The following is a 112,332-nucleotide window of genomic DNA, read 5'->3' on the forward strand; positions in this document are numbered from 1 at the left end:
AAGGCCCCCCGCCCCGGCGAGCCGTCGGCCGGCTGGGCCGCCTGCGGGTTCCCCCGCCAGGCCCTGGGCGAGGCGCCCAAGCCCGCCGACACCGTCTGGAAGCCGGACGCCGAGAACCTCGCCGGCAAGGGCTGGTACACCCGGTACGGCGCGGCCCCGGCACCGGCCTACCCGGCCGACGCGCCCAAGGGCACCACCGCCGTCTCCGGTCAGATCCGCACCGTCTCCGGCACCCCGCTGAAGAACGCCACCGTCAGCGTCGGCAAGGCCGTCGCGAGGACCGACGACCAGGGCCGTTTCCTGGTCAAGGGCAGCGACCCGGGCCACCGCGTGCTGCGCGTCGACGGACGCACCGCGAGCAGCGGCGACCGCAGCTACGGCGTCTTCGACATCGGCGTCGACGTCCCGGCCGGACAGACCCTGCGGGTGCCCGGCACGGTGTTCATCCCGCAGACGGACACCGCGAGCACCGTCCGCATCGCCTCCCCGACCACCGGGCCGACCGTCCTCAAGACCCCCGCCATCCCGGGCCTGGAGGTACGCATCCCGGCGGGGGCCGTGGTCCGCGACGGTGACGGCAAGCTCGCCACCGAGCTGTCCATCACGCCGATCCCGATCGACCGCACGCCGTTCCCACTGCCGCCCACCCAGGTGCCGATCTACTTCACCGTCCAGCCGGGCAGCGGCTACCTCTTCCCCGACGGCGCCCAGATCGTCTACCCCAACTACACCCGCGAGGCCCCCGGCACGCGGATGATCTTCTGGAACTACGACCCGGACGGCCAGGGCTGGCACATCTACGGCAAGGGCACCGTCACCCCCGACGGCAACCAGGTCGTGCCGGACGCCGACGTCAAGGTCTACCGCTTCACCGGCGCCATGACCGCCGTCCCCGGCCACAACCCGCCGCCGGTCGCCCCGAAGCCCGGCCCGCGGGTCGGCGACCCCGTCGACCCGGCCACCGGCCTGCTCGTCGACGAGAACACCGACCTCCTGCTCGACGACGTCGTCCCGCTCGCCCTGCGCCGCACCTACCAGCAGGGCGACCAGGACTCCCGGGCCTTCGGCGTCGGGATGAACTTCAACTTCGGCTACTTCCCATGGTCGACGGGCAACATCGGCTACTACCGGTACCTCGAGGTCGACCTCGTCCAGCCGGACGGCAGCAAGATCCACTTCCGTCGGATCACCCCCGGCGAGAAGACCTACGAGGACGCCCTGTTCCTCGCCGACCCCACCCCCACCGAGTTCTCCGGCGCCACCATGGGCTGGAACGGCAACGGCTGGGACGTCAAACTCCGCAACGGCACCACCTACGTGCTCGGCGACGAGGCACCGCTCCAGGCGATCCGCGACAAGTTCGGCAACACCACCACCATCACCCGCGCCCCCGCACCCGCGGACAGCGACGGCAAGGTCCGCCTGCGCGGCCCGATCACCCAGGTCACCTCGCCCAACGGCAAGTGGATCAAGTTCTCCTACGACACCGCCAGCCCGCCGCGGATCGTCAGGGCCGAGGACAACCTCGGACGCGCCGTCAGCTACACCTACACCGCCGACGGACACCTGGAGACCGTCACCAACCCGGCCGGCGGCGTGATGAAGTACACGTACGAGTCCGGCCGGATGAAGACCATCACCGACGCGCGCGGCACCGTCTTCCTCACCAACACCTACGACAGCGCCGGCCGCGTCCTCCAGCAGGTCGCCGCCGACGGCGGCGTCACCCGGTTCGACTACACCACCGGCACCGACGGCAAGATCTCCGAAACCCGGATGACCGACCCGCGCGGCGGCGTCCAGCGCTTCACCTTCAACGCCCAGGGCCTCGCCACCAGCCGCACCACCGCCCTCGGCACCCCGGTCGAGCAGACCGACCGCACCGAGTACGACCCCACCGGCGGCCGTCCGACCGCCACCATCGACGCACTCGGCCGCCGCACCGAGCTCGAATACGACACCAACGGACAGCTCACCCGCACCACGACGCTGGCCGGCACCCCGGACGCCCGCACCGAACGCGTCGAACGGGCAGGCCCGTTCGGCGAGGTCACCGCCGTCACCGACACCTACGGCAAGACCAGCCGGACCGAGTACGACCCCCGCGGCGGGCTGCTCTCCAGCACCGACGCACTCGGCCACAAGACCGCCTACACCACCGACGACGCGGGCCAGATCACCAGCGAGACCGACCCCACCGGCCGAAGGACCGGCTACACCTACGAGTTCGGCGACCCGGTCGCCGTCACCGACCCGCTCGGCGGGGTACAGCGCCGCCTCTTCGACGCGGCCGGCCGCGTCTACCAGGTCACCGACCAGCGCGGCAACGCCCGTACCACCGGCTACGACGCGCTCGACCGGATCCGCACCACCGCCGACGGACTCGGCCGGACCACCGGCTACGAGTACGACCCCAACGGCAACCGGACCAAGGTGACCGACCCCCGCGGCGGCACCACCGGCTACGAGTTCGACGCGATGGACCACGCCACCGCCGTCACCGACCCGCTCGGCCGCACCGCCCGGCAGGAATACGACCGCAACGGCAACCCGGTCAAGACCACCGCGCGCAGCGGCCTGGTCACCACCGTCGACCACGACCAGCTCGACCGCCCCACCACAACCCGCTACGGCGTCTCCGGCACCACCGACCAGGGCAGCACCACCATCGGCTACGACACCGGCAGCCGTGTCGTCCGCATCGACGACACGGTGAACGGTGCCACCACGGCCACCTACGACGCCTTCGACCGGATCACCCAGGAGACCACCCCCCAGGGCACCGTCGGCTACGCCTACGGCGCCACCAGCCGCACCCGCCAGGTCCTGGTCGGCGGACAGCCGCTGCTGGAACACCTCTCCGACGAAACGGGCACCCTCACCTCCGTCAGGAAGAACGGCACCGAGGCGGTCGCCCTCCAGCACGACGACGCCGGGCGGATCACCCGCAGCGGCGCACCCGGCGACGGCGTCCACCAGGACTACCAGTACGACCCGGCCGGACGGATCAGCTCCGTCACCTACCGCAAGGGCACCACCGACCTCGGCACCCTCACCTACACCTACGACGCGGCCGGACTCCCCATCCGGGTCGGCGGCAGCTACGCCCGTACCGCGATCCCCGGCACCACCGAGACATCCGTCTACGACGCCGCCAACCAGCTCAAGAGCACCGGCGCCAGGACCGTCGGCTACGACGCCGACGGCAACCTCACCGGCGACGGCACCAACACCTACACCTGGAACGCCCGCGGCCAACTCGGCGCGGTGAACGGCCCCGGCACCACGGCGAGCTTCGGCTACGACTCCCAGGGCCGCCGCACCACCCGCACCGTCGGCGGCGTCACCACCGGCTACCTGAACGACGGGGACAACCCGCTCCAGGAGAAGACCGGCGCCACCGTCACCACCACCGTCGACGCCGGCACCGACCGCCTCCAACTGCGCGAGACCGGCGGCACCACCACCCGCTACCTCACCGACCCGCTCGGCGGCGTCGTCGCCCTCGCCGACGACTCCGGCGCCCTCACCGCCCGCTACCTCTACGACCCCTTCGGCGCCACCGCGGTCAGCGGCGACGACAAGGGCAACGGCCGCCGCTACGCCGGACGCGAGGACGACGGCACCGGCCTCTACTACAACCGCGCCCGCTACTACAGCCCCGGCCTGCACCGCTTCCTCAGCGAGGACCCGATCGGCTTCAAGGGCGGGATCAACCTCCACGCCTACGCCGACAACCGCCCCACCGCGCTCACCGACCCCAGCGGCAACAAGCCCGCCTCCTCCGGGAGCTTCGTCAAGATCTCCGAAGGGGCCGCCGACCACGTCATGAACGGAGTCATCACCAAGAAGGGCGAGTTCGCCGGGTGGCACCTCCACCCCAAGCAGAGCGGCGGCATCCCCGAGGGCCGCTACATCAGCGGCAAGCTGGTCACCCAGTCCGACGGCTCCGTGAAGGTCGTCGACGGCGCCGTCGGGGCCATCGTGAACGGCGAAAAGATCGAGAAGGTCGCGCGGGCCGGGCACCACTTCTTCCCGGAGGACTGGACCAGGGCGGATATCCTGGCAGCCGGCCGCGAGTTGTTCGCGAACGGCACCTACAAGCGCGGCGGGACGCTGGTCCAGGGGGAGTACAACGGCGTGAAGATGACCGGCTTCCTGGAGAAGCAGCCGGACGGCAGCTACACCCCGTCGACCTTCTTCCCCAGGGGAGTGAAGCAGTGAACGGGAGCGCAGCAGTGAACACCAGGCCCGGCAGCACCCGGTGGGAGTTCCACACCGACGAGGACGACATGGTCATCGTCGAGGCACCCGCCGGCACCGACGAGAACCTGCGGCTGGCGATCGAGACCCTGATCCTCCCGTTCGGCCTCAGCAGCGACGCCCCCAGGACCTACCTCCAGGAGTGGCACCGCCTCGCGGCCGAGGACGGCACCGGATACAGCCTCGGCACCGCGGCCGCCGGCGCCCGGCGAACCGGCCCGGACCTCGTCGAAATCGTCGACATGTACGGCCAGTTCGAGGACTGCACGATCGACGCGCGGCAGTTCGAGGCCGTCCTGGAAGGCCTCACCGCGTACCTCGACGGCGCCTGACCGCACACGACCCGTACGCACCGCCGCACACCGCACCGCCGCACACCCGCCCGGCGCCCGACGCCGGGCGGGTGTGCGGTTGGGCCCTGTCCTGCCGACTGTGAAGCCACAGGCCGCGACCCCGCCGAACACCAACCCACCGACTGCGAACCCACCGAACGAGAGGAACAGCGTGACGCTCCGACGGCGCCCCCTACTGGCCGGACTGGTCGGGGCGTTCGCCGCCACGGCCTGCGGACCGGACCACGGCGGACCGGACCACCCCGGCGCAGCCGACGACGCGCCCGGCCCGACCGGCACCCCCGGCCACCACCAGCCCGGCGTCACCACCCCGCCACCCGCCGCCGCCCGACTCGCCGCCTACCGGGTCACCGCCGCCGACCGCACCGGCCTCGCCGACGTGCTGTACCGCCTCGGCGCCGAAGCCGCCCGCACCCGCGACGGCGAGAGCCTCACCGTCTCCGTCGGAGCCTCGCTCTTCGACCAGCGGTACGGACTCGGCGCGCTGCGCCCGAAGCGCCTCACCGAGATGCCGGCCTTCCCCAGCGACGTGCTCGACCCGGCCTGGTGCCACGGCGACCTCACCGTCCAGGTGTGCGCGGCCACCCCCGAGCGGGCCGCCGAACTCGCCGGCGGCGCCGCCGCGGTGGGCGGACTGGAGCCCCTCTGGCGGCTCCCCGGGTTCCGGCCCGACAACGACACCGGCCGCGGCGGCCGGGCCTTCACCACCAACCTGTTCGGTTTCCGCGAGGGCGCCGGCAACCTGGAGGCCGAGGACACCGCGCTCATGGACCGCCAGGTCTGGGTGGCGCCGGGCGGCGGCGAACCCGCCTGGACCGCCGGGGGCACCTACCAGGCCGTCCGCCTGATCCGCTTCGCGATGCCCCTGTGGGACGCTGACGCCGTCCACAGGCAGGAGGCCGTCATCGGCCGCCGCAAGGACAACGCCGCACCGCTCGGGGCCGCCCGGGAGACCGACACCCCGGACTACGCGGGCGACGCCGAGGGGCGGGTCGTCCCGCTCGACTCGCACATCCGCCGGGCCAACCCCCGTACCCCCGAGTCGGACGCCAACCGCATCCTGCGGCGCAGCTACTCCTACCGCCTCGACCGGGACGCCACCGGGAACGAGAACGCGGGCCTGCTGTTCGTCTGCTACCAGCGGGACCTCGAACTCGGCTTCGCCACCGTCCAGCGACGGCTCCAGGGCGAGGCACTGGAGCGGTACGTGCTGCCGTTCGGCGGCGGCTACTACTTCACGCTGCCGGGCGTCGCACCCGGCGCCCGGGGCCGCCTCGGCGACTCCCTGCTGGCGGCCGCGTCAATGCGCTGACCGCGCGTTTCGCCCGTTCGGGGAGGCCCGGCCGCAGACGCCGTCCGACATCGTGTCAGATTGTTCAACTCACCTTCCGGCAAAGGTCATCCCGAGGTCCGGACCCGCGTCGTTGTTACGCGCTGGTAATGCCTACTCTCAGCAGTATGCGCCGAGCAAAAATCGTCTGTACTCTCGGGCCAGCCACCGACTCGTACGACCAGATCAAGGCCCTGGTCGACGCCGGGATGGACATCGCCCGCTTCAATCTGAGCCACGGCTCCCACGTCGAGCACGAGGAGCGCTACCGCCGGGTCCGCAAGGCCGCGGACGAGACCGGACGGAGCGTCGGTGTCCTCGCCGACCTTCAAGGTCCGAAGATCCGCCTGGAGACCTTCGCCGAAGGTCCCGTACTTCTCGAACGCGGCGACGAGTTCACGATCTCCACCGACAAGGGCGTCGTCGGGGATCAGAACATCTGCGGCACCACCTACGCGGGCCTCGCCGCGGACGTCGCGCGCGGCGAGCGGATCCTGGTCGACGACGGCCGGGTCACCCTGGAGGTCCTGGAGGTGGACGGGCCGCTGGTCCGCACCCTGGTCATCGAGGGCGGGCTGATCTCCGACCACAAGGGCCTCAACCTCCCCGGCGTCGCCGTCTCGGTGCCCGCGCTCAGCGACAAGGACGTCGCCGACCTGCGCTGGGCCCTGCGGACCGGCGCCGACCTGATCGCGCTCTCCTTCGTCCGCAGCGGCCGCGACATCGAGGACGTCCACCGGGTGATGGCGGAGGAGGGGCGCTTCGTCCCGGTCATCGCCAAGGTGGAGAAGCCGCAGGCGGTCGAGAACCTGGACTCCATCGTGGACGCCTTCGACGGCATCATGGTGGCGCGCGGCGACCTGGGCGTGGAGATGCCCCTCGAGCAGGTCCCGATGGTCCAGAAGCGCGCCGTCAAGCTGGCCAGGCGCAACGCCAAGCCGGTCATCGTCGCCACCCAGATGCTGGACTCGATGATCAACACCTCCCGGCCGACCCGTGCGGAGGCCTCGGACGTCGCGAACGCCGTCCTGGACGGCACGGACGCCGTGATGCTCTCCGGGGAGACCTCCGTCGGGAAGTACCCGGTCGAGACGGTCCGGACGATGGGCCGGATCATCGAGGCCGCCGAGCAGGACGTGCTGGCCGACGGCCTCCCGCCGCTGACCGCCGGCAGCAAGCCGCGCACCCAGGGCGGCGCCGTCGCCCGCGCGGCCGCGGAGATCGGCGACTTCCTGGGGGCGAAGTACCTGATCGCCTTCACCCAGTCCGGCGACACCGCCCGCCGCCTCACCCGCTACCGCTCGCCGATCCCCGTCCTCGCCTTCACCTACGAACCCGCCGTCCGCAGCCAACTCGCCCTCACCTGGGGCGTGGAGACCTTCCTCGGCCCCTTCGCCCCCACCACGGACGAGATGGTCGAGCAGGTCGACGCGGCACTGCTCTCGCTGGGCCGCTGCCAGAAGGGCGACATCGTCGTCATCACGGCCGGCTCCCCGCCCGGCCTCGCCGGCTCCACCAACCTGGTCCGCGTCCACCACGTCGGCACCCTGGACAACTGACCCCGACCACGCCTGCGCCTCCGCCCGGAGGCGCAGGCGTCAGTACTTGGGCCCGATGTGGGCGTCCATCAGGGCCACCGACGCCCTGCGGGCGACGGAGACGTTGACTGTGCCGGTGGGGCGGGTGACGGACTTCCACTGCACGCCGACGCTGTCGAGCGCGCCGGTGAAGAGGCCGATGATGTCGGTCGAGGTGTTGGTGAAGAAGTACCGCGGGTACTCGTAGCGCTTCGGGACGCCGCCGACGGTGCGGGTGGTCCAGTTGGTGATGCGGCAGCCGTCGGAGTGGATCAGGCCGCGCAGGAACTCCCATGGGTGGGCGTCCACGATCTCCCGCTGCCAGACCGCGAGGGTGATCCGGCGCCGGTGCTTCGGGCCCGGTCCGTGCTGGGGGAAGAGGCAGGGCCAGTGCTTGCTCGTGCTGACCACGCTGGTGTGCCCTGTGGCGCGGACGCGCATGACCTTGTTGTACGGCATGACGGCGGCGACAGCCCGCGCGCACTCGTCGATGAGTCCGGGCCACGCGTCGCCGCAGGCTATCCGGAGGGCGTGGACGTTGCGGCGGCCCTCGCTGATGCAGCCGTCGCCGAGGTAGAGGCCCAGGAGATACGCGTAGTCGGAGTGCGGGAGCCTCGGGTCAGGACTGCCGCGGCGTATCGGGCAGTCGGCCACTGGGCGCGGGGCCGGCATTGTTCCCGAAGTCCACGCGCGGATCGCGAATCGGGAGATTCCGGTGGCCCGGCTCACCTCGCTGAAGGTCAGCCCGGACCCATGGAGGTCGATGGCTCGCTGCCGTGTGGCCGTGTCGTACATGCGGCCGAGCCTGCAGTGCCAACGGCACGACATCCGAAAGTCGTGCGAATCTTCATTCGAAATAATGAAGATCGCCAATCATTTTGCGATTTAGGCGACCTTGTAATCGAAGGAAAAGTACCCCGGGTGGGATTCGAACCCACGCTGGATGGTGTTTGAGACCATTGCCTCTAACCTCTGGGCTACCGGGGCATCCACAGATTCGAAGGTTGCCCCCGACCCTGCTTGAACTCAAACATACCGTGTCTGGGTACCCTCGTGCATGCAGTACCCCGCCGGAACGAGGAGCCCCGTGAGCACCGCCGACGAGCAGGCAGAGCCGCTTGAGACCGATATGCCCCAGATCACCCGAATTGTGATCGCCGAGGACGAGGCGTTGATCCGCCTCGACCTGAAGGAGATGCTCGAAGAGGAGGGGTACACCGTCGTCGGCGAGGCCGGGGACGGCGCGACGGCGCTCAAGCTGGTCGAGGAGCTGCGGCCCGACCTGGCGATCCTGGACGTGAAGATGCCCGTCCTGGACGGGCTCTCCGCCGCCGAGCAGATCCACGCGGCGCACCTGGCGCCCGTCCTGATGCTGACCGCGTTCTCGCAGCGCGAGCTGGTGGACCGGGCCCGCGACGCGGGTGCGATGGCGTACATCGTGAAGCCGTTCAGCAAGAGCGACCTCGTCCCCGCGATCGAGATGGCCGTCTCCCGGTACACCGAGATGCGGACGCTGGAGGAGGAGATCCAGGACCTCACCCAGCGGCTGGAGACCCGGAAGCTGGTGGACCGCGCGAAGAGCGTCCTGCAGACGAAGTTCGGGCTGAACGAGCCGGCCGCGTTCCGGTGGATCCAGAAGACCTCGATGGACCGTCGGATGACGATGGCCGCGGTCGCGGAGGCCGTGATCGAGGAGGGCGAGGCCCAGGACAAGAAGAAGGCCGAGGAGGCCGGGTCCGAGGGCTAGAAGACACGAGGAAGGGGCCCCGTCCGGGTGGACGGGGCCCCTTCGTCATGCCGGGGGCGGGAGCGGTCAGTCCTCGCCGAGGTAGGCCTTGCGCACGGACTCGTCGTGCAGCAGGTCCGCGCCGGTGCCCTTGAGCACGATGCGGCCGGTCTCCATCACGTAGCCGTGGTCGGAGAGCGAGAGCGCGGCCTGGGCGTTCTGCTCGACCAGCAGGATGGTGGTGCCGCTCGACTTGAGCTCGACGATGGTCGCCATGATCTTCTGCATCATCAGCGGGGAGAGCCCCATCGAGGGCTCGTCCAGCATCAGCAGCTTCGGCTGGGACATCAGCGCCCGCCCCATGGCCAGCATCTGCTGCTCGCCGCCGGAGAGGGTGCCGGCGGCCTGCTTGCGGCGCTCGCCGAGGATCGGGAAGAGGCCGTAGGCCCGCTCGACGTCCGCCGCGATGCCCGCCGTGTCGCTGCGCAGGAAGGCGCCCAGCAGCAGGTTCTCCTCGATGGTCATCCGGGGGAAGATGTGCCGGCCCTCGGGGGAGTGGGCGAGGCCGAGCGCGACGATCTTGTGGGCCGGGACGGTGGAGAGGTCCTGCCCCTCGAAGGTGATCTTCCCGCCGAGGGGCTTGAGCAGGCCGGAGAGGGTCCGCAGGGTGGTGGTCTTGCCGGCGCCGTTGGTGCCGATGAGGGTGGTGACCTCGCCCTGGTTGACGGTGAAGCTGATGCCCTTGACGGCTTCGATCTTGCCGTAGGCGACGCGGAGGTCCTCGACCTCGAGAAGTGCGGTCACTGGTCGGTCTCCGTAACGGCGGTGGTGCCTTCGAGCGGTGCACCGAGGTAGGCGGTGATGACCCGCTCGTCGTTCTGGACGGTCTCGCGGTCGCCTTCGACGATCTTCTGGCCCTGGACCAGCACGGCGGTGCGGTCGCAGAGGTTGAAGATGAACCGCATGTCGTGCTCGATGACGAGGATGGAGATGCCGCGGTCCCGGATGGCGAAGACGAGTTCCTCGGCGGCCCGGGTCTCCTGGGGGTTCATGCCGGCGGTGGGCTCGTCGAGGAGCAGCAGGCCGGGGTCGGAGGCGAGCGCCCGGGCGATCTCCAGCTTGCGCTGCTCGCCGTAGGGGAGGTTGCGGGCGAGGTGGTCGGCCTTGGCGGCGAGGCCGGTGAACTCCAGGAGCTCCATGGCCCGCGCGCGGCTCTCGGCCTCGGCGCGGTGGTAGCCGGGGCCGCGCAGGATGGCGGAGAAGAGGCCCTCCTTGGTCCGGGTGTGCCGGCCGACGAGGACGTTCTCCAGGACGGTCATGTTGGCGAACAGCCGGATGTTCTGGAAGGTCCGGGCGATGCCGGCCTGGGTGACCAGGTGGGGCTTGGGCGGAAGGACGGTGCCCTGGTAGGCGACCCGGCCCTCGGTGGGCACGTACAGGCCGGTGAGGCAGTTGAAGAAGGTGGTCTTGCCGGCGCCGTTGGGGCCGATCAGGCCGATGATCTCGCCCTCGCCGACGGTCAGCGAGACGTTGTTGACGGCGGTGAGGCCGCCGAACCGCATGGTGACGCCGGAGACCTCCAGCAGCGGCTTGGCCGGGGTGGGCGGGGTGTCGGACTGCGAGGGGGCGGTGGTGGTGGTCATCTGGCTGGTCACGCCCCTGCCTTGGTGAGGGCGACGGCGTCGCCGGAGGGCTGCGCCGGGATGGCGGCCTCGTGGAACTCCAGCTGTTGGCGCCGGTTGGGGATGAGGCCCTCGGGGCGGACCCGCATCAGCACGATGAGTGCGATGCCGAAGGCGAGCAGCTGGTAGTCGGAGAGGAACTCGAGCTTCTTCGGGATGAGGAAGAGCAGGGTGGCGCCGGCCAGCGGTCCGCTGATGGTGCCCATGCCGCCGAGGATGACCGCGGCGAGCAGGAAGGCGGAGTTGGGCGGCAGGGCCTCGGCGAAGGTGTACTGGTCGGGGGTGACGGTGTAGCTGACGTGGGCCTGGACGGTGCCGGCCAGGCCGGCCAGGCAGGCGCCGAGGGCGAAGGCGAGCAGCTTGAGCCGGAAGCCGTTGATGCCCATGGCCTCGGCGGCGGTCTCGTCCTCGCGGATGGCGACCCAGGCGCGGCCGATGCGGGAGTTGCCGACCCGGGCGAAGACGAGCACGACCAGGGCGGTGACCAGCAGCATCAGCAGGTAGTAGTTGGAGAAGCGGCCGAGTTCGACGCCGGCGACGACGTGCGGCTTGCCGAGGTCGAAGCCGAGGATCTGCAGGTCGGGGATCCGCGGGATGCCGTTGGAGCCGTTGGTGATCTTGGGGCCGGTGGTCCCGTTGAGGTTCAGCATGGTGATGCGGAAGATCTCGCCGAAGCCGAGGGTGACGATGGCGAGGTAGTCGCCGCGCAGCCGCAGGGTGGGGGCGCCGATCAGTACGCCGAAGACCATCGACACCACGGCGCCGGTGAGCATCGCGGCCCAGAACGGGAACTGGACGTGGATGGGGGAGGCGGGCGAGCCGGAGACCAGGGCGGCGGCGTAGGCGCCGACGCCGAGGAAGGCGACGTAGCCGAGGTCGAGCAGGCCGGCCAGGCCGACGACGATGTTCAGGCCGAGGGCGACGGTGGCGAAGATCAGGATGTTGGTGGCGACCGAGGTGTACTGGTCGCTGGTCTGGGTGAACGGGAAGCTGGCGGCGGCGGCGAAGGCGGCGCCGGTGGTGACCGGCCGGTACTTGACGGTCAGGGCGCGCAGCCGGGCCACCAGGCCGGCCTTGGCGAGGGCCGCGGCCACCGCGGCGGCCAGCAGCAGGTAGCCGGTGAACAGCTCGCCGTACTCGGTGTCGATGCCGAAGGTGATCGCGAACAGGCCGATCGCGAAGGCCGCGACGATCAGCAGGATCTCGGCCCAGGAGGGGAGTTCGCGGGGGGTGGCGACGGGGCGCTCGACGGTGCCGAGCCGCAGCCAGCTGTTGGCGAGGTGGCCGAGCTGGACGAGCAGGACGGCGCCGGTGGCGATCAGCAGGCCGCCGGCGATGGCGGTCAGCACGGGGGCGACGGGCTTGTCCTCGGGGACGGCGTGGGCGCCGAACCAGACCAGCGGTGCGACGGGCACGAGCAGGAAGAGGCGCCGGTCGAGGATGCGCAGCGGGACGCGGGTGCGCCGGTCGAGCGGCAGGGCGAGGGTGCCGGCGAGGGCGAGCAGGGAGCCGAGGGCGGCGACCCAGCCGCCGGGGTCGAGGTTGGCGAGGCCGCCGAGGTCGACCGCGATGGCGATGACGGAGAACCAGCTGACGGCGAAGGCGCCGGCGGCCGCGACGAGCACCGCGTTGTTGCTGCGGCTGGGGGCGGCCCAGCGCAGGCCGGGGACGCCCTGGGTGGCGAGCAGCAGGACGAGGGTGAGCAGGCCGCCGGTGAGGGCGAGCCACTGGAGTCCGGCGGGGGAGCCGTAGTAGGTGAGGTCGCCGGGGAAGTCCGCGGTCCAGGTCCAGGACATCAGGGCGGACGCGGTGGTGGCGAGGGCGCCGAGGCCGGTGACGAGTGCGCCGGCGCGGGGCGGGAGCGTGATGACGGGGGTGGTTTCCGTGGTGCTGGTGGTCGTCATGGTGCTCACGCCCTGTCCGCGACGCGTTCGCCGAGCAGGCCCTGGGGTCGGACCAGCAGGACGAGGATGAGGAGTACGAAGGCCCACACGTCCTTCCAGGCGCCGCCTCCGAAGAGGTGCATGCCGGGCAGGTGCTGGATGTAGCCGGTGGCGAGGCTCTCGGCGAGGCCGAGGGCGAGGCCGCCGAGCATGGCGCCGTAGATGTTGCCGATGCCGCCGAGGACGGCGGCGGTGAAGGCCTTGAGGCCGAGGATGAAGCCCATCCGGAAGTCGACCTGGCCGCTGCGCAGGCCGTAGGCGACGGCGGCGACGGCGGCGAAGGCGGCACCGATCGCGAAGGCCATCACGATGATCCGGTCGGTGTCGATGCCCATGAGCTTCGCGGTGTCCGGGTCCTGGCTGGTGGCCTGCATGGCGCGGCCGGAGCGGGTGCGGGTGACGAACCAGCCGAGGGCGATCATGCAGAGCGGCGCGGCGATGAGCAGGAAGATGTCGCTGCGCTGGATGGTGACGGAGCCGAGCGAGAACGGGTCGCCGGGGATCTTCGGGAAGACCCGGGCCTTCTTGGCGTCGGGGTAGAACGAGAAGACGAGCTGCTGGAGGAGGATCGACAGGCCGATCGCGGTGATCAGCGGGGCGAGTCGGGGTGCGGTGCGCAGCGGCCGGTAGGCGAAGCGCTCGGCTGCGACGGCGGTGAGCGTGGAGACCAGGATGCCGGCGAGCAGCATCAGCGGTAGGGCCAGCCAGAGTGTGGTGCCGCCGGGGAGGGCGAGGTAGGCGGTCAGGGCGCCGAAGCCGCCGACCATGACGATCTCGCCGTGGGCGAAGTTGATGAGCTGGACGATGCCGTAGACCATCGTGTAGCCGATCGCGACGAGCCCGTAGAGGGCGCCGAGGATCAGGCCGTTGGCCAGCTGCTGCGGTAGGTCGTGCACCGCTGGGCCTCCGTTGTGCGTTGCGTGGGGTCCGCGTGGGTGGGGGATGTGGGCACGCGCGGGGGCACTGGTGGCGCCCCCGCGCGGGGTTGTTCCGACGTGCTGGGCCGGTTCTGACGTGTGGTCAGGTTCAGCCGTTGAACGTGCCGGACTTCTCCACGGCCCACTTGCCGTCCTTGACGGCGTAGACGGTGAGCTGCTTGTTGGTGGTGTCGCCGAACTCGTCGAAGGAGACCTTGCCGGTGACGCCGTCGAAGGCGACCTTCTGGACGGCCTCGACGACCTTGGCGCGGGGGTTGTCGGGGAGCTTGCCGCCGTTGGCGGTCACGACGGCCTTGACGCCCTGGATGATGGCCCAGCCGCTGTCGTAGGAGTAGCCGCCGTAGGTCTCGTAGGCGTCCTTGTAGCCGGCGCTCTTGTAGTCGGCGATGAACTTGGCCGCGGTGGGGAGCTGCTCGACGGGCAGGCCGACGGCGGTGGCGTAGTCGCCCTGGCTCTTGGGGTTGAGCTTGATGAAGTCGCCGCTCTGGATGCCGTCGCCGCCCATCAGGGGGATGTTGACGCCGGCCTCCTTGAGCTGGAGGGAGAGCGGGCCGGCGGCGGGGTACTCGCCGCCGTAGTAGACCGCCTCGGCGCCGGAGGACCTGACCTTGGTGACGACGGCGGCGAAGTCGCGGTCGTCGGGGTTGACGTGCTCCTCGTTGACGATGGTGCCGCCGTTCTTGATGAACTGGGCCTTGAAGGTGGCGGCGAGGCCGGCGCCGTAGGTCTTCTGGTCGTCGATGAGGAAGACCTTGGTCTTCTTGGCGTCCTTCGCGAGGAAGTCGGCGGCGAAGGGGCCCTGGACGGCGTCGGTGGTGGCGGTGCGGAAGTAGGACTTGAAGGGGCGGGCCTTGACGCCGCTGGCCCACTTCTCGCCCTGGCTGAGGGCGACGCCGGTGTTGGCGGGGGAGATCTGGACGAGGTTGGCGTCGTTGAAGATCTGCTGCATGGACTGGGCGACGCTGGAGTTCAGCGGGCCGACGACGCCGATGACGTCCTTGTCGGCGACCAGCTGGGTGGCGTTCTGCTGCCCGGGGGCGGGCTTGCCGGTGTCGTCCAGGGCCTTGATCTGGAACTTGACGCCGGGCACCTCGTTCTTCTCGTTGGCCTGCTTGACGGCGAGCTCCACGGAGTTGCGGATGCCGAGGCCGAGTGCGGAGAGGTCGCCGCTGAGCGGGGCGTCGATGCCGATGGTGACGGTGGTGGTGGCCCCGGCGTTGTTGCCGTCGCCCGACTTCTTCTCGCCGCGGGAGCCGCACGCGGTGAGGCTGAGGGCGCCGATCACGGCAATGCTCACGACAACAGCTGAACGATGACGCACGAGGGTCCCCTTCGGTTCAGGTAGGCGCCGCGCCGGAGTGGCGGGAGCCGGGATGCGCGATGGGCCTGGCCCAATCCGGTGGCGCGGTGACTGGCCGTGACTCTAGATGCCCCTGGGCGGCTCTGGCAGTGGTGCGGCGAGGCTGTGATTCTCTTGTTATGAGCACACGGAGCAGTTGTCTCAGCATGTGGTCGTTCTGACTCGAAGAACCCTGCGCTGTCGGGGTTCTACTCGCTGGTAGGTGGCTGTAAGGCCCAGAAATGGGCGTTACTCCTGGCCTCTCCGATAATCGGACACGACTATCCGCCGTGCTGGTTTCGGGCGTGTGCGTCCGAATATCGGACGATTGTCGGAATGACCGTCCGCTCCCGAGTGACCGGGGCTCGGGAGTCGCCAAAAGCTTGGATTTCCTAGCTGTTACGCAGTGTTACATTTCCAAAAGTGAGTAGACATGCCACCGCCCCCTTGTCTGGACCAACGCCTGCCCAGGGCAGTCGAAGGTCAAACAAGGGGGCGGGTAAGGGATTTGATGATCGGTCGGGTGGCTGACCCTGCATCGGGTGGCCGTCCTCGCCGACGACACGGTGTCAGGTTTGCGGGCAGATCCGATCAGATCCGGTCGAACCTGCTCGGATCTCTGCAAGGATCTCTGCCCGGATCGCTGCCGCCGGGGTCCCCGTCCGGGTGTCCGTCCGGGTCCCTGCCCGGACCTCTGTCCGGGTCCCTGCCCGGACCTCTGTGCGGGGCGCTGCTCAGAGGTCGCGGAGCATGCAGGTCAGGCGGCAGCTGGTGATCCGCTTGCCGGTGTCGTCGGTGATCGCGATCTCGTAGGTGGCGGCGGTGCGCCCCTTGAAGACGGCGGTCGCCACCGCGGTGACCAGGCCGGAGGTGGCCGAGCGGTGGTGGGTGGCGTTCAGGTCCACGCCCACCGCGTACCGGCCCGGGCCGGCGTGCAGCATCGCGCCGACCGAGCCGAGCGTCTCGGCGAGCGCCGCCGAGGCGCCGCCGTGCAGCAGCCCGTACGGCTGCTGGTTGCCCTCGACCGGCATGGTGCCGACCACCCGGTCCGGGGAGGCCTCGACGATCCGGATGCCCAGCTTCTCGCCGAGGTGGCCGCCGGAGAAGGTGGCCGGGTCGACGCCGAGCTTGGCGAAGTGGTCCAGCACCTCCTGCGGCACCTTCAGGACGGGGGCGCCGGCGGGGGTCGCGTCGGGGGCCGCTTCGGTCATGGGGGAGCTCCTGCCGCTCGGGGTCACGTCATCGTGCTGCCAGTGATCGTACGACCGTCCTACTCGGCGGTAGTGATCGCGTCGGAGGGTGGCGTGGCGCCCGTTCCGGACCCGGCGCGCGCCACGCTCCGCACCCGCCGTGCGCCGGGCCCGCCGCGCGTCACCCGCCGCTGTGCGGGCCCGCCCCGCCGACCGCCCCGTGCCCGGCCTGCACGGCGCCCCTTTTGTCGGTGCCGGGCCATAGGATCGGTGGCCGGTAGTGGAATCGGCAGGAACGGACGTTGACGTGGCTACGCAGAGTACGGACAAGGGCGCGGCGGGTGGCGGCGGGGCGCGGCCCCGGCTGATGCTGCTCGACGGGCACTCGATGGCCTACCGGGCGTTCTACGCGCTGCCCGTGGAGAACTTCAACACCTCCACCGGTCAGCCCACCAACGCGGTGTACGGCTTCGCCTCGATGCTCGCCAACACCGTCCGGGACGAGCAGCCCACCCACCTCGCGGTGGCCTTCGACCTCTCCCGGCAGACCTTCCGCTCCGTCGAGTTCCCCGACTACAAGGCCAACCGCGCCAAGACGCCGGACGAGTTCCGCAGCCAGGTCGGCCTGATCGGCGAGCTGCTGGACGCCATGCACGTCCAGCGGCTGACGGCCGAGGGCTTCGAGGCCGACGACATCATCGCCACCCTGGCCACCGCCGCCGAGGCGGCCGGCTTCGACGTCGACATCGTCACCGGGGACCGCGACTCGCTCCAGCTGGTCACCGAGCACATCACCGTCCTCTACCCCACCAAGGGCGTCTCGGAGCTGACCCGCTACACCCCGGAGAAGGTCGCCGAGAAGTACGGCGTCACGCCCCGCCAGTACCCCGACCTCGCCGCGCTGCGCGGCGACCCGTCCGACAACCTCCCCGGCATCCCCGGCGTCGGCGAGAAGACGGCCGCCAAGTGGGTCAACCAGTTCGGCTCCTTCGAGGAACTCGTCTCCCGCGCCGACGAGGTGAAGGGCAAGATCGGCGAGAAGCTGCGCGAGCACCTCGACTCCGTCAAGCGCAACCGGGTCCTCACCGAGCTGGTCCGCGACGTCGAACTCCCGCTCGGCGTCGCCGACCTGGGCCGCGCCGCGTTCGACCGCGAGGCCGTCGCGACCCTGATGGAGTCGCTGGAGTTCCGCAACGCCAACTTCCGCGACCGGGTGTACGGCATCGACCCGGCCGCCGCGGAGCCCGAGGCCGCCGCCGAGCTCGCCCCCGGCGTCGACGTCGACGGCGAACTCCTCACCGACCCGGGCACGTTGGCCGGCTGGCTGCGCGAGCACGCGGCCGGCAAGGCGCCGGTCGCGCTCGCCGCCGTCTACCGGTGGTCGCTCGGCACCGGCGAGGTCACCGAGATCGCCCTCGCCGCCGGAGAGGCCGCCGCCTGGTTCGACCCGGCGCTGCTCGCCGAGGAGGACGAGCGCGCCTTCGCCGACTGGCTCGCCGACCCGGCCGCCCCCAAGGCCCTGCACATCGCCAAGCAGGTCATGCGGGCCTTCGCCGAGCGCGGCTGGCGGATCGAGGGCGTCGTCGCCGACACCGCCCTCGCCGCCTACCTGGAGAAGCCCGGCCGGCGCACCTTCACCCTGGAGGTGCTCGCCGAGGAGTACCTGGCCCGCTCGCTCACCCCGGCCCCCGCCGCCGAGAGCGGCCAACTCTCCTTCGACGCACCGGAGGAGGACGCCACCGCCGGCGCCAACGCGCTGATGCTCCAGGCCCGTGCCGTGCTCGACCTCGCCGCGCTGTTCGACACCCGCCTCGCCGAGGCCGGCGCCACCGAGCTGCTGCGCGACATGGAGCTGCCGATCGCCGCCCTGCTGGCCCGCATCGAGCGCACCGGCATCGCCGCCGACCGCGCCTGGCTGACCGGCCTGGAGGCCCAGTTCGCCACCGAGATCCAGCGCGTGGTGGAGGAGGCGCACGCCGCCGCCGGCCACGAGTTCAACCTCGGATCGCCCAAGCAGCTCCAGGAGATCCTCTTCGGCGAGCTGGCCCTGCCCAAGACCAAGAAGATCAAGACCGGCTACACCACCGACGCCGACGCCCTCACCTGGCTCGCCACCCAGACCGACAACGAACTGCCGGTCATCCTGCTGCGCCACCGCGACCAGGCCAAGCTGCGCACCACCGTCGAGGGCCTGCTCAAGACGGTCTCCCCGGCCGGGCGCATCCACACCACCTTCAACCAGATGGTCGCCGCCACCGGCCGGCTCTCCTCGCAGGACCCGAACCTGCAGAACATCCCCGTGCGCACCGAGGAGGGCCGGGCCATCCGCCGGGCCTTCATCGTCGGCGAGGGCTACGAGTCGCTGCTCACCGCCGACTACTCGCAGATCGAGCTGCGCATCATGGCCCACCTCTCCGAGGACGAGGCCCTGCTGGAGGCCTTCGCCACCGGCGAGGACCTGCACACCACGGTGGCCTCCCAGGTCTTCGAGGTCCCCGGCGACGCGGTGGACGCCGAGATGCGCCGCAAGATCAAGGCGATGTCCTACGGCCTGGCGTACGGCCTCTCCGCGTACGGGCTCTCGCAGCAGCTGGGCATCAAGCCCGGCGAGGCGCAGGGCCTGATGGACACCTACTTCGAGCGCTTCGGCGGCGTGCGCGACTACCTGCGCCGGGTCGTCGACGAGGCCCGCGCCACCGGCTACACCGAGACCCTGCTCGGCCGCCGCCGCTACCTGCCGGACCTCAACAGCGACAACCGCCAGCGCCGCGAGATGGCCGAGCGGATGGCCCTCAACGCCCCGATCCAGGGCTCGGCCGCCGACATCGTCAAGATCGCCATGCTGCGGGTGGACGAGGCGCTGACCGCGGCCGGCCTGAACTCCCGGATGCTGCTCCAGGTGCACGACGAAATCGTGCTGGAGGTCGCCCCCGGCGAGCGCGAGCAGGTCGAGGCGGTCGTCCGCGAGCAGATGGCCGGCGCCTACCCGCTGCGCGCCCCGCTCGACGTCTCGGTCGGCGTCGGCGCCGACTGGGAGGCCGCCGCGCACTGACGGCACCCCGCCGGCCCGTGGGCGCCCGACCGGACCGGTCGGGCGCCCACGGGCCTTCGCGGCCCACGTCGCCTCCGCCCCGGAGTTCGCCCCAACACCGAACCGCAGGCGGGGGGTTGAGGCCGGACCGTATGCTGGGGCGGTGACGGGCCGGGTGACCGTGCGGGTGGGGTCGGAGTCGGCGGTGCTGGTGCCCGGCACCGGGCGGGACCGGGTGCGCGAGGCGGCCGGGATCCTGGGCGGGGAGATGCTGTCGGCGCTGGGCATGCAGGTGCTCTGGCTGCCGCTGGGCGCGGTCGCCGGTGTGGTCGCCCATCTGGCCCTCGGCGTGGACGCCGCAGCGGCGGCCCGGGCGGTCGGGGCGGTGTCGCTGCTGGAGGTCGTGGTCACCGGCGTCCTGTCCGGCTGGACGGACCTCACGCGGCCGAGCCGGCTGGAGTTCTCGCCGCCGCAGGCGCCGGTGCGGGTGCGCGCCGTCAGGCTCGGGCTGCCCGGGCGGTGGCGCCCGGTGGCGGAACTGGGCGGGGTGCGGGTGGCCCACCGGATCACCGAGCCCGTGGACGGGGATCCGCGGCCCTGCCGCGAGACCTTCACGGTCGAGCGGAGGGCGACCGGACTCCGCAGGGCGCCGCTGTCGGCCTACGACGTCCCCGGGGATCCGCGGCCGGTCTTCGGGCAAGTCCGGGACCTGCTGGGGCCCGTGGGCCTGTCGGTCGAGATCGGCACCGCGCGGTACGTCCGGCGCCGAGGGGGCCCGCCGATTCCGGCGCCCGGCCCGCGCCCCGGGCCGGAGGACGGGACCTGAGCGCTTTCCGGAAAGGGCGGTGCGCCCCGGGGGTTGATCCGGCGTCAGGGAACCCCTTCACTTGTCATGGCACCGACGCGCATGATCACGGCGTGGCGCCGTTCGGCTGTCTTGCGTCGCCGCTGTGCCTGCTCGACTGCGTTGCCTGCTCGACCGCTCCGCCTGCTCGACCGCTCTGATGCTCCGACGCCTCACCCGACGAGTCTGGAGACCCCTCATGACCCTGCCCCGCTCGCGGCGCGCCCTCGTGGCGCTCGCGGCCCTGCCCCTGCTCGCGCTCGCCGCGGGCCAGGCCGTGGCCGCCCCGATACCCGCCCCCACCGCTCCCGCCGCCCTCGCGGCCTCCACCCGGGCGTCCGCCACCCAGGTGTCCGCGATCGAGGACGAGGTCGCCCGCACGCTGGCCACCTCCCTCACCGACTCCGCGCTGCGCGACCGGCTGCGGTCCGCGACCGCGAGTGCGCCGGCCGGCGCCGCCGACCTCGGCCCGCTGGCCGCCGCCGCCCGCGGGCTCGCCGCCACCGCCGCGAACGCGGACCGCCGGATCGCCGCCGCCAAGGGCCTCGGCGCCGAGCTCGGCCCGCTGCTGCGGGTCCAGTTGGCCGATCCGTCGATGCGGGCCGCCCTGGACGCGGGCGCGGCGCCGCTGGTGGCCACCGCCGTCGCCGACGACCACGCCCGCACCATCCGCGCCTACGACACCGCGGGCCGGGCCCACGCCCTGGACGCCGGGGCGGTGCCCGGGCAGCCGGTCTACCTGGTGGACATCGACACGGCCAAGACGCTGGCCGCCGGAATCGCCGTCCTGCAGCGGGAGTTCGGCGCGCGCGGGCTCGACGCCACCGGCCTGGCCGCCAAGGGCCCCGACGCGGCGCAGGCCGCCGGCGGCTGGTGGGGCACCAAGATCACCTCGGTCCGGGTGAACGACGACGAGGAGCCCTGGTTCAAGGGCGCCGCCGAGATGTTCAGCCTGGTGAGCGGCTTCGGCCAGGACGGCAAGGTCCGGGTCGACTCGGTCGCCATGCCGTACCTCCAGTACGACGGCACGGTGTACTACCCGAACCAGATCCTGGTGAACTGGTCGAACTACAAGTACAACCTGGCCGACGTCGTCCTGATGGAGGACGACGGCGACACCAACTACCTGGCCCTCGCCCAGGCCGTGGCCGCCGTCCTGCTCACCATCGCCGACCAGGGCGCCTACATCCCGCTGGTCAACGCCGTCCTGGCGGCCCTGCCCGCCTCCTGGTGGACCGACGACCCGGACTACGTGGAGTCCTGGTACACCCTCGCCCGCAACAGCACGGGCCGACTCAACGGCGCCCGCGGAAACGGCTGGATGACCGTCGAGCCGTACTGGGTCAGCCAGCTCTGAACCGTCGCACCTCCCCTGCCGGGCCGGCGTCGCGCATCGGTGCGCTTCGTCGGCCCGGCGGCTGAAGACCTGTGTGGCGGGGGCGATTTCGTACTACCGTGGGCACGATGACCATGGAATCGACTTCGATCGACCGGCCCGCCTCCCTGGCCGGGGCACCGACGCTCCAGGCCCGCAACTCCGCCGCCTTCTGGACCGCGACCGGCCGAAGCCGGGGGCACGCGGTGATCCGGCGCCGCGGATTCGTCGCCGTCGACGGCGACGAGCGCGCGGGCCTGCGGATCCTGGTCCAGGAGCCCGACCTCGACCCGGGCGAGGCGGCCGAGTTGAGCGAGCTGACCCGCCGCGCCGCGGGCCACGTGACCGTCGAGGACCCGTTCGGCTCGACGGACCTGAGCCACCTGGGCATGCGCACCTGGCAGATGCCGATCATGCTGCGCCTGCCCGGCCCCGTCGCCGACCCGGCACTGGACGTGACCCGGATACGGCGACCCGAGGACCTCCAGGTGGCCGAGCGGGTCGTGATCGAAGGCTTCGAACTGGACGGCTTCGAGCCCCACCGCCCCGGCGAGCTCTTCCCGACCACGCTGATCGAGCAGCCGGGGGTGGACGTGTTCATCGCCTCGGTCGACGGCGTGGCCGCGGGAGCCGGTGTGAGCGTCCTGGCCGACGGCGTCGCCAGCCACTACTGGATCGCCACCTCCTCGGCCTTCCGCTCCCGCGGCGTGGGCCGCGCCGTCATGCTCGGCGCCCTCGCCCACCTGGCGGACCGCCCGGCCACCCTCACCGCCTCGAAACTGGGCCGCCCGCTGTACGAGTCGCTGGGCTACACCGTGGCATCGCCCTCGACCTGGTGGGCCTCGCCGTCCGGGACGGCGTAGCACCGGAGCCCGCCGGCCCGCCCGCATCGCCGTGATGCGCGGGCCGCGGTGCCGGCGCCGCACAGGGAGTCGGTGGCGCCGACTTCCTGTGCACGGAGGGCGGGTGGCCGAGACGGACGGGCTGCCGGTGCGCTCGGACATCCGCAGGGGGCCTGCCGACCGGGGCTTCGGAGCGCTCCCCGTGGTGCGCTGGCCGCGGCTCACTTCCGGGCGTTGGTGCGCTTGGTCGGCTCGGCCGTGGTGGGGTCCTCGGGCCAGGGGTGGCGGGGGTAGCGGCCTCTGAGGTCTGCGCGGACGGCCTGGTAGCCGTTCTGCCAAAAGCCCTCCAGGTCGCCGGTGACGGCGGCGGGGCGGCCGGCGGGGGACAGCAGCTGCACGGTGAGCGGTACTCGTCCGCCGGCCAGGGCCGGGGCGGCCTTCCAGCCGAAGAGTTCCTGCAACTTGACGGCCAGCACCGGGCGCCCGGTGCTGTAGTCGACCCGGATCTTCGAGCCGGTGGGCACGGTGATGCGTTCGGGGGCCAACTCCTCCAGGCGGCCGGCCTGGCCGCTCGCCCAGGGGAGCAGGCGCTGCAGGGCGTCGGTCGTGTTGATCCTTGCGAGGTCGGCGCGGCGGCGGGCGCGGGAGAGTTCGGGTTCCAGCCACTCTTCGGCGCGCTCCAGCAAGGCGGTGTCGGAGACGTCGGGCCAGGGGTCGCCGATGGCGGTGTGGAGGAAGGCGAGGCGTTCGCGCAGGTTGGACGGGAAGGTCAGCAGCGTGCCGACGCCTTCGCGGGTGAGCCCTTCGAGGATGGCGGCGCGGACGAGGGCCCGGTCGGGGCGGCCGAGCGGCTTCTCGGTGAGTTCGATGGCACCGAGGGACTCCACCTGTCGGGAGACGACCTCGCCCCGCCGGGTGTCCCAGTGGACTTCGGCGCGGTCGGTGAGCAGCGGCGCGCCTGCGGTCAGGGCGGTGTCCTCGTCGAGTGCGGCGGCGTGCAGGATCCGGGCGGAGTGCGCGCCCGCCGGGCGGTCGGCGGCGGCGACGGCGAGCCAGGGGAGGGCGCCGAGGGCGGTCCCGGGGGCGAGCTCGGCCGCCGTCCCCGAGGCCATCAGGTAGGGGCTGCGCTCGCCGGGGGCGGGCCGGTCGACGCGGGCGCGGGCGATGCGTTCGGGGAAGGCGAGGGCGACGACGAGGCCGGCGGCCGTGGCGTCGGAGAGGTCGGTGGCCGGCTGGTCGGAGGTGGCGCGGAGGAGTCGGCGGACTTCGTCGCGCCAGCGTCCGGCGTAGGGGTCGCGGGAGGTGCGGACGAGGCGCCAGGCCGCGCCCAGGTCGTCCCCGAGCGCACGCGGCGGCTCCTCGGAGAGCAGGGCGACCACTTCGGCGGCCCGCCGGGCGCCGACGGCGGGTGCGCCGTCGACCAGGGCGCGGGCGAGCCGGGGGTGCAGGCCGGTGCGGGCGAGGCGGACGCCGCGCGCCGTCGCCCGGCCGTCGGCGGAGACGGCCCCGAGGGCCTGCAGGGTCTGCCGGGCGGCGGCCATCGCGCCGGCCGGCGGCCGGTCGGGCAGGGCGAGGGAGGTGGCGTCCGGATCGCCCCAGCAGGCGGCCTGGAGGGCGAACGGGGTGAGGTCGGCGAGCGCGATCTCGGGGGTGGGGTAGCGGGCGGCGAGGGCGTCCTCGGCCTCGGCCCAGCAGCGGTAGACGGTGCCGGGGGCCTCGCGGCCGGCCCGGCCGGCGCGCTGGCGGGCGGCGGCCAGCGAGGCGCGGACGGTGACCAGGCCGGCCAGGCCGCGGGCGTGGTCGGTGCGCGGCTCGCGGGCGAGTCCGGCGTCGACCACGACCCGCACGCCCGGCACGGTGAGCGAGGACTCGGCGACGGCGGTGGCCAGCACCACCCGCCGTCCGTCGCCCGCGGCCAGCGCCGCGTCCTGCACCGCCTGCGGTGCGCGGCCGTGCAGTTGCAGCACCTCGGCCGGCGCCCCGGCGAGCAGCCCGGCGACGCGGGTGATCTCGCCGACGCCGGGCAGGAAGCAGAGCACGTCGCCGTCGCGTTCGGCGAGGGCCCGCCGGACGGTGGCGGCGACGTGTTCGAGCAGCGCCGGGTCGACCCGGGTGCCGTGTGCGGGGCGGACGGCGCGCGGCGGCGGGGCCCAGACGGTCCCGACCGGGTGGGCGGTGCCGTGCGCCTCCACCACCTCGGCGCCGCCGAGCAGGTCCGCCCAGGCCTCGGTGTCGGAGGTGGCCGAGGCGCAGACGATGCCCAGCTCGGGTCGCAGCGCCGCCCGGACGTCCAGCAGGAAGGCGAGCGCGGTGTCGGCGTCCAGGTGCCGCTCGTGGCACTCGTCCAGGACGACGACGTCGACGCCGGGGAGTTCCTGGTCGCGCTGGAGCCGCTGGAGGAGCACGCCGGTGGTGACCACCTCGACGACCGTCCCCGGTCCGACCCTCCGATCGCCGCGCACGGTGTAGCCGACCTCGGCGCCGACGGCCGAGCCGAGCAGCCAGGCCATCCGCCGGGCGGCCGCCCGGACGGCCAGCCGGCGCGGCTCGGCGACCAGTACCCGGCGGGGCGGGCGGCCGTCGCCGAGGAGGCCGGCCAGCGCCAGCGGCACCAGCGTGGTCTTGCCGGTGCCGGGCGGGGCGGCCAGCACGGCGGTCCCGTGCTCGTCGAGCGCGCGGTGCAGGGCGGGCAGGGCGGTACGGACGGGCAGTTCGCGCCAGGCGGGGTTCACCCGGACAGTCTCCCCGACCCGCTGGCCCCGCCGGCCGGTCGCGCCCACGGGTCACACCCGCGGGCCCGCCGGCCGTACCCGCCCGGCGACTCGCCCGTCAGTCCCGCCCGTCAGTCCCGTCAGTCCCGCTCCGCGACGAAGATCGCCGTCCCCGGGATCAGCCGTCCGCGCAGCGGCGACCAGCCGCCCCACTCCTGCTCGTGGCCCTCCGGCCACTGCGGCTCGACCAGGTCCAGCAGCCGGAACCCGGCGCCGACCAGCTCGCGCACCCGGTCCCCGAGCGTGCGGTGGTGCTCGACGTAGGTGGCCCGGCCCTGCTCGTCCTGCTCGACGTACGGGGTGCGGTCGAAGTAGGACGCGGTGGCGGTCAGCCCCTCGACGCCCGGCTCGTCCGGGAACGCCCAGCGGATCGGGTGGGTCACCGAGAAGACCCAGCGCCCGCCGGGCCGCAGCACCCGGTGCACCTCGCGCATCAGGGCGGCGGTGTCGGCGCTGAACGGCACCGCGCCGTACGCCGAGCACACCAGGTCGAAGGAGCGGTCCGCGAAGGGCAGCACCGCCGCGTCCGCCTGCACCACCGGGACGGGGGCCAGGCCCCGGGAGAGGTCGATCCGCCGGGAGTGCTGGAGCTGGCGGAAGGAGATGTCCAGCGCCACCGCCCGGGCGCCGCGCCCGGCCAGCCAGCGCGAGCACTGGGCGGCGCCGGCGCCGAGCTCCAGCACGTCCCTGCCGGCCAGCTCCGCCGGGTCGCCGAGCAGCTTGGCGTCGGCCTCGTCCAGGCCCTCCGGGCACCAGGTGAACCGGTCGTCGCCGAGGAACTCGCCGTGTTCGTCCTGGTACTCGTCCGCGTTGCGGTCCCACCAGTGCCGGCTGGCCCGGCTGCTCTCGCCCGCCTCGGCCTCGCGCCTTAGCGCGTCGTCGCCGTCATCGTCAAGATCATGCAGGTCGGACTGGGGGGTGGTGGCCACGGTGATAATGCCCATCGCGTAGGGTGTGGTCTGCGGAAGCGCCGCTGCCGCGAACCGGCCCGTCAAGGGCCCGGATCCTGGCGGTGGCATCCGGGGAAGGGCATCCTGCGGCCGCCACCATGAGGTGCGCAGTCGGAGGATATGGCCTGATCCATACCGGCCTCCACCGTCTTGACGCCCTTGGCGTTGACCGTGCCTGGCCGTCCCCGTATGCTACAAGTTGCGCTGCGGGCCTGCGCGCCTCGGACGGAGCAGGTCGCGCTCGCATCTGTCGAAGACCCCACGGTCGCAAGACGGACACCGAATTTCCCGCTGTGCGGGATTCCCCGGTGCGCCGTGTTCTTGGCTGTCCGGCTTTCGGTGGGAGCGATACGGGCCCTCCGCGTGGCATTACCTACGACTTCATGTCCGTACCGGAGCCCTTTTCCTAATGACGAGCCCCACCGACTCCTCCACCAGCACCACCCCGCAGGTCGCGGTCAACGACATCGGCGACGCTGAGGCGTTCCTCGCGGCGATCGACGAGACCATCAAGTACTTCAACGATGGCGACATCGTCGAGGGCGTCATCGTGAAGGTCGACCGTGACGAGGTGCTCCTCGACATCGGTTACAAGACCGAGGGCGTCATCCCGTCCCGTGAGCTCTCGATCAAGCACGACGTTGACCCGCACGAGGTCGTCTCCGTCGGTGACAACATCGAGGCCCTGGTTCTCCAGAAGGAGGACAAGGAGGGTCGTCTGATCCTGTCCAAGAAGCGCGCTCAGTACGAGCGTGCCTGGGGCACGATCGAGAAGATCAAGGAAGAGGACGGGATCGTCACCGGTACCGTCATCGAGGTCGTCAAGGGTGGTCTCATCCTCGACATCGGCCTCCGCGGCTTCCTCCCGGCCTCGCTGGTCGAGATGCGTCGTGTTCGCGACCTCCAGCCCTACGTGGGCAAGGAGCTCGAGGCCAAGATCATCGAGCTGGACAAGAACCGCAACAACGTGGTCCTGTCCCGCCGTGCCTGGCTGGAGCAGACCCAGAGCGAGGTCCGCCAGACCTTCCTCACCACCCTGCAGAAGGGCCAGGTGCGCTCCGGCGTCGTTTCCTCGATCGTCAACTTCGGTGCGTTCGTGGACCTCGGCGGCGTCGACGGTCTGGTCCACGTCTCCGAGCTGTCCTGGAAGCACATCGACCACCCGTCCGAGGTTGTCGAGGTCGGCCAGGAGGTCACCGTCGAGGTTCTCGACGTTGACATGGACCGCGAGCGCGTCTCCCTGTCGCTGAAGGCGACCCAGGAGGACCCGTGGCAGCAGTTCGCCCGGACCCACCAGATCGGCCAGGTCGTCCCGGGTAAGGTCACCAAGCTGGTTCCGTTCGGTGCGTTCGTCCGCGTGGACGAGGGCATCGAGGGTCTGGTCCACATCTCCGAGCTGGCCGAGCGCCACGTGGAGATCCCGGAGCAGGTCGTCCAGGTCGGCGACGAGATCTTCGTCAAGGTCATCGACATCGACCTCGAGCGTCGTCGCATCAGCCTCTCGCTGAAGCAGGCCAACGAGGCCCTCGGTGCCAACCCGGCCGAGGTCGAGTTCGACCCGACCCTGTACGGCATGGCCGCTTCGTACGACGACCAGGGCAACTACATCTACCCGGAGGGCTTCGACCCCGAGGCGAACGACTGGCTGCCCGGCTTCGAGAAGCAGCGTGAGGAGTGGGAGCGCCAGTACGCCGAGGCGCAGACCCGCTTCGAGCAGCACCAGGCCCAGGTCATCAAGAGCCGCGAGGCCGACGCCGAGGCCGCTGCCGAGGGTGGCGACGCTGTTGCCGCCGCCGCCGGTGGCTCGTACTCCTCCAGCAGCGACGAGGGCTCCGGCGCTCTCGCTTCGGACGAGGCCCTGGCCGCCCTGCGTGAGAAGCTGGCGGGTGGCCAGAGCTGAGGCTCTGCCCCTTCTGCTAGCGCCTAGCGCATAGCGTCACCAATGGCCCCCACCCGGATTTCCGGGTGGGGGCCATTGTTTTTTCCCTTGACTTATTTATCCCCTATGTGAATGGTTTTTTGTGATAAGGGGCTCATTGGATGTCCCTGGGTGTTTTAGGTGCTGGCGCCTACCTTGGGATGAGTTGCCCGATGGGTCGCTCACCCGGCCCCACACGCTAGGCACCCCCCACACATGCGCCGTAGCACCGCAGTGACCCCCTCCCCCCGTACGTCCGACGACCCGAAGGTCGCCGGACGCCTTGCCGCCCTCGGCCGGTTCTGCTTCCGGCACCGGCGCTGGGTGCTCGGTTTCTGGGCGGTGGTCCTGGTCGTCGGCGTGCTGATCGGCGGGAGGGTGTTCGAGGGCTCGGTGGCGGGGGCCTCCTCGGCCGCCTCCGAGGCGGACCGGGGCGCCGCGGTGGTCACCGCGGCGGATCCGGCCAAGGGCACCGTCACGGCCGTGGTGGACGGCAGACCCGTCGAGGACCAGGCCGTCCGGGACGCCGTCACCCGGGCCACCGCCGAGATCGCGGCCCTGCCCGGGGTCTCCTCGGCCACCGACGCCTACGGGTCCGGCCCGGCCGGCGCCGCGCTCCGCTCGGCGGACGGCACCGCGAGCCTGGTCTCGGTCCGGATGGCCGACGACAGCACCACCGCCCAGACCGACGCCGTCACCCAGCGCCTTGCGGACATCGGCGCCGACGGCGCGCACGTCACCGTCGGCGGCGACCTCGTGCTCCAGGACGAGGTGAAGAAGCAGACCGAGCGGGACACCAGGTTCGGTGAGATCGTCACCCTGCCGCTCACCCTGATCGTCATGGTCCTGGTCTTCGGCGGTCTGGCCGCCGCCAGCCTGCCGGTGATCGGCGCCGTCGCCTCGGTGGGCGGTGCGCTGCTCGCGATGTTCGGCTTCAGCAAGATCATGGACATCGACACCAGCGTGCTGCCGATCGCCACCGTGCTGGGCCTGGGCCTCTCCATCGACTACGCGCTGCTCATGGTGAATCGTTTCCGCGAGGAACGCGGCCACGGCGCGGGCATCGCCGCGGCCGTCGAGCGGACCGCCGCCACCGCCGGCCGGACGGTCGCCTTCTCCGGACTGACCGTCGCCGTCGCGCTCTCCGGCCTGTTCGTCTTCACCAGCCCCGTCCTCGGTGCGGTCGCCGCCGCCGGGGTCAGCGTGGTGGTGATCGCCGTCGCCGCCGCGCTCACACTCGTCCCGGCACTGCTCGGCTTCGCCGGCAGCCGGATCAAGACCCCCACCGCGCCCGTCCCCGACGAGGGCTTCTTCAGCCGCACCGTCCGCCGGGTGAGCAAGCGCGCGGTGCCGGTCGCGCTCGCCTGCGTCGCCCTGCTGATGGCCGCGGGGGCGCCGTTCCTGCACGCCGACATGCGCAGCTCCGGCGCCGCCGTACTGCCCGCGTCCTCGGCCGGCCGACAGGTGGCCGAGACCGTCGACCAGCGCTTCCCGCTGGCCTCGGCGGCCCCGATCACCGTGGTCGTCGAGGGCGGCGCCCCCGTCGCCCAGGCCTACGCGGACGACGTGGTGGCCAAGCTGCCCGGCGTCAGCGCCGTCCGTGCCGTGAGCCCGGTGAGCGACAAGGTCTCCACCATCGACGTGCTGGTGCACGGCGACCCGCAGGGCGGCGAGGCCAAGAAGGTGGTCGAGGAACTGCGGGCCGACCGCGGCGGTCTCACCACCCACGTCACCGGCGGAGCCGCCTCGATCGTCGACTTCCAGCACGAACTGCTCACCCGGGGGCCGATCGCCCTCGGCCTGGTGGCGCTCGGCACGCTGGTGCTGCTCTTCCTGATGACCGGCTCGGTGGTGATGCCGGTCAAGGCGCTGCTGATGAACCTGCTCTCGCTGGGCGCCTCGCTCGGCGCGCTCACCCTGGTCTTCCAGGACGGGTACTTCAGCGGGCTGCTCGGCTTCAGCCCCACCGGCGGGCTGGAGACCTTCATACCGGTGCTGGTCTTCGCCTTCGCGTTCGGGCTGTCGATGGACTACGAGGTCTTCCTGCTGGCCCGGATCAAGGAGCTGCGGGACAAGGGCCACAGCTGTACGCGGGCCGTGGAGCTGGGCGTCCAGCGCAGCGGGAAGATCATCACCTCGGCGGCGCTGCTGATGGTGATCGTCTTCGCCGGCTTCGCGCTCGGGGACATGCTGATGGTCAAGCAGATGGGCATCGCGCTCGCCGTCGCCGTGGCCGTCGACGCCACACTGGTGCGCTGCCTGCTCGTACCGGCCGCGATGAGCCTCTTCGGCGAGTTCAACTGGTGGGCCCCGGCGCCGCTGCGCCGCCTGCACAACCGGTTCGGGCTGAGCGAGCACGTGGACCTGCCGACGATCGAGCCGGCCGTGGTGCCGGGGCCGCGCCCGGCGCCCGTTCTGGCGGGGGCGGGGCCCGCGGCCTCGGCGCAGTAGCCCAGGGGCAACCGGTTCAGCGCAGTCGGCGCAGCAGTTCGACGCCGTTGCGCAGGGTCCGCCGCTCCTCGGGGGTGAGCCGCGCCTCGATGGCCGCCGCGATCCGTGCCTCCCGTCGGGCCCGCTGCTCGAACAGCGCGGCCCGGCCGGATTCGGTGGCGGCGATCAGCAGCTTGCGGCCGTCGGTGGCGTGCGGCTGCTGGACGACCAGCCCGGATCCGGTCATCAGGGTGACCGTGCGGGCCATCGACTGGTGGCGGACGTGTTGGCGGGCGGCCAGCTCGGCGACGGTGTACGCGCGCTCGTCGCGGACCAGCAGGCCGAGGACGGCGGCCTGGTTCTGCGGCAGCGCGTCGTCCGAGCGCAGGGCGCGGACCAGCTCGCCGACGGCGGTGCGCAGGTCGGCGGCGAGCTCCAGGGCCTCGGGGCCCGGGGTGCTGTTCGGCTCTTCGGTCATGGCCGAATCCTACTCGGAAACTGTGCAGCATGGCTGTACAGCCTTGCTGTATTGTCTGGCTCATGCGACTGACCAAGTTCGGACATGCCTGTGTTCGCCTGGAACAGGGCGACACCACCCTCGTCATCGACCCCGGGATGTTCACCGAGCCCGCCGCGCTCGCCGGCGCGGACGCCGTGCTGATCACCCACGAGCACGCCGACCACTTCGAGGCGGCCGCCCTGCGTGCCGCCCTGGCGGCGGACCCGGAGCTGCGGGTGTTCACCAACCGCGCGGTGGCCGAGCAGCTGGACGGCGTGGCGCAGCGGGTCACCGTGGTCGGAGAGGGCGACGCCTTCGAGATCGGCGGGATCGGCGTCTCGGTGCACGGCGAGTGGCACGCGGTGATCCACCCCGAGATCCCGCTGGTGCGCAACATCGGCTTCCTCGTCGACGGCCGGGTCTTCCACCCCGGGGACGCGCTGACCGTGCCGCCACACGCGGTGGAGACGCTGCTGCTGCCGATCGCCGGGCCCTGGACCAAGGTGTCCGAGCTGGTCGACTACGTCCGGGAGGCGGGCCCGAGCCGGGCGCTGCCGATCCACGACGCGGTGCTCAGCCCGGCGGGCCTCGCGGTGCACACCCGGCTGGTCGGTCCCGGCGGGCCCGGCACCGGGGCGGAGGTGTCGGCGCTGGCCGCCGGCGAGAGCCTCGACCTGGGCTGACCGGGGGCCGTGGACGCCGGTAGCCTGACGCCATGCTGAAGATCGGACTGACGGGCGGCATCGGTGCCGGCAAGAGCGAGGTGTCGCGGCTGCTGGCCGCCCACGGCGCGGTGATCGTGGACTCGGACGTGATCGCCCGCGAGGTGGTCGCCCCCGGGACGGCGGGCCTGGCGGCGGTGGCCGCCGAGTTCGGGCCCGGCGTGCTCCAGGCCGACGGTTCGCTGGACCGCCCGGCGCTCGGGGCCGTGGTCTTCGCCGACCCTGAGCGGCTGAAGGCCCTGAACGCGATCGTGCACCCGCTGGTCCGGGCCCGGTCCGCCGAGCTGGAGGCGGCCGCGGCCCCGGACGCGCTGGTCGTCCACGACGTCCCGCTGCTCGCCGAGAACGGGCTCGGCCCGCTCTACGACCTGGTCGTGGTGGTCGACGCGGAGGACCCGGTGCGGATCGACCGGCTGGTCCGGCTGCGCGGCATGGCCGAGGAGGAGGCCCGGGCCCGGATGGCCGCCCAGGCCACCCGGGCCGACCGGCTCGCCATCGCGGACCTGGTGATCGACAACAGCGGCCCGCTGGAGGACCTGGCCCCCCGGGTCGCGGAGCTCTGGGCGGAGCTGAAGGGGCGTCAGGCCTGACCTGGTCAGGGCGTGGCCGGTGGGGGATCATGGTCCGATGACCGATCACCTTGCCTCCATGCCCCCGGTGGTGACACCGCTCGCGCAGTACACCAGGGCCGACCAGGACGAGATCCTCGGTTCCGGCGCCGACCCGTTCGGCGTCGCGGACACCGGGCTGACCTGGCTGCCCAAGGAGATCCACTTCGGCATCCGGCAGCAGGACGGCCGGCTGGTCGCCCACACCGGGCTTCGGCGGCTGCCGCTGACGGTGGGCGGCCTCGACACCGAGGTGGTGGGTGTCGGCGGCGTGGCCGTCGCCCCCGACCTGCGGGGGCGCGGCCTGGCACGCGCGGTCGTCGGGGCGGCCCTGGGCCATGCCCGCACGCTCGGTCCGCGGCACGCGCTGCTGTTCTGCCGCCCGCCGCTGGTCGCGCTCTACCGGCGGCTCGGCTGGCGGGAGCTGGACGGGGAGGTGGCGGTGGAACAGCCCGAGGGGCGGGTGGTGGTGATGCCGCTGCGGACGATGTGGACGCCCCTGCGCGACGGCGCCGACTGGCCCGCGGGCGCCGTCCGGCTCCGCTCGCTGCCCATGTGAGCCCGGGTTCGGACCGAACCTGCCGGGCCGGGCCGCGTCAGGCCCGGACGGCCGCCGCGCGCTCCGCGGCGGCGGCGTGCTCCACCGCGGCGGCCGCGAGCGCACGGACGGCGGGGTGGGCCCGGGTGCCGTCGCCCGCCAGCTCGGGCTGGAACAGCGAGGCCAGGAAGAACGGATGGCCGGGCAGCTCCAGGACGCGCATCTCACCGGAGTCGTCCGTGCCGCTGAACCGCAGCCCGCGCTCGCGCAGCCGCTCCAGGTAGTCGGCGTTCAGCCCGTACGCGCAGTGGTACCGCTCCAGCGTCCGGGTGGTGCCGAAGACGCGCTCGGCGAGCGAGCCGGGGGCGATCTCCACCGCGCCCTCGTGCCCGACCAGGGAACAGGTGAGCGGCACGATCAGCAGCTCGTCCCGCTCGGGGTGGGACTCGCCGTGCGCGGCGCCGCCGATGCCGCAGACGTTGCGGGCGTACTCCAGCACGGCGTGCTGGAAGCCGGCGCAGGTGCCGAGGAACGGGATGCCGCGCTCGCGGGCCGTGCGGACGGCCGCCAGGGCGCCGGCCTCGCTGCGGTAGGGGCTGCCGGGCAGCAGCCAGATCGCGTCGAAGCCGTCGAGCGCGGTGGTCGTCCCGGCGTCCTCGGTCGGGATCCAGTAGGCGTCCAGGACGAGCTGGTCGCGCTCGGCGAGGGCGTCGAGCAGACCGGGGATCCGGGCGTGCGAGCGGACGGCGGGGGAGCGGTCGCCGACCAGGGCGATGCGGGGAGTCAGGTACGTCATGCGGCCATCCTCGCCCTCCGCCACGGATCAGCGCCAACGATGATTTCTTACCCGTCGATCAGAGGATCTGATGACGAGACTCTGATACTCCTGTCCCCATGGACCCGCACCTGCTGCGCACCTTCGTCACCGTCACCCGCCTCGGCTCCTTCTCCGAGGCGGCCCGGGAGCTCGGCTACACCCAGTCGGCCGTCTCCCAGCAGATCGCCGCGCTGGAGGGAGATCTCGGCGCGGCCCTGCTGCACCGCCGCCCGGTCGGCCCGACCGAGGCCGGCGCGCGGCTGCTGGAGCACGCCGGTCCGCTGCTGGTCCGGCTGGACGCGGCGCGCGCCGACATCACCCGCCTGGTCGGCGCCCCGAGCGCCCGCCTGGTGCTCGGCGCCACCCCGCTGGCGGTGACCGCCGGACTGGCGCAGGCCCTCGCCGAGGTCCGCCGGGTGCACCCGCGGGTCGACCTCGTCGTCCAGGTGCTCGCCCACGAGGCGCTGCCCGCACTGGTCGCCACCGGACAGGTCGACCTCGCCCTGATCGACGGCCTCGCCGCCCCCAGCGACCCGCTTCCGCTCCCCGACGTCGGCCCGCTCGGCACGGTGGCCGTCGCCGAGCAGCCGCTCGCCGTCGCGCTCCCGGCCGGCCACCCGCTGGCAGGCCGCCCCGGCCTCGCCCTCGCCGACCTCTCCGCCGCCCGCTGGCTCGACGCCCCCGACCTCGCCCCGCGCCCGGACCGCCTGCGTGCGGCCACCGGGGTGGACGGCTTCCGCTGCGCGACCCGCTACCTCGGCACCGATGTCCGCGGCCTGCTGGCCCTGGTCGCGGCCGGCCACGGCCTCGCGGCCCTCCCGTCCGCCGCCCTGTCCGGCGCACCCGGCCTCGCCGCCGTCCCCGTCCACGCCCCGCGCCTGGTGCACCGGACGGAACTGGTCCGCGGCAGCCTCCCGGAGGGTCCGGCGGCGCTGCTCGCCCGGCTGCTGGACGCCGGCTGAGCCCACCGGCCGGGGGCTCAGCCGGCGGTGGCCTGGCCGGTGTTGACCAGGGCGCGCAGGGAGGTGCGCTGGGCGTAGGCCATCAGGGTGATGGTCAGTCCGGCCATGGCCACGGCGAAGAGGGCGTGGCCGAGGGTGGAGGTGACGGCCAGGCCGAGCGCGCCGAGGGCCAGGTGGCTGCCGATCCGCAGGCCGAGCAGGGTGAGCGCGATCGTGCGGGTGCTCCGGCCGCGCCAGAGCAGCTTGGCCAGCTGCAGGCGGCGGCGCAGCAGGGTGAGCGAGACGGTGATGTTGGCGGCGACCAGGACGAGCAGGACGGGCCAGGCCGAGGGGAGGGCGTGCAGCAGGTCGAAGGCGCCGGCGATGACGCCCTCGAAGCCGAAGTACCAGGTGGGGAGCCGGAGTTCCGCGACGGTGGGGAGCGGCTTGGCGGCGGGCTCGGTGGCGGCGGATGTGGTGGCGGCGGTGCTCATGGTGTTCCCCCGGTGGTGGTCGCTGCCCGGCCTGCGCCGGTGATCACACTCTGCCGGTCCACCGGTCGCCGGCGGAAGGACCTGACTGCACGTCTCCCGTATGACGGATGTCATGCGGCCGGGGCGGCCCGGCCGACCACGGCGACCGGGCCCGGTGTGGAGCAGGAAGTCGGCCGGTCCGACTTCCTGCTCCATACCGGGGCTTCCGCGACCGCGACCGCGCTCGCTCCCGCTCTCAGCCCTGCCCTCACTCCCGCCTGAACACCAGTTGGAGCACGGTGCGGGCCAGCTCCTCGACGTCGCCGTCCGCGCTCTCCGGGAGGGCGCCGCTCAGCCACAGGCCGGCGAACCCGTGGGCCAGGGACCAGGTGGCGATCGTCGTCGTCCGGTCGTCCTCCCCGTCCGGCGACAGCCTGCGGGCGCTCGCCGCCAGCACCGCGCCCGCGCGCTCCCGGGCCGTGGCCATCGCGGGGTCGTCGGTCCGGTACAGCTCGGGCCGGAACATCACCTCGAAGTACGGGCGGTGGTCGACGGCGAACCGCACATAGGCGACGCCCGCGCCGAACGGATCGCCGGACGCGCGCTCCAGGCTGTCCGCGAACAGCTCGAAGCCCTCGGCGGCCACTGCCGTCAGCACCCCCGTCTTGTCGCCGAAGTGGTGCGCCGGCGCCGCGTGCGACACCCCTGCGCGCCGGGCGAGTTCGCGCAGGCTCCACCCGGACGGGCCGGACTCCGCGATGGCCGCCAGGGCGGCGTCGAGGACGGCGCGTCGCAGGTTGCCGTGGTGGTAGCTCGGCTGGTCGGTCTGTCCCACCGCTGCTCTCCAATCGTTCGGGGGCCGTCCCATTCTATCTAGGCATTGACAAGATAGCTGCGGCTGCCGCAATCTTGCCAGTGACAAGATTGAGTGATTGGAGGACGGGATGATCCCGCTCATTGCCCTCGTCGGCGGCTTTGCCGTGCTGCGCCTGCTCGGCCTGCTCGTGATCGACGGCCTCGACGCCTGGCAGCCCGCCCTGCGCGGCGCCCTCGCGCTGCTGTTCGTCACCACCGGGGTGCCGCACTTCGTCCCGTCCTGGCGGCGGGACTTCGTCGGGATGATCCCGCCGGCGCTCCCGCGGCCCGCGCTGCTGGTCACCCTCACCGGTGTCCTGGAGCTGGCCGGTGCGGCCGGCCTGCTCGTCCCCCCGCTCGCGCCCCTCGCCGCCGCCTGCCTGGCGCTGCTGATGATCGCGATGTTCCCGGCCAACGTGTACGCGGCCCGCAACGGGCTCACCCTCGGCGGAAAGCCGGTGACGCCGCTGCCGGCCCGTACCGTCCTCCAGGCGGCCTTCCTTGCGGCCGCAGTCGCCGCGGCCCTCTGAGCCGTCGGGTACGCGCAGCCGCGGGGAGTGGGCGGCCGGGGGAGTGGGAAGTCGGCCGGTCCGACGTCCCGCTCCCCCTTCTGCGGGGTGGGGTTGTGAGGTTCCGGGGCTCCCCGACCGGGTCCCCCCGTGCCGTCCGCAGAGGGCGCGTACGGGGCGGTCGCCGGTGGCTACAGTGGCCGGATGAGCCACGAACAGGTGTTCCTGCGGCCGGTCTCCGAGGCCGATCTCGCGCTCCTCGAAGCGCTGTTGGCCGATCCGGAGGCCGTCGGGCCGTTGCAGTGGTACGGCTGGACGGACCAGGGGCGCCTGCGGCGCAGATGGGCGGAGAACGGGCTGTTAGGGGAGGATCAGTCCCAGCTCGCGGTGGTCTCGGGCGGGGAGTTCCGCGGGTTCGTCGCGTGGCGGCGCAGAGCCGTGGTGCCGGCCGCGCCGTACTGGAACGTCGGGATCCAGCTGGCGCCGGACGCCCGCGGTCGCGGCATCGGTACCGAGGCCCAACGCCTGCTGGTGGACTACCTGTTCGCGCACTCCCCGGTGGTCCGGCTGGAGGCCGACACCGAGTCCGCCAACCTCGCGGAGCAGCGCGCCCTGGAGAAGTGCGGCTTCACCCGGGAGGGCGTGCAGCGAAGCCTGGTGTTCCGGGACGGCCAGTGGCGCGACATCGTCCGCTACAGCCTGCTGCGCGGGGACGCCCGCCCGGGCTGAGCCCCGCACGGGAGGTCGGGGCGCCCGAACCGTGCCTCGTCAGCGGCGCCAAGGTGTCGCCGGGCCAAGGGAGTTCGGGCAGCTGCTTCCGGGCGGCCGTCAGGCGAAGGTGACGTAGAGGGGCTCCTGCTGCTGCTCGTCGGTGAGGACGACCCGCTTGGGCATCAGCGACTTGTCCTCGATCCAGGAGCGCCCGAAGTGCAGCCCGGTGCCCGCGAGTCGGAGGAGGTAGAGGCCGGAGCCGTCGACGGTGTCCACGGCGAGCGGCTGCTCGTCCTCGGTGAGCCTGAACAGGGCCCAGCGGGCGTGCGCGGCGCCGCCCTCCGCCGGGGTCAGGACGACCTGGCCGCCCGCCTCGGCCGCCTCGGCCGCGAGGATCCGCCCGGAGTCCTTCTCCCTGATCAGGACCGTCCCGTCGCCGGCCGGCCCGATCAGGAACAGGGCCGGCGGCTCGTCGGCGAGGAAGGCGAAGACCCCGCCCCCGCGCACCCCCAGGAGCGAGCCGCGCGCACGGATCCGCAGGGCTCTGGTGTCCGCCATCTCATGCCTCCAGGAACGTGGTGTCGATGCACCCATCCTCGCGGCGGGTGCGGCGCACGCGAAGGCATCCGGCGGTCGCTCACCCGGACGGGTGGCGGGCGGGCCGGCGCGGGGCCTCGGGGGCGGGCTCCGGGCCGGTCGACGGGTCGCGGGTGAGCAGGTAGCGGGCGCCCGGTCCGGCGACGGCGGCGCGGTCGTCCGCGTTGTAGAGGGCGCAGCGGTTGAGCGAGAGGCAGCCGCAGCCGATGCAGCCGCTGAGCTTGGCCTTCAACCGCTCCAGCTCCGCGATCTGTTCGTCGATCCGGCTCCGCCAGGACTCGGCGACGCCGGCCCACTCCTCGCCGCTGGGCGCGGGGTTCTCCGGGAGGCGGTCCAGGGCGACCTTGGCCTCGTCCAGGGAGAGCCCGACCCGCTGGGCGGCGCGGACGAAGGCGACCCGGCGCAGCGTGGCGCGCACGTAGCGGCGCTGGCCGCCCGTGGTGCGGGTGGCGTGGACGAGGCCGAGCTTCTCGTAGTAGCGCAGGGCGGAGGTGGCGAGGCCGCTGCGCTCGGAGAGTTGGCCGATGGTGAGCAGGTCGTGCCGGCTCGGCCTGGCCGCAGTGGCGGCTCCGGGCGAGGCGTCGGGGGCGGTCATGGAGATCACTGTAGCCGCTTGACTTCAAGTCGACTTCAAGTTGCAGGATTCAGGGCATGACCACAGCAACGGTTGAAACCGCCTTCGACGACCTCCCCGGCCTGATGGGCCTGATGACCGGCGCCGAGAAGCACGGCCCGGCCGCCACCTCCACGCTGGACGTGCTCTGGGTGCTCTACGACCGGGTCCTGCGGGTCTCCCCGGCCACCGCCGAGGACCAGGACCGGGACCGCTTCCTGCTCTCCAAGGGCCATGGCCCGATGGCCTACTACGCGGTGCTCGCCGCCAAGGGGTTCATCTCCCCGGAGGTGCTGCCGAGCTTCGGCGGGTACGACTCGCCGCTCGGCCACCACCCGGACCGCACCCTCATCCCCGGGGTGGAGATCGCCGCGGGCTCGCTCGGGCACGGCCTGCCGCTGGGTGTCGGCACGGCGCTCGGGCTGCGCGCCCAGGGGCTCGCCGACCCGGCGGTCTGGGTGCTGGTCGGGGACGCGGAGTTCGACGAGGGCTCCAACCACGAGGCGGTGGCCTTCGCCGGTGCCTACGGGCTGGACCGGCTGCACGTGGTCGTCATCGACAACTCCTCGGCCACGCACGGCTGGAACGGCGGGATCGCGGCCCGGTTCGCCGCCGAGGGCTGGTCGACCGCCACGGTCGACGGCCGCGACCACGAGGCGCTGCACGCGGCGTTCACCGCCGAACACCCCGGCCGTCCGCACGTCGTGGTCGCCCGGGTGGAGCCCAAGAACTCCTGAGCCCCGCCGAACGGCTCGAACCGCCCGCACTGCCGCACCGCCTGAACTGCCCGTACTGCCCGCACCGCCTGAACAGCCAGCACCGTCCGCGTCCGGCACCCGGGCCGGGACCGCCAAGACCCGCTCACCAGTAGGGGATCCACCGATGGACACCATGCGCGACCGCTTCCTCGACGTCACCGCCCGCCTGCTCGACGACGACCCCCGGCTGGCCGTGGTGCTCGCCGACATCAGCGCCTCCGGCTTCACCGAGGCGGCCGAGCGGCACCCGGACCGGGTGGTCAACGTCGGCATCCGCGAACAGCTGCTGATCGGCGCGGCCGGCGGTCTGGCCCTGACCGGGATGCGCCCGATCGCGCACACCTTCGCCAGCTTCCTGGTGGAACGCCCCTTCGAGCAGGTCAAGTTGGACCTGACCCACCAGGGCGTCGGGGCCGTCCTGGTGAGCGCGGCCGGCTCCTACGACTGGCCGGCCGGCGGCCGCACCCACATGGCCCCGGGGGACGTCGCCCTGCTGGACACCCTCCCGGGCTGGACGGTCCATGTGCCCGGCCACCCGGACGAGGCCGAGCAGCTGCTGCGCCACGCCGCCGCGGACGGCGACCGCACCGTGTACCTGCGGCTCTCCGCGCACCAGAACGCCGCCGCCGTGCCGGTCGAGCCCGGCCGCTTCACCACCGTGCGCGAGGGCTCGAAGGGTGTGGTGCTCGCGGTCGGCCCGATGCTGGACGCCGTGCTGGCGGCCACCGTGGGCCTGGACGTGACCGTGCTGTACGCGGCCACCGTGCGGCCGTTCGACGCGGCCGGGCTGCGGGCGGCCGCCGGCGGCCGGGCGGACGTGGTGCTGGTCGAGCCGTACCTCGCGGGGACCTCCAACAACGAGGCGCACGCGGCACTGAACGACCGCCCGCACCGGGTCCTCGGCCTCGGGGTGCCGCGCGACGAGCACCGCCACTACGGCTCGATCCCCGAGCACCTGGCCGCCTACGGCCTGGACGCGGCCTCGCTGCGGGAGCGGATCGGCACCTTCCTCTGGTGACCGGCCCCCGCCGGGGCGCCACAGCGCCCCAAGGGCCCGGCCCTGACGGGTGGTTCAGACCCGGAGGACGGCGACCGAGTCGGCCCCCAGCCGTACCGACGCACCGTCGGGCGCGCAGTCGCCGAAGGCCGCCACCAGCTCCCGCCCGGCCGCGCCGAGCGGCACCCGCGCGGCGACGGCCCCCAGGTTGACCGCGATCCGGTACGCCCCCCGGTGCACCACCAGCCAGCGCGCCGACTCGTCGTACTCCACCCGGACGGCCGCCAGATCCGGGTCGCCCAGCTCGGGCCGCTCCCGCCGCAGCCTGATCAACCTCCGGTACCAGGACAGCAGCTCGGCGTGCGGGGTCTGCTTGGGCTCGGTCCAGTCCAGGACGGACCGCAGCACGGTGGCCGGCTCCTGCGGGTCCGGCACCTCCTCGGCCTGCCAGCCGTGTTCGGCGAACTCCCGCCGGCGGCCCTGCCGGACGGCCTCGGCGAGGCCCGGGTCGGTGTGGTCGGTGAAGTACTGCCACGGGGTGGCCGCGCCCCACTCCTCGCCCATGAACAGCATCGGGGTGAACGGCGAGGTGAGTACCAGCGCGGCCCCGGCGGCGACCCGGCCGGGCGGCAGCCCGGTGGAGATCCGGTCGCCGAGCGCGCGGTTGCCGATCTGGTCGTGGGTCTGCAGGTAGCCGAGCAGCCGGTGCCCGTGGGCGGGAGGGAACGGCCGGCCGTGGCCGCGGCCGCGGAACGAGGACCAGCCGCCCTCGTGGAAGAAGCCCCGGGTGAGGGTCCGGGCGACGGCGGCCAGCGGCTCGCGCGCGAAGTCGCCGTAGTAGCCCTGGGATTCACCGGTCAGGGCGCAGTGCAGGGCGTGGTGCAGGTCGTCGCTCCACTGGGCGGTGAGGCCCTGGCCGCCGGCCTCGCGCGGGGCGGTGGTGCGCGGGGAGTTGAGGTCGGACTCGGCGATCAGGAACAGCGGGCGGTTGCTGGTGGCGGCCAGGGTGTCGACGGCGCCGGAGAGTTGCTCCAGGAAGTGGACGGCCCGGTCGTCGGCGAGGGCGTGCACGGCGTCCAGCCGCAGGCCGTCGATCCGGTAGTCGCGCAGCCAGGCCAGCGCGCTGCCGATCAGGTACTCCCGGACCTCGTCCGAGCCGGGGGCGTCCAGGTTGACCGCCGAGCCCCACGGGGTGTGGTGGCGGTCGGTGAAGTACGGTCCGTAGGCGGGCAGGTGGTTGCCGGACGGGCCGAGGTGGTTGTGCACCACGTCCAGGACGACGCCGAGCCCCTTGCGGTGCGCGGCGTCCACGAAGCGCTTGAGCCCCTCCGGTCCGCCGTACGGCTCGTGCACCGCCCAGAGCGAGACGCCGTCGTAGCCCCAGCCGTGCCTGCCGGGGAACGGGCAGACGGGCATCAGCTCGACGAAGTCGACGCCCAACTCCACCAGGTGGTCGAGCCGTTCGGCGGCGGCGTCGAAGGTCCCGGCGGCGGTGAAGGTGCCGACGTGCAGCTCGTACAGCACCGCGCCGGGCAGCGGACGGCCGCGCCAGCCGGTCTGCGACCAGCGGAACGCGGCGTGGTCGACGGGCCGGCTGGGCCCGTCCGGGCCGTGCGGCTGCCGGGGTGAGCGCGGGTCCGGCAGCGGCGGTCCGTCGTCGAGCCGGAAGGCGTAGTCCCCGGTCGGCGCCTCGCCCTGCCACCAGCCGTCCCGCCCGGCGTCCGGGGCCAGGGGGTGCCGCTCGCCCGCGACCTCCACCTCGACCCGCTCGGCGGCCGAGGGGGCCCACACCTGGTACGTCCTCATGCCCCGCTCCTCCTGGTCAGCAGCGCCACCGGGTACGTCGCCAGCAGCTGCGCCACCGGTACCGCGCCCGGTGCGAAGGAGCGCTGGGTGAGCCGGTCCGTCCACCGGCCGCCGCCCGGCAGCTCCAGCACGGTGTCCCGCCAGCCGCCGTCCCGGGCCAGGGCGCAGGGCAGGCGGGTGGCCGCCGTGATCACGCCGTCGCCCCGCCCGAAGGCGAGCAGGTGATCGGCGGCGGCGCCGGCGGCGGCCAGCGGCCGGTACGCCCCCAGCGGGCCGGCCCGCCGCAGGTGCAGGGCGGTCGTGGTGAGGTGCAGCTTCTCCCGGGCCGGGTCGTCGGCGCGCGGTGTGGCGGAGTCCGTCAGCCGTACGGCCAGCGCGCCCAGGTCCACCGGCTCCCGGTTGTCCGGGTCGACCAGGGTGTACAGCGGCTCCTCGCCGCCCTGGTACAGGTCGGGCACGCCCGGCACGGTGAGGTGCAGCAGCGCGGCGGACAGCGTGTTGGCGCGGGCGTACGGCGCGATCGCCCGGACGAACCCCTCGATCCGGGCGAGCAGCCCAGGGTCGGAGTGGACGGCGCGGACGCGGTCGGTGAGGGCCTGCTCGTAGCGGGCGTCGGGGGCCGTCCAGGAGGTGTGCAGCTTGGCCTCCCGGACGGCCTTGAGCACGGCGGTGACCAGCCGGTCCGGCCCGATCGGCCAGGCCGCGACGAGGGTCTGCCAGAGCAGCCAGTCGCTGTCCCGGTCCGCCCAGGGGCCGGCCGCGGTGGACCAGGCGGCGGCCTCGGCGGCCCAGGTCCCGGGCTGCTCGGCGAGGACGGCGAGCCGGGCGCGGGCGTCGGCGCTGCGCTTGGTGTCGTGGGTGGAGAGCGCCGTCATGGTGAGCGGCCAGTCGCGTTCGACGGACCGGCACCAGTCGTGGAACTCCGCGGGCGCCAGGCCGGGCCGGGCCGGCTCGCCGCCGACCTCGTTGAGGCTGAGCAGCGCGTTCCAGCGGTAGAAGGCGGTGTCCTCGACGCCCTTGGCGGCGACGGCGGCGGCGGTCTGCGCGAAGCGCACGCAGAACTCGTCCTTCTCGGGGCCGCGGCCCAGCAGGCCGAGGGCGAGATCCGCGACCAGCATGTCGGTGGCGTCGTCCGAGCCGTCCAGCGCGGCCCGCATCTGCTCGGCGGAGACCGAGTCGGGCGGGGCCGGTTCGCCGGGCCGCACGTACGGGCGGTAGGCGGGGTAGCCGCTGAGCACCCGCTGGAGCGCGTCGTGCAGCCGGCCGGGCGCGTGGTCGGCGAGGGCGGGTTCGGCGGCGCCGATCCGGGCCGCGAGGCGGACCAGCCGGTCGACCTCGGCGGCCAGCTCGCCCCGGGGGCCGGTCATGTCGGCCCGACCGCGCCGGGCGGCGGCGACGGCGGGGTGCGCCTCGGCGGGGCCCGGACCGGCGGTGTCCGGGTCGGGGCCCGGTTCGGCGGCGGAGGTGCCCCGGACGAAGTGCTCGTAGTGCTCGGCCAGCCGCCCGGCGCCGGCCCGGTCGGTGAGCACCCCGTCGATCCGGCGCAGTGCGTCGTACCCGGTGGTGCCCGCGCACGGCCAGTCCGCGGGCAGCCGCTCGGGCCCGGTGAGGATCTTCTCGACCACGGTGTAGGCGCCGCCGGTGGCCCCGGAGAGCCGGCGCAGGTAGCCGGCCGGGTCGGCGAGGCCGTCGGGGTGGTCGATCCGGAAGCCGTCCAGGACGCCCTCGGCGTGCAGGCGCAGCAGCACCGCGTGGGTGGCCCGGAACACCTCCGGGTCCTCGACCCGCAGCGCGATCAGCTCGTTGACGGTGAAGAACCGGCGGTAGTTGAGCTCGGTGCGGGCCAGCCTCCACCAGCCGAGCCGGTACCACTGGCGGCCGAGCAGCTCGGGCAGCGGCAGGCCGGCGGTCCCGGGCCGCAGCGGAAAGGCGTGGTCGTGGTAGCGCAGGACGCCGCCGTCGACGGCCAGCTCGCCGAGGACCGCGCCGAGCCGGTCGCCGAGCAGCGGCAGCAGCACCCGGCCGCGCCCGGGGGCGTCGGTCGGGCCCGGCTGGGCGGTCCAGTCGATGTCGAACCAGCGCGCGTACGGCGAGTCGGGGCCGTCGCGCAGCACCTGCCACAGGGGCTGGTTGAGCTGTTCGGGTACGGGGACGGCCATGTGGTTGGGCACCACGTCGGCGATCAGCCCGAGCCGGTGCCGGTGGGCCTCGGCGGCCAGCGCGCGCAGTGCGGCCTCGCCGCCGAGCCGGGTGCTGATCCGGGTGTGGTCGACGGTGTCGTAGCCGTGGGTGGAGCCGGGCGCGGCCTCCAGCAGCGGGGAGAGGTGGAGGTGCGAGACACCGAGGGCGGCGAGGTAGGGCACGGCGGCGGTGGCGTCGTGGAGCGTGAAGCCGGGCTGGAGCTGGAGGCGGTAGCTGGCGGTGGGCGCTTCGGGGGGCGGGGGCGCCGGGCGGGACGGTACGGCGGCCGGGCGTGGCTGAGCGGGCTCGGCGGCGGAGGTCATGTGTCCATGACTACCCGCGCGAGCCCGCCACCAAGACCCGTTGCTGATCCGAACAGGTGAACCACCCGCCGTCACGAACCGCCGGGCGCCGACCGCCGAGCCCTGACCGCGGACGACGGCCCGCGGACGACGGGCGGCGGGCGCTCACGCGGGGCGTTGCAGCACCAGCAGCGAGCGGTCGGTCAGCCAGAGCGCGTCCCCGGCCTTGACCCGGGCCCCCGTCCCCGGCGCCGGCAGCCGGGGCTGCGCGGTGTCGACCACGACCTGCCACTCCTGCCCGTGATCGGCCGGCACGGTGAACTCCAGCGGTTCGAAGTGCGCGTTGAACATCAGCAGGAACGAGTCGTCGACGATCCGCCCGCCGCGCCGGTCCGGCTCCGAGATGGCGTGCCCGTTGAGGAAGACGGTGAGCGACTTGGCGTAGCTGGCGCCCCAGTTGCGCTTGGTCATCTCCTCCCCGCTGGGGGTGAACCAGGCGATGTCGGTGAGGTCCTGGCTCGCCCCCGAGGCCGGGCGGCCCGACACCGGGCGGCCGTGGAAGAACCGGCGGCGCCGGAACACCGGGTGGTCCCGGCGGAGCCAGATCATGCCCTGGGTGAACTCCAGCAGCCGGGCGGCCGGGCCGTCCTCCTCCGGCCAGTGCACCCAGGAGAGCGCGTTGTCCTGGCAGTAGGCGTTGTTGTTGCCGGCCTGGGTGCGGCCGAGCTCGTCGCCGTGCGAGAGCATCGGCACCCCCTGGGAGAGCATCAGGGTGGCGATCAGGTTCCGCTGCTGGCGGGCTCTCAGCTCCTCGACCGCGGGATCGCCGCTCGGCCCCTCCTCGCCGCAGTTCCAGGAGCGGTTGAAGGACTCGCCGTCCCGGTTGTCCTCGCCGTTGGCCTCGTTGTGCTTCTCGTTGTACGAGACCAGGTCGCGCAGGGTGAAGCCGTCGTGGCAGGTGACGAAGTTGATCGAGGCGATCGGGCGGCGGCCGTCGTCCTGGTAGAGGTCGGAGGAGCCGGTGAGCCGGGAGCCGAACTCGGCGAGGGTGGCGTTCTCGCCGCGCCACAGGTCCCGGACGGTGTCCCGGTACATGCCGTTCCACTCCGTCCACAGCGGGGGGAAGTTGCCGACCTGGTAGCCGCCCTCGCCGAGGTCCCAGGGCTCGGCGATCAGCTTGGCCTGGGACACCACCGGGTCCTGCTGGACCAGGTCGAAGAACGAGGACAGCCGGTCGACCTCGTGGAACTGCCGGGCCAGCGTCGCGGCGAGGTCGAAGCGGAAGCCGTCGACGTGCATCTCGGTGACCCAGTACCGGAGCGAGTCCATGATCAGCTGCAGCACGTGCGGGCTGCGCATCAGCAGGCTGTTGCCGGTGCCGGTGGTGTCCTCGTAGAACCGCTGGTCCTGGGCGAGCCGGTAGTACGAGACGTTGTCCAGCCCGCGCAGCGAGAGCGTCGGGCCGAGGTGGTTGCCCTCGGCGGTGTGGTTGTAGACGACGTCCAGGATCACCTCGATGCCGGCCGCGTGCAGCGCCTTCACCATCGACTTGAACTCCTGCACCTGCTGGCCGCGGTCCCCGGTGGAGGAGTACGAGGAGTGCGGGGCGAAGAAGCCGACCGTGTTGTAGCCCCAGTAGTTGGCGAGGCCGAGGTCGCGCAGCCGGTGGTCGCGGACGAACTGGTGCACCGGCATCAGCTCGATCGCGGTGACCCCGAGCTTGGCCAGGTGCTCGATCACCGCCGGGTGGGCCAGGCCCGCGTAGGTGCCCCGGATCTCCTCGGGGATGCCCGGGTGGAGCCTGGTCAGGCCCTTCACGTGGGCCTCGTAGACCACCGTGCGGTGGTACTCGGTGCGCGGCGGCCGGTCGGTGCCCCAGTCGAAGTACGGGTTGATCACCACGGAGTGCATGGTGTGCGGGGCGGAGTCCAGGTCGTTGCGGCGCTCGGGTGCGCCGAAGTGGTAGCCGTAGACCGACTCGTCCCAGTCGATGTTCCCGCTCATCGCCTTGGCGTACGGGTCCAGCAGCAGTTTGGCGCTGTTGTGCCGCTGGCCGAGGCCCGGGTTGTACGGGCCGTGGACGCGGAAGCCGTACCGCTGGCCCGGCTGGATGCCCGGGAGGTAGGCGTGCCGGACGAACGCGTCCGTCTCGCGCAGCTCCACGGCCGTCTCCGAGCCGTCCTCGGCGAGCAGGCAGAGTTCGATCCGGTCGGCGCTCTCGGAGAACACCGCGAAGTTGGTGCCGGCCCCGTCGTAGGTGGCACCGAGGGGGTAGGGCTGCCCTGGCCAGACCTGCATGAGTCCTCAACTTCCTTGCCAACAACGGAAACTGACCCGCAATGCGGTACTCCGCCCCGGACCTGGACGCTGTCTTCCCGGCCGGGCGGCCGGGCATGTGCGGCGGTCGCGCACCGTGATGCACGGCACAGTCCGCATACTCCCCGACGCGTCCCCCGACAGCGGGGCCATTTGCCACTTGTTCGCCCGAACGGGTGTCCGGGGGGCCTCCCTGGGCCGGTAGGGGCGGGTGGGACGGGCCCCGGCCCTCGGCCAACCGGCTGCGAGCGGCTCGCGGCGGGCAGTACCCTTGATCGTCCGGCCGCCCCCGCGCTCGTGGCGATCCATCAGAAGCAGTAGCCCCAGCAGAAGCAGCAGCCCAGGCAAGAGCAGCGGCTTCGTCAGGAACCAGGTGAGGTGGCGCATGGTGTTCCCCGCCGGCGGCCGAGGCGGCGGGCCCGACCGTCCCGACCGGGGCGCCGCCCGCAGCGAGGCGCCGACCGTGGTCATGCGCCCCGCCCTGACCGGCCGGGCCGTGGTGCCCGCCCAGGGCGGCCCGGTCGAGATACCGGCCCTCGCCTGGTCCGGCGCGGAGTGGGAGGACGCCTACCAGCGGGTCCGGCTCGCCGGGCGGGCGTACGTCTGGCTCAACCTGGTCGAGCAGCGGCTGCGCTCCCTCGTCGACGAGGTGCTGCACCCCATCTACGCCCCCGCCCACGGCGAGGACTGGGTGACGGCTGCCGCCGGGCCGGTCGGCGAGGAGTGGGCGCACCGGGCCGGCGCCGTCCGCGAGGTCAGCCGCCGCAAGGGCTACCTGCTCGACCCGGCCGACGACGACCCGCTGGTCTTCCTCACGCTGCCCCAGCTGCGCGAGCTGATGGTCCAGCACTGGCCCTGCTTCGAGCCGTACCTCGCCGACCGCCGGGAGATCGAGCTCGCCCTGGACGAGCTGGAGGTCGCCCGGCACGTCGTGTCCCGCAACCGCGTCCTCACCCAGACCGTCCTGGCCCAGACCGAGCGCGCCGCCGCCCGGCTGCTCGCCGTGCTCGACGGCGGCACCGGCGGGGTGCCCGCCGACGTGGTGGAGTCCCTGGTGGCCGGCCGGTACGCGGACGTCGTCGCGGTGCACGCCGACCGGGTCAGGCTGCAGCGCGACCTGCCGGTGGAGGACCTGCTGGACGGCGCCCGGCGGCTCGACGCGCTCGGCATCGGCCTCGGCATGCTCTGCCAGAACTACACCGGCAAGCGGCTGGTCCGGCTGGCCACCGAGGGCTGCCGGGTCCGGCTGCTCTTCCTCAACCCGGCCAGCAGCGCCGTCCGCCGCCGCGAGCGCGAGCTCGGCCTCGGCCGCGGCGAGCTGGCCCGGGCGATCGAGATGAACATCATGCACGTGCGCCGGGTCCGGGCCCGGCTGCGCGACCAGGGCGGATTCGAGATCCGGGTCTTCGACGAGACCCCGCGCTTCACCGCCTACCTGGTCGAGGGGCCGCGCCCGGCAGGCCAGGCCGGCGGCCCGCGCCGCCAGACCCGGGACCTCGGCGTGGTCCAGCCCTACCTGCGGCGCGCCCGGGGCATGGAGTCGCCCGCCCTGGTGCTGCGCGGCGGCGCCGGCCAGCAGCCGGGCGGGACGGACGCCGGGCTGCTGGAGGTCTACCGGGAGGAGTTCGAGGGCGTCTGGGGGGACTCCCGGCCGGTCTCCTGACGTGCGCTCCGGCGGCCGCCCGCCCGGACCTCCCGGCCGGGCGGCTGGAAGACTGCCGGGGTGGACAGCACCCCCGACTGGACCAGGCGCCCCGCCGAGGCGGCCGACATCGAACCCGTCGCCGAACTGCGCGCCCTGGTCCTGCGACCCGACCTCGAACGGCTCGGCCGCTACGACGGGCACCGGGTCCGCCGCCGGCTGCGGGAGTCCTTCTCCACCCGGTGGACCTCGATCGTCCTGGTCGAGGGCGCCTTCGCCGGCTGCGTCACCGTCCGCCCCGCCGAGCCGGGCGGCCGCCTGCTGGAGCACTTCTACCTCGCCCCCGAACACCAGGGCCGCGGCCTCGGCTCCGCCGTGCTGCGCACCCTGCTCGCCGAGGCCGACGCCGCGGGCGAGCCGGTCCGGCTGAACGTTCTCCAGGGCAGCCCGGCCCGCCGGCTCTACGAACGGCACGGCTTCGTCCTGGAGTCCGAGGACCCGATCGACGTCTACCTGCTCCGCCCGGCCGCCGGCTGAGCCCCGCAGGCCCCGGACCCAGTCGGGCCCGGGGGCAGGCCCTAGCCCGGACGGACGGCAACCGGCGGCTGTTCAGCCGATGGACGGTCATCCGGAGCGGGCGAGCGCGGGCGAGGTCCCGAGGGGCTTGCTAGCGTCGATTCCATGATCGGCAGGCGGCGTTCCGGCCTGCGGTCGACTCCCCCCGCTGCCGGACGGCCCGCTTCGGCACGCCCGCATCCGCCCGACGATCCGGAAGGCCGACCGATGACCAGTCAGCACGCGCCAGGCGCCGGCCGCCCCGGCGCCTCGCGCCGCGGCTTCGTCCGCACCGCCCTCGGCGCCGGCACCGCCGGGGCGCTCGCCCTCGGCACCGCCGGCCCGGCCCACACCGCGCCCGCCCCGGCCGCGCCCGCCGCGACGACCGGCGGCATCCCGTTCCACGGCGTCCACCAGGCCGGCCTCACCAACCCGCCGCCCGGCTACGGCACCTTCCTCGCCCTCGACGCCCGGGCCCCCGACCGCGCGGGGCTGGAGACGCTCCTGCGCACCCTCACCGACCGGGCCCGCTTCCTCACCGCCGGCGGCACCCCGCCCGACCTCGGACCCGCCGCCGCACCCGCCGACAGCGGCACCCTCGGCCCGGTGCTGCCCACCGACGACCTCACCGTCACCCTCGCCGTCGGCGCCTCGCTCTTCGACGACCGCTACGGCCTCGCCGCCGCCAGGCCCCGCCACCTCGGCCCGATGCGCGACTTCCCCGGGGACGGCCTGCGCCCGGCCGAGTGCCACGGCGACCTGCTGCTCCAGGTCTGCGCGACCAGCCGCGACACCGTCCAGCACGCCCTGCGCGACCTGCTGCGCAGCACCGGGAGCGCGCTCCGCCCCCGCTGGCAGCTCGACGGCTACCAGAACCGGGCCCGCCCGAGCGGCGCCGCCCGCAACCTGCTCGGCTTCAAGGACGGCATCGAGAACCCCGACACGGGCTCCGCCCGCCAGATGGACGAGCTGGTCTGGGTCGGCGCGAACAGCGGCGAGCCGGGCTGGGCCGTCGGCGGCAGCTACCAGGTGGTCCGGGCCATCCGCACCCTGGTGGGCCCCTGGGACGAGGTCGCGCTGCAGCAGCAGGAGCGCATGATCGGCCGCCGCAAGTCCGACGGCGCCCCGCTCGGCCGCACCAAGGAGACCGACGCCCCCGACTTCGGACCCGACCCGGACGGCGCCGTCACCGCCCTCGACGCGCACATCCGGCTCGCCAACCCGCGCACCGACGCCGCCCGCGGCAGCCGCATCCTGCGCCGCGCCTTCAACTACGACCGCGGCCTCGACGAGCACGGCGAGCCCGAGCTCGGCCTGGCCTTCTGCTGCTACCAGCAGGACCTCTCCCGCCAGTTCGAGGCCGTCCAGACCCGCCTCGCGGGCGAGCCGCTGGCCCGCTTCCTGCGGCCCACCGGCGGCGGCTACTTCTACGTCCTGCCAGGGGTCGGGGACGAGGCCGACTGGCTCGGCCGGGGGCTGCTTGCCGCCGTCTGAGCGCCGTACCCGACGGCCCCACCGGCGGCATTGTCGGTGGGGCGGGTGATGATAGGGGCTGTTTCGACCAGCAGGACGGAAGGACACACCCCTATGAGCTGGTGGCAGCAGCCACTGGTCGGCTTCGACCTGGAGACCACGGGCACCGACCCGGCCGTGTCCCGCATCGTCACGGCCGCCCTCGTGGACACCGTCGGAGCCCGCCGGCTGAGCGCCACCGGCTGGCTGGTCGACCCGGGCGTCCCGATCCCCGCCGAGGCGGAGGCGATCCACGGCATCGGCGACGACCTCGTCCGCGCCAAGGGCCGCCCGGCCAAGGAGGCGGTGGACGAGATAGCCACCGCCCTGTGCGAGCGGCTCACCGCCGGCCGCCCGGTGGTGGCCTTCAACGCGCCCTTCGACCTCTCGCTGCTCGACGCCGAGCTGCGCCGGTACGGGCTGGCGCCGCTGGCCGAGCGGCTCGGCGGGCCGGTCGCGCCGGTCCTGGACGCGCTGGTGATCGACCGGGCCGTCGACAAGTACCGCAAGGGATCCCGGACCCTCCAGCGGGTCTGCGAGGTGTACGGCGTCGAGCTGACCGACGCGCACGAGGCCGGCAGCGACGCGCTCGCCGCCGTCCGGGTCGCCGTCGCCCTCGCCGAGCGCTACCCCGGCGAGGTCGGCGACGTCCCGCTGGCCGAGCTGCACGCCCGTCAGATCGACTGGCACCACACGTGGGCCGAGAGCCTGGAGGCCTGGCTCCGCAGGTCCAAGGACCCGCAGGCGGTCATCGACCCGCGCTGGCCGCTGCGCTGAGGGCTGCGCCGACCGGGCTGACGGCTGCGCCGAAGGCCGGGCCCGCCGCTCAGCAGAGCACGTAGATGCAGTAGTGCTCGCTGCTCTCGGCGAAGCAGTAGGTGACGCCGCTCTCCGTGATCTCGATGTCGTTGCAGCCGGCGTCGGCGCTGAGGGTGGCGGGGCCCCCGCCGCCGCCGTGGCAGGGGCTGTCCCGCCGCGCGCTGCGCGCCGCGTCCGGGCGGCGCCGCACGATGTAGGGCGGGGGCGCCGCGGGGCGCGCGGCACCGGTGAGCCCGGCGGCCTCGGACGCCTTGACCCGGCTGAAGGTCTCGACGACGACCGACGCGTCCACGTCGATCGCGAAGTCGAAGACCTCGTCGCCGCCGCTCGTCAGCCGGCCCGTCGTGGCGCGGCTGCGGACGGCGGCCTCGTCCGCCCAGACGATCGGGTGGCCGTCGCAGGGGCAGGGGTCCGTCACGCACACGCACACCTGGATCGGCAGACTGCCGGCCTGCCGCAGCGGGTGGTCCTCGGGTGCGTCGAGCGGCACGCCGGTGAGGACGGTCGTGGTGGCGTGGGCGAAGGCCCTCGCCTTGGCGGTCTCGTAACTGGCCATCGTCACTCCCGGCGGCAAGTGGCACGGTTCGCCCGTTCGGCAGGCTGGCCGGCCCTTGGCGGTTCGAGGGGGGTTCGGGGGTCCCGGTATCGAGCACAGGACTTGGCCTGAAAGCCTCGTTCGAGTCCGAACCGGATGAGGGGTCCGGTCCGGATCGACCTGATCGGACCGCGTTTTCACGCTAGCGCAGGGCCCGTCCACCCGCCTCCCCGTGCTGCGCCGCCGGTCGGCGCCCTGCCGTCCCGGGGAAGGCGGCGGAGCGGATCAGCCCGCCGGGAAGTCGAAGCGGTACCCCTGGGCGACGAGCCAGGGCAGCAGCTGCCGCAGCGCGGCGACGGTCTGGCTGCGGTCGCCGCCGCCGTCGTGCAGCAGGACCACACCGCCGGGCCTGAGTTGGCTCTGCACGGCGGAGACGATCGAGGGGACGCCCGGGCGGGACCAGTCGCGGGGGTCGACCGACCAGCCGAGCGGCCGCATGCCGAGCTCCGCGGCGATCCGCTGGTTGTCGGCGGTGAACCCGCCGCCGGGGGCGCGGAACCAGCCCACCCGGGTGCCCGGGCCGCCGGCCTGGACGATCATGTCCCGGGCGGCCGAGATCTCGTACCCGGCCCTGTCGTGCGGGAGCGCGGCGAACGGCTGCGGGTGGTGCACGCTGTGGTCGCAGAGCCGGTGGCCGGCCGCCAGGATGCGCCGGACCATGGCGGGGTTGGCTGCGGCCTGCCGGCCGATCTGGCAGAACGTCGCCTTGGCGCCGTACTGGGCGAGCAGGTCGAGGACCTGGCCGGTGGCGGTGCCCGGGCCGTCGTCGAAGGTGAGCGCCACCGTCCGCCCGCCGGAGGCGGTGGAGCGGACGACCGAGGTCGGCACCCCGCTCGCGGGCGGTGCGGGTGGCGGGGTCGGCGCGGCGGTGGGCGCCTTGGTGGCCGGGGCGCTCGACGGCGGCTTCGCGGGGGCCGGCGCCTTGGAGGTGGCGGGCGGCGGCTTGGGCGCGGACGGCCGGGCGGTGGACGGCTTCGGCGCGGCGCTGCTCGGTCCGGGGCTGCTCGGTCCGGGGCTGCTCGGCCTCGGCGCGGTGCCGCTCGGTGTGGCGCTGCTCGGCGCGGCGCTGGAGGGTGCGCCGCCCGAGGGGGAGGCGGTGGACGGTACCGGCACGGGCGGCCGGGTCGGTGTACCCGGCGCCGTGCTGACCGGGCCGGAGGAGGTGATGCCCGGCTGAGGCTGGAGCGCGCCGTTCGCGGTGCCGCAGCCGACCAGGGCCAGTGCGGCGGCGACCACCGCGACGCAGCCCGTGACCAGCGGGCGGCGGTGCCGGACGGGCGGCGAGGGGCGCTGGGAGGCGGCGTGCTCCGACATGGCTGCGGCTCCTGAGGTGCTGAGGCGGGTACCGGTCCCTCGGTCAGGATGACTGTCCGATAGGACGCCCACCAGAGCCCCGGCGGTTGCGAGGATCCGGGTGGAGTACGGCTCAGAAGGCGTACCAGTGCACGTCCGTGGCGCCCTCGCGCAGCGAGGCCACCCGGCGGCGGAACTCGGCCGGCGCGGCCGGGTTGCCCGCCGCCTGCTGCGCGACCCAGGAGGCGCTGGCCGTCTCCCTGGCCCCGCGCAGCACCGCGAAGCCGGGCCACTCGCGGACGTCCCAGCCGTACTCCTCGGTGAACGCCCGGTACTCCTCGGCCGGGACGCCGTACCGGTCGTGGCTGAGTGCGAGCACCACCAGGTCGTGCTCGCGCAGGTCCTGCGAGACGTTCTCCAGGTCGAGCAGGACGGGCCCGTCCGGGCCGACGTGCACATTGCGCGGCAGCGCGTCGCCGTGGATGACGCCGGGCTGCAGATGCGGGGTCAGATCGGGCAGGGCGGCGGCGTAGGCGTCCCGGCGGCGGCGCAGGAAGGCGGCGTCGGCCGGGTCGATGTGGCCCTCGGCGGAGGCCAGCCAGCGTTCGACCGGGGCGAGCAGGTCGCGCCGGGCGAGCGGCAGGGGCGGCGTCGGCAGTCCGTGCAGGGCGCGCAGCAGCGGCGCGAGGTCGGCCGGCCGCGCGGGCCGTTCGGCGGGGGCGAGCCGGTGCCAGAAGGTGACGGGGTGTCCGTGCGCGAGCTGCGGCCCGGGGGCGACGGCGTCGTACGGGCGGACCACGGGGATCCGCCGGTCGGCCAGCCAGTGGGCGACGGCCAGCTCGTGGCGGGCCCGCTCGTGGAGCTCGGGGCCGCGGCCGACCTTGGCGACCACGGCCGGGTCGCCAAGGTCGAAGACGGCGTTCTCGCCGAGCGCGAGCAGCCGGGCGCCGGCCGGGTCGGGCAGGCCGGCGGCTTCGCAGGCGTGGGCGAGCAGCAGGCGGGCGCGGCCCTCGTCGAAGGGGGTCATCGGGGTCCGTTCCGTGGTGGCGGCCAGGGGACGGTGATCATTCTGGCAAACGCGGGCCGGGCCCCGCGTGATGCGGGGCCCGGCCAGGGGGGAGCTGGAGCCGTCGGGTGGGGCGGCCTGGCGGGTCAGACCTCGATCCGGCGGTGCCGTGCCGCGGCCGGCTCGGCGGGGGCCGGGGCGAGCGGCCCGTCGTGGGCGCCGACCGGCGGGAAGGACTCGCCGTGCGAGAGGTCGGGCAGCCAGCGCAGCCAGGACGGCAGGTACCAGTTGCGCTCGTCGAGCAGGGTCATCACCGAGGGCAGCAGCACCGCGCGGATGATCGTCGCGTCGATCAGCACCGCGACCGCCAGGCCGACGCCCATCTGCTTCATCGCCTGCATGGAGAGGGTGCCGAAGACCGCGAACACCGCCACCATGATCACCGCGGCGCTGGTGACCACCCCGGCCGTGGAGCGGATGCCGTGCGCGATGGCGGCCCGGGTCGGCAGGCCCCGGTCGCGGCCCTCCTTGATCCGGGAGACCACGAAGACGTGGTAGTCCATCGAGAGGCCGAAGAGGATCACGAAGAGGAACAGCGGGACCCAGGACTCGACCGCGCCGACCCCGGCGGTGCCCAGCAGGGAGGCGCCCACGCCGTGCTGGAAGACCAGTGTCAGCACCCCGTACGCGGCGCCGACCGAGAGCAGGTTGAGCACCACGGCGGTGGCGGCGACGGCCAGCGAGCGGAACGAGGCGAGCATCAGCAGGAAGGCGAAGGCCACCACGAAGCCGAACACCAGCGGCATCGAGCCGGTCATCTTGTCGTTGAAGTCATAGGAGCCGGCCGTGCGCCCGGTCACCGGGGCCTCCGTCCCGGCCACCTTGAGCACGGTGGCGGGGACGATCTCGTTGCGCAGGGTCTTCAGCGCGGCGTTGCTGGTGGAGTCGTTGCCGGTGCCGTTGAGCGGGATGTCGATGGTGGCGATGTTCTTGTCGGGGTGCACCGTGATGTCCACCGGGCCGTGCATCCTGCCGCTGGCCAGGGCCTTCGCCTTGAGGTCGGCGATCGCGGCGGTCATCGCGGGGGAGTCGATGTCGGCGGCCTTGACCACCACGGTGGCGGGGGCCGGGCTGCCGGGGAAGGCGGCCTCGATCTTCTTCGAGGTGGCCACCAGGGCGTTGCCCTCGGGCAGTTGCTGCTGGAAGGTGAGGTTGGCGGTGTGCATGGTCAGCAGCGGCGCGGCCAGGCCGACCAGCAGGGCGCCGGAGAGCAGGGTGGCGGCCAGCGGGCGGCGCAGCACCGGGGTGAGGACTGCGTTCCAGACCCGGCCGCCGGTGGCGGCGTCGTCGGGGCGGCGCAGCTTGCCGAGGAAGGGGACGCGGCCCTTGTCGACCCGGTCGCCGAGCATCGACAGCAGCGCGGGCAGCACGGTGAGCGAGCCGAGTACGGCGGTGATCACGACCACGATGGTGGCGTAGGACATCGCCTGGAACTCGGCGATGCCGGTGAGGAACATGCCGGCCATGGCGACCACCACGGTGACGCCGGAGACCAGGACGGCCCGGCCGCTGGTGGCGGCGGCGATCTTCAGGGCGGTCTCCAGGTCGCGTCCGGCGGCCCGCTCCTCGCGCTCGCGGCGCAGGTAGAAGAGGCAGTAGTCGACGCCGACGGCGAGGCCGACCAGCAGCATCACCGAGCTGGCGTTGTTGCTGGTGTGCAGGAAGCTGCTGCTCAGGGCGACCAGTCCGCCGGCCGCGATGAAGGCGGTGATGGCGAGGACCACCGGCAGCACGGCGGCGACCAGCGCGCCGAAGGCGACCAGCAGGATGCCGAGGGCGAGCGGCACGGCCGTCCACTCGGCGCGGGCGAAGTCGTTGGAGAACTGCTCCTCGATCCACTTGCCGGAGCTGGCGTCGCCGAGTTCGACCACGGTGAGGTCGGGGTGCTGCTTCTGGACCTGGGCGACGGCGTCCAGGACGGCCGGGACGTTCTTCAGGGCCTCCTCGCGCTCGCCGGTGACGGTGAGCTGGACGAGCGCCGAGCGGCCGTCCGCCGAGACGGCCCTGGTGTCGTAGGGGGAGCGGACGTCGGAGGCCTTGCCGGTGGCCTTGACGCCGGTGACCACCTGCTCGACGGCGGCCCGGAAGGCCGGGGCGTCGGAGGTCAGGGTGGCACTCTGGACCAGGACGGTCTCGCCGGCGGGCGACTTGAGTCCGGCCTCGTCGAGGATCTTGGCGGCGCGGGAGACCTGTCCGGGCATCGCCTCGGACTCCTTGACCTCGTTGCTGCCGTGCATGCCGCCGAGGAAGGCGGCGAGGACGACGAAGAGCAGCCAGCCGAAGACGGCCGTCTTTCTGTGCCGGGCGCTCCAGGCGCCCATCGCGGCAGCCGTGCCGAGCTTGGTCTTCACGGGAGTTCCCCCCAGGGAGAGCGGCGGTCGAGCGCCGGGTGTGCGGCGGTTGGTCGACCGCCTGGGCAACGGCGCCGGGTGCGGGTCCGGCGTCGCAATCGACAGTAGGGAACGGGGGGTTGGGGAGGTATCCGGCTACCGGGGGAGTCGTCCCGGGGGCCCGCCTCGGGGAAGGGGTGGGGTTATCCCTACCAGGCAACCCTGATGTCTCCTCCCTGGGAGTGGGGGGAAACTCCACCCTGAGGGGGAGCGGTCTCCACCCGGAGCACGAGGTCAGCGGGCCGGTCGGCGGGTGAAGATGGTGCGGGGTCGTCACGCGGCGTCCCCGAGGGGGTGGCTTACGGGGGCTGCTTGCCGGGCGGCAGGCAAGTTCTCGTAGGATGATGTTATCTCTTACTTACCTGCCGACCGGCTAGGTGTGGGCTTCTTCGCCATGCCTGCCGGTCCTGCCGTCGCCCGGCGTCCCGTCCCCCAAGGGCTGCGGTGAACCATGCCCAGGAGGCATCACGAGCATGTTCCACCGACTAGGACACTTTGTCGTCCGTCGCGCTTGGTGGGTGATCGCGGCGTGGGTCGTCGCGATGATCGCCATCGTGGCCGGCGCGCCGACGATCACCGCGCAGACCGACGAGGCTTCCTTCCTCCCGAAGCACTACGAGTCCATCCAGGCCTCCGCGCTCCAGGAGAAGGCGTTCCCGGCCAGCTTCACGCCCTCCGCCCTGGCGCTCTTCGAGCGCAACGACGGCGGCGCGATGAACGACGCCGACAAGGCCGCCATGGCCAAGATCGTCCAGGGCCTCACGGACAAGAAGATCGCGGACGTCGAGAAGATCATCCCGGTCAGCGAGCAGACGACGTCCAAGGACGGCAAGTACGCGCTCGCGCCGATCGCCATCGACAAGGCGAAGCAGCAGTCCGAGGACTTCGGCGAGGCCGCCAAGCACCTCCGGGAGGAGGGCAAGTCGCTGTCCTCGGGGACCGACCTGAAGTTCCAGCTGGGCGGCGCCGCCGCCCAGGCCCTGGACCAGAAGGAGTCCTCCGGCTCGGCCGACGCCCTCATCGCGATGTCCACGGTCCTCCTGGTCGCGATCATCGTCGGGATCATCTTCCGCAGCATCCTGGCCGGCATCCTGCCGGTCCTGATCTCGCTGGTGGTCGCGATGCCGACGGCCAACGGCGTGATCGCCTACGCCACCAAGGCGTTCGGCCTGGAGAGCACCCCGGTGCTGTCGGCGATCCTGATCGTCGTCGTGCTCGGCGTCGGCACCGACTACTTCCTCTTCCTGGCGTTCCGCTACCGCGAGCGGCTGCGGGCCGGTGACGACCGCAAGGAGGCCGTGGCCAACGCCGTCGGCCGGGTCGGCGAGGCGATCGCCTCGGCGGCCGGTGCGGTCACCGTCGCCTTCGCGGTGCTGGTGCTCTCCAGCCTCGGCATGTTCAAGGCGCTCGGCCCGGCCCTGGCCATCGCCGTGGTCGTCACCGCGTTCGCCTCGCTCACCCTGGCCCCGGCCGTGCTCGCGGTCATCCCGGCCCGCGGTGTGTTCTGGCCGGGCAAGAAGTGGATGAACGAGCCGAACAACGCGAGGTTCGCCGCGCTCGGCCGGATGGTGGAGAAGCGCCCCGCCCTGGTGGCCCTGGCCTCCGGCGGCGTGCTGGTGGCGCTGTCGGCCGGCGCCCTGGGCTACAACGGCACCTTCGACCTGGCGGGCAGCTCCATGCCCAAGGACAAGGAGTCGATGGTCGTCCAGGACAAGCTGATGAACGGCTTCTCGGCCGGCGCGGCGGACCCGAGCCACGTCTACCTGACCAGCACCGCCGGTGCCAAGCTCGACCCGGCCGCGTTCGAGAGCTACGCGGCCAAGCTCAGCTCGGTGTCCGGAGTGTCCCCGGTCGCGGCTAAGCCCCAGCTCAGCGAGGACGGCAAGACGGCCGACTTCACCGTGCTGCTCAACCACAAGCCGGACAGCAACGAGGCGATCGACACCCTCACCGACCTGCGCGACGTGGCCCACGGCCAGGCGCCGACCGGTACGGAGGCGAAGGTCGGCGGTCTGACCGCCGTCTACAAGGACATCAACCTCGCGATGACCCACGACTACAAGTTGGTCTTCCCGATCGCGGGTCTGCTGATCCTGCTCATCCTCGGCCTGCAGCTGCGCAGCGTGGTCGCCCCGTGGTACCTGATGGTCTCGGTCGGCCTCGGCTTCACGGCGACCCTCGGTGCCGCCACGCTGATCTTCCAGCAGATCGGCAGCGAGACCGGCCTGATGTTCATGCTGCCGATCCTCATCTACCTCTTCGTGGTGGCGATCGGTACGGACTACAACATCCTGATCATCGCCCGCCTGCGGGAGGAGGCCCGTGCGGGCCGCAACCCGCGTGAGGCGGCCCGTGAGGCGCTGCGCCACGGCGGTCCGACGGTCGCGGCGGCCGGGTTCATCCTGGCGGCGTCGTTCGCGACCTTCATGCTCGCGGGCAACGTCTTCATGCTGGAGTTCGGCTTCGCGATGGCCTTCGGCATCGCGCTGGCGGCCTTCGTGATGGCGCTCTTCTTCACCCCGGCGCTCACCGCGCTGATCGGCCGCGCCGCCTGGTGGCCCGGCCACGGCGCCGACGACGAGCACGGGGCCGGGGCGGCCCCGCTGACCGGTACGCACGGCCTGCCGGAGCCGGCCGGACGGCACTGACCGCCGGTAGCAGGAGCAAGGCAGGCGGCGTCCGCTTCGGCGGGCGCCGCCTGCCCCTGTTCCACGGCCTGCAAACGTGACGTGCTGGGCAAAAACCCCCCGGTCAATCGGGGTGACGCCGTGCTACAGTCGAACCAGTTGCAGTTTTGGTTCCCATGAACGTTTGTGTGCGCCTGCTGGTTCCAACCAACAGGCGCATTTGTTTTGTCCGGTGTTTCAGTCTCCGGATGGGGATCGCGGCTACTTGGGGTCCACGAGGTGTGGGCCCTGATGCCCCAGTTTTTGAGGAGACGGTTATGGCTACCGGCACCGTGAAGTGGTTCAACAGCGAAAAGGGCTTCGGCTTCATCGAGCAGGATGGTGGCGGCGCTGACGTGTTCGCCCACTACTCGAACATCGAGGCTCAGGGCTTCCGTGAGCTCGTCGAGGGCCAGAAGGTCGAGTTCGACGTCACGCAGGGCCAGAAGGGCCCGCAGGCCGAGCACATCCGCGTCATCTGAGTCCAGCTTCCGAGCTGACTCGCGATCTCGCGTAGCGAGGGCCCGTACCGCACGGTGCGGGCCCTCGTGCATGCCGCCGAACGGCCGGGGCGGCGACTCCATCCCCGACGGCCGACCAGCCCCGCACAGGGCTGCCCACCATCGGACGGAGACTCCGTGACCACCCCTGCCCGCTCGCCGCGTGACGGCGACCGCACCACCGACCGCACCGACCGCTCGCGCAAGCCGCGCACCCGCAGCGGCGGTGCCCCCCGTACCGGCGGCGCCCCGCGTGCCTCCCGGGGCGGCGCCCCGCGCAACAGCGCCCCGCGTGCCGCTGCGCCCGCCGACTTCACCGTGGTCGAGGGCACCCCGGCCCGGCCCCCGGTGACGAGCTTCGCCGAGCTGGACCTGCCCAAGGGCATCCTGAGCACGCTCACCCGCGAGGGTGTCACCGAGCCGTTCCCGATCCAGGGCGCCACCCTGCCCGACTCGATGGCCGGGCGCGACGTGCTCGGCCGCGGCCGCACCGGCTCTGGCAAGACCCTCGCCTTCGGCCTGCCGGTGCTCGCCCGCACCGCCGGCCGGCGCGCCGACTCCCGCCACCCGCTGGCGCTCGTCCTGGTGCCGACCCGCGAGCTGGCCCAGCAGGTCACCGACGCCCTCACCCCGTACGCGACCGCCGTCAACCTGCGGATCGCCACCGTCGTCGGCGGGATGTCCATCACCCGGCAGGCCAACGCCGTGCGCCGGGGCGCCGAGGTGCTCGTCGCCACCCCGGGCCGACTGGACGACCTGATCAACCGCGGTGACGTCCGGCTGTCCGACGTCGCCATCACGGTGCTCGACGAGGCCGACCAGATGGCCGACATGGGCTTCCTGCCGCAGGTCACCAAGTTGCTGGAGCAGGTCGCCGAGGGCGGGCAGCGGATGCTGTTCTCCGCGACCCTGGACCGCAACGTCGACCGCCTGGTCAAGCGCTTCCTGACCGACCCGGTGACCCACTCGGTCGACCCGTCGGCCGGCGCCGTCACCACGATGGACCACCACGTGCTGCAGCTGGAGGCCGCCGACAAGGCCTCCGCCACCGCGCACATCGCCTCCCGCGAGGGCCGGCTGATCATGTTCGTGCACACCAAGCACGGCGCCGACCGCCTCGCCAAGCAGCTGCTCGCCAACGGCGTGAAGGCGGCCGCGCTGCACGGCGGCAAGTCCCAGCCGCAGCGCAACCGGGTGCTCGACCAGTTCCGGGACGGTCTCGTCACCGCGCTGATCGCCACCAACGTCGCCGCCCGAGGCATCCACATCGACGGCCTCGACATGGTCGTCAACGTCGACCCGCCGATCGACCACAAGGACTACCTGCACCGCGGCGGCCGTACCGCCCGGGCCGGCGAGTCCGGCACGGTCGTCACCCTCGTCCTGCCCGAGCAGCGCCGCGAGGTCAGCCGACTGATGACGGTGGCCGGCATCCGGCCGACCACGACCAGGATCCGCCCCGGCGACGCCGAGCTCGCCCGGATCACCGGCGCCCGCACCCCCAGCGGCACCCCGGTCACCGTGGCCGTTCCGGTCACCGCCGCGGCCCCCGAGGCCAAGCCCGCCGGCTCCTCGCCGCGCCGCCGCTCCGGCAAGCGCTCCGGCCTGCCGGCCGACGTCGACATGAACGGCAACCCGCGCCGCCCGCGCCCCAAGCAGCGCGTCGGCGGCGCCGCGGGCGGTGGCGGCGGCCAGGGCGGCGGCTCCTCCCGCCAGGCGGCCGGCTTCATCGGCCGCTCCTCCGGGCGCGCCAAGCCCGGCTCCGGCTCCGGATCCGGCTCCAACTACGGCACCGGTCGCCAGCGCCGCAAGACCGACTGAGACACCGGCACGCTGCGACGGCGGCGGGGGCAGGCCCGAACGGGCCCGCCCCCGCCGCCGTTCTTCGTTCGCCGGCACCTTCTCGTCCGCCGGCCCCCAGCGCTCCGGGCGTACCGGGCCGGACCCTTCGCGGCCGACGCCCGGATTTGCATGAACATGCTCATTTCACCCGCCCCCGGCTCCGCCGGACGTCCGCAATCCGGCGGGCTTCGTATTCTTTCCGGTCGCATCGGGTGGCGGTCTCCGTGCCTGGTGGGGCCCGGCGCCGGCGGTCGGTGCGCTGCTCGGGACCGGTCCGGCCCCGGCGGCGGCCGATCCTGATCCGTGAACGGAGCGTTGGCGGATATCCGTCAACTGGTTGACGACCATCACACCTTCCCCAGAAGCTTTCACGCGTCCCGCACATCTGTCACACCGTCACAACGCGGTGACAGTGCGCGGACCCCTACGGCTCCCGTCTTCGGAAGGACCTTCCCGATGCGTCGTACCGCCGCAGTACTGGCCACCTCACTGATCGCAAGCGCCGCCGCACTGGTCGCGCCCGCCACCACCGCCCAGGCGGCCGGAGGCTGCACCGCGTACGCCTCCGCCTGGAACGCCGTCGGCACCTGCTCCGGCATCGACCCGCTGCAGACCTGGTGGGTCTCGGCCAGCTGCGAGTACTGGAACGCCGACCACACGGTGCGGTTCTCCCGTCCGACCTTCAGTGGCACCGTGCTCGGCTCCGGCACGGCCATCGCCACGTGCGGCATCAACGAGACCGTGTGGTTCCCGAACATCGTCTACGGCGCCAAGCTCCCGCCCGAGCCCGCCGGCCCGGTCGGCCAGATCAGCGGCTACGCGAGCAAGTGCGTGGACGTGAAGGGCGCGAGCAGCGGCGACCGCACCCCCGTCCAGATCTACGACTGCAACGGCACCAGCGCCCAGCAGTGGAAGATCGCCACCGACGGGACCATCCGGGCCCTCGGCAAGTGCATGGACATCGACGGCGGCGGCGTCAACAACGGCACCAAGGTCCAGCTCTACACCTGCAACGGCACCGGCGCCCAGAAGTGGCAGGTCCGCGCCGACGGGTCGATCCTCAACCCGCAGTCCGGCCGGTGCCTGGACGACCTCGGCTTCTCCACAGCCAACGGCAACCAGCTCGGCATCTGGGACTGCAACGGCGCCGCCAACCAGGTCTGGAGCGTCCCGGCCTGACGGCACGGCAACCGAACCGACCGGATCACCCCCTAGAGAGGATCTCCCCGATGCGCCGCATCGCAGCCGTGTTCGCCACCGTCCTGCTCGCCGGAGCCGCCGCACTCGCGGCGCCGGCCGCCAACGCCCAGCCCGTACCGCAGGCCGCCACCCGGGCCGCCGCCCCGGCAGCCGCCACGCAGGCCGTCACCGGCGGCTGTACCGCCACCCTGGCGGGAGACCGGGTCATCGGCACCTGTTCCGGCATCGACCCCATGCAGACCTGGCGGGTCGCGGCCTGGTGCCAGGGCTGGGACGGCACCAGCCAGACCTGGCAGGGAACCACGAGCGGTTGGGTCACCGGCAACGGGACCACCTTCGCGCCGTGCTTCAGCCTGTCCATGGCCTCCTACGGGCAGGTCGTGCTGGGCTCCGTGGTGCCGGCCGGCCCGGTCGGCCAGATCACCGGGTACGGCAACAAGTGCGTCGACGTCCGCGGCGGCAGCCCCGCCAACGGCACCCCCGTCCAGATCTACGACTGCATCGGCACCGCCGCCCAGCAGTGGAAGATCGGCGCCGACGGCACCGTGCGCGCCCTCGGCAGGTGCCTGGACGTCAAGGGCGGCAACAGCGCCCAGGGGACCCTCGTCCAGATCTACGACTGCAACGGCACCGGCGCCCAGCAGTGGCAGGCCCGCGCCGACGGCTCGCTGTTCAACCCGCAGTCCGGCCGCTGCCTGGACGACCTCGGCTTCTCCACCACCAACGGCAACCAGCTCGGCATCTGGGACTGCAACGGCTACGCCAACCAGGTCTGGCACCTGCCTGCCTGACGCGGTAGCCGAAAGGTCACGAGGTCACACGGTCGCGGCGGCCGGGGCGAGCCTGCGAAGGCGCTCCCCGGTCTCCGCGTCCCGTGGTGACAGGACCAGCAGCTGCAGCCCGTCCGGGGCCCGCAGCACCAGCTGGTCGGTCCGCAGCAGCCCCACCTCCTCGTGCAGCAGGTCCTTCTGCGCCCCCGCCCGCTCCTGCACCCGGTGCTCGTCCAGCCAGCGCTCCGTCTCCGGGAACTCCGCCCGCACCCAGGCGATCAGCCGTGCCAGCCGCAGCCCCGCCGCGTCGCCCTCGCCGCCGCGCTCCGCGTACGCCGACCGCAGCTCCCCGAGGAACCGGCGGGCGTGCAGCGCCCAGTCGACGGTCCTGGTCCGGTGGAGCCGGTTGCCGAACACCACCCGGACCAGGTTGCGCTCCTCCGGTGCGAGGCCGGCCAGTTCGAACAGCGCCTCGGCGCTCGGGTTCCACGCCCGGACGTCCCAGTCCGCGTCCGTCACGAGGGCCGGCGCGGGCCACTGCGCGTGCATCAGGCGCAGCAGGGGCGCCGGCACCTCGGCCGGCACCTGCGCGGCGGCCTCCCGGGGCTCGCTCCCGGCCAGCCGGAACAGGTAGGCCGTCTCCGCCCGGTCCAGCCGCAGGGTGCGGGCCAGGCTGGTGAGCACCTCCGGGGACGGGTTGATGGCCCGGCCCTGTTCCAGCCAGGTGTACCAGGTCACCCCGACCCCGGCGAGCACGGCCAGCTCCTCCCGCCGCAGCCCCGGTGTCCGCCGCCGCACCCCCGGTGCCATCCCGACGTCCTCCGGCGTCAGCCGGGCCCGCCGGCTGCGCAGGAAGCCCGAAAGCGCCTTCCGGCGGACCTCCGTGTCGGTCATTCCCCCGCCCCTTCCTGGTAGTCGGACTGCCAGTATCCGCACGCACTGCCGCGTGCCGCCCCGCCCCGCGAGGCTGGAGCCCTCAGCCGATCGCTCGACCTCACAGGGGGATTCTCCAATGAACCGTCAGAACCACCAGAACCGTCAGAACCACCAGAGCCGTTTGCACCTCCCGGGCCGCGCGGGCCTCCAGGGCCGCCGGGCCCTGATCGCCGCCGCGGCGGCGGCCGTCCTGCTCGGCACCACCGGCTCGCTGCCCGCCGCCGCGGCCGGGTCGGGGGCCGGGTCGGGGCGGGCCCCGGCCGTGATCGAGGGCCACGCACCGCGGCTGACCCCGGAGGGGGCGAGCTGGGACCAGGACCGCCGGCGGTTCCTGGTCGGCTCGATGGAGCGCGGCACCATCTCGGTGGTCCGCCCGGACGGCCCGGTCCGCACGCTGGTCGACGACCCGGGCGTCCTGGTGCAGGTCGCCGGCCTGCACGTGGACGCGGCCCGCGGGCGCGTCCTGCTGGCCAACCTCGACAACGGGGCCGGCGCCCGCAGCACCCCCGCCACGACCGGCCGGACCGCCGGGGTCGGCGCGTACGACCTGGAGACCGGGCGCCGGATCTTCTACACGGACCTCGCGGCGGTCGCGGGCGACGGCGGCCCGCACGCGGCCAACGACCTCGCCTTCGGCCCGGACGGGACGGCGTACGTCACCGACTCCTTCGCGCCGATCGTGTACCGGGTCGGGGTGGACGGCGCCGCCTCCGTGCTGGTCCGTGACGACCGGCTGGCGCCGAAGCCCGGCGGCTACGGCCTCAACGGCATCGTCTACCGGGACGGCCGGCTGGTCCTCGGCACCTGGGAGGACGGGACGCTGTGGCAGCTCCCGGTCCACCGGCCCGAGGGCCTGCGCCGGATCGAGGTGCTCGGCGGCGGTGCGGGGGCACTGGTCCACCTCGACGGCCTGCTCGGCCGCCCGGACGGCGGCATCGCGGGGGTGACCAACGACTTCGGCGGCACGGGCCGCGACGCCGAGGTCGAGCTCCGCTCCGACGACCACTGGCGGACCGCCCGCCTCACCGCCGTCCGCCCCTCCGCCGACCGGGTGCCCACCGCCCTCACCCCGGGGCCCGGCGGCAGTACCTACCAGCTCTCCGGCCGCGTCGACCTGCTCATCGCCGGTACCCCGGCCGACACCTTCACGCTGCGCAGGATCTGACCCGACCGGGACCGCCCCTGCTCCCCGCACGGGTGCGGGGGCGGGCCCGGCTCAGGCGGTCAGGGCGGCCGGGGCCGTGGCGGACGTCAGGCGCGCCTGGTCGTAGCGCGCCTGGTCGTAGCGGGTCAGCAGGAGGCGGGCGAGCTCGGGGGCGGCGCCGAGGACGGCGGCGAGGAGGTCGGCGTCGCGGGCCCCGTCGGCGATGCGGTCGGGCAGCAGTCCGGGGGCCAGCAGGTAGGGGGCGACGGCGACCCGGTCGACCGCCGGGTCGCGGCGCAGGGCGGCGACGGCCTCGGGCACCCGCGGTCCGGCGGCGGAGGCGTAGGCGACCTCGGCGGCGGCCCAGCCGCGGGTGTGGCGCCACTCGGCGGCGAGCGCCCGGGTGGCGGCGTCGGCGGCCGGGTCGGAGGAGCCGGCCGCGGCCAGCACCACACCGGTGCGGGCCCGGACGGCGGGGGAGGAGACCTCCAGCCCGGCCTCGGCGAGGCGGCGGTCCAGCGCGGCGAGCAGCAGGGGGGAGGGCCCGAGCACGTCCGCGACCGGCAGGCCGGCGCCGGTCGCGCGCAGGGCGGCGGGGATGTCGTGCTTGGCGTGGAACGCCCGGTTGAGGAGCAGCGGCACCGCCACGGCGTCCGAGAGCCGGGAGACGACCTGCGGGATCCGCGGGGCGCAGTGGTCCAGGTACGCGGTGGCGATGTCGAGCCCGGGCCGCAGCGCCCGGACCTCGTGGACCAGCGCGGCCACCGTCGCGGCGTGCCGAGGGTCCCGGCTGCCGTGGGCGATCAGCAGCAGGGCGGGGCCGCCCGCCGCCACCGGGGTGGCGGCGAGGGCGGCGGACGGCCGGCGGTCGTACATGAGGAGAGCCCTACCTGACGGCGGCCAGCAGGCCGCGGTTGCGCAGTACCCGGCGCTCGATCGGGGTGAACACCAGCAGTTCGATGGCGATCCCGACGAACAGGATGAGGATGATGCCGAGCAGCACGCCCGCCATGTCGGAGAACTCGCGCTGGTTCTCCAGGTACCGGCCCAGGCCCAGGCCCAGGTCGGGGGAGGAGGCGACGAGTTCGGCGGCCATCAGCGAGCGCCAGGAGAACGCCCAGCCCTGCTTGAGGCCGGCCAGGTAGCCGGGCAGCGCGGCCGGCAGCAGGATGTGCCGGGCGCCGGACAGGCCGGTGGCGCCGATGGTCCGCCCGGCGCGCAGGAACAGCGGCGGCACCTGGTCGATGCCGGCCACCAGGCCGTTGGCGATGGAGGGGACGGCGCCGAGCAGGATCACCGCGTACATCATCTGGTCGTTGATGCCGAGCCAGATGACGGCGGCCGGCACCCAGGCGACCGAGGGCAGCGACTGCAGACCGGACAGCACCGGTCCGAGCGCGGCCCGCACCGGCTTGACCCGGGAGACCACCAGGCCGATCGGGGTGCCGATGAGGACGGCTATCAGGAAGCCGGACAGGCCGCGCCAGACGCTGGTCCAGATGATCGAGAACAGCGTGCCGGCGCTCCAGAGGTCCCCGGCGGCGCTCCACACGTCGGCCGGGCTGGGCAGCTTGTAGGCGGTGGTGACGTGCAGGCTGTACGCGCCCTGCCAGACGGCGAGCACCAGCAGCACGCCGAGCAGCGGCGGCAGGGCCTTCTGGCGGAACACCTCGCCGAAGGAGCTGTGCTGCGCCGTGACGGACTCCAGCGCGTCCAGGCCCGCCCCGACGTCGGCCGAGTCGGTACCGGTGGAGGGGCGCTTGTCCATCACCGGGGTGGTGTCAGTGCTGGCCATGGCGGCGGATCTCCCCACGCAGTTCTTCGGTGATCTCGATGGACAGGTCGGCGACGCCGGTGGACTCGATGCGGCGCGGCTGCGGCAGGTCGATCCGCCACTCGCGGGCGACCCGGCCGGGGCGCGAGGAGAGCAGGACGACGCGCTGGGCGAGCCGGACGGCCTCGCGCACGTTGTGGGTGACGAACAGGACGGTGAGCTTGCGCTCGGCCCAGATCCGGGTGATCTCGTCGTGCAGGACGTCCCGGGTGATGGCGTCGAGTGCGGCGAACGGCTCGTCCATCAGCAGCACCGAGCCGCCCTGGGCGAGCGCGCGGGCCATCGCGACGCGCTGGCGCATGCCGCCGGACAGCTCGTGCACGCGCTTGCCGTAGGAGCCCTGGAGGCGGACGAGTTCGAGCAGCCGCTCGGCCTCGGCCTTCCGCTCGGGGCGGGCCACGCCGGCGAGCCGCAGGGCGAGTTCGATGTTCTTGCCGGCCGTGAGCCAGGGGAACAGCGCGTGCTCCTGGAACATCAGCGCGGGGCGACCCCCGGTCACCTCGATCGAGCCCGCGGTGGGCTGGTCGAGGCCGGCGACCAGGTTGAGCAGGGTGGACTTGCCGCAGCCCGAGGCGCCGAGCAGGGTGACGAACTCGCCCGGTGCGACATCGAGGGTGATGTCGTCCAGGACGGGGGTCGCCGAGCCGGGGCGGCCGAAGGACTTGTGCACGTGCGAGATCCGGACGGCGGGCGTGCCGCCGCGGGCGTCGACGCCGACGGCGTCTTCCGAGGTGGTCAGTGCCGGGGTCATCCGGGCACCTCCTGCATCTGGGAGCACCTCCCGGCCGGGGCCGGGGGCGGTCGTGGGTCCTCCGGCCCGTCGGGGGCCGGGAGGGGTGGCGAAGTGGGGCCGGGGTCCGGCCCCGCCCGCCCCGTGCTCGGGGCATCGACTGGGCATCGACAGGGCGGGCGGGGAGCCGGACCGCGGAGCTTGGGGCGCGGCTACGCGGTGGTGCGGGGCGCTACTTGGTGCCGAGTCCGGCGTCCGCCACAGCGCTCTGACCCTTGGCCTTGAGCACCTTGTTGAGCAGGGTCAGGTCGTAGATCCCGTTCAGGTTCGGCTTCTTGAGCAGACCCGCGGTCACCGCGTGGTCCGCCTCCGCCTGCAGGGTGTCGGCCAGCGGGTCGTCCAGGAAGTCGATGTCCTGCCAGGCCGGGTCGAGGACGGCGGGCTCCAGGGCGTTGCCGGCCTCCTTCTTGATGGCCTCGTTGGCGTCGCTCTTGGCCTTGTCCGGGTTGGCCTTGATGAACGCGTTGGTGTTCACCGAGCCGCGCAGGACGGCCTCCACCACGTCGGGGTGTGCGCTGAGGAACTTCTGCGAGACGATGATGTTGGTGATCACGAACTTCTTGTCCGGCCAGACGTCCTTCTCGTTGAGCAGGACCTTCGCGCCGAGGGTGACCAGCTTGGAGGCGGTGGGCTCGGGCACCCAGGCGCCGTCGATCGAGCCCTGCTTGTAGGCGTCCGGGGTGACCTTGTTGTCGGTGCGGACCACCGAGACGTCGCCGGCGCCGGACTGCGCGTCCACCTTGTAGCCCTTGCCGGCCAGGTAGTTGAGCAGCGCCACGTCCTGGGTGTTGCCCAGCTGCGGGGTGGCGATCTTCTTGCCCTTGAGGTCGTCCAGCGACCCGATCTTGTCCGGGTTGACCACGAGCTTGACGCCGCCGGAGGCCGAACCGCTGATGATCTTCAGCGACTTGCCCTCGGACTTGGTGAAGCCGTTGATCGCGGGGGAGGGGCCGATCCAGCCGATGTCGATCGAGTCGGCGTTCAGCGCCTCGATCTCCGCCGGGCCCGCGTTGAAGATCTGGGTCTTGACCTGGGTGGCGCCCAGCTCCTTCTGGATGAGGCCCTCCTGGAGCCCGACCAGCGGGGTGCCGTGGGTCAGGTTGGCGAAGTAGCCGATCCTGACGGTGTCGGCGGAGAGCTTCGCGCCGGAGGCGGAATCACCGGCCGGGGCCGCGGTGTTGGTCTTCTTGTCGTCGCTCTTCGAGCCGTAGCCGCAGGCCGAGAGCAGGGCCACGGCGGTAAGACCGGCGACGGCGGCCGCGGCGGAGCGTCTGATCCGACCGGAGGCCGGGCGTGCGGGGCTATGCGGTGCGGGGTCGTGCGGGAGTGCCTGGGTCGATGCCATGGTGGAGTCCTGTTCGCGGACGGACCGTCAGGAGGCGGCCTCGGGGCGGAAGTCGGTCGGGTCGTGCTTGCGGCATCGGGGGATGCCGGGCAAGCCGGGTCGGCGTGCTGTACCAGCTGTGGGGTGGGACAGCGGCCGGCCCGGTGACAGGGCGTTCTCAGCCCTGTCGGCCCACACATCGGGTCAGGCCGCCCTGGCCGCTGCCGAGGACGCCGCTGCCGATGCGGCCGCCTTCCTTGTCCATGCCCGAGAACGCCTCGCTGGGCATCAGACCCAGTCCTCCTCGTGGGGTGCGTCGGGTGCGTCGGTACCGGGTACCGACGCGAATGCCTCGCCCGCCATGCCGGCGGTGAGGGTGGTGCCGTCGGCCGGGTCGATCAGCAGGAACGAGCCGGTCCGGCGGTTGGCGGAGTAGTCGTCGAGCGAGAGCGGCTCGGCGGTGCGCAGCACCACGTGGCCGATGTCGTTGACGCTCAACCCCTCGGGGGCGGGGCGCTGTTCGAGGCCCCCCTCCTCGATGGGCGCAGTGATGTCGATCCGGTAGGAGATCTCCTTGACCAGCGCCCGGACCGTGCGGGTGGTGTGCTTGAGCAGCACCTTGTCACCGGCGCGCAGCGGGCGCTCGTGCAGGTGGCAGACGGTCGCGGTGACGTCCTTGACGGGCGTCGGGGCGGGGCCGGCCGCGATCAGGTCGCCGCGGGAGATGTCGATGTCCTCGGCGAGGCGGACGGTGACCGACTGGGGGGCCCAGGCGACGTCGGTCTCCCGGCCGAGCGCGTCGATGCCGGCGACGGTGGTGGTGTGGCCGGAGGGCAGCACCGTCACCCTGTCCCCGACGCGCAGCACGCCGGAGGCCAACTGTCCGGCGTAGCCGCGGTAGTCGGGGTGCTCCTCGGTCTGCGGGCGGATCACGTACTGGACCGGGAAGCGGGCCGGCTCCTCGCTCGGGTCGCCGTCGACGGCCACCGTCTCCAGGTGCTCCAGCAGCGTCGGGCCGCCGTACCAGTCCATGTGGGCGGAGGGCTCGACCACGTTGTCCCCGGCGAGTGCGGAGATCGGGATCGCGACCACGTCCTTGACGCCGAGCGAGGCGGCGTAGGCGGTGAACTCCTCGGCGATGGCGGCGAAGACGGGCTCCGCATACTCGGTGAGGTCCATCTTGTTGACGGCCAGCACGACGTGCGGCACGCGCAGCAGCGCGGCGACGGCGGCGTGCCGGCGGGTCTGCTCGACCACGCCGTTGCGGGCGTCGACCAAGACCACGGCGAGTTCGGCGGTGGAGGCGCCGGTCACCATGTTCCGGGTGTACTGCACGTGCCCCGGGGTGTCGGCGAGGATGAACCGCCGCCGCGCGGTGGCGAAGTAGCGGTACGCCACGTCGATGGTGATGCCCTGCTCGCGCTCGGCGCGCAGGCCGTCGGTGAGCAGTGCGAGGTCGGGCGCGTCCTGGCCGCGGCTCAGGGAGGCGCGCTCGACGGCCTCCAGCTGGTCGACCAGCACCGACTTGGAGTCGTGCAGCAGACGGCCGACCAGGGTGGACTTGCCGTCGTCGACGGAGCCGGCGGTGGCGAAGCGCAGCAGGGAGGTGGCGCTGGTCTCGGTGGTGGTGCTCATTTAGAAGTATCCCTCGCGCTTGCGGTCTTCCATCGCGGCCTCGGAGAGCTTGTCGTCGGCCCGGGTGGCGCCGCGCTCGGTGAGGCGGCTGGCGGCGATCTCGGCGATGACGTCGGCGATGGTCACCGCGTCGGAGTCGACGGCCCCGGTGCAGGACATGTCGCCGACCGTGCGGTAGCGGATCAGGCGCCGCTCGACCGGCTCGTTCGCCTTGGGCCCGCCCCACTCGCCGGCGGTCAGCCACATGCCGCTGCGGGAGAAGACGTCGCGCTCGTGGGCGTAGTAGATCTCCGGGAGCTCGATGCCCTCGCGCTCGATGTACTGCCAGACGTCCAGCTCGGTCCAGTTGGAGAGCGGGAAGACCCGCACGTGCTCGCCGACGGCGTGCCGGCCGTTGTAGAGCGACCACAGCTCGGGGCGCTGGCGGCGCGGGTCCCAGGCGCCGAACTCGTCGCGCAGGGAGAAGACGCGCTCCTTGGCGCGGGCCTTCTCCTCGTCGCGGCGGCCGCCGCCGAAGACGGCGTCGAAGCGGCCCTTCTCGATGGCGTCCAGCAGCGGCACGGTCTGCAGCGGGTTGCGGGTGCCGTCGGGGCGCTCGCGCAGCCGGCCGTCGTCGATGAAGTCCTGGACGTGGGCGACGTGCAGGCGCAGGTTGTGCTCGGCCGCGACGCGGTCGCGGTAGGCGATCACCTCGGGGAAGTTGTGGCCGGTGTCGACGTGCAGCAGCGAGAACGGGATGGCGGCCGGCCGGAAGGCCTTGAGCGCCAGGTGCAGCATGACGATGGAGTCCTTGCCGCCGGAGAACAGGATCACCGGGCGTTCGAACTCCCCCGCGACCTCGCGGAAGATGTGCACCGACTCGGCCTCCAGCACGTCCAGGTGGGACAGTGCGAAGGGACCCTGTGAACCGTGGTCGGGGTCGTCGGTGTGGACCAGGCTGTCGGTCGCGGTGGTCACGCGAGGCCCCTCTCGGTCAGGAAGGCGTGGAGTTCGGCGGCGCTCTCGGTCACCGCGCGGCCCTGGGTCTGCAGGCGCAGCTCCGGGTCCGCGGGGGCCTCGTACGGGTCGTCGACACCGGTCAGGCCGGAGATCTCGCCGGCCGCCTGCTTGGCGTACAGGCCCTTGACGTCGCGCTCGGCGCAGAGCTCGACCGGGGTGGCGACGTGGATCTCCAGGAACTCGGTGCCGTGGGCGGCGTGCCGCTCGCGGACGGCGGTGCGGGAGTCCGCGTAGGGGGCGATCACCGGGGCGAGCACCTTGACGCCGTTGGCGGCGAGCTTCTCGGCGACGAAGCCGATCCGGGTCACGTTGGTGTGCCGGTCCTCGCGGGTGAAGCCGAGACCCTTGGAGAGGAACTCGCGGATCTCGTCGCCGTCCAGGACCTCGACCCGGTGGCCCTCGGCGCGCAGCCGCTCGGCCAGGGCGAAGGCGAGCGTGGTCTTGCCGGCGCTCGGCAGCCCGGTCAGCCACACGGTGGCGCCGCGCTCGCAGGGGGCGGCCTGCGGGGCCGCCTCTGCGGCTCCGTCGGCGGCCAGGGTGGTGGCTGTGCTCACGGTGGGTTCTCCAGACGGGTGTTGACGGTGGAGCAACGGGTGGTGGCGGCGGGTCAGAGGTGGATGCCGCACTCGGTCTTGCCGGAGCCGGACCAGCGGCCGGCCCGGGCGTCCTCGCCCTCGGCGGGCTTGCGGGTGCAGGACAGCGGCGAGCAGCCGACCGAGGTGTAGCCCTCCCACAGCAGCGGGTTGAGCAGGACCCCGTTGGCGTTGACGTAGGCGTCCACGTCCTCCTGGGTCCACCGGGCGATCGGGGCGATCTTGACCTTGCGGCGCTTGGCGTCCCAGGCGACCACCGGGGTGCCGGCCCGGGTGGGGGACTCGTCGCGGCGCAGTCCGGTGGCCCAGGCGTCGTAGCCGCCGAGGCCGCGGTTCAGCGGCTCGACCTTGCGCAGCGAGCAGCACAGGTCAGGGTCCCGGTCGTGCAGGTTCGGCCCGTACTGGGCGTCCTGCTCGGCCACGGTCTGCAGCGGCTTGAGGGTGATGACGTTGACCGGCATCACCGCCGCCACCGCGTCCCGGGTGCCGATGGTCTCGGGGAAGTGGTAGCCGGTGTCGAGGAACACCACGTCCACCCCGGGCAGGGCCGAGGAGGCCAGGTGGGCCACGACCGCGTCCTCCATGGAGGAGGTGACGCAGAACCGCTTGCCGAAGGTGTCGGCCGCCCACGCCAGGATCTCCTGGGCGGTGGCCTCCTCCAGCTCGCGGGCGGCCCGCTCGGCGAGCGCCTGGTGGTCAGTCGTCGTGCTGGTCATGCGCCTTACCCCCGTTGGTCGGCGACAGCAGGCCGAGGAACTTCAACTGGAAGGCCCGGCGGCACCCGTGGCATTCCCAGGCGCCGTGTCCGGCCTCGGAGGGGCGCAGGTCCTCGTCCCCGCAGTACGGGCAGAAGAACGGTGCGGCGCGCTCGCTCATCGCCCACCTCGGTTCGCTCGGCGTCCGCTTCGTGCGCTCATGACAGCTGCTCCTCGCCGACCCGGGCCGCCCACTGGGCGAAGCGCTCGCCCTCGGTGCGGCCGGCCTGGTAGCGGGTCAGGACGCGCTCGACGTAGTCCGGCAGGCCGTCCTTGGTGACCTTGAGCCCGCGGACCTTGCGGCCGAAGCCGGCCTCCAGGCCCAGGGCGCCGCCCAGGTGCACCTGGTAGCCCTCGACCTGCTCGCCGTTGTCGTCCGTGACCAGCTGGCCCTTGAGGCCGATGTCGGCGACCTGGATGCGGGCGCAGGCGTTCGGGCAGCCGTTGATGTTGATGGTCAGCGGCTCCTCGAAGTCGGGGAGGCGCTTCTCCAGCTCGTCGATGAGCGTGCGGCCGCGCTCCTTGGTCTCGACGATGGCGAGCTTGCAGTACTCGATGCCGGTGCAGGCCATGGTGCCGCGCCGGAACGGCGACGGGGTGACCCGCAGGTCCAGCGCCTCCAGGCCGGCCACCAGCGACTCGACCCGGTCCTCGGCGATGTCGAGGACGATCATCTTCTGCTCGGCGGTGGTGCGCAGCCGGTCGCTGCCGTGGGCGGCGGCGAGGTCGGCGATCTGGCCGAGCAGCCTGCCGTCGACCCGGCCGACGCGCGGCGCGAACCCGACGTAGAAGCGGCCGTCCTTCTGCCGGTGCACGCCGACGTGGTCGCGCCAGCGGCCGCTGGGCTCCTCGGGCGCGGGGCCGTCGACCAGCTGGTACTTGAGGTACTCGTCCTCCAGCACCTGGCGGAACTTCTCCACGCCCCAGTCGGCGACCAGGAACTTCAGCCGGGCGCGGTTGCGCAGCCGGCGGTAGCCGTAGTCGCGGAAGATGCCGATGACGCCGCCGTAGACGTCCGCGACCTCGTCCAGCGGGACCCAGGCGCCCAGGCGCACGCCGAGCTTGGGGTTGGTGGAGAGGCCGCCGCCGACCCAGAGGTCGAAGCCGGGGCCGTGCTCGGGGTGGACGACGCCGACGAAGGCGACGTCGTTGATCTCGTGGGCGACGTCCAGCAGCGGGGAGCCGGAGACGGCGGACTTGAACTTGCGCGGCAGGTTGGAGAAGTCCTTGTTGCCGATGAAGCGGCGCTGGATCTCCTCGATGGCCGGGGTGCCGTCGATGATCTCGTCCTCGGCGACACCGGCCACCGGGGAGCCGAGGATGACGCGGGGGGTGTCGCCGCAGGCCTCGGTGGTGGACAGGCCGACGGCCTCCAGCTTCTGCCAGATCGCCGGGACGTCCTCGATCCGGATCCAGTGGTACTGGACGTTCTGCCGGTCGGTCAGGTCGGCGGTGTTGCGGCCGTACAGCTCGGAGACCTCGGCGATCGCCTTGAGCTGGGCGACCGTCAGCCGGCCGCCGTCGATGCGGACGCGGAGCATGAAGTACTCGGCGTCCAGCTCGTGCGGGTCGAGGATCGCGGTCTTGCCGCCGTCGATGCCCTCCTTGCGCTGGGTGTACAGACCCCACCAGCGCATCCGGCCGCGCAGGTCGGCCGGGTCGATCGAGTCGAAGCCGCGGTGCGCGTAGATCGTCTCAATGCGTGTCCGCACATTGAGACCGTCATCGTCCTTCTTGAACTGCTCGTTGGCGTTCAGAGGAGTGAAGTGGCCCACGCCCCACTGGCCCTCGCCGCGGTGCCGGGTCGCCTTGCGGACCGGTGCCGGGCGCGGCGCGGCGGCGCGGTCGGCCGTGGGCTCGGCGGTCTCGGGGGAGGTGGCCATGGTGAAGTCCTTCGTGGCAGGTGGCTCTGGCGCCGGGTTGGTCGCTGGGCGTGCTCGACGGGTACGGTGCTGCTGTGACCTGCTGGTTTGTCAGGGGCCGGGAGAGCAGACCGGGGCCGGGCGGGCGCCTGCGCATCCGCGTCAGCGGGGATGGGCGGGGTGGTGGCGCCGGGTGCGGTGGGTGGCAGCGGGGTGGGGCTCAGATCACCGGACACATGGCGCTGGACACGCGAAGCAGATCGACGTGGAGTCGACCGACCAGGGTGGTTCCGGCGCTAGGCATGGCAAGAGATTCGCACGGCGCACGACTCGCGGTCCACTAACGTCCGTATTCTGGACGTAAAGGTTTCGCATGGCGAGATGTCGGAGCGTTCCCGCCGCTCGTCGGATCGGACCCCCTGCGGCAGGCCGCGACACGGGAGATCAACGGACCGGTCCCGGCCCGATACCGTTAGCCCTGTGCAACCAGCAGGCGAAACGACGAGTCCCAGCCCCGAGCGGTCCTCCCGGCGTCGGGGCAGGGGTTCCCGGCGCGCGGTCAAGCAGGTCACCTGGCGCAGCACGGCCTGGGCGCTGGTCAAGGACACCACCAACACCTGCGTCGAGTACCGGGTCACCGGCCTCGCCGCCGAGGCGGCGTTCTTCACCCTGCTCTCGATCCCGCCGCTGCTGCTCTGCCTCGCCGCCACCCTCGGGTACCTGGACGAGTTCCTCGGGGCCGGGACGATCGACCAGCTCAAGTCGGACATCGTCTCGGCAGCCGGGACGGTGCTCTCGCAGTCGTCCATCCAGGACGTCGTGGTGCCGCTGCTCAACGACGTCTTCGACCACACCCGGCCGGACCTGATCTCGATCGGCTTCCTGCTCTCGCTCTGGTCCGGCTCGCGCGCGCTCTACATCTTCATCGACACCATCACCGTGATGTACGGGCTGGACGGCAAGCGCGGCATCGTCAAGACCCGGCTGATGTCGCTCGGCCTCTATCTCGGCGCGCTGGTGATCGGCTCGCTGGTGCTGCCGCTGCTGCTGGCCGGGCCGGGGCTGGTGCTGAACGCGCTGCCCGGGGTCGCGACGCTGGTGAACGCGGTCTACTGGCCGTTCGCCATCCTGCTGCTGATCGTCTCGCTGACCACGCTCTACCACCTCGCGGTGCCCGTCTCCACGCCCTGGCGCGAGGACATCCCCGGTGCGCTGGTCGCCCTGGTGGTCCTGGTCTTCTGCAGTGTGGCGCTGCGGCTCTACCTGGTCAGCTCGGTCGAGGGCCACTCGGTGTACGGCTCGCTGGCCGCGCCGGTCGCGGTGCTGCTGTGGATCTTCGTGGTCGCGATCGCGGTACTGATCGGCGCCGCCATGAACGCCGCCATAGACCGCCGCTGGCCCACCCTGGAGACCGCCGACGCCCGCGCCGAGAACGAGCGGGCGCAGGAGGAGGCGGCCGCGGCGGTGGTCCGCGAGGTCGCCGCCCGGCGCGCCGTCGAGCGGGCCCGGCGGGCGCGCGAGCTCGGCCTGGCCGAGGGCGCGGAGGAGGAGTACTACGAGGAGGAGGGCGAGGACGCCGACGTCCCCTCGGAGTACCCCGAGCGCTGGGCCGACGTGCTGGCCGCCGACAACGTCCGCGGCCGACTCACCACCCGGGGCGGCCCGCACCACCGGCCGACCCCGCCGCCGCCGGACAGCGACCGCCCGACCGTGCCGCCGCCCGACTACCACGTGCCCGACTACCCCGTGCCGGGCCACCCGCCGCGGCCGCCGTGGGACCAGCAGTAACGGTCCGCCGCGGCGTGCGGCGGCTCGGGCGCGGGCGGTCGGGGGCGGGCCGCGGCGGCCGGGTGCGGTGGCGGAACCGCAGGTGAAAAACCGGTTGGCAGCCCCAGGGGTGCCCGCTACGGTGTGAACAGTTCGGTTCGGGGGCCGCCTTCGCGGCCCAGGAGAGAAGCAGGAGGTGAGCCTCGTGGCTGTCACTGCCGTCACGGCTGCCCTGGGCAGCGCTCGCGTACACCACCTCTCCCACCCGGCCGTCGGCTGACCCACCCGAGACGCTCAAGGTTCGTCTCGCGCAGCCGCAGCCCGGCGGGATCACTTTCCTCCCGAAGGGCCCACTGCGTTGTTCAACGCTGCCTCCGTTCCGTCTTTCTCCGACTTCTCCACCACCTCCGACTCCCCGCTGGCCGGCCACGGCTGGACGGCCGAGTTCGAGGACCTCTTCTCCCCGCTCGCCGAGGCCGGCCTCGTCCCGGGCCGGATCGTCCGCGTCGACCGCGGCCAGTGCGATGTCGTCCTGGCCGACCCGGAGAGCGGCGGGCTGCGCACCGTCCGGGCCGACACCCGGGCGGTCGGCGACGCCGACATGATCAACTGCCCGTGCACCGGTGACTGGGCGGCCGTCGACCTGGCGGCCGAGCCGATGCCCGCCGTCGCCGCGCTGCTCCCGCGCTCGACCGCGATCATCCGCAAGGTCGCGGGCAAGCGCTCCGACGGCCAGGTGCTGGCCGCCAACGTCGACACCGTGCTGATCGCCTCCTCGCTCGCCGCCGACCCGGACCTCGGCCGGATCGAGCGCTTCCTCGCCCTGGCCTGGGAGTCCGGCGCCGAGCCGCTGGTCGTCCTGACCAAGGCCGACCTGGTCGACGACGCCGACTTCATCCGGGCCGACGTCGAGGCCATCGCCCCCGGCGTCACCGTGCTGGTGGTCAGCGCCGAGACCGGCGAGGGCATCGACGTGCTGCGGGCCTGCACCCCGGGCAGCACCGCGCTGGTCGGCCAGTCCGGCGTCGGAAAGTCCACCCTGACCAACGCGCTGGCCGGCGCCGAGCGGATGGCCGTCCAGGCGACCCGCTCGGTGGACGAGAAGGGCCGCCACACCACGACCACCCGCGAGCTGGTCGCGCTGCCCGGCGGCGGGGTGCTGATCGACACGCCCGGTCTGCGCGAGGTCGGCCTCTACGGCGGCGAGGGCGTCGCGATGGCCTTCGCCGACATCGAGGGGCTGTCCGAGGCCTGCCGCTTCCAGGACTGCGGGCACCACACCGAGCCCGGCTGCGCGGTCCAGGCCGCGCTGGCGGACGGCACCCTGCCGCAGCGCCGGATGGAGAGCTACCTCAAGCTCCAGCGCGAGAGCGAGTGGATCGCCTCCCGCTCGGACGCCCGGCTGGCCGCGGCCCGGCTGAAGAAGTGGAAGAGCATCACCAAGTCGGTACGCGCCTCGGGGCGTCCGGTGAAGCGGTGAGACCTGTGCCGCCCGGCCCGGTGCGGATCCGCTCCGCACCGGGCCGGGCGGTCGGTCAGGGCCGGCCGGTTGCAGGCCGGTCAGCCCAGGGCCGGTCAGCCCAGGGGCGGCCGGCCCGGGCCGGTCAGCGCAGGTCGGCGATCAGGCGGAAGCGCTCCAGGATGACGGGCGTGCCGTCGTCCACGGTGAAACCCGGGTCGCCGAGGGCGGCGCGCAGCTCGGGGCTGTGCCAGAACCGCTCGTGCCCGGCGCGCCAGTCGGCCACCGCGGTGTAGCCCTCGCCCTCGTCGACGGCGTGCGCGAGGTCCACGTCCGCCAGCGGGACGACCCGGACGGCCGTCACCTCGGTGACGGCCACCGGGCGACCGGCCGAGTCGACCACCGCCGCCCGGGTGCCCACCTGGGGAAGGGGCACGCCCTCGTGCCGGTACTCGGCGAGCAGCCCGGTGGTACTGGTCTTCGCGCCGCTCAGGATCGCCGCCACCAACCGGTCGCGCAGCGGCCCGGGGAAGGCGAACTGCTCCACCGGCAGGGCGGCGACCCGGGGGTCGTCCGGGCCGGCGTACGGTTGCGCGCTCATCGGGGCTCCTGTCGTTTCGGGGTGGGTCGGACCAGGTCGGACCGGGTCCGGGAGCGGCCAGCGTAGCCGCCGGAGATCCCCGCGGGCCCCTGGTTTTCCACCGGGCCCGCACGCCCGCGCCCGGCTCGCACCCGGCTTGTACCGAACCCGGGTTCGGCCTGGCGCCCGGCTCGTATCCGCCCTTCCGCAGCCCCTGGCCGACCGGCCGCCCGACCCCCGACGCCGACGTCCGATTTCCGCCAGTGGCAGTACTGCGGGTGCCGCACACTGGATGGCGTGATCGACGACGACATCCGGTACCGGGCGGTGGACAGCCGCGACTCCCGCTTCGACGGGGTCTTCTTCACGGCCGTCACCTCGACCGGCATCTACTGCCGACCGAGCTGTCCCGCGGTGACCCCCAAGCGCGCCAACTGCACCTTCTACCCCAGCGCGGCCGCCGCCCAGGGCGCGGGCTTCCGCGCCTGCCGCCGCTGCCGCCCCGACTCCGTCCCAGGCTCCCCGGAGTGGAACCACCGCGCGGACCTCGTCGGCCGGGCGATGCGGCTGATCGGCGACGGCGTCGTCGACCGCGAGGGCGTCGCCGGTCTCGCCCAGCACCTCGGCTACAGCGCCCGCCAGCTCCAGCGCCAGCTCACCGCCGAACTCGGTGCCGGGCCGATCGCGCTGGCCCGGGCCCGCCGTGCCCAGACCGCCCGGCTGCTGCTCCAGACCACCGAGCTGCCGGTCACCGAGATCGCCTTCGCGGCCGGGTTCGCCTCCGTGCGCCAGTTCAACGACACCGTCCGCGAGGTCTACGACCGCACCCCCAGCGCCCTGCGGGGCGAGGTCACCGCCGGTCGGCGCACCGCGACACCGGCCGGCGGGCTGACGCTGCGCCTGGCCTACCGCGGCGCGCTCGACAGCGACCACCTGATCGACTTCCTGGCGCTGCGGGCCGTCCCCGGCGTGGAGGAGGTGGTGCCCGGCGGCCGGCCCGGCGTGCGGACCTACCGGCGCACCCTCGCCCTCCCGTACGGCCACGGCATCGCCGAGGTCGACGGCCTCGCGCCCGGGGATCCGCGGACCCGCGGCTGGCTGAACTGCCGGCTCCTGCTCGCCGACCTGCGCGACCTGCCGACCGCCGTCCAGCGGCTGCGGATCCTGTTCGACCTGGACGCCGACCCGGACACGGTGGACGAGCAGCTGGGCGCCGACCCGCTGCTCGGCGCCCTCGTCCGGGCCCGCCCGGGCCTGCGCTCGCCCGGCCACGTCGACCCGCACGAGCTGGCCGCCCGCGCGGTGCTCGGCCAACAGGTCACCGTCGTCGCCGCGCGCACCCTGGCCGGCCGGCTCGCCGAGAAGTACGGCAGCGCGCTGCCCGAGCCCAGCGGCGGACTGCGGCTGCTGTTCCCGAGCGCCGGCGCCCTGGCGGTGGCCGACCCCGAGGACTTCGCGATGCCCGCGGCCCGCCGCCGGGCCCTCACCGGCCTCTGCGCGGCCCTCGCCGAGGGCGTCGTCCGGCTGGACGGCGGCGTGGACCGGGAGGAGACCGCGGAGCGGCTGCTCGCCCTGCCCGGCATCGGCCCCTGGACCGTCGGCTACCTGCGGATGCGGGCCCTCGCCGACCCCGACGTCTTCCTGCCGAGCGACGTCGGCATCCGCCACGGCCTCGCCCGGCTCGGCGAGCCCGGCGACCCGAAGTCGGCCGCGCGTGCCGCCGGCGCCTGGGCACCCTGGCGCTCCTACGCCGTCCACCGGCTCTGGGCGGGCGCCCCCACCGACCACAGCACCGAAACGGAGCACGACCGCGCATGAGCACCACCGTCTTCACCATCATGGACAGCCCGTTCGGGCCGCTGCTGCTGAGCGGCACCCTGCCGGACGGCGGCGGGACGGCCGCGCTGGCCGCCGTCACCGCCCCCGGCCAGAAGGGCGCCCGCACCGAGCCCGCCGACGACTGGGTCCACGACCCGGACGCCCTCGCCGAGGCGGTGGACCAGCTGACCGCCTACTTCGCCGGGACGCGGACCGTCTTCGACCTCCCGCTCGCCCCGGTCGGCACCGAGTTCCGGCAGCGGATCTGGGCCGCCCTGGACGACATTCCGTATGGCGAGACGATCACCTACGGCCAGCTCGCCGCGGCCGCCGGCGCCTCCCCGAGCGCCGTCCGCGCGGTCGGCGGCGCGGTGGGTGCCAACCCGCTGCTGATCGTCCGCCCCTGCCACCGGGTCATCGGCGCCAACGGCAGCCTCACCGGCTTCGCCGCCGGGGTGGAGAACAAGCGCCGACTGCTCCGGCTGGAGAGCGGGGCCCTCTTCTAGGCCCTGTCCGGTTTCTAGGTCCTGTCCGGCCGATCCTGCCGGACGGGACCTAGGCTTCGGCGGCCGGGAGGTCGACCCGCCAGTCGTTGCTGCGCATGAGGCGTCCGGCCGGGAACTCGAAGTCGGTCTCGCCCACCAGTGAGAAGCCGGCCTTGCGGCAGACGGCGTTGGAGGCGGGGTTGTCCACCGAGGGGAAGGCGTGCAGGTAGCGGTGCCCGGCGGCGGCCCGGGTGGCGGTGCGGGCGGCGGCCACCGCGGCCCGGGTGGCGGCGACGGCGATGCCGCGGCCCTGGTGGAGCGGGAGGACGTTCCAGCCCATCTCGTAGACCGGCTCGCCCTGCCAGGTTCGTGCGGCGTACCCGACGGTGCCGACCGGCTCGCCCGTCTCCGACAGCACGATGCGGAACATGCACCCCACACCCGCCGGGACGAAGCCCAGGTAGCGCCGGTGGCGGTGCAGCACCTGCTCCTCGGTCTCCGGGCCGCCGACGTGCCTCTTCATCTCCGGGGTGTTGACCCGGCGCAGCAGCGCGAGGTCGGTGTCCGTCCAGGGCTCGATCCGTACCAGTGCGTCGTCCACCCTGTGGACGTTAGCGGCGACCGGGCTGGTCGGCACCGGGTTATTCGCGACCGGCGGGCACAGCGGGCTCGCCGGGTACGGCCAGCGCCTGGGCCAGCTGGTCCAGGGCGGGCAGCGCCTGCATGACGGCCTCGCGGTCGGTGGGGGCGAGGGTGCCCAGCGCGGTCGCGATCCGGCGCTCGTGGGCGCGCTGCCAGTCGTCCAGCTGCTGCTGGCCGGCCGGGGTGAGGGCGATCCGGGCGGTTCGGCGGTCGCCGGGGTCGGCCTGGCGGTCGACGAACCCGGCTTCGAGCAGCTTGCCGACCAGCCCGCTGACGGTGTTCGGGGCGAGCCGCTGGCGGGCGGCCAGCTCGCCGACCCGCAGCGGGGCGGCGGCGAGCGTCTGGAGGAGCTCGACCTGCGCCATCGGCAGGGACTCCCACGGGTAGTCGGTCCGGATGCTGCTGCGCAGCGCCCGCCGCAGCCGGGTCACCACGTCCGTGAGCTGCCGGGCGCGCTCGATCGCCGGAGCCCCGAGCTCGGCCTGGGGATCGGCGGGTCCTGCGGCAGGGTCGGGAACGGGCGGTGACGACGACATGGCGGACAGCGTATCGCCTGGTGGCGACCGCCCCGGCGTTCCCTTCGCACACCGATCAGCTCGTTGAGAGAACATATCTGTATCCGATATGTTTCTCCCCATGAACGCCACCGCCCTCGCCACCCGGCTGCTCACCGAGCGCCCCCGGCCGCGCGGCGTCGCCACCTGGCGGTACGCCCACTGGCTCGCCGTCGGCACCGTCTGCCTCGGGGCGTTCCTCGGGCAGTTGACCGCCAGCGTCACCGCCCTCGTCCTGCCCGAGCTCGGGCGGCACTTCGGGGTCGGCTTCGCCGCCGTCGAATGGGTCGCGCTGGCCTATCTGCTGGTGCTGGTGGCACTGCTGGCGCCGGTCGGCCGACTCTCCGACCTGGTCGGCCGCAAGACCATGTACCTCGGCGGCTTCGCGGTCTTCGCCCTGTCCTCGCTCGGCGCCGGGTTCGCCGGCAGCCTCGGCGTGCTGGTGGCCTGCCGGGCCGTCCAGGCGGTCGGCGGCGCGATGATGCAGGCCAACAGCGTCGCCCTGGTCGCCCGCGGCGTCCCCGGGCACGCGATGCGCCGGGCGCTCGGCATCCAGGCCGCCGCCCAGGGGCTCGGCCTCGCCCTGGGCCCCAGCCTCGGCGGGCTGCTGGTGCAGCACGCCTCCTGGCGCTGGGTGTTCTGGATGAACGTCCCGATCGGCCTGGTCGGCATCCTGGCCGGCTGGTACCTGCTGCCCCGCAGCCGGCCCGACGGCGCACCCCGACCGGAGGGCGGGCGCTTCGACCTGCTCGGCCTCCTGCTGCTCACCGGCGCGTCCACCGCCCTGCTGCTCGCCCTCTCGGCGGCCTCCGGCCTGCCGCTGCCAGGCTGGGCGGTGGCGGTGCTGCTGGCCGTCTCGGTGCTGCTCGCGCTGGCCCTGGTCCGCCAGGAGCGGCGGGCCGCCCGGCCGATCCTCGCGCCCGGGCTGGTCAACACCCCGGGGGTGCGGTCGGGGCTGGCGGTCGCGCTGATCGGGTACCTGCTGCTGTTCTGCCCACTGGTGCTCGGCCCGGTGATGCTGACCGGGTCGGGGGTGCCGGTGGCCCTGGCGGGTCTGGTGGTCACGCTGCTCCCGGCCGCCTTCGCGGTGGCCGCGACCGTCGGCGGCGCACTGCTGCCCCGGGGCTGGTCGGACGTCGCGCGCTGCCGGGTGGGCGCCGCCCTGGCCGGGGCCGGGCTGCTGCTGTTCGCGCTGCTCCCGGTCACGGGAGCGGTGGTCGCGGCCCCGCTGCTGCTCGCCGGGTACGGGCTGGGCCTGCTGCTGCCCGCCAACAACGCCCTGGTGATGCGGGCGATCCCGGCGGAGTGTTCGGCGGTGGGCGGCGGCATGGTCAACATGGCCCGCAGCCTCGGCACCGCGTTGGGCACCGCGCTGCCGGTGCTCGGAGTGCACCTCGCGGGTGCGGGGGCCGGCGGCCGGACGGTCCTGCTGGTGCTCGCCGCCGTCGCGGGCCTGGCGGTGGCGCTGACCCGCCCGGCCCGCAGCCCGCTTCGGCCCTGAACCGGGAGGGCGCGGACCGGGCGCGGACGGCGGACCGGCGCTGAACGCCGGACCGGGGTGCGGCGGGACGGGAGGCCGTCCGCCGCACCCCGGTCGGGTGCCTCGGGTACCGCTCAGGGGGCCGGCACGCCGGGGGCGGCGCCGCGCTCCTTGAGCATGTCGGTGATCAGCTGGATCTCGGAGGTCTGGCCGATCACCATCGACTGGGCGAGTCGCTTCTCGGACTCGTTGTGCGCCAGGTCGACATAGCCCTGGGCCATCTCCACCCCGCCCTTGTGGTGCTCCAGCATCAGCTGCAGGTAGGACACCTCGGCGTCCCGCCCGCTGAGCGTGCGCAGCTTGGCCAGCTGGGCGTTGGTGGCCATGCCGGGCATCAGCGAACCGTCGTGGGCCTCGTAGGCGTGGTTCATCCTCATCCACGCCATCGGCCTGGCCGGCGAGTGCTGCGGCAGCCCCCACTGGTCGAGCCAGCCCATCATCATCCCGCGCTGGTTGGCCTGGGTGTTGATGATGTCGAAGGCCAGGGTCCGCACGGACTCGTCGCTCGTCCGGTCGCGGATGATGAACGACAGGTCGACGGCCTGCTGGTGGTGGGTCGCCATGTCCCGGGCGAACCCGGCCTCGGGGGAGTCGCCGGCCGGTACCGCGGCCGACGAGCCGGAGGCCGAGGTGCTGCTCGCGACCAGGGCGGGCACCCCGAGCGCGAGGGCGAGCGCGGCCGCCAGGGCAGCCGGCCACCAGAGCCGCCGACGGCCGGCCCGGGGGGCCTCGCCGTCCTCCTCGGGCGCCGCCGCGTCGACGGTCACATCGCCCCCATGGTGCAGGATGCGCCCGGCTCCTGGGTCTGCTTGCCCTGCACGTACTTGGTGAAGAAGTCGTTCACCCGGGGGTCGCTCGCGCTGTCCACGACCAGCTGGGTGCTCCACGCGCTGAGCGTGATGGTGCCCTTCTCGTCCGGGTACGGGCTCATCAGCGAGTACGGGGTGGCCTTCACCTTGTCGGAGAGCGCCTTGACGTCGTCCGGGGTGGCCTTGCCGTTGTACGTCACCCAGACCGCGCCGTGCTCCAGCGAGTGCACGGCCCGCTCGTTCTCGACCGGCTGGTCGTAGACGTGGCCCATGCAGTCCAGCCAGATCGCGTTGTGGTCACCGCCGACCGGAGGGGTCTGCGGGTAGGTGACCTTCTCCTTGACGTGGTTGCGGCTGAGGTCGCCGAAGGTCTGCACCCCGTCGATCGGTGCGGCGGCGGCGACCTCCTTGGCCTTCTTGTCCTTGTTGGCGTCGACCACGATCCAGGTGCCGGTGGCTATCGCGCCGACCACCAGCGCGCCGCCGACCACCGAGGCGATGATCTTGTTGCGCCGCTCCCGGCGCTGCTCGACGGCACGGAGCTCGGCGATGCGGGCCCGGCGGTCGAGACCGGCCTGCTTGCCGCTCGGCTTGTTGCCCTGCTTGGAGGCGGAACCCATGTGGTGTCCTTGTCCCCGCCGCGCGCTGGGGGGCGCGGCGGTCTGAAGAGAGGGGGGGAGGGGGCGGATCCGCGGCCCCTCCGTCCGTCCGTCGTCCGTTCGGTGGCGGCGGGTCGGCGAGGAGGCGCGGTGGGTTCCGCTCAGGACCGGTGTACTTGCAGTTCGTGTAGATCGGGGGCCGGGTGCGGGCCGACCAGCAGCCCGGCGGGGACGAACCGGGGCAGGGCCTCGGCCGCGTCCGGACGGGGCGCCACGGCAGGCTGCGGCTGCGGCGGCGGATTGGGGAGCTGGGCGTCCTGGGTGCAGAACGGTTGGCTGGAACAGCCGTTGTCGCGGTGCGGCGGCTGGCCGTCGGCCGAGCACCACGTCCAGCGCCGGTGCTCCTCGGCGTGCAGCGCGGCGCCGGAGTGCTGAGCGGACCTGGCGTGCTGCGGGGCGGGCGCTCCGTGCTGTCCGACCGAGGGGACCGCCGGACCGAGGACGGTGCTGGCGGGGACCGGGGCCGCGGACCCGGCACGGGTTGCGGCCTGGGCCTGGCCCGCGCACGGGAGTGCGGTCAGCAGCCCGATCAGCAGGAGGATCCACAGCGCGCCCACCGGGCGGCCCGCCAGTGCGGTCCTCCCCGGCCAGGGTGATCTGGGCGCCCACGCGGTCATGCGCACATTTAATCAGCCGAACGGGTGAAGCGATGCCCCTCCTCGGCCCCGATTTCCAGCCGCTTCGGGGGCGGAACACTCCGGAAACACCCTGCTCGGGGCACATCCGGCAAGCACGGACGGAACGGAAACGGAACCCCCTGGGAATCTGGTGCGAATCAGGTCATCGGGATCATCCGATCGGTGACCGGTTGTCGCCGAATGCCGGACAGCGTCGTTGCACTTGGGGACAATGACGTCGAGTCCGGCCCCGCCGGGGGCGGCGCGATCACGGACCAACCAGGAGCCGCCACGTGAGCAAGCAGGGTGTACCCGCGCAGCAGCACCGGCCGGAGGACGGCTGGTGGGAGACGGTCTACGAAGGACCGGCGGGCACCCTCCCGGACACCCCCGGCGCGGTCGACGGGGAGGGCAGCGTCGACGACTGGTTCGAGACGGCCGCCGGGCTGATCGGCCGCCAGCGCACCGGCGGGGAGGAGGCCGAGGAGGCGGGCCCGGTCCAGGCTCCGGACCCGATCCCGGCTCCTGCTCCTGTCCCTGCTCCGGTCCAGGCTCCGGACCCGATCGCGTCTCCTGCTCCTGTCCCTGCTCCGGTCCAGGCTCCGGCGGCCGGGGACGCGGTACTGGAGCGGGACAGCATCGACGACTGGTTTGACACGGCGGTCGGCGTGTTCGGCGACCAGCGGGCGGCGGAGACCCGCAAGTTCGAGGCCCCCTCGTGGGCGGCGGACGCGGGCGGTCGGGCCGTGGAGCCGGAGGCCGAGCCGGAGCCGGAGCCGGAGCGCGACCCCGCGCCCAACCTCCTGAAGCCGGTACCCGAGACCGGGACCGGGCCCGAACCGGTCGAGGAGCCGGGCCCGGAGCCTGCGCCCGAGCCGGAACCCGAGCCGGAGCCCGAGGCCGTCGAGGCACCGGAACCCGACCCGGACACCGAGGCCGTCGAGGCGCCGGAGCCCGAGCCGGAGCCCGAGGCCGAACCCGTCGAGGCCCTCGATCCCGACCCCGCCCTCCGCCACACCCCCCGCTCCCCGCTCGCCGAGGCCGGGCCCGCCGTCCCGCACGTCGGCGAGCGCCCGCCCACCTACGGGCCCGAGCCGACGGCCGTACCCGAGGCGGACCCGGGCACCCTCGGCGCCGTCGTGCCCGACACCGCCCTGGAGGGCGCCCAGTACGCCTCCACCACCCTCCGGGCCGTCTCGGTCCGCGGGGACTCCGCCCGCTACCGCGGCGAGCCGCGCCGGGACACCCTGCTGGTGACAAGGTTCGGCGAGGGGCCCGACGGCCTGCTGCTCGCGGCGCTCGGCGGTTTCGACCGCTCCGGCGCCGACGACACTCCTGCGCAGGCCGTCTCCACCGCCACCGTCGAGGCCTGCCGCCAGCTCGCCGCCGCCGTCGGCCGCAGCCGGAGCGGGCTCGCCGCCGACCTGCGCGACGGCGCCCGGGACCGCCTGCGCTACGGCCTCCAGCGGCTGGCCACCAGCGCCGCCGCCCCGCTGCGCGCCCTCGCCACGCACCCTGAGTCCGAGGCGCCGTCCCCCGGTTCGCTGCACTGCCTGCTGCTCTCGCTCGACCCGGCCGCCTCCTACCGGGTGGCCTTCGGGGTCGGCCCGGGCGGGCTGTACCTGCTGCGGTCCGGGCACTGGATCGACGCCTACGCGGCCCGGCTGCTGCACCACCCGGACGGCCAGCCGCCGGCGGCCGAGGCCCCGCTGCCGGACCCGCGTCCGTTCCGCTTCCGGATGGTGCCGGCCACCCCGGGCGACATCCTGCTGCTCTGCACGCCCGGCCTGGCGCGCCCGATCGCCGACGAGCCGGCCGTCGCGCACTTCCTCGCCGCGCACTGGGCCCACCCGCACCCGCCGGGCACCGTCGACTTCCTCCGCCAGGTCCAGGTCCGTGCCAAGGGCTACGCCGACGACCGCTCGGCGGCCGCGGTCTGGACGGATTGAGCCGCCGGGCCGGGGCGGTGGGTCAGCCGGTCCCGCCGAGCAGGGCGTGGCAGGCCGAGTCCGCCAGCTGCAGGGCCCTGCCGCGCTGGGCGCCGGCCAGGCCGAGGGCCAGCGGGACGGCCAGGCCGTCCAGCAGCGCGCGGATCTGGGAGGCGCGCTCGGTGGCGGAGCCCGGGCCGAAGCGGCCGGAGGAGGTGCCCTCCTCGATCAGGGCGACCAGGTCCGCCTGCCAGGGGGCCTCGATGTCCAGCTGTCCCTGTCGGAGTTCGGCGCTGGCGGGGGAGCGCCCCCACACCTCGACCCAGAGGATCCAGCGCGGGTCGCCCGGACCTTCCGGGAGGTAGAGCCCGGTGTACTCGCCGAGCCGCTCCCGGACGTCCCGCCCGGTGTCGGTCAGCGCGGTGTGGCGGCGGGCGCCGAGCTGGTCCTCGCTCCAGCGCAGGGTCTCCAGCAGCAGCTGGTCCTTGCTGCCGAAGTAGTAGAGGAGGTGCCCGGCGCTCATCTGGAGCTGCTTGCCGAGGCCGGCCATGGTGAGTCCGGCGAGCCCGTGTTCGGCGATCGCGGCCCGCGCGGTGGCGAAGACCTCCTCGCGGGGGCGCGCCGGCCGGCGCGGGCGGGCGTCCGCCATCTGCTCTTCTCCTCTGTACCTCTGGGAGGCCGGGTCGGGGGCTACGCGCCCCGGGGGATCCGGGCCCTCACGATACTGACGGTGCCTGGAGCAGCACGGAGTGGGAGGCCGGACGGTTCGACCCCCCACTCCTGCGGGTACACACCAGTCAGTTCGACCCCGATCCGAGGGGGTGGCCATGGCCGCTCTGATCGCCCTGTTCGCGGGCCTCGCCATGATCGTGACCGGCTTGGTGGTGTACCTGGACCGGAGGCCCGGCGGTCCGACCGGGAACGTCGAGGGCCTGCTCGCCGAGCAGGAGCGGATGGTCCGGTTGCGGGCCGCCCGCTCCTCCTACAGCTCGATCGCCGTGCACAGCACCCACGGCCTCACCGTCGACGACCTGGAGAGGTACCGGCGGTAGCGGGTCAGCGCGCCTTCGGCTGCTGCTGGGTGATGCAGTGGATGCCGCCGCCGTTGGCGAAGATCTCGCGGGCGTCGACCAGTTCGACGGTCCGGCCGGGGTACGCCGCGCCGAGGACGGCGGCGGCCTCCTGGTCGCGCGGGTCGTCGAAGGCGCAGAGGATCACGGCGCCGTTGGCCACGTAGTGGTTGATGTAGGAGTAGTCGACCGGCTCGCCGTCCTCGTCCGACAGGACGGTGGGGGCGGGCAGTTCGACGACCTCCAGCGGGCGGCCCTTGGCGTCGGTGGACGCGCGCAGGATCGCCACCAGCTCCTGGCAGACCTCGTGGTCCGGGTGGGCCGGGTCCGGCTGGACGTGGGCGACCACGACGCCCGGGCGGACGAAGGAGGCCACGATGTCGATGTGGCCGCGGGTGCCGAACTCGTCGTAGTCGCGGGTGAGTCCGCGCGGCAGCCAGACGGCCTTGGTGGTGCCGAGGAAGGCGTGCAGCTCGGCCTCGACCTGCTCCCTGGTCCAGTCGGAGTTGCGGCCCTCGCCGAGCTGGACGGTGTCGGTGACGAGCACGGTGCCCTCGCCGTCGACGTGGATGCCGCCGCCCTCGTTGATCAGCTTCGAGGCGAAGCGCCGAACACCCGTCAGTTCGCTGATGTGCTCGGCGATGTGCTGGTCGTCGTCCCAGCGGGCCCAGGACTGCGCGCCCCAGCCGTTGAAGATCCAGTCGGCGGCGGCGAGCGTGCCCTTGCCGTCGATCAGGAAGGACGGGCCGATGTCGCGCATCCAGGCGTCGTCCAGCGGGCGCTCGACGATCTCGACCTCGGGGGCGACGTACTTGCGGGCCTCCTCGGTCTCCCCGGTGTTGACGACCAGCGTGACCGGCTCGTACCGGACGATGGTGTTCGCCACCCTGGCCCAGGCCTCGCGGCCGGCGTGCAGGTGCTCCGGGCTGTCGAAGGTCGGGTTGGTGGTGGGGAAGGCCATCCAGGTGCGGTCGTGCGGGTGCCACTCGGCGGGCATCCGGAAGCCGAGGGAGGCGGGGGTGGGGGTCATCTTCGAGTCCTAGCAGGGAGTGGGGGCGGTCGGGGTCAGAGGAAGTACAGGCGGCTGAGCGAGACGCTGTCGGCGGGCTCGGAGCGCAGTGGGGCGCCGTCCAGCGAGACCAGTCCGGTCTCGGTGACCTGGACGTGGCCGATCCGGGCGTTGCGCACCATGTCGCGCGGGCCGATGCCGCGGGTGCCGTGGACGGCGACGCGGCGGCGGCGGGTCGGCATGGTGTCCCCGTTCTCCACGGCGGCCCGGGCGACGAAGGCGACCGAGAGGTCCGCGGCGGTGGCGCCGTGGGCGCCGAACTGGGGGCCGAGGACGAGGGGTTCGCAGCGGTCGGTGGAGGCGTTGGGGTCGCCGACCACGCCGTACGCGGGGAACCCGGCCTTGAGGACGAGCTGGGGCTTGGCACCGAAGTGGTCGGGGCGCCAGAGCACGATGTCGGCGAGCTTGCCGGTCTCGATCGAGCCGACCTCGTGGGCCAGGCCGTGGGCGATGGCGGGGTTGATGGTGAGCTTGGCGATGTAGCGCAGGACGCGCTCGTTGTCGTCGCCGGCCTCGGTGGTGCCGTAGGAGCCGGAGCCGTCCAGGGGGCCGAGTTCGGCCTTCATCTTGCCGGCCATGGCGAAGGTGCGGCGCACGGTCTCGCCGGCGCGGCCCATGCCCTGGGCGTCGGAGGAGGTGATGCCGATGACGCCGAGGTCGTGCAGGACGTCCTCGGCGCCCATGGTGCCGGCGCGGATGCGGTCGCGGGCCATCGCGGCGTCGCCGGGCAGGTCGACCTTGAGGTCGTGGGCGGAGACGATCATGTCGAAGTGCTCGCCCAGGGCGTCCCGGCCGAAGGGCAGGGTGGGGTTGGTGGAGGAGCCGATGACGTTCTCGACGCCGGCCATCTTCAGCACGTTGGGGACGTGTCCGCCGCCGCAGCCCTCGATGTGGAAGGCGTGGATGGTGCGGCCTTCGAGGACCTTGAGGGTGTCCTCGACGGAGAGGCACTCGTTGAGGCCGTCGGTGTGCAGGGCGACCTGGACGTCGTACTCCTCGGCGACGCGCAGCGCGGTGTCCAGCGCACGGGTGTGCGCTCCCATGTCCTCGTGCACCTTGAAGCCGCTGGCGCCGCCCTCGGCGAGGGCCTCGACCAGCGGGGCCGGGTCGGAGGAGGAGCCGCGGCCGAGGAAGCCGATGTTGACCGGCCAGGCGTCGAAGGCGTTGAAGGCGTGCCGCAGCGCCCACGGCGAGTTGACCCCCACCCCCCAGACCGGGCCGAACTCCTGGCCGATGACCGTGGTGACGCCGGAGGCCAGCGAGGCCTCCATGATCCGCGGCGAGAGCAGGTGGACGTGGGTGTCGATGGCGCCGGCGGTGGCGATCATGCCCTCGCCGGAGACGATCGTGGTGCCGGTGCCGACCACCACGTCCACGCCGTCCAGGGTGTCCGGGTTGCCGGCCCGGCCGATCGAGGCGATCCGGCCGTCGATCAGGCCGATCGAGGTCTTCCGGATGCCCTGGACGGCGTCGATCACCAGCACGTTGCTGATCACCACGTCGCAGGTGTCGCGGACGGCGGCGGCCTTGAGGTGCAGGCCGTCCCGGGCGGTCTTGCCGAAGCCGGCCAGGAACTCCTCGCCCGGCGCCTGCGAGTCGGACTCGACCCGGACGATCAGGCCGGAGTCGCCGAGCCGGATCCGGTCCCCCGCGCGGGGGCCGTGCACGGAGATGTAGTCGTGGGGGGTGATGGCGGTCATGCCCGGGCCTCGCTTCGCTCACCGGACGCGGTCCGGGTGGCGGCCCTGTTCAACTGCTCGCCCTGCTCGCTCATGACTCCACCTCGGCGTCGTCGAAATCGGTCAGGTAGCCGGTCGCGCGGGCCTTGGCCAGGGCGGCCTCCTTGGCGCCGGGTGCGTCCAGCGGGCCGTCCACCAGGCCGGCGAAGCCGATCGCGACGCGCCCGCCGCCGATCGGGACGAGGCCGACCTCGACGGTGGCGCCCGGGTCGAAGCGCACCGAGGAGCCGGCCGGGACCGCCAGGTGGGTGCCGTAGGCGGCGGCCCGGTCGAAGGCCAGCCGGGGGTTGGACTCGAAGAAGTGGAAGTGCGAGGTGACCGAGATCGGCACCCCGGAGGTGTTGTGGACGGGCAGGACGACCGTCTCCTCGATCGGGTCGTAGCCCGTGCCGTCGCCGATCAGCGCGCCGCCGGGGGCTTCGTCGCCGAGCGAGCCGGCGCCCTTGAAGGGGTCGTTGACCACGGCCAGCCGGGTGCCGTCCTCGAAGACCGCCTCGACCTGGACGACGGTGACCACGTCCGGCACGCCGGGCAGGACGTCGGCGGCGGTCAGCACGCTGCGGCCGGCCTCGATGGCCTCGGCGAGGCGCCGGCCGTCGCGGGCGGCCTCGCACACGGTGTCCGCGATCAGGGCGTGCGCCTCGGGGATGTTGAGGCGTACGCCCCGGGCGCGGCGGGCGCGGGCCAGCTCGGCCGCTGTGAAGATCAGCAGCCGGTCCCGCTCGGTGGGGGTGAGTCGCACGGTTCCTCGCTCGCGGTCGCCGGGGTGAGGGGGAGGGAGACGGGGATGGAGTTAGAACGGCGTTCAAACATCTCGGGCCATTGAACCCGGACCCGGCCGCCCTGTCCAGCGTTGCCCGCATGGTGGCGTTCCGCGCGCCGGACCGCCCCGCCCGGGTCCGCCCGGGTCGCCCCGGCCCGGGGGAGGCCGGAGGACCGGAGGGCCGGCGGGTCGGCGGGTCGGCGGAGGCTGCCGGGGCTGCCGGGGCTGCCGGGGCTGCCGGGGCCGCAGAGGGCCGCCGGGGGGCCGGAGGGGGCTCGTGGAGGAGGGTGGTGGAGGGGCGGGGGAGCGAAGAAGGGTCGAAAGGGCCCGTACGCATCGCAAACCTGTCCGGCGCGGGCAGTTGGATCACGCAGGCCGCCCCGTGCCCCTTTCACCCCGGGTGATCGCACGCGCACTGTTGCAAACGCCGTCAGCTGGGCATGAGGATGAGTGGTCAGAACGACAGGGCTGCCCGGCCGGCGGGGGATCCGTGGCGGGTGCCCGGATCGAGGGCGGGGGCATGTGTTGATGGACGGTCAGGCGCGATTCCCGCGGCAGCGGACGGGTTCGGGGGAGGCGTTCCGGCCCAGGGCCCAGGGCGGTGCGCCGGGAGCGGCCGGTGTCACCGGTGCGGCGAACGCCCCTGGCGGGCCGCTGCCGGGTGCACCGGCGCCGGGCTGCGCCCTGCACCGCAGACTGCACCTGGCGCTGGACCCGGCCGACCTGGTCGCGGTCGGTGCCGTGCGGCGGCGGCTCCGCTCGGCGCTGAGCCACTGGGGGGTGCCCGAGCTGTCCGACACGGCCGAGCTGCTCTCCTCCGAGCTGGTCACCAATGCCCTGCTGCACACCGACCAGGGCGCGGTGTTCGACGCGGTGCTCGGTGCCGACCTGCGGCTGCGGATCGAGGTCCAGGACGGCGCCAGCCGGCTGCCGGGCCGCCGCCGCGATCCGGACGCCGAGTACGCCACCTCCGGTCGCGGGCTGCTGCTGGTCGAGGCGCTGGCGGACGACTGGGGGGTGCAGCTGCGCGGGGACGGCAAGGTCACCTGGTTCGAGCTCGCCCCCTCCTGAGCCCGGTCCGGGCCCGGGAACCGCCCGGACCGGGCCCCGGATCCGCCCGGACCGGCGCGCGGGCTCCCACCCGGGCTCGAATCCGAGTACGACCCCGGCCCAAGCCCGGGTGCGACCCCCGGTCAGCCCCGGGGGGAATTGGTCGTTCGCCACCGAACGACACGCTGAAAGGAAGGCCGGGGGGAAGATTTCCGGGCCGGTGCCATTGCCGCTCGGCCGAACATTGGCCAGGATGGTGGGAATGTGTGTCCACGTGCGGGAAACAGCGGGGAGACCTCACCTCGACTGACCACCGCCCGTCGACACCATCCGATCCAGCACCACCCACACACCGCCTTGCGGCCCGTCCGGACGGTCGGCGCGGCCCGCCACGGCAGCGGCAGGAGCAGCATGCCCACTGAGCCCGAGTCACCGGGGCCGGCGCTTCCTCCCGGCCAGTCCACGGCCGGGTCGGGGCGGGGGAGACCACCCGCCCAGGCGGTGCGCAGGCACGCGCTGCGGACGGCGCCCGGGCTGGCCGCCGGCCGGCTGGCGCCGATGCTCTCCGGCGGACTGCCGGTCTCCTCCGGGGACTCCACCCCGGACTGGCTGGAGCCCGCGATGGCCGCCAACGGCATCGGCTCCTTCGACTGGGACATCCGGCGCGACGTGCTGGAGGGCGACCAGCGGGCCTGCACCATCGTCGGCCTGGACCGGCTGGACCAGGGCCGCTTCGACCGCACCTCCGCCTCCTTCCTGGCCCTGCTGCACCCCGAGGACGCCCCGGTGGTGCGCCGCCGGGTCGAGCGCGCGGTGACCGAGCTGGGCCAGTGCGGCGCCTACTACCGGACGGTCGGCCCGGGCGGGACGATGAAGGCCGTGCGCTTCCGCGGCCGGGTGCTGGCGGACGCCTTCGGCCGGGCCTCCCGGATGGTCGGCTTCGTCTGGGACGCCACCGTCGAGCTGCACAAGCGCGACCGCGCCGACCGGATGGCCCTGCTGCGCGAGGAGCGCTCCCGGTTCATCAAGGAGGCCGCCCGCGCGCTCTCCGAGGCCGTCACCGTCCGGGACGTCGCCCGGGTCTTCACCGAGCTGCCGCTGCCCGGCCTGCCGCCGGACGGCCTGGTCCTGGCCGCCTTCGAGGCCGGCCGGGTGCAGATCCTCGGCGCCTCCGGCTACCGGGCGGAGGAGCTCGCGTTCTGGGACCGCTCGGTCCTGCCCGCCACCCACCCGGCGGCCGAGGCGCTGAAGAGCCGCGCGCCGGTCTTCATCCCCAGCCGCGAGGAGTTCCGCGAGCGCCACCCGGAGGTGTGGGAGCCGACCAGCCGAACCGGCCGCAGCTCCTGGGCCTTCCTGCCGCTGGTGGCCAGCGGCCGGGCGATCGGCGTCTGCCTGGTCAGCTTCGACGACGACCGCCAGCTGGACGCCGACGAGCGCACCCTGCTCTCCACCCTGGGCGGCCTGGTCGCGCAGTCGCTGGCCCGGGCCCGGCTGCACGACGCCGAGCACGAGCTGGCGGCCGGCCTGCAGCGGGTGATGCTGCCGCGCACCGTGCCGTCCGTCCCCGGGGTCACCACCGCCGTCCGCTACCTGGCGGCCGGCTCCGGCCTGCAGATCGGCGGCGACTGGTACGACGTCGTCCCGCTGCCCGGCGGGCACGTCGGGCTGGTGATCGGCGACGTCCAGGGCCATGACGTGCACGCCGCCGGGATCATGGGCCAGCTGCGGATCGCGCTGCGCGCCTACGCGGCCGAGGGCCACCCGCCGGCCGCCGTGATGGCCCGCGCCTCCCGCTTCCTCGCCGACCTGGACACCGACCACTTCGCCACCTGCACCTACGCCGAGGTCAACGTCGACTACGGCGTGGTGTACGCCGTCCGGGCCGGCCACCTCGACCCGATGGTCCGGCGGGCGGACGGCACCGCCGCCGTGGTGCCGGTGGCCGGCGGGCTGCCGCTGGGCATCGCCCCCGACGAGGAGTACCGGGTCACCCGGTTCAGCCTGGACCCGGGCGAGACGGTGGTGCTCTGCACCGACGGCCTGGTCGAGGCGCGCGGCATGGACCTCGACGACGGCATCGCCCGGCTCACCCGGGTACTGGCCGGCCCGGCCGAGACCCGCCACGAGGGCGGCCGGGACCCGCTGGAGGACCTCGCCGACCGGATCGCCTCGCAGGCCGCGGACTCCAGCGAGCGCGAGGACGACATAGCGCTGCTGCTGCTGCGCTGGGACGGCCCGGCGGGCGGCCTGGCCGCCCAGCAGCTGCGCCGCCGGATCGGCCAGGCCGACCTCGCCCGGATCTCCGAGGTGCGGGCCGAGCTGCGGGACGCGCTGCGCCGCTGGGGTGTCGCCGAGCTGGTGGACACCGCCGAGCTGCTCGCCTCCGAGCTGGTCACCAACGCCGTCCGGCACACCGACCGGGACGCCATGTTCACCGCCCGGCTCTACCGGGAGGCGGCGTCCGACGGCGGCCGGGCCCGGCTGAGGGTCGAGGTGGAGGACGAGTCGGACCTCTGGCCGACCCGCCGGACCCCGGGGGAGCAGGCCTCCTCCGGGCGCGGGCTGATGCTGGTCGAGGCGCTGGCGGACGCCTGGGGCGTGGAGCCGCGGGGCTCGGGCAAGCGGATGTGGTTCGAGCTCACCGCCACCCCGGCGGCCTGAGCGCCCGGGCGGAGCTCGGCCGCCCGGGCACCCGGGCGGCCCGCGCTCAGCCGAACTGCTGCTCCAGGTCCTTCAGCTTGCGCTCCAGCGAGTCCAGCCGGGGCAGCGCCACGGTGTCCTCCTCCATCGTGAGGTCGATGGTGCGCCGCTCCGGACGGGCCGGCAGACCGGGCTGCACGACCGCGCCCTCGGCGGGGGCGGGTTCCACGGCGGGCCGGTCCGCCGTGGAACCGGCTATCGCGGACTCCGAGCCGGACTCCAGCTGCCGGGCGGCGCCGCGCTGTCGCCAGACGCTGTTGGTCCGGTTGATGGCCCGGATCTCGGCCCGCTCGCGGCGGCCGGCGAGTTTGCGACGCTCGCGGTCGGCGAGCTTCTCCCGCTTGTCCTCGCGGACCTCGTCGACCGCCTCGTCCAGGCTGCGGACGCCCTCCAGGAGCATCAGCGACCAGGCCGCGTAGGTCTCGCGGGGGGCGCGCATCCAGCGGACGATGCGGATCTGCGGCAGCGGCCGCGGGACGAGGCCCTGCTCGCGCAGGGCGGCCCGGCGGGTCTGCTTGAGCGCCCGGTCGAACAGCACGGCCGCCGAGAGGGACATCCCCGCGAAGAACTGGGGGGCGCCGGCGTGGCCGAAGCCGCGCGGGGCGTGCACCCAGTTGAACCAGGCGGAGGCGCCGGCGAACAGCCAGACCAGCAGGCGCGAACCGAGCGCGGCGTCGCCATGGCTGGCCTCGCGGACGGCGAGCACCGAGCAGAACATCGCCGCGCCGTCCAGGCCGAACGGCACCAGGTACTCCCACCCCCCGGAGAGGTTGAGGTTCTGCACCCCGAAGCCGACCAGGCCGTGGAAGGAGAGTGCGGCCGCGACGGCGGCGCAGCAGAACAGCAGCGTGTACGAGGCCCCGCCGTAGAGGGATTCCTTGCGGCGGCGGCGCTCCTCGGAGCGCTCCCAGGAATCCGCGCCGCCGGAGGGCGAGGATCCCCGCGTCCGGGCCAGGGCCACCAGAAGGGCGCTGACCAGCAGCGCCGCCACGCCGGTGACGGCCCAACCGAGCGGTATATCGGACAATTTCATCGCCTGGACCAGCCTCGCTTTCCTGCGTCGTGATGGCGGGGACCATCATGGCGGATGCTCGGCCGGCGAATGGCTGATTCGCCGTCAATGCGCTGAGTAGGAGGATTTCTGACGAGGGAGCAATCGCATTGTCGTATTAAATAAGGGCGGCTTTCCCGGAATTCCGGGCTTTCCGCGCCCCGTTCCCCACCGGTTCCGGTCAACCCCGCGTGATGCGTGGGCAGCCGCCGCACATGGTCTCGGGCCGGACGGTGTAGACGAGGCAGCAGCTGGCCCGCGTGCGCTCGGTGCCCGAGGCGTCAGGCGTGTCGAGCGTGAAGCCTGCGCCCGGAGTGAGCGGCGCACAGTCCGGCGCGAACAGGGCGGACAGCTCGGCGCGCGCCCGCTGCTCCTCGCCGAGCAGCCCGGCGACGTACCAGAGGCCCTCGACCGCGGCGTCCGTGGCCATCGCCCAGAGGGTGCGCGCGCCGCGCCGGACCTCGGGGCGGAAGGCGGCCAGCACCGGCGCCAGGTACCCGGCCAGCGCCGTCCGCAGCCGCGCCGCCAGCTCGGCCTCGCCGGGCACCGCCCGGGCGCCGGGCAGACCGGCGGCCGGGTCGTCGGGCAGGCAGGCGAAGGCGTCCGGCAGCACGGTCAGCTCGCCGGTGCGGCGGCGCACCGACACCGCCTCGGGGGTCAGCAGCGGCACCCGGCGCTCCAGGAACCAGGGCAGCGTGAACAGCAGGGCGGTGGACCAGCAGTAGCGGTGCAGGCCGAAGCCGGCCGCGACGTCCGGTCGCAGCGGCCGCCCGTACTGGACCAGGCCCTGCCGGGCGTCGTGGGCGATCAGCTCGCGCAGGGCGTCCGGATCGGTCAGCAGCGCGGCGCCGGGGATCCAGCCGTCACCGCTGCGCGGCGCGGCGCACCGCACCCGCAGGGCGGGGAACAGCTCGCCGATCCGGCGGTAGCTCGCGGTGCAGGGCGTCGGGACGGCGGCGGCAGGGGCGGCGGCGTGCGGCACGGGGCCGGGTCGGGTGCTGCTCACGGTCATGGTGCGGGCCCCATCGGGTCGACCGGAGCCCACGCGGACCGGCCCGCCCGACCCCGGCCGGAGCGGACTGCGCCCAGGGCGGGCCCGACCGGAGCGGGCCTGGCGGAGCCCGGGAACGGCAAGGCGAACCCGGCCGGGGCACTGCTCGCCCCGGCCAGGTTAGGCTCACCTTAGCTGATTGTTCCCCGAGCCTCCCGTTCGATGCGTCCGTCCGGGGGAGCGCCCGGCGTGCGCAGCGCGCTCAGCTGGCGCGCGAGCCACACCGGTACGCCGCCGAGCGCCTGGACGAGCCGGGCCGCCTCGGCGCGCAACCGGACCGCCTCGGCGGGTTCGGACACCTCGGCCAGCGCCGCCAGCGCGGGCGCGACCCCGACCGTGAAGCCGAGCTGCTCGCGCAGCCGCAGTGAGGCGTCGAACCCCTCCCGGGCCCGCTCGTGGTCCCCGGAGGCCAGCGCCAGCGCGGCCAGGTGCCGCCAGGTGGAGGAGCGCAGCAGCTCGTCCCCGTGCTCGCCGGCCGCCTCGTGCGCCCGGCGGTACGCGATCCAGGCGGCGGTCGGGTCGCGCAGCAGGTTCTCCGCGACCAGCCCCCGGCGGAAGTCCAGCAGCGGCCGGCCGGGCGCGTCCGGCGGCAGCAGTGCCGAGGTGCGCCCGAGCGCCGCCTGGGCCTCGTCCAACCGGTCGCGCGGGCCCAGCACGCTGGCCACGTACGCCAGGAAGCCGCGTGCGCAGGCCGCCGCCGCGCGCTGTTCGGTGCTGGTCACCACGGCCTCGGCCAGCCGGAGCGCCTGCTCCGCCTGGGTCCAGTGGGCGGCGGTGAACAGGCACTGCTCGATGAGGAGTTCGGCCCGTCCGAGAGCCGCCGCCGGGTCGCGCTCGGCGGCCGGGCGTAACAGCTCCGCGGCCTCCTGCCAGCATGCCCGCGACCGCAGCCGCCAGACGGTGTCCCCCGGTTCCCGTGGCACGGCCCGCCCCAGCCCGTCCCCGCCGTCCGGGCCCAATCCGTGCTCTGACAACGCCACCTCCTTGTGTGCGCCATCCAGCAGGACCACGGGACTTGCCCCAAGGCCCGTACTGTGGCGGCAATTCAACACGGGGGTGAGCTTGTGCACCAGATCACGAGCGCAGGTTGTTGCCGTCCGGAGGCTTTTGGTCCAGGCGGCTCCCGGCCGGCGGCCCCGGGCTCAGGAGGTCCAGCCGGTCTCCATCAGGGCCTCGGCGGCGCCGTTGGCGGGCTGCGGGACACCCGCCAGGTCCAGGCTGAACAGGGCGACCAGCAGTTGCTCGCCGCGCACGGTGGCCTGGTGGGAGTAGCCGGCCAGGGTGAACATCGCGGCGGCCATCTCCTCGGCGTGCAGGGTCTGCAGCCAGAGGCACTCCACCGACTTCACGTCGGCCGGCTCGGTCCAGGTGTCCACCTGGGCGACCATCCGGCTGCCCAGCAGGGTGACGCCGTCGCGCTCCTGGGCCTCCGTCAGCTCCAGGTCCTCGAAGCCCAGCCACTCCAGGTAGCGGGCGGCGGTGAACACCGCGTCCTGCGAGGTGCGGACGGGGTGTGGGCGGAACGGCGTGCGCCGACGCCAGGGCGTGGCGGTCGTGCCGGAGCCGCCGGGCGGGGCCGGGACGGGTGCGCCCAGCGGGTGGGCGGAGCTCGGGCGGGAGCCCTGCGGGCCGCTGACCCCGAGCGGGCCGGCGGTCGCGCTGCCGCCGAGGCGGGTGGTGCGGTCCACCGGGAGCCGGACGGTGGCACCGCAGTTGCAGGTGAACTCGGGCTGCGGCCACTGGTCGGAGCGGCCGCAGTGCGGGCAGCGCATGTTCAGCCAGGAGTCCTCCCAGGAGCGGAACCGCACCTGGACCGGCACCCCGCCGCGTAGCAGCGGCACCTTGAGCGAGGCGCCGCAGGGGCACGGCAGCGAGGGCGGCTCGTACAGGTGCTCCCGGCGGCAGGCCGGGCAGCGGATCGCCCGGGCGCCACCGCCCGCCCCCGGGGCGCTGTGCGCGGGGTCGCGTCCGGTGAAGTCGTCGGGCAGTCCGGACATCGCGAGCACCGTCCGTTCGGGTCGAGGCGTGGGGTCGGGTCCCATGCTCCCCGAAACGCGGGGGCCGCGGCGCGGAATGGAGCAATCCTCAGGGACAGATCAGGGGTATGCGGCCGATCCCTCCCCGTCGAGGAGGAGAAGGCGCGCTCCACCCGGCCGGGGCCGATCAGCAGGATGACCGGGGACTGTCAGGTGACGGCCCAGCGGGCCAGGTCGGCCGGGGTGTCCAGGTCGTCCGGCACAGCGACGTCGGCGCACTCCACCAGCGCGATCTCGGCGGCGTGCGCCGCCAGCAGGGCGCGCGCGCCGGCGTCGCCGGTGGCCCCCGCGGCCGCCTCGGCGAAGTACCGGGCACCGATCAGCACCGGGTGCCCGCGCCGCCCCCCGTACGCCGCCGCCGCCAGCTCCGCGCCCGCCCGGTGGGCGGCCAGCAGCCGGGCCACCGCCGCCGCCGTCACCCCGGGCGTGTCCACCAGCATCACCAGCACCGCCGAGGCCTCCGGCGGCAGCGCGGCCAGCCCGGCCCGCAGCGAGGAGCCCATGCCGCCCGCCCAGTCCGGGTTGTCCACCAGCCGGCAGTCCGGCAGCTCGGCCGCGGCCCGTACCTGCTCGCGGGCCGCGCCCAGCACCACCGTCACCGCCGCACAGCCGCCCGCCCGGACCACCGCCACCGCGTGCTCCACCAGCGGCCGCCCCCGGTAGGGCAGCAGGGCCTTCGGGCGCCCGCCGAGCCGCCGCCCGCCCCCGGCCGCCAGCACCAGCGCCGCGACCGGTCCGTCCTGGATCTCCATGGGCCCAGCCTGCCCGGCCGGGGCGCCACCGCGCAGCCGTAGGAAGCCACAGTTGTACGAATCCACAAGGCGAAGCCGCAGGTCGCGGCGGCTCCCCGGTGGTTCGGCCGCTGGATCTTCCGGGCGGCTGCCCCTGTACTGGATCGATGAACACCGCACCGCGCCCGCTGCTGGACCGCTTCGGCAGGGTCCACACCGACCTGCGGGTCTCGCTCACCGACCGCTGCAACCTGCGCTGCACGTACTGCATGCCGGCCGAGGGCCTCAACTGGCTCCCCAAGGCCGAGGTGCTGAGCGACGACGAGGTGGTCCGGCTGGTGCGGATCGCGGTGCAGCGCCTCGGCATCGCCTCCGTGCGGCTCACCGGCGGCGAACCGCTGCTGCGGCGCGGGCTGCCGGAGCTGGTCGGGCGGATCACCGCGCTCGGCCCGGAGGTGTCGCTCACCACCAACGGCATCGGCCTGGCCCGCACCGCCACCGCCCTGCACCGGGCCGGACTGCACCGGGTGAACGTCAGCCTGGACACCCTGCGCCCCGAGCGGTACGCCGAGATCACCCGGCGCGACCGGCTCGCCGACGTCCTCGCCGGACTGGCCGCCGCCCAGGCCGCCGGGCTGGCGCCGGTCAAGGTCAACGCGGTGCCGGTGCGCGGGGTCAACGACGACGAGATCCTCGACCTGGTCGGGTTCGCCGCCGGGCACGGCTACCGGATGCGGTTCATCGAGTCCATGCCGCTGGACGCGCAGGGCGCCTGGGACCGCAGCACGATGATCACCGCGGACGAGATCCTGACGGTCCTCGGCGCCCGCTGGGAGCTCGTTCCCGTCGGCCGGCACGGCAACGCGCCCGCCGAGGAGTGGCGGATCGCCGGCACCGACACCGTGGTCGGCGTGATCGCCTCCGTCACCCGCCCGTTCTGCGGCGGCTGCGACCGGGTCCGCCTCACCGCCGACGGGCAGCTGCGCAACTGCCTGTTCGCCACCGAGGAGTCCGACCTGCGCGCGCTGCTGCGCGGCGGGGCCGGGGACGACCGGATCGAGGAGGCCTGGCGCAGCACCATCGCCCGCAAGGGCCCCGGACACGACATCAACTCGGCGGGGTTCGTCCAGCCCGAGCGCCCGATGTCCGCCATCGGCGGTTAGGTTCCGGGCGCCGGTGTCCGGGCCGGTGCGGGGCACCGACCGCCGGTGTGAGCTTCGACATGCCGGAACACTCCCCGCTGCGCCGCCTTGACGGGGTGTGGGGCGGCTGGTCTGCTGGGTCGCCGTCAGCCGCCCCCCAGCCCGGGAGTCCTCCGTGCCCGCCCGCCGCACCACCGTGTCCGCCGCCGTCCTCCTGATATCCGCCCTGGCGCTGGCCGGCTGCTCCGGCGGGGCCCCGAAGCCGTCCGCGGGCAAGGAGGCGGCCGCCGGGGACGTGGGCGCCAGCCCGCTGCAGAACCCCGACGGCACTCGGCCCGGTCTGGCGCCGCTGACCTCGCCGGAGGACCTGAAGGCCGGGCGCGACCTGATAAGCAGGGTCGCCACCGCCGCCGGCGGCCCCAAGGACGGCTACGACCGCAACGAGTTCGGCCCGGCCTGGACGGACAGCGTGGACGGTGTCCCGGGCGGCCGCAACAACTGCGACACCCGCAACGACCTGCTCGCCCGCGACGGCAGACTGCTGGAGCACAAGGACGGTTCGAGCTGCGTGGTCACCGCGATGAGCATCTACGACCCGTACACCGGCAAGACCGTCCAGTGGACCAGGCAGCAGGCCTCGAAGATCCAGATCGACCACGTCATGCCGCTCTCCTACGACTGGCAGATGGGGGCCTCCAAGTGGGACAAGGCGAAGCGGGTCCAGATCGCCAACGACCCGCTCAACCTCATCCCGGCGGACGGTTCGCAGAACGCCTCCAAGGGGGACTCCGGCCCCGCCGCCTGGCTCCCCGCGAACACCGCGGTCCGCTGCTCGTACGCCGTGCGCTTCGCGCAGGTCTCGCTGAAGTACCAACTGCCGGTCACCGAGGCCGACAAGAGGGCGATGCTCCAGCAGTGCGGCGGCTGAGGAAACGATTCGCCGGGCTTTGTCCGCATACGGTGCCCGGCTGTTGATAACGATGTGACCGATGTGATCACCGGATGATATTCGTGTGCGGTGTATTCGATGATCACCCGGTCCTCCCGGCGCGCGCTGACCGCCGCCGCCATCTCCGTGGTCCTGGCCGGCTGCAGCAGTTCGGCCGGATCCACGGACGCCGCCCCCGGTACCGCCTCCGCGCCGGCCGCGGCCGGCGCGTCGCCCACCGCGACCCCGGCGCCCACGCCCACGCAGCCGCCGACGCCGACTCCCAAGCCCACCGGCGAGGCCGACCCGGCGCTCAAGCCGTTCTACGGCCAGCAGATCGCCTGGGCGCCCTGCGCGGACGACCCGGCCACCACCAAGGTCGACGAGTCGGTCGTCCAGTGCGCCACCCTGAAGGTCCCGCTCGACTACGCCGCCCCGGCGGGCGACACCATCGAGGTCGCGATCGTCCGCAACCCCGCCGTCAAGCAGGACCAGCGGGTCGGCTCCCTGCTCGTCAACCCCGGCGGCCCTGGCGGCTCCGGCGTCCGGATGGTCAAGGGCGACCCCAAGGGAGGCTTCGCCGGTCCGCTGCACGACCGCTTCGACGTGGTCGGCTTCGACCCGCGCGGGGTCGGCCTCACCAGCCCGGTGAAGTGCCTGGAGGACCAGGCCCGTGACGAGTGGGTCACCACCGACACCCCGGGCGCGGAGCACGGCAAGGTGCTCGCCGACGCCTGCCAGGCCAAGTACGCCAAGATCCTGCCGTTCGTCGGCACCCGCAACACCGCCCGCGACATGGACGTCCTGCGCGCCGCCCTCGGCGACCCGAAGCTCGACTACCTCGGCCTGTCGTACGGCACCTACCTCGGCAGCCTCTATGCCGAGGAGTTCCCGGACCGCGTCGGCCGGCTCGTGCTGGACGGCGCCACCGACCCGGCCACCTCGCTGATCCAGCACAACATCGAGCAGCAGGCCGGCTTCGAGCGGGCCCTCAAGGCCTTCGCCGCCGACTGCGTCGGCAAGAACCCGTGCCCGCTCGGCAAGGACCCGGAGAAGGCCGCGCAGAAGCTCGCCGACTTCCTCGACGGGCTCAAGGAGCACCCGCTCACCACCGCCGGCGGGCGCAAGGTCACCGCCAACGCGGCCTGGACCGGCGTGCTCAGCACCCTGTACGGCGGCGACCAGGCGTGGACCAACCTGCGCAACATCCTCAGCTTCGCCATGCTCAGGGACAAGGGCGACTACCTGCTCGACCTCGCCGACGGCTACAACGGCCGGGACGAGAAGGGCCGCTACGGCGTCTCCGCCGACGCCTACACCGCCATCCACTGCGCCGACGGCGCCACCAACGCCCCCACCGGGGAGCAGCTGCAGGCCGCGCTCACCGAACTCGCCGCCAAGGCACCGCTGGTCAGCAAGCACGAGCCGACGATGGCGCTGTTCGACCCGGACTGCCGGATCTGGGCGGCCCCCTCCGCGGAGAAGCCGCACCCGATCAAGTCCGGGAGCAGCGCCACCATCGTGGTCGTCGGCTCGACCGGTGACCCGGCGACGCCGTACGCCTGGTCCGAGAAGCTCACCGCCCAGCTCGGCCACGCGGTGCTGCTGACCCGCGAGGGCGAGGGCCACACCGCGTACGGCCATAGCGCGTGCATCCGCGCCGCGGTCGACGGCTTCCTGGTGGACGGCACCGTGCCGGCCGCGGGGACGCGCTGCCAGAGCGACTGACGGCCGGACGGCCGAAGGGGGCGCACCGCTGCCGCGCGGTGCGCCCCCTTCGATGTGCCAGGCCAGGCCAGACCGGTCCGGTCCGGCCCTAGGAGATGGGGCTCGCCGTCAGGTCGTAGAGCGTGGCGGTGCCCACCGTCTTCGCGGTGTAGTGGCTCTCCACCCAGCTCTCGATCTGCGCGGTCTGCGACTCCTGGGCCTGGGCCCCGCCGGCGGCCGCGGCGAAGCCGACGGTGGCGCCGTTCTCGGTGGCACCTCCGCTCACCCGGCGCGCGTTGCCGCCGATGAACCAGTGCACCTTGCCCTCCTTCACCAGCTTCTGGAACGCCTCCAGGCTGAGCGAGGGGTCGGTGCTGTTGAAGCCGCCGAGGGCCATCACCGGGACGCCGGAGGCCAGTTGGTAGCTGGCGGCGTTCTGCGAGCCGCTGGTCGCGGCGGCCCAGGTGTAGCGGTCGGCGTCCTGCCGCAGTGCGGCGGCCGCCGCACCGTCCACCGTGGCGCCGTTGAGCAGACCGCCCATGCCGCCGGGGCCGCCCGTGGTGCCGCGCCCCTGGCGGCCGTCGGTGCCGTTGCCGCCGCCGGTGCCGGGTTGGCGGCCCTGGCCGTCCTGGCCACCGTTCTGGCCGCCGCCCTGGCCGCCGTTCTGCCCGTTGGGGAAGCCCTGGCCCCCGGGGAAGCCCTGTCCGTCGGGGAATCCCTGCGCGCCGGGCAGGCCCTGGCCGCCCGGGCCGCCCTGCCCGTTGAAGACGAACGGCCCCCCGCCGCGCATGCCGCCCGGGCCGAAGCCCTTGCCGGCGACCGCCGGACCGGCCGTCACGATCGAGCCGGTGTGCGGAGTGTCCACGGTGTCCACCGCGTACGCCGCCGGTCCGCCCAGCGCCGCCGCCAGGCCCACCAGCCCGACCACCGCCGCCGCACGGGCCGCCAGCCGGCCGGCCAGCAGCAGCGCGAGCGCCGCCGCGAGACCGCCGACCAGCACCGCCCAGCGCAGCCACGGCAGGAACTGCGGGCTGCGCCCGAGCAGCACGTACGCCCAGACCGCCGTCACCGCCAGGGTCCCGGCCAGCACCGCCGCGTACGGCAGCCGGTGCCGCACCCGCCACAGGCCGTCCACGCCCATGCCGACCAGCGCCGCGACCGCCGGGGCGAGCGCCACCGTGTAGTACTGGTGGAAGATGCCGGACATGAAGCTGAAGGTCAGCCCGGTGCACAGGAGCCAGCCGCCCCAGACCAGGAAGGCCGCGCGGGCGCTGTCCGTCCGGGCGTAGCGGCGGGTCGCCCAGAGGCCGAACACCAGCAGGATCAGCGCGGCCGGCAGCAGCCAGGCGATCTGCCCGCCGATGTCGCCGTCGAAGAGCCGGGTGATCCCGGTCTCGCCCCAGCCGCCGCCGCCCATGGCGCGGCCGCCTCCGGGCGGGGCCTCGGCGCCGGCCGGCAGCCGGCCGCCGCCCACGCTGCCGGTCTCGTTGCCGTTGAGCCGCCCGAAGCCGTTGTAGCCGAAGGTCAGGGAGAGGAAGCTGTTGTCCTGCGAGCCGCCGACGTACGGGCGGGCGGAGGCCGGCACCAGCTCGACGACCGCCACCCACCAGCCGCCGGAGATCACCATCGCCAGCCCGGCGAGCAGCAGTTGACGCACCCGCCGCCAGGGGCCCGCGGGCGCGGCCGCCAGGTACACCAGTGCGAACGCGGGCAGGACGAGGAAGGCCTGGAGGGTCTTGGTGAGGAAGGCCAGCCCGAACATCGCCCCGGTGAACACCAGCCAGCGGGTGCTCGCGGTCTCGGTGGCCCGCAGCAGGCCGTACGCGGCGAGCGCGAGCAGCAGCACCAGCAGCGCGTCCGGGTTGTTGAAGCGGAACATCAGGGCGGCCACCGGCGTGAGTGCCAGCACCGCGCCCGCCACCAGGCCGCCGAGCGGGGAGAAGCGGCGGCGCACCGCCGCGTACACGGTGGCCACGGTGGCCACCCCCATCAGCGCCTCCGGGGCCAGGACCGACCACGAGGAGAGCCCGAAGACCCGGGCGCAGAGCGCCATCGGCCACAGGGACAGCGGCGGCTTGTCGACGGTGATGAAGTTCCCGGCGTCGGAGGAGCCGTAGAAGAAGGCCTTCCAGCTCTGGCTGCCGGCCTGGACGGCCGCCGAGTAGAAGGAGTTGGCCCAGCCGGAGGCGCTCAGGCCCCACAGGTAGAGGACGGCGGTCGCGGCCAGCAGTGCCAGCAGCGAGGGCCGTACCCAGGCCGGGTCGTCCTGGCGCCCGCGCCAGGTGCGGGCCGGTAGCGTCCGCAGCCGCCCGGCCCAGGACGCCGGGCCCTTGGAGCCTGCGGGCGGGGTCGGCAGGGGCGGGAAGAGCTCGTCGGCGGGAGGTGCCGGCGCCGGCTGCGGCACCTCCGGCGGCGGGTAGTACGCGGCCTCGGGCCACGGTTCGCCGGCCGGCGGGGAGAAGCTGGTCGTGGTCATGGGCGATACGCTCGGCCGTGCGGCTGAGAGGACCGTGAGACCGGGCTATGAGCCGCCTGTGATCTCGCCGGGCCCCGCCCGGAGGGCCCCTCAGGCGGACTGGGGGACCGTCAACTGCCTGCCCAGCCACTCCAGTGCGGGCGGGATCTCCCTGGTCCAGGTGTGGAAGTTGTGCCCGCCGGTGTCCAGGGTGATGGTGGAGAGCCTGGTCGGCGACTTGAACGCGCCCACCATGGCCTGGGTGCCCTCGTAGTTGTTCTCGTCGTAGCTGGTGGCGAGCAGCAGCGCGACGGGCGGGGCCGGGGTGTTCTTCAGCCGCCACACCAGGTCGTTCTCCTGCTTCAGCCGGCCGTTGCCGCCGAAGAGGTCGCCGGTGGTCTCGTCGATCGGGGCGGTGTAGTAGCCGGAGAGCGAGATCGCCGAGCGGTACGCGTCCGGCTTGCGCAGCGCGAACTTCAGCGCGCAGTAGCCGCCGGTGGAGTTGCCGATCACGGCCCGGGAGGCCGGGTCGGAGCCGAGCCGGTAGGTGGTGGCGAGGGCCTTGGGCAGGTCGCTGGTGAAGAAGGTCTCCACCTGCGGGCCGCCGGGGATGTCCATGCACTCGGTGTCGCGGTTGCCGGAGAGCGTCGGGCGCATCAGGACCAGGACGGTCGGCGGCAGCTTCTGCTGCTCGATCGCGGTGAGCGCGGAGGCCGGGTACTGCATCAGGGAGATGAGCTTCTCCGCCGAGCCCGGGTAGCCGGCCAGCACCAGCGCCATCGGGAACCGCTTCTGCGCGTACTCCGGCTGGAAGTACTGCGGGGGCAGGTAGACGTACGCGTCGCTGCTCAGCCCGCTCGCGGCCCCCTTGACGGCGATCTCCTGGATCAGCCCGGAGCGCTCCCGGGCCGAGCCCTGCGCCGAGTACATGTTCTTCTCGCCGGTGACGGAGAGGGCCCCGGCGGCGCTGGGCTGGTGGTCGACCACCGTGCCCGGCTTGCCGTTGGTGCCGAGCAGGTCGCTCCAGGAGCTGTAGAAGCCGAAGTAGCCGTTGGCGATCAGGCCCATCGCCACCAGGACGGCGAGCTGGGTGGCCAGGAACGCGCCGATCCGGCCGAGCCAGGACTTCCAGCTCCGCCCGCCGAATCTCGGCCAGAGCCACATCGTGGCGGCGAACACGGCGATCGCGACGACGGAGGCGATGATCTGGAGGGGGAGTCCCGTGAGGCTGAGCACCAGCCGATCGTAGTTGACGCGGCTTCGCGCTCCTTGCGCCCCCTTGAGCGCTCCAATGCGCCTCTTGTGCGCCCTGTTGACCGCGTCCGTTTCGCTCGGGATCATGTCGGCGGGGAACTGCACGCTGCGTACATGAGAAATCACCGGGGGCGGTAATGAAGTCCTTCACCAAGGCGGGCCTGGCGGCCGGCGGCGCGCTACTGCTGGCGGCCTGCTCCAGCGGGTCGAGCGGATCCGGCGGTGCGGACGCGCTGCCCGACCGGCCCTCCGCCTCCGCCACCACCTCCTCGCCGAGCCCGACTCCCACGCCGAGCCCGACGCCGACCGTGCCGCCGTACGGACCGACCCTGACCGGCTACATCGACCCGGTCAACGCCGCCCTCGGCAAGCTCAGCGCCTCCGCGAGCCTGGACGCCTTCTCCACCGCCCTCCAGGAGGTGGTCACCGCGGCGAACTCGGCCGGCTCCGGCCTGACCGCCGCCCGTGAGCCGGCGACCGTCGGCACCGCCCGGCGCCAGTTGGTGGTGGCCCTCAACCAGCTCTCCACCGACCTGTCCAAGGTCCGTAGCGACATAAAGAAGAAGGGCGTCTGCGCCACCAGCGCCGCGCTGGCCGAGGTCGGCCAGTCCGAGGGCCTGAAGGCGATCCCCGCCGCGCTCGCCCAGATGACCGCCGCGGGGTACGCCACGACCTTCGCCGCCCCGCAGGCCGGTCCGCTGCAGAGCCGCTCGCTGGAGAACGGCACGATGGTCCGCGAGGGCCGGCTCAGGGGTGAGGGCAAGCTCAACGTGGACAACGGCGGCAGCGCCGACGCCGTCGTCTCCCTCGCCAAGGACGGCAAGTCGGTCCACTCGGTGTACGTCGGCAAGGGCAAGAAGGCCTCGATCGAGGGCATCGAGGACGGCACCTACGAGGTGTACTTCTCCGGGGGCGTCGACTGGGACCCGACGATCAAGGCCTTCACCCAGAACTGCGACTTCAGCAAGTTCGACGACACGATGGCGTACGAGACCGGTCGCACCTACGTCTCCTGGTCCATCACCCTCCAGCCGGCGGTCGGCGGGAACGCCAAGACCAGCGACGTCGACGAGAACAGCTTCCCCGCGCCGTAGACCGGTGCGGTCGGTGTGAGGCGGCGCCCCGGTCGGTTCGACCGGGGCGCCGGTGCGTTCGGGGATGCCTTGCGGGCGGCAGGCGCCACCCGGACGGCCGGTGCTACCGGAAGGCCGGGAGGAGGGTGCGGGCGACCGCCTCCACGGGGGGGAGGACGCGGGCGGCGGCCTCGCCGTCGCCCAGGAGGTAGCGGTGCAGCGCCCGCTGGTACGCGGCGCCGACGAGCAGCAGGGCGCCCGCGGCGGGGTCGAGGTCGGCGGGGAGCCTGCCGGCGGCCTGTCGGGCGCGCAGGGCGTCGCCGACCGGCCCGAAGGCGAGGTGGGGTCCGATCTCGCCGCCGCGCTCGGCGAGGAGCCCGCGCAGCTGGTGGTCGGACTGGACGGCGCCGAGGATCGGCATGATCCCGAAGTAGAAGTGCTCCAGGCCGGTGAGCATGGCGGCCAGGTCGGCGGCGGGTTCGCCGCCGGCGGCTTCCCGGCCCAGCAGGGCCGCGGCGTCGGAGAACACCGGCAGGTGCAGGCCGACGACGGCCTGGAGCAGCCCGAGCCGGTCCCCGAAGTGGTAGAAGATGCTCGACTCCGCGACGCCCGCCCGGCGCGCGACCTCCTTGGTGGACAGGGCCAGCCCGGCCTCCCCGAGGACCTCCTCGGTGGCCTTGAGCACCGCCTCCCGTACCCCGGTCGAGGGTCGACCGCGTCGCGCCTGGGTCACGTCCTGCCTCCGTTTCCCGCGCCGTCCCGGAGGCCTCCCCCGGGTCTGCTCGGATTCTTCTTGAGTAATCGCTCAGGAAGAGGTTAACTTACTGACGGATGACTCAGTAATCCGACTCGGGAGGGAAACCCAGATGACCACCGTCGAGTTCCGCAAGGATGCGGTCCGCCGTCTCTACAAGGCGCTTGAGGAGGGAAACCTCGACATCGCCGACGAGCTGTTCACCGCCGACTTCCTCACCAGCGAGGGCCGGCACCAGAACGTCCGCGGCCCGCAGGGCTTCAAGGACGCCATCCGCGAGGTGCACGCCACCCACGCCGACCCGTCGTTCGAGATCCTCGACCTGCTGGGGGAGGGCGAGGACGTCGTCGTCCGCTGGAGGATGACGGCCACGCACTCGGGCCCGCTGATGGGAATCCCGGCCACCGGGCGGCGGGTGAGCATGGAGGCGTTCGCGCTGTTCCGCTTCGTCGGCGACCGGATCAGCGAGCGGCACGCCGTCATCGACCGGCTCGGCCTGGTGCAGCAGCTGCAGGCGCAGTAGCGGACGGACGGCGGGGCCGGCCGCCACCACGGGGGGTGGCCGGCCCCGCAGAGCCGGTGACGGGCGGTCAGCGCCCGGCGTTGGCGTCGATCTTGGCCTGCAGCGCCTTCAGCAGGTCCTGGAGCAGCCCGATGGTGGTCTCGTCGGTGAGGTTGCCCTCCGCGTCGAAGCGCTCGTGCGAGCGGAAGACGATGACCTCGGGCTTGACCACGATGTCGCTCTCGGTCCACACGAAGACCTGGCGCAGGGCCAGCTGGGCGCGGACGGTGCCGAAGTTGGTCGGCGCGGCGCCGAGGATCGCGGTCGGCTTGCGGTGCAGCGGCAGGCCCTCGCTCTTGGTCCAGTCGGTGCTCAGCCAGTCGAGGGCGTTCTTGAGGACGCCGGGGATGGAGTAGTTGAACTCCGGGGTGGCGATCAGCAGTCCGTCGGCGGCCAGGACGCGGCGGCGCAGGTCGTTGACCACGGCCGGCCGCTTCTCGGGGGTGTCGAGGTCCTGGTCGTACGGCGGGATGTCGCGCAGGCCCTCGTAGATCTCGATCTCCTGGCCGCCGGGGTTGAACTTCCGGGCGGCGCGCAGCAGCCGGGTGTTGTGCGAGTCGGCGCGCAGCGAGCCGGAGATGGCGAGGATGGTGGCGGTGGCCATGGTGGGACTCCTTGGTGAGGGCTGTACGGGAGCGCGGTGTGCGGGTGCGGGCTGTGCGGGATCGAGGTGTCGCCCGTCCGGCGGGCCGGGCGGCTTCGACACCGAAAAAACTAAACCGCTCAGTTCAATGTGTCAACCAAACGGTTCAGTCTTGACAGTGAACTGATCGGTGTAGTTCATTCGATCCATGACCACCATCGCCGCCACCACGCGGTCCACCGTCCGAGTCGTCCGCCCCTTCCACACCTACGAGGGCGCGGGCTTCCCG

General features: G+C 73.5%; 98 protein-coding genes and 1 tRNA gene (2 of these 99 running past the window's edge). 45 read left to right on the forward strand and 54 right to left on the reverse strand.

Annotated features, from left to right (window positions below; genetic code table 11):
• From ACGFZP_RS02725 to pyk, 4 genes are all read left to right on the forward strand, one after another.
• A protein-coding gene (locus ACGFZP_RS02725) for an RHS repeat-associated core domain-containing protein (RefSeq protein WP_392927826.1) crosses the window boundary here: on the forward strand, positions 1-4,224 show its 3' portion. It extends 4,701 nt beyond the left edge of the window; only the last 4,224 of its 8,925 coding nucleotides appear in the window; its start codon lies beyond the left edge, outside the window; its stop codon occupies positions 4,222-4,224.
• Between the two features lie 14 nt (positions 4,225-4,238).
• A complete protein-coding gene (locus tag ACGFZP_RS02730; protein WP_392927828.1) occupies positions 4,239-4,595 on the forward strand; it encodes a hypothetical protein in 357 nt (118 codons plus the stop codon).
• Positions 4,596-4,767: 172 nt separating this feature from the next.
• Complete coding sequence (locus ACGFZP_RS02735) at positions 4,768-5,928, forward strand: Dyp-type peroxidase (RefSeq protein ID WP_392927829.1); 1,161 nt, start codon at positions 4,768-4,770, stop codon at positions 5,926-5,928.
• 146 nt (positions 5,929-6,074) lie between these two features.
• Positions 6,075-7,505, forward strand: coding sequence for a pyruvate kinase (gene pyk / locus ACGFZP_RS02740; protein WP_392927831.1), 1,431 nt, complete (start codon positions 6,075-6,077; stop codon positions 7,503-7,505).
• Between the two features lie 39 nt (positions 7,506-7,544).
• Here pyk and ACGFZP_RS02745 read toward each other — a convergent pair whose 3' ends face one another.
• Positions 7,545-8,318 (reverse strand): transcriptional regulator, encoded by a 774-nt coding sequence (locus ACGFZP_RS02745; protein WP_392927833.1) that lies wholly within the window; start codon positions 8,316-8,318, stop codon positions 7,545-7,547.
• Positions 8,319-8,436: 118 nt separating this feature from the next.
• Positions 8,437-8,510 (reverse strand) — tRNA-Leu (locus tag ACGFZP_RS02750).
• A 70-nt stretch (positions 8,511-8,580) separates the two neighbouring features.
• On the opposite strand from ACGFZP_RS02750, the gene ACGFZP_RS02755 reads away from it, so the two are divergent.
• Positions 8,581-9,270 (forward strand): ANTAR domain-containing response regulator, encoded by a 690-nt coding sequence (locus tag ACGFZP_RS02755; RefSeq protein ID WP_392927834.1) that lies wholly within the window; start codon positions 8,581-8,583, stop codon positions 9,268-9,270.
• A 66-nt stretch (positions 9,271-9,336) separates the two neighbouring features.
• Here the strand turns inward: ACGFZP_RS02755 and ACGFZP_RS02760 are convergent, their stop codons facing one another.
• The 6 genes from ACGFZP_RS02760 to ACGFZP_RS02785 all read right to left on the reverse strand — a co-directional run bounded on the left by ACGFZP_RS02760 (position 9,337) and on the right by ACGFZP_RS02785 (position 16,362).
• The gene (locus tag ACGFZP_RS02760; RefSeq protein WP_392927836.1) at positions 9,337-10,053 is read right to left on the reverse strand and encodes an ABC transporter ATP-binding protein; all 717 of its coding nucleotides are present in this window, start codon (positions 10,051-10,053) and stop codon (positions 9,337-9,339) included.
• The gene (locus ACGFZP_RS02765; RefSeq protein ID WP_392928322.1) at positions 10,050-10,892 is read right to left on the reverse strand and encodes an ABC transporter ATP-binding protein; all 843 of its coding nucleotides are present in this window, start codon (positions 10,890-10,892) and stop codon (positions 10,050-10,052) included. Before ACGFZP_RS02765 ends, ACGFZP_RS02760 begins: the two co-directional genes overlap by 4 nt.
• Positions 10,893-10,900: 8 nt before the next feature.
• Positions 10,901-12,835 (reverse strand): branched-chain amino acid ABC transporter permease, encoded by a 1,935-nt coding sequence (locus ACGFZP_RS02770; RefSeq protein ID WP_392928325.1) that lies wholly within the window; start codon positions 12,833-12,835, stop codon positions 10,901-10,903.
• 5 nt (positions 12,836-12,840) lie between these two features.
• Positions 12,841-13,770 carry a branched-chain amino acid ABC transporter permease gene (locus ACGFZP_RS02775; protein WP_392927838.1) on the reverse strand — a complete coding sequence of 310 codons (930 nt, stop codon included), beginning with the start codon at positions 13,768-13,770 and terminating at the stop codon, positions 12,841-12,843.
• A 130-nt stretch (positions 13,771-13,900) separates the two neighbouring features.
• Positions 13,901-15,133, reverse strand: coding sequence for a branched-chain amino acid ABC transporter substrate-binding protein (locus ACGFZP_RS02780; protein ID WP_392927840.1), 1,233 nt, complete (start codon positions 15,131-15,133; stop codon positions 13,901-13,903).
• A 752-nt stretch (positions 15,134-15,885) separates the two neighbouring features.
• On the reverse strand, positions 15,886-16,362 hold the full coding sequence (locus ACGFZP_RS02785; protein WP_392927841.1) for a PaaI family thioesterase: 477 nt from the start codon (positions 16,360-16,362) through the stop codon (positions 15,886-15,888).
• Between the two features lie 346 nt (positions 16,363-16,708).
• Here ACGFZP_RS02785 and polA point away from each other — a divergent pair, with 346 nt between their 5' ends.
• From polA to ACGFZP_RS02805, 4 genes are all read left to right on the forward strand, one after another.
• On the forward strand, positions 16,709-19,393 hold the full coding sequence (gene polA, locus ACGFZP_RS02790; protein WP_392928327.1) for a DNA polymerase I: 2,685 nt from the start codon (positions 16,709-16,711) through the stop codon (positions 19,391-19,393).
• A 142-nt stretch (positions 19,394-19,535) separates the two neighbouring features.
• The gene (locus ACGFZP_RS02795; protein ID WP_392927843.1) at positions 19,536-20,198 is read left to right on the forward strand and encodes a hypothetical protein; all 663 of its coding nucleotides are present in this window, start codon (positions 19,536-19,538) and stop codon (positions 20,196-20,198) included.
• Positions 20,199-20,415: 217 nt separating this feature from the next.
• Positions 20,416-21,573: a DUF3103 family protein gene (locus ACGFZP_RS02800; RefSeq protein ID WP_392927844.1), complete on the forward strand. Its 1,158-nt coding sequence runs from the start codon at positions 20,416-20,418 to the stop codon at positions 21,571-21,573.
• Between the two features lie 107 nt (positions 21,574-21,680).
• Positions 21,681-22,454 carry a GNAT family N-acetyltransferase gene (locus ACGFZP_RS02805; protein ID WP_392927846.1) on the forward strand — a complete coding sequence of 258 codons (774 nt, stop codon included), beginning with the start codon at positions 21,681-21,683 and terminating at the stop codon, positions 22,452-22,454.
• A gap of 200 nt (positions 22,455-22,654) precedes the next feature.
• Here the strand turns inward: ACGFZP_RS02805 and hrpB are convergent, their stop codons facing one another.
• Together hrpB and ACGFZP_RS02815 are read right to left on the reverse strand one after the other, a co-directional pair.
• A complete protein-coding gene (gene hrpB, locus ACGFZP_RS02810; protein ID WP_392927848.1) occupies positions 22,655-25,165 on the reverse strand; it encodes an ATP-dependent helicase HrpB in 2,511 nt (836 codons plus the stop codon).
• A 119-nt stretch (positions 25,166-25,284) separates the two neighbouring features.
• Positions 25,285-26,148, reverse strand: coding sequence for a class I SAM-dependent methyltransferase (locus ACGFZP_RS02815; RefSeq protein ID WP_392927850.1), 864 nt, complete (start codon positions 26,146-26,148; stop codon positions 25,285-25,287).
• 415 nt (positions 26,149-26,563) lie between these two features.
• On the opposite strand from ACGFZP_RS02815, the gene rpsA reads away from it, so the two are divergent.
• Both rpsA and ACGFZP_RS02825 read left to right on the forward strand, forming a co-directional pair.
• Positions 26,564-28,054 carry a 30S ribosomal protein S1 gene (gene rpsA / locus ACGFZP_RS02820; protein ID WP_392927853.1) on the forward strand — a complete coding sequence of 497 codons (1,491 nt, stop codon included), beginning with the start codon at positions 26,564-26,566 and terminating at the stop codon, positions 28,052-28,054.
• A gap of 234 nt (positions 28,055-28,288) precedes the next feature.
• The gene (locus tag ACGFZP_RS02825) at positions 28,289-30,523 is read left to right on the forward strand and encodes an MMPL family transporter (protein WP_392927854.1); all 2,235 of its coding nucleotides are present in this window, start codon (positions 28,289-28,291) and stop codon (positions 30,521-30,523) included.
• Positions 30,524-30,539: 16 nt separating this feature from the next.
• Here ACGFZP_RS02825 and ACGFZP_RS02830 read toward each other — a convergent pair whose 3' ends face one another.
• On the reverse strand, positions 30,540-30,980 hold the full coding sequence (locus ACGFZP_RS02830) for a MarR family winged helix-turn-helix transcriptional regulator (RefSeq protein ID WP_392927856.1): 441 nt from the start codon (positions 30,978-30,980) through the stop codon (positions 30,540-30,542).
• A 62-nt stretch (positions 30,981-31,042) separates the two neighbouring features.
• Between ACGFZP_RS02830 and ACGFZP_RS02835 the strand changes: the two genes are divergently transcribed.
• The 3 genes from ACGFZP_RS02835 to ACGFZP_RS02845 are packed head-to-tail and all read left to right on the forward strand — an operon-like array spanning position 31,043 to position 32,890.
• Positions 31,043-31,684 (forward strand): MBL fold metallo-hydrolase, encoded by a 642-nt coding sequence (locus ACGFZP_RS02835; protein WP_392927857.1) that lies wholly within the window; start codon positions 31,043-31,045, stop codon positions 31,682-31,684.
• A 32-nt stretch (positions 31,685-31,716) separates the two neighbouring features.
• A complete protein-coding gene (gene coaE / locus ACGFZP_RS02840; RefSeq protein WP_392927859.1) occupies positions 31,717-32,313 on the forward strand; it encodes a dephospho-CoA kinase in 597 nt (198 codons plus the stop codon).
• A gap of 37 nt (positions 32,314-32,350) precedes the next feature.
• Complete coding sequence (locus ACGFZP_RS02845) at positions 32,351-32,890, forward strand: GNAT family N-acetyltransferase (protein WP_392927860.1); 540 nt, start codon at positions 32,351-32,353, stop codon at positions 32,888-32,890.
• A gap of 37 nt (positions 32,891-32,927) precedes the next feature.
• Here the strand turns inward: ACGFZP_RS02845 and ACGFZP_RS02850 are convergent, their stop codons facing one another.
• Complete coding sequence (locus tag ACGFZP_RS02850; RefSeq protein WP_392927862.1) at positions 32,928-33,665, reverse strand: hypothetical protein; 738 nt, start codon at positions 33,663-33,665, stop codon at positions 32,928-32,930.
• Between the two features lie 98 nt (positions 33,666-33,763).
• Here ACGFZP_RS02850 and ACGFZP_RS02855 point away from each other — a divergent pair, with 98 nt between their 5' ends.
• Positions 33,764-34,648 (forward strand): LysR family transcriptional regulator, encoded by an 885-nt coding sequence (locus ACGFZP_RS02855; protein WP_392927865.1) that lies wholly within the window; start codon positions 33,764-33,766, stop codon positions 34,646-34,648.
• Positions 34,649-34,665: 17 nt separating this feature from the next.
• Here the strand turns inward: ACGFZP_RS02855 and ACGFZP_RS02860 are convergent, their stop codons facing one another.
• Together ACGFZP_RS02860 and ACGFZP_RS02865 are read right to left on the reverse strand one after the other, a co-directional pair.
• Positions 34,666-35,121 (reverse strand): hypothetical protein, encoded by a 456-nt coding sequence (locus tag ACGFZP_RS02860; RefSeq protein WP_392927868.1) that lies wholly within the window; start codon positions 35,119-35,121, stop codon positions 34,666-34,668.
• A 247-nt stretch (positions 35,122-35,368) separates the two neighbouring features.
• A complete protein-coding gene (locus ACGFZP_RS02865; protein WP_392927870.1) occupies positions 35,369-35,968 on the reverse strand; it encodes a TetR/AcrR family transcriptional regulator in 600 nt (199 codons plus the stop codon).
• 76 nt (positions 35,969-36,044) lie between these two features.
• Between ACGFZP_RS02865 and ACGFZP_RS02870 the strand changes: the two genes are divergently transcribed.
• Both ACGFZP_RS02870 and ACGFZP_RS02875 read left to right on the forward strand, forming a co-directional pair.
• Positions 36,045-36,485, forward strand: coding sequence for a DoxX family protein (locus ACGFZP_RS02870; protein ID WP_392927872.1), 441 nt, complete (start codon positions 36,045-36,047; stop codon positions 36,483-36,485).
• Positions 36,486-36,668: 183 nt separating this feature from the next.
• Positions 36,669-37,193, forward strand: coding sequence for a GNAT family N-acetyltransferase (locus ACGFZP_RS02875; RefSeq protein WP_392927873.1), 525 nt, complete (start codon positions 36,669-36,671; stop codon positions 37,191-37,193).
• A 99-nt stretch (positions 37,194-37,292) separates the two neighbouring features.
• Here ACGFZP_RS02875 and ACGFZP_RS02880 read toward each other — a convergent pair whose 3' ends face one another.
• Entirely contained in the window at positions 37,293-37,733 is a 441-nt protein-coding gene (locus ACGFZP_RS02880; protein WP_392927875.1) for a hypothetical protein, read from the reverse strand.
• 79 nt (positions 37,734-37,812) lie between these two features.
• Complete coding sequence (soxR, locus tag ACGFZP_RS02885) at positions 37,813-38,367, reverse strand: redox-sensitive transcriptional activator SoxR (RefSeq protein WP_392927877.1); 555 nt, start codon at positions 38,365-38,367, stop codon at positions 37,813-37,815.
• 56 nt (positions 38,368-38,423) lie between these two features.
• Between soxR and ACGFZP_RS02890 the strand changes: the two genes are divergently transcribed.
• Both ACGFZP_RS02890 and ACGFZP_RS02895 read left to right on the forward strand, forming a co-directional pair.
• Complete coding sequence (locus ACGFZP_RS02890; RefSeq protein ID WP_392927879.1) at positions 38,424-39,122, forward strand: transketolase; 699 nt, start codon at positions 38,424-38,426, stop codon at positions 39,120-39,122.
• Between the two features lie 145 nt (positions 39,123-39,267).
• Positions 39,268-40,161: a transketolase family protein gene (locus ACGFZP_RS02895; RefSeq protein WP_392927881.1), complete on the forward strand. Its 894-nt coding sequence runs from the start codon at positions 39,268-39,270 to the stop codon at positions 40,159-40,161.
• 54 nt (positions 40,162-40,215) lie between these two features.
• Here ACGFZP_RS02895 and treZ read toward each other — a convergent pair whose 3' ends face one another.
• The 3 genes from treZ to glgX form a co-directional block, all read right to left on the reverse strand.
• The gene (gene treZ / locus ACGFZP_RS02900) at positions 40,216-41,946 is read right to left on the reverse strand and encodes a malto-oligosyltrehalose trehalohydrolase (protein WP_392927883.1); all 1,731 of its coding nucleotides are present in this window, start codon (positions 41,944-41,946) and stop codon (positions 40,216-40,218) included.
• Positions 41,943-44,450, reverse strand: coding sequence for a malto-oligosyltrehalose synthase (gene treY / locus ACGFZP_RS02905; protein ID WP_392927884.1), 2,508 nt, complete (start codon positions 44,448-44,450; stop codon positions 41,943-41,945). The genes treZ and treY overlap by 4 nt, the downstream gene beginning before the upstream one ends.
• Positions 44,451-44,594: 144 nt before the next feature.
• Positions 44,595-46,727, reverse strand: a complete 2,133-nt coding sequence (glgX, locus tag ACGFZP_RS02910; protein ID WP_392927886.1) for a glycogen debranching protein GlgX — start codon at positions 46,725-46,727, stop codon at positions 44,595-44,597.
• 403 nt (positions 46,728-47,130) lie between these two features.
• Between glgX and ACGFZP_RS02915 the strand changes: the two genes are divergently transcribed.
• From ACGFZP_RS02915 to ACGFZP_RS02930, 4 genes are all read left to right on the forward strand, one after another.
• Positions 47,131-48,408 (forward strand): SAV2148 family HEPN domain-containing protein, encoded by a 1,278-nt coding sequence (locus ACGFZP_RS02915; protein WP_387951287.1) that lies wholly within the window; start codon positions 47,131-47,133, stop codon positions 48,406-48,408.
• A 60-nt stretch (positions 48,409-48,468) separates the two neighbouring features.
• Positions 48,469-48,924, forward strand: a complete 456-nt coding sequence (locus ACGFZP_RS02920) for a GNAT family N-acetyltransferase (protein ID WP_392927888.1) — start codon at positions 48,469-48,471, stop codon at positions 48,922-48,924.
• 246 nt (positions 48,925-49,170) lie between these two features.
• On the forward strand, positions 49,171-50,436 hold the full coding sequence (locus ACGFZP_RS02925; RefSeq protein WP_392927890.1) for a Dyp-type peroxidase: 1,266 nt from the start codon (positions 49,171-49,173) through the stop codon (positions 50,434-50,436).
• Positions 50,437-50,529: 93 nt separating this feature from the next.
• Positions 50,530-51,231, forward strand: a complete 702-nt coding sequence (locus tag ACGFZP_RS02930; RefSeq protein WP_392927892.1) for an exonuclease domain-containing protein — start codon at positions 50,530-50,532, stop codon at positions 51,229-51,231.
• Positions 51,232-51,280: 49 nt separating this feature from the next.
• Here the strand turns inward: ACGFZP_RS02930 and ACGFZP_RS02935 are convergent, their stop codons facing one another.
• Positions 51,281-51,829: a hypothetical protein gene (locus tag ACGFZP_RS02935; protein WP_392927894.1), complete on the reverse strand. Its 549-nt coding sequence runs from the start codon at positions 51,827-51,829 to the stop codon at positions 51,281-51,283.
• 264 nt (positions 51,830-52,093) lie between these two features.
• Positions 52,094-52,651, reverse strand: coding sequence for a polysaccharide deacetylase family protein (locus ACGFZP_RS02940; RefSeq protein WP_392927896.1), 558 nt, complete (start codon positions 52,649-52,651; stop codon positions 52,094-52,096).
• On the opposite strand from ACGFZP_RS02940, the gene ACGFZP_RS02945 reads away from it, so the two are divergent.
• Positions 52,641-53,045, forward strand: a complete 405-nt coding sequence (locus tag ACGFZP_RS02945; protein ID WP_392927898.1) for a hypothetical protein — start codon at positions 52,641-52,643, stop codon at positions 53,043-53,045. The genes ACGFZP_RS02940 and ACGFZP_RS02945 overlap by 11 nt on opposite strands.
• 249 nt (positions 53,046-53,294) lie before the next feature.
• Here the strand turns inward: ACGFZP_RS02945 and ACGFZP_RS02950 are convergent, their stop codons facing one another.
• Positions 53,295-54,188: a phosphotransferase enzyme family protein gene (locus ACGFZP_RS02950; protein WP_392927899.1), complete on the reverse strand. Its 894-nt coding sequence runs from the start codon at positions 54,186-54,188 to the stop codon at positions 53,295-53,297.
• Positions 54,189-54,313: 125 nt separating this feature from the next.
• A complete protein-coding gene (locus ACGFZP_RS02955; protein WP_392928328.1) occupies positions 54,314-56,548 on the reverse strand; it encodes an MMPL family transporter in 2,235 nt (744 codons plus the stop codon).
• A gap of 542 nt (positions 56,549-57,090) precedes the next feature.
• On the opposite strand from ACGFZP_RS02955, the gene ACGFZP_RS02960 reads away from it, so the two are divergent.
• From ACGFZP_RS02960 to ACGFZP_RS02980, 5 genes are all read left to right on the forward strand, one after another.
• Positions 57,091-59,265, forward strand: coding sequence for an MMPL family transporter (locus ACGFZP_RS02960; RefSeq protein WP_392927901.1), 2,175 nt, complete (start codon positions 57,091-57,093; stop codon positions 59,263-59,265).
• A gap of 296 nt (positions 59,266-59,561) precedes the next feature.
• Positions 59,562-59,765 carry a cold-shock protein gene (locus tag ACGFZP_RS02965; RefSeq protein WP_363609217.1) on the forward strand — a complete coding sequence of 68 codons (204 nt, stop codon included), beginning with the start codon at positions 59,562-59,564 and terminating at the stop codon, positions 59,763-59,765.
• A 156-nt stretch (positions 59,766-59,921) separates the two neighbouring features.
• Positions 59,922-61,604 (forward strand): DEAD/DEAH box helicase, encoded by a 1,683-nt coding sequence (locus ACGFZP_RS02970; protein ID WP_392927903.1) that lies wholly within the window; start codon positions 59,922-59,924, stop codon positions 61,602-61,604.
• A 477-nt stretch (positions 61,605-62,081) separates the two neighbouring features.
• Positions 62,082-62,804 (forward strand): ricin-type beta-trefoil lectin domain protein, encoded by a 723-nt coding sequence (locus ACGFZP_RS02975; protein WP_392927905.1) that lies wholly within the window; start codon positions 62,082-62,084, stop codon positions 62,802-62,804.
• Between the two features lie 50 nt (positions 62,805-62,854).
• Entirely contained in the window at positions 62,855-63,616 is a 762-nt protein-coding gene (locus ACGFZP_RS02980; RefSeq protein WP_392927907.1) for a ricin-type beta-trefoil lectin domain protein, read from the forward strand.
• Positions 63,617-63,640: 24 nt separating this feature from the next.
• Here the strand turns inward: ACGFZP_RS02980 and ACGFZP_RS02985 are convergent, their stop codons facing one another.
• Positions 63,641-64,489, reverse strand: a complete 849-nt coding sequence (locus ACGFZP_RS02985) for a helix-turn-helix transcriptional regulator (RefSeq protein WP_392927909.1) — start codon at positions 64,487-64,489, stop codon at positions 63,641-63,643.
• Between the two features lie 118 nt (positions 64,490-64,607).
• On the opposite strand from ACGFZP_RS02985, the gene ACGFZP_RS02990 reads away from it, so the two are divergent.
• Complete coding sequence (locus ACGFZP_RS02990; protein ID WP_392927911.1) at positions 64,608-65,696, forward strand: hypothetical protein; 1,089 nt, start codon at positions 64,608-64,610, stop codon at positions 65,694-65,696.
• 51 nt (positions 65,697-65,747) lie between these two features.
• Here the strand turns inward: ACGFZP_RS02990 and ACGFZP_RS02995 are convergent, their stop codons facing one another.
• The 11 genes from ACGFZP_RS02995 to ACGFZP_RS03045 form a co-directional block, all read right to left on the reverse strand.
• Positions 65,748-66,551 (reverse strand): sirohydrochlorin chelatase, encoded by an 804-nt coding sequence (locus ACGFZP_RS02995; protein ID WP_392927913.1) that lies wholly within the window; start codon positions 66,549-66,551, stop codon positions 65,748-65,750.
• Positions 66,552-66,561: 10 nt separating this feature from the next.
• Positions 66,562-67,470 carry an ABC transporter permease gene (locus ACGFZP_RS03000; RefSeq protein ID WP_392927915.1) on the reverse strand — a complete coding sequence of 303 codons (909 nt, stop codon included), beginning with the start codon at positions 67,468-67,470 and terminating at the stop codon, positions 66,562-66,564.
• Positions 67,457-68,260, reverse strand: coding sequence for an ABC transporter ATP-binding protein (locus ACGFZP_RS03005; RefSeq protein WP_392927916.1), 804 nt, complete (start codon positions 68,258-68,260; stop codon positions 67,457-67,459). Before ACGFZP_RS03005 ends, ACGFZP_RS03000 begins: the two co-directional genes overlap by 14 nt.
• 211 nt (positions 68,261-68,471) lie before the next feature.
• Complete coding sequence (locus ACGFZP_RS03010) at positions 68,472-69,644, reverse strand: aliphatic sulfonate ABC transporter substrate-binding protein (RefSeq protein WP_392927917.1); 1,173 nt, start codon at positions 69,642-69,644, stop codon at positions 68,472-68,474.
• A gap of 267 nt (positions 69,645-69,911) precedes the next feature.
• On the reverse strand, positions 69,912-71,258 hold the full coding sequence (locus ACGFZP_RS03015) for a sulfate adenylyltransferase subunit 1 (protein WP_392927919.1): 1,347 nt from the start codon (positions 71,256-71,258) through the stop codon (positions 69,912-69,914).
• Complete coding sequence (cysD, locus tag ACGFZP_RS03020; RefSeq protein WP_392928330.1) at positions 71,259-72,194, reverse strand: sulfate adenylyltransferase subunit CysD; 936 nt, start codon at positions 72,192-72,194, stop codon at positions 71,259-71,261.
• 17 nt (positions 72,195-72,211) lie between these two features.
• Positions 72,212-72,793 (reverse strand): adenylyl-sulfate kinase, encoded by a 582-nt coding sequence (gene cysC, locus ACGFZP_RS03025; protein ID WP_392928332.1) that lies wholly within the window; start codon positions 72,791-72,793, stop codon positions 72,212-72,214.
• A gap of 71 nt (positions 72,794-72,864) precedes the next feature.
• Positions 72,865-73,566, reverse strand: a complete 702-nt coding sequence (locus tag ACGFZP_RS03030) for a phosphoadenylyl-sulfate reductase (RefSeq protein ID WP_392927921.1) — start codon at positions 73,564-73,566, stop codon at positions 72,865-72,867.
• Positions 73,547-73,726: a hypothetical protein gene (locus tag ACGFZP_RS03035; RefSeq protein ID WP_392927922.1), complete on the reverse strand. Its 180-nt coding sequence runs from the start codon at positions 73,724-73,726 to the stop codon at positions 73,547-73,549. The genes ACGFZP_RS03030 and ACGFZP_RS03035 overlap by 20 nt, the downstream gene beginning before the upstream one ends.
• A gap of 37 nt (positions 73,727-73,763) precedes the next feature.
• Entirely contained in the window at positions 73,764-75,488 is a 1,725-nt protein-coding gene (locus tag ACGFZP_RS03040) for a nitrite/sulfite reductase (protein ID WP_392927923.1), read from the reverse strand.
• Positions 75,489-75,687: 199 nt separating this feature from the next.
• Complete coding sequence (locus tag ACGFZP_RS03045) at positions 75,688-75,771, reverse strand: putative leader peptide (RefSeq protein ID WP_353963037.1); 84 nt, start codon at positions 75,769-75,771, stop codon at positions 75,688-75,690.
• 176 nt (positions 75,772-75,947) lie between these two features.
• Between ACGFZP_RS03045 and ACGFZP_RS03050 the strand changes: the two genes are divergently transcribed.
• Positions 75,948-77,255 carry a YihY/virulence factor BrkB family protein gene (locus tag ACGFZP_RS03050; protein ID WP_392927924.1) on the forward strand — a complete coding sequence of 436 codons (1,308 nt, stop codon included), beginning with the start codon at positions 75,948-75,950 and terminating at the stop codon, positions 77,253-77,255.
• Positions 77,256-77,592: 337 nt separating this feature from the next.
• Positions 77,593-78,714, forward strand: coding sequence for a ribosome small subunit-dependent GTPase A (rsgA, locus tag ACGFZP_RS03055; protein WP_392927926.1), 1,122 nt, complete (start codon positions 77,593-77,595; stop codon positions 78,712-78,714).
• Between the two features lie 124 nt (positions 78,715-78,838).
• Here the strand turns inward: rsgA and ACGFZP_RS03060 are convergent, their stop codons facing one another.
• The gene (locus ACGFZP_RS03060; protein WP_392927928.1) at positions 78,839-79,294 is read right to left on the reverse strand and encodes an ASCH domain-containing protein; all 456 of its coding nucleotides are present in this window, start codon (positions 79,292-79,294) and stop codon (positions 78,839-78,841) included.
• A 276-nt stretch (positions 79,295-79,570) separates the two neighbouring features.
• Here ACGFZP_RS03060 and ACGFZP_RS03065 point away from each other — a divergent pair, with 276 nt between their 5' ends.
• The gene (locus ACGFZP_RS03065; RefSeq protein ID WP_392927930.1) at positions 79,571-81,091 is read left to right on the forward strand and encodes a DNA-3-methyladenine glycosylase 2 family protein; all 1,521 of its coding nucleotides are present in this window, start codon (positions 79,571-79,573) and stop codon (positions 81,089-81,091) included.
• Positions 81,088-81,597, forward strand: coding sequence for a methylated-DNA--[protein]-cysteine S-methyltransferase (locus ACGFZP_RS03070; protein WP_392927931.1), 510 nt, complete (start codon positions 81,088-81,090; stop codon positions 81,595-81,597). Before ACGFZP_RS03065 ends, ACGFZP_RS03070 begins: the two co-directional genes overlap by 4 nt.
• A gap of 49 nt (positions 81,598-81,646) precedes the next feature.
• Here the strand turns inward: ACGFZP_RS03070 and ACGFZP_RS03075 are convergent, their stop codons facing one another.
• Both ACGFZP_RS03075 and ACGFZP_RS03080 read right to left on the reverse strand, forming a co-directional pair.
• Complete coding sequence (locus ACGFZP_RS03075; RefSeq protein WP_392927933.1) at positions 81,647-82,177, reverse strand: GNAT family N-acetyltransferase; 531 nt, start codon at positions 82,175-82,177, stop codon at positions 81,647-81,649.
• 40 nt (positions 82,178-82,217) lie between these two features.
• Positions 82,218-82,754 carry a MarR family winged helix-turn-helix transcriptional regulator gene (locus ACGFZP_RS03080; protein ID WP_392927935.1) on the reverse strand — a complete coding sequence of 179 codons (537 nt, stop codon included), beginning with the start codon at positions 82,752-82,754 and terminating at the stop codon, positions 82,218-82,220.
• A gap of 100 nt (positions 82,755-82,854) precedes the next feature.
• Between ACGFZP_RS03080 and ACGFZP_RS03085 the strand changes: the two genes are divergently transcribed.
• Positions 82,855-84,273: an MFS transporter gene (locus tag ACGFZP_RS03085; protein WP_392927937.1), complete on the forward strand. Its 1,419-nt coding sequence runs from the start codon at positions 82,855-82,857 to the stop codon at positions 84,271-84,273.
• Between the two features lie 113 nt (positions 84,274-84,386).
• Here the strand turns inward: ACGFZP_RS03085 and ACGFZP_RS03090 are convergent, their stop codons facing one another.
• From ACGFZP_RS03090 to ACGFZP_RS03100, 3 genes are all read right to left on the reverse strand, one after another.
• Entirely contained in the window at positions 84,387-85,079 is a 693-nt protein-coding gene (locus ACGFZP_RS03090) for a DUF305 domain-containing protein (RefSeq protein ID WP_392927939.1), read from the reverse strand.
• Positions 85,076-85,741 carry a DUF3105 domain-containing protein gene (locus ACGFZP_RS03095; RefSeq protein WP_392927941.1) on the reverse strand — a complete coding sequence of 222 codons (666 nt, stop codon included), beginning with the start codon at positions 85,739-85,741 and terminating at the stop codon, positions 85,076-85,078. Before ACGFZP_RS03095 ends, ACGFZP_RS03090 begins: the two co-directional genes overlap by 4 nt.
• A 140-nt stretch (positions 85,742-85,881) precedes the next feature.
• Complete coding sequence (locus ACGFZP_RS03100) at positions 85,882-86,397, reverse strand: hypothetical protein (RefSeq protein WP_392927943.1); 516 nt, start codon at positions 86,395-86,397, stop codon at positions 85,882-85,884.
• 293 nt (positions 86,398-86,690) lie between these two features.
• On the opposite strand from ACGFZP_RS03100, the gene ACGFZP_RS03105 reads away from it, so the two are divergent.
• Positions 86,691-88,346, forward strand: a complete 1,656-nt coding sequence (locus ACGFZP_RS03105) for a hypothetical protein (protein ID WP_392927945.1) — start codon at positions 86,691-86,693, stop codon at positions 88,344-88,346.
• Between the two features lie 22 nt (positions 88,347-88,368).
• Here ACGFZP_RS03105 and ACGFZP_RS03110 read toward each other — a convergent pair whose 3' ends face one another.
• The gene (locus ACGFZP_RS03110; protein WP_392927947.1) at positions 88,369-88,974 is read right to left on the reverse strand and encodes a TetR family transcriptional regulator C-terminal domain-containing protein; all 606 of its coding nucleotides are present in this window, start codon (positions 88,972-88,974) and stop codon (positions 88,369-88,371) included.
• Between the two features lie 178 nt (positions 88,975-89,152).
• Between ACGFZP_RS03110 and ACGFZP_RS03115 the strand changes: the two genes are divergently transcribed.
• The gene (locus ACGFZP_RS03115) at positions 89,153-89,377 is read left to right on the forward strand and encodes a hypothetical protein (protein WP_392927948.1); all 225 of its coding nucleotides are present in this window, start codon (positions 89,153-89,155) and stop codon (positions 89,375-89,377) included.
• Between the two features lie 4 nt (positions 89,378-89,381).
• On the opposite strand, the gene ACGFZP_RS03120 is transcribed toward ACGFZP_RS03115, so the two are convergent.
• From ACGFZP_RS03120 to ureA, 3 genes are all read right to left on the reverse strand, one after another.
• Positions 89,382-90,425, reverse strand: coding sequence for an agmatine/peptidylarginine deiminase (locus tag ACGFZP_RS03120; RefSeq protein WP_392927951.1), 1,044 nt, complete (start codon positions 90,423-90,425; stop codon positions 89,382-89,384).
• Between the two features lie 35 nt (positions 90,426-90,460).
• Positions 90,461-92,164, reverse strand: coding sequence for an urease subunit alpha (locus ACGFZP_RS03125; protein WP_392927953.1), 1,704 nt, complete (start codon positions 92,162-92,164; stop codon positions 90,461-90,463).
• A gap of 70 nt (positions 92,165-92,234) precedes the next feature.
• The gene (ureA, locus tag ACGFZP_RS03130; RefSeq protein ID WP_392927954.1) at positions 92,235-92,945 is read right to left on the reverse strand and encodes an urease subunit gamma; all 711 of its coding nucleotides are present in this window, start codon (positions 92,943-92,945) and stop codon (positions 92,235-92,237) included.
• A 549-nt stretch (positions 92,946-93,494) separates the two neighbouring features.
• On the opposite strand from ureA, the gene ACGFZP_RS03135 reads away from it, so the two are divergent.
• A complete protein-coding gene (locus ACGFZP_RS03135; protein ID WP_392927956.1) occupies positions 93,495-94,037 on the forward strand; it encodes an ATP-binding protein in 543 nt (180 codons plus the stop codon).
• 390 nt (positions 94,038-94,427) lie between these two features.
• Complete coding sequence (locus tag ACGFZP_RS03140; protein WP_392927957.1) at positions 94,428-96,677, forward strand: SpoIIE family protein phosphatase; 2,250 nt, start codon at positions 94,428-94,430, stop codon at positions 96,675-96,677.
• A 46-nt stretch (positions 96,678-96,723) separates the two neighbouring features.
• On the opposite strand, the gene ACGFZP_RS03145 is transcribed toward ACGFZP_RS03140, so the two are convergent.
• The 5 genes from ACGFZP_RS03145 to ACGFZP_RS03165 all read right to left on the reverse strand — a co-directional run bounded on the left by ACGFZP_RS03145 (position 96,724) and on the right by ACGFZP_RS03165 (position 101,606).
• Positions 96,724-97,749 carry a DUF2637 domain-containing protein gene (locus ACGFZP_RS03145; protein ID WP_392927959.1) on the reverse strand — a complete coding sequence of 342 codons (1,026 nt, stop codon included), beginning with the start codon at positions 97,747-97,749 and terminating at the stop codon, positions 96,724-96,726.
• Positions 97,750-97,948: 199 nt separating this feature from the next.
• Positions 97,949-98,779, reverse strand: a complete 831-nt coding sequence (locus ACGFZP_RS03150; RefSeq protein WP_392927960.1) for a (2Fe-2S)-binding protein — start codon at positions 98,777-98,779, stop codon at positions 97,949-97,951.
• Positions 98,780-98,949: 170 nt separating this feature from the next.
• On the reverse strand, positions 98,950-99,792 hold the full coding sequence (locus ACGFZP_RS03155) for a hypothetical protein (protein ID WP_392927962.1): 843 nt from the start codon (positions 99,790-99,792) through the stop codon (positions 98,950-98,952).
• Positions 99,793-99,960: 168 nt separating this feature from the next.
• A complete protein-coding gene (locus ACGFZP_RS03160) occupies positions 99,961-100,815 on the reverse strand; it encodes a hypothetical protein (protein WP_392927963.1) in 855 nt (284 codons plus the stop codon).
• A gap of 188 nt (positions 100,816-101,003) precedes the next feature.
• Positions 101,004-101,606, reverse strand: a complete 603-nt coding sequence (locus tag ACGFZP_RS03165) for an NTP transferase domain-containing protein (RefSeq protein WP_392927965.1) — start codon at positions 101,604-101,606, stop codon at positions 101,004-101,006.
• Positions 101,607-101,752: 146 nt separating this feature from the next.
• On the opposite strand from ACGFZP_RS03165, the gene moaA reads away from it, so the two are divergent.
• From moaA to ACGFZP_RS03180, 3 genes are all read left to right on the forward strand, one after another.
• Positions 101,753-102,748, forward strand: coding sequence for a GTP 3',8-cyclase MoaA (moaA, locus tag ACGFZP_RS03170; protein ID WP_392927966.1), 996 nt, complete (start codon positions 101,753-101,755; stop codon positions 102,746-102,748).
• A 154-nt stretch (positions 102,749-102,902) separates the two neighbouring features.
• Entirely contained in the window at positions 102,903-103,655 is a 753-nt protein-coding gene (locus ACGFZP_RS03175; protein WP_392927968.1) for an HNH endonuclease family protein, read from the forward strand.
• A 99-nt stretch (positions 103,656-103,754) separates the two neighbouring features.
• Positions 103,755-105,383, forward strand: a complete 1,629-nt coding sequence (locus ACGFZP_RS03180) for an alpha/beta hydrolase (RefSeq protein WP_392927969.1) — start codon at positions 103,755-103,757, stop codon at positions 105,381-105,383.
• An 88-nt stretch (positions 105,384-105,471) separates the two neighbouring features.
• On the opposite strand, the gene ACGFZP_RS03185 is transcribed toward ACGFZP_RS03180, so the two are convergent.
• Positions 105,472-107,838, reverse strand: coding sequence for an ArnT family glycosyltransferase (locus ACGFZP_RS03185; protein WP_392927971.1), 2,367 nt, complete (start codon positions 107,836-107,838; stop codon positions 105,472-105,474).
• A gap of 90 nt (positions 107,839-107,928) precedes the next feature.
• Positions 107,929-109,053: an alpha/beta hydrolase gene (locus ACGFZP_RS03190; protein WP_392927973.1), complete on the reverse strand. Its 1,125-nt coding sequence runs from the start codon at positions 109,051-109,053 to the stop codon at positions 107,929-107,931.
• A gap of 155 nt (positions 109,054-109,208) precedes the next feature.
• Between ACGFZP_RS03190 and ACGFZP_RS03195 the strand changes: the two genes are divergently transcribed.
• On the forward strand, positions 109,209-110,165 hold the full coding sequence (locus ACGFZP_RS03195; protein ID WP_392927975.1) for a hypothetical protein: 957 nt from the start codon (positions 109,209-109,211) through the stop codon (positions 110,163-110,165).
• Between the two features lie 103 nt (positions 110,166-110,268).
• On the opposite strand, the gene ACGFZP_RS03200 is transcribed toward ACGFZP_RS03195, so the two are convergent.
• Positions 110,269-110,877: a TetR/AcrR family transcriptional regulator gene (locus ACGFZP_RS03200; protein WP_392927977.1), complete on the reverse strand. Its 609-nt coding sequence runs from the start codon at positions 110,875-110,877 to the stop codon at positions 110,269-110,271.
• Between the two features lie 133 nt (positions 110,878-111,010).
• Between ACGFZP_RS03200 and ACGFZP_RS03205 the strand changes: the two genes are divergently transcribed.
• On the forward strand, positions 111,011-111,421 hold the full coding sequence (locus tag ACGFZP_RS03205; RefSeq protein WP_392927978.1) for an ester cyclase: 411 nt from the start codon (positions 111,011-111,013) through the stop codon (positions 111,419-111,421).
• A 67-nt stretch (positions 111,422-111,488) separates the two neighbouring features.
• Here ACGFZP_RS03205 and ACGFZP_RS03210 read toward each other — a convergent pair whose 3' ends face one another.
• On the reverse strand, positions 111,489-112,064 hold the full coding sequence (locus ACGFZP_RS03210; RefSeq protein WP_392927980.1) for an NADPH-dependent FMN reductase: 576 nt from the start codon (positions 112,062-112,064) through the stop codon (positions 111,489-111,491).
• Between the two features lie 187 nt (positions 112,065-112,251).
• Between ACGFZP_RS03210 and ACGFZP_RS03215 the strand changes: the two genes are divergently transcribed.
• A protein-coding gene (locus ACGFZP_RS03215) for a pirin family protein (protein WP_392927982.1) crosses the window boundary here: on the forward strand, positions 112,252-112,332 show its 5' portion. The gene runs 795 nt beyond the window's last position; the window shows 81 of its 876 coding nt (coding positions 1-81); its start codon is at positions 112,252-112,254; its stop codon lies off the right edge, out of view.

Source organism: Kitasatospora sp. NPDC048239, assembly GCF_043202015.1.
Lineage (GTDB): Bacteria > Actinomycetota > Actinomycetes > Streptomycetales > Streptomycetaceae > Kitasatospora.

Coding starts and splice junctions, on each gene's coding strand:
- pyk (WP_392927831.1), top strand. CDS start 6,075: ATGCGCCGAGCAAAAATCGTCTGTACTCTCGGGCCAGCCACCGACTCG.
- ACGFZP_RS02745 (WP_392927833.1), bottom strand. CDS start 8,318: ATGTACGACACGGCCACACGGCAGCGAGCCATCGACCTCCATGGGTCC.
- ACGFZP_RS02755 (WP_392927834.1), top strand. CDS start 8,581: ATGCAGTACCCCGCCGGAACGAGGAGCCCCGTGAGCACCGCCGACGAG.
- ACGFZP_RS02765 (WP_392928322.1), bottom strand. CDS start 10,892: ATGACCACCACCACCGCCCCCTCGCAGTCCGACACCCCGCCCACCCCG.
- ACGFZP_RS02770 (WP_392928325.1), bottom strand. CDS start 12,835: ATGACGACCACCAGCACCACGGAAACCACCCCCGTCATCACGCTCCCG.
- ACGFZP_RS02785 (WP_392927841.1), bottom strand. CDS start 16,362: ATGACCGAAGCGGCCCCCGACGCGACCCCCGCCGGCGCCCCCGTCCTG.
- polA (WP_392928327.1), top strand. CDS start 16,709: ATGCTGCTCGACGGGCACTCGATGGCCTACCGGGCGTTCTACGCGCTG.
- ACGFZP_RS02800 (WP_392927844.1), top strand. CDS start 20,416: ATGACCCTGCCCCGCTCGCGGCGCGCCCTCGTGGCGCTCGCGGCCCTG.
- ACGFZP_RS02805 (WP_392927846.1), top strand. CDS start 21,681: ATGACCATGGAATCGACTTCGATCGACCGGCCCGCCTCCCTGGCCGGG.
- ACGFZP_RS02815 (WP_392927850.1), bottom strand. CDS start 26,148: ATGGGCATTATCACCGTGGCCACCACCCCCCAGTCCGACCTGCATGAT.
- rpsA (WP_392927853.1), top strand. CDS start 26,564: ATGACGAGCCCCACCGACTCCTCCACCAGCACCACCCCGCAGGTCGCG.
- ACGFZP_RS02825 (WP_392927854.1), top strand. CDS start 28,289: ATGCGCCGTAGCACCGCAGTGACCCCCTCCCCCCGTACGTCCGACGAC.
- ACGFZP_RS02830 (WP_392927856.1), bottom strand. CDS start 30,980: ATGACCGAAGAGCCGAACAGCACCCCGGGCCCCGAGGCCCTGGAGCTC.
- ACGFZP_RS02835 (WP_392927857.1), top strand. CDS start 31,043: ATGCGACTGACCAAGTTCGGACATGCCTGTGTTCGCCTGGAACAGGGC.
- coaE (WP_392927859.1), top strand. CDS start 31,717: ATGCTGAAGATCGGACTGACGGGCGGCATCGGTGCCGGCAAGAGCGAG.
- ACGFZP_RS02845 (WP_392927860.1), top strand. CDS start 32,351: ATGACCGATCACCTTGCCTCCATGCCCCCGGTGGTGACACCGCTCGCG.
- ACGFZP_RS02850 (WP_392927862.1), bottom strand. CDS start 33,665: ATGACGTACCTGACTCCCCGCATCGCCCTGGTCGGCGACCGCTCCCCC.
- ACGFZP_RS02855 (WP_392927865.1), top strand. CDS start 33,764: ATGGACCCGCACCTGCTGCGCACCTTCGTCACCGTCACCCGCCTCGGC.
- ACGFZP_RS02860 (WP_392927868.1), bottom strand. CDS start 35,121: ATGAGCACCGCCGCCACCACATCCGCCGCCACCGAGCCCGCCGCCAAG.
- ACGFZP_RS02865 (WP_392927870.1), bottom strand. CDS start 35,968: ATGGGACGGCCCCCGAACGATTGGAGAGCAGCGGTGGGACAGACCGAC.
- ACGFZP_RS02870 (WP_392927872.1), top strand. CDS start 36,045: ATGATCCCGCTCATTGCCCTCGTCGGCGGCTTTGCCGTGCTGCGCCTG.
- ACGFZP_RS02875 (WP_392927873.1), top strand. CDS start 36,669: ATGAGCCACGAACAGGTGTTCCTGCGGCCGGTCTCCGAGGCCGATCTC.
- ACGFZP_RS02880 (WP_392927875.1), bottom strand. CDS start 37,733: ATGGCGGACACCAGAGCCCTGCGGATCCGTGCGCGCGGCTCGCTCCTG.
- soxR (WP_392927877.1), bottom strand. CDS start 38,367: ATGACCGCCCCCGACGCCTCGCCCGGAGCCGCCACTGCGGCCAGGCCG.
- ACGFZP_RS02890 (WP_392927879.1), top strand. CDS start 38,424: ATGACCACAGCAACGGTTGAAACCGCCTTCGACGACCTCCCCGGCCTG.
- ACGFZP_RS02895 (WP_392927881.1), top strand. CDS start 39,268: ATGGACACCATGCGCGACCGCTTCCTCGACGTCACCGCCCGCCTGCTC.
- treZ (WP_392927883.1), bottom strand. CDS start 41,946: ATGAGGACGTACCAGGTGTGGGCCCCCTCGGCCGCCGAGCGGGTCGAG.
- treY (WP_392927884.1), bottom strand. CDS start 44,450: ATGACCTCCGCCGCCGAGCCCGCTCAGCCACGCCCGGCCGCCGTACCG.
- glgX (WP_392927886.1), bottom strand. CDS start 46,727: ATGCAGGTCTGGCCAGGGCAGCCCTACCCCCTCGGTGCCACCTACGAC.
- ACGFZP_RS02915 (WP_387951287.1), top strand. CDS start 47,131: ATGGTGTTCCCCGCCGGCGGCCGAGGCGGCGGGCCCGACCGTCCCGAC.
- ACGFZP_RS02925 (WP_392927890.1), top strand. CDS start 49,171: ATGACCAGTCAGCACGCGCCAGGCGCCGGCCGCCCCGGCGCCTCGCGC.
- ACGFZP_RS02930 (WP_392927892.1), top strand. CDS start 50,530: ATGAGCTGGTGGCAGCAGCCACTGGTCGGCTTCGACCTGGAGACCACG.
- ACGFZP_RS02935 (WP_392927894.1), bottom strand. CDS start 51,829: ATGGCCAGTTACGAGACCGCCAAGGCGAGGGCCTTCGCCCACGCCACC.
- ACGFZP_RS02950 (WP_392927899.1), bottom strand. CDS start 54,188: ATGACCCCCTTCGACGAGGGCCGCGCCCGCCTGCTGCTCGCCCACGCC.
- ACGFZP_RS02955 (WP_392928328.1), bottom strand. CDS start 56,548: ATGGGCGCCTGGAGCGCCCGGCACAGAAAGACGGCCGTCTTCGGCTGG.
- ACGFZP_RS02960 (WP_392927901.1), top strand. CDS start 57,091: ATGTTCCACCGACTAGGACACTTTGTCGTCCGTCGCGCTTGGTGGGTG.
- ACGFZP_RS02965 (WP_363609217.1), top strand. CDS start 59,562: ATGGCTACCGGCACCGTGAAGTGGTTCAACAGCGAAAAGGGCTTCGGC.
- ACGFZP_RS02975 (WP_392927905.1), top strand. CDS start 62,082: ATGCGTCGTACCGCCGCAGTACTGGCCACCTCACTGATCGCAAGCGCC.
- ACGFZP_RS02980 (WP_392927907.1), top strand. CDS start 62,855: ATGCGCCGCATCGCAGCCGTGTTCGCCACCGTCCTGCTCGCCGGAGCC.
- ACGFZP_RS02985 (WP_392927909.1), bottom strand. CDS start 64,489: ATGACCGACACGGAGGTCCGCCGGAAGGCGCTTTCGGGCTTCCTGCGC.
- ACGFZP_RS02990 (WP_392927911.1), top strand. CDS start 64,608: ATGAACCGTCAGAACCACCAGAACCGTCAGAACCACCAGAGCCGTTTG.
- ACGFZP_RS02995 (WP_392927913.1), bottom strand. CDS start 66,551: ATGTACGACCGCCGGCCGTCCGCCGCCCTCGCCGCCACCCCGGTGGCG.
- ACGFZP_RS03000 (WP_392927915.1), bottom strand. CDS start 67,470: ATGGCCAGCACTGACACCACCCCGGTGATGGACAAGCGCCCCTCCACC.
- ACGFZP_RS03005 (WP_392927916.1), bottom strand. CDS start 68,260: ATGACCCCGGCACTGACCACCTCGGAAGACGCCGTCGGCGTCGACGCC.
- ACGFZP_RS03010 (WP_392927917.1), bottom strand. CDS start 69,644: ATGGCATCGACCCAGGCACTCCCGCACGACCCCGCACCGCATAGCCCC.
- ACGFZP_RS03015 (WP_392927919.1), bottom strand. CDS start 71,258: ATGAGCACCACCACCGAGACCAGCGCCACCTCCCTGCTGCGCTTCGCC.
- ACGFZP_RS03030 (WP_392927921.1), bottom strand. CDS start 73,566: ATGACCAGCACGACGACTGACCACCAGGCGCTCGCCGAGCGGGCCGCC.
- ACGFZP_RS03035 (WP_392927922.1), bottom strand. CDS start 73,726: ATGAGCGAGCGCGCCGCACCGTTCTTCTGCCCGTACTGCGGGGACGAG.
- ACGFZP_RS03040 (WP_392927923.1), bottom strand. CDS start 75,488: ATGGCCACCTCCCCCGAGACCGCCGAGCCCACGGCCGACCGCGCCGCC.
- ACGFZP_RS03045 (WP_353963037.1), bottom strand. CDS start 75,771: ATGCCTAGCGCCGGAACCACCCTGGTCGGTCGACTCCACGTCGATCTG.
- ACGFZP_RS03060 (WP_392927928.1), bottom strand. CDS start 79,294: ATGAGCGCGCAACCGTACGCCGGCCCGGACGACCCCCGGGTCGCCGCC.
- ACGFZP_RS03070 (WP_392927931.1), top strand. CDS start 81,088: ATGAGCACCACCGTCTTCACCATCATGGACAGCCCGTTCGGGCCGCTG.
- ACGFZP_RS03080 (WP_392927935.1), bottom strand. CDS start 82,754: ATGTCGTCGTCACCGCCCGTTCCCGACCCTGCCGCAGGACCCGCCGAT.
- ACGFZP_RS03085 (WP_392927937.1), top strand. CDS start 82,855: ATGAACGCCACCGCCCTCGCCACCCGGCTGCTCACCGAGCGCCCCCGG.
- ACGFZP_RS03095 (WP_392927941.1), bottom strand. CDS start 85,741: ATGGGTTCCGCCTCCAAGCAGGGCAACAAGCCGAGCGGCAAGCAGGCC.
- ACGFZP_RS03100 (WP_392927943.1), bottom strand. CDS start 86,397: ATGACCGCGTGGGCGCCCAGATCACCCTGGCCGGGGAGGACCGCACTG.
- ACGFZP_RS03110 (WP_392927947.1), bottom strand. CDS start 88,974: ATGGCGGACGCCCGCCCGCGCCGGCCGGCGCGCCCCCGCGAGGAGGTC.
- ACGFZP_RS03115 (WP_392927948.1), top strand. CDS start 89,153: ATGGCCGCTCTGATCGCCCTGTTCGCGGGCCTCGCCATGATCGTGACC.
- ACGFZP_RS03120 (WP_392927951.1), bottom strand. CDS start 90,425: ATGACCCCCACCCCCGCCTCCCTCGGCTTCCGGATGCCCGCCGAGTGG.
- ACGFZP_RS03125 (WP_392927953.1), bottom strand. CDS start 92,164: ATGACCGCCATCACCCCCCACGACTACATCTCCGTGCACGGCCCCCGC.
- ACGFZP_RS03135 (WP_392927956.1), top strand. CDS start 93,495: ATGGACGGTCAGGCGCGATTCCCGCGGCAGCGGACGGGTTCGGGGGAG.
- ACGFZP_RS03140 (WP_392927957.1), top strand. CDS start 94,428: ATGCCCACTGAGCCCGAGTCACCGGGGCCGGCGCTTCCTCCCGGCCAG.
- ACGFZP_RS03145 (WP_392927959.1), bottom strand. CDS start 97,749: ATGAAATTGTCCGATATACCGCTCGGTTGGGCCGTCACCGGCGTGGCG.
- ACGFZP_RS03150 (WP_392927960.1), bottom strand. CDS start 98,779: ATGACCGTGAGCAGCACCCGACCCGGCCCCGTGCCGCACGCCGCCGCC.
- ACGFZP_RS03160 (WP_392927963.1), bottom strand. CDS start 100,815: ATGTCCGGACTGCCCGACGACTTCACCGGACGCGACCCCGCGCACAGC.
- ACGFZP_RS03165 (WP_392927965.1), bottom strand. CDS start 101,606: ATGGAGATCCAGGACGGACCGGTCGCGGCGCTGGTGCTGGCGGCCGGG.
- moaA (WP_392927966.1), top strand. CDS start 101,753: ATGAACACCGCACCGCGCCCGCTGCTGGACCGCTTCGGCAGGGTCCAC.
- ACGFZP_RS03180 (WP_392927969.1), top strand. CDS start 103,755: ATGATCACCCGGTCCTCCCGGCGCGCGCTGACCGCCGCCGCCATCTCC.
- ACGFZP_RS03185 (WP_392927971.1), bottom strand. CDS start 107,838: ATGACCACGACCAGCTTCTCCCCGCCGGCCGGCGAACCGTGGCCCGAG.
- ACGFZP_RS03195 (WP_392927975.1), top strand. CDS start 109,209: ATGAAGTCCTTCACCAAGGCGGGCCTGGCGGCCGGCGGCGCGCTACTG.
- ACGFZP_RS03205 (WP_392927978.1), top strand. CDS start 111,011: ATGACCACCGTCGAGTTCCGCAAGGATGCGGTCCGCCGTCTCTACAAG.
- ACGFZP_RS03210 (WP_392927980.1), bottom strand. CDS start 112,064: ATGGCCACCGCCACCATCCTCGCCATCTCCGGCTCGCTGCGCGCCGAC.